Annotated in this window: 98 protein-coding genes, 1 tRNA gene and 1 pseudogene (1 of these 100 running past the window's edge); 23 read left to right on the top strand and 77 right to left on the bottom strand. The window is 59.7% G+C overall.

The window, feature by feature from the left end; genetic code table 11:
• From plsB to P406_RS15985, 3 genes are all read left to right on the top strand, one after another.
• Positions 1-1,259 carry the 3' portion of a glycerol-3-phosphate 1-O-acyltransferase PlsB gene (gene plsB, locus P406_RS15995; protein ID WP_003391119.1) on the top strand. It extends 1,243 nt beyond the left edge of the window, so only the last 1,259 of its 2,502 coding nucleotides appear in the window; the start codon falls outside the window, past its left edge; its stop codon occupies positions 1,257-1,259.
• A 112-nt stretch (positions 1,260-1,371) separates the two neighbouring features.
• Positions 1,372-1,722, top strand: coding sequence for a YbaY family lipoprotein (locus P406_RS15990; protein ID WP_046236710.1), 351 nt, complete (start codon positions 1,372-1,374; stop codon positions 1,720-1,722).
• A gap of 204 nt (positions 1,723-1,926) precedes the next feature.
• Positions 1,927-2,616: a DUF4197 domain-containing protein gene (locus tag P406_RS15985; RefSeq protein WP_003409288.1), complete on the top strand. Its 690-nt coding sequence runs from the start codon at positions 1,927-1,929 to the stop codon at positions 2,614-2,616.
• A gap of 71 nt (positions 2,617-2,687) precedes the next feature.
• Here the strand turns inward: P406_RS15985 and P406_RS15980 are convergent, their stop codons facing one another.
• Positions 2,688-3,497 (bottom strand): class I SAM-dependent methyltransferase, encoded by an 810-nt coding sequence (locus P406_RS15980; RefSeq protein ID WP_046236709.1) that lies wholly within the window; start codon positions 3,495-3,497, stop codon positions 2,688-2,690.
• Positions 3,498-3,593: 96 nt separating this feature from the next.
• Here P406_RS15980 and P406_RS15975 point away from each other — a divergent pair, with 96 nt between their 5' ends.
• Complete coding sequence (locus P406_RS15975; RefSeq protein WP_003415508.1) at positions 3,594-4,217, top strand: hypothetical protein; 624 nt, start codon at positions 3,594-3,596, stop codon at positions 4,215-4,217.
• An 11-nt stretch (positions 4,218-4,228) separates the two neighbouring features.
• Here P406_RS15975 and P406_RS15970 read toward each other — a convergent pair whose 3' ends face one another.
• From P406_RS15970 to ppc, 6 genes are all read right to left on the bottom strand, one after another.
• On the bottom strand, positions 4,229-4,918 hold the full coding sequence (locus tag P406_RS15970) for an extensin-like domain-containing protein (RefSeq protein ID WP_003409278.1): 690 nt from the start codon (positions 4,916-4,918) through the stop codon (positions 4,229-4,231).
• Positions 4,919-5,051: 133 nt separating this feature from the next.
• The gene (locus P406_RS15965) at positions 5,052-5,915 is read right to left on the bottom strand and encodes a DUF72 domain-containing protein (protein WP_046236771.1); all 864 of its coding nucleotides are present in this window, start codon (positions 5,913-5,915) and stop codon (positions 5,052-5,054) included.
• Between the two features lie 2 nt (positions 5,916-5,917).
• Positions 5,918-6,229 (bottom strand): hypothetical protein, encoded by a 312-nt coding sequence (locus P406_RS27890; RefSeq protein WP_003314268.1) that lies wholly within the window; start codon positions 6,227-6,229, stop codon positions 5,918-5,920.
• A gap of 245 nt (positions 6,230-6,474) precedes the next feature.
• Positions 6,475-7,149 carry a tRNA (adenosine(37)-N6)-threonylcarbamoyltransferase complex dimerization subunit type 1 TsaB gene (gene tsaB / locus P406_RS15960; RefSeq protein WP_046236708.1) on the bottom strand — a complete coding sequence of 225 codons (675 nt, stop codon included), beginning with the start codon at positions 7,147-7,149 and terminating at the stop codon, positions 6,475-6,477.
• Positions 7,150-7,241: 92 nt separating this feature from the next.
• A complete protein-coding gene (gene adk / locus P406_RS15955; protein WP_046236707.1) occupies positions 7,242-7,889 on the bottom strand; it encodes an adenylate kinase in 648 nt (215 codons plus the stop codon).
• A gap of 282 nt (positions 7,890-8,171) precedes the next feature.
• Positions 8,172-10,808, bottom strand: a complete 2,637-nt coding sequence (gene ppc, locus P406_RS15950) for a phosphoenolpyruvate carboxylase (protein WP_046236706.1) — start codon at positions 10,806-10,808, stop codon at positions 8,172-8,174.
• Between the two features lie 380 nt (positions 10,809-11,188).
• On the opposite strand from ppc, the gene P406_RS15945 reads away from it, so the two are divergent.
• A complete protein-coding gene (locus P406_RS15945; protein ID WP_003409265.1) occupies positions 11,189-11,602 on the top strand; it encodes a DUF4398 domain-containing protein in 414 nt (137 codons plus the stop codon).
• 59 nt (positions 11,603-11,661) lie between these two features.
• The gene (gene lptF, locus P406_RS15940) at positions 11,662-12,444 is read left to right on the top strand and encodes a lipotoxin F family OmpA-related lipoprotein LptF (RefSeq protein WP_046236705.1); all 783 of its coding nucleotides are present in this window, start codon (positions 11,662-11,664) and stop codon (positions 12,442-12,444) included.
• A gap of 79 nt (positions 12,445-12,523) precedes the next feature.
• Here lptF and P406_RS15935 read toward each other — a convergent pair whose 3' ends face one another.
• From P406_RS15935 to P406_RS15875, 13 genes are all read right to left on the bottom strand, one after another.
• Positions 12,524-12,844 (bottom strand): PA3694 family proteiin, encoded by a 321-nt coding sequence (locus P406_RS15935; protein ID WP_003409260.1) that lies wholly within the window; start codon positions 12,842-12,844, stop codon positions 12,524-12,526.
• On the bottom strand, positions 12,841-13,737 hold the full coding sequence (locus P406_RS15930) for an alpha/beta hydrolase (RefSeq protein WP_003415499.1): 897 nt from the start codon (positions 13,735-13,737) through the stop codon (positions 12,841-12,843). Before P406_RS15930 ends, P406_RS15935 begins: the two co-directional genes overlap by 4 nt.
• Positions 13,738-13,957: 220 nt before the next feature.
• Positions 13,958-15,235, bottom strand: a complete 1,278-nt coding sequence (locus P406_RS15925; protein ID WP_003339622.1) for a flavohemoglobin expression-modulating QEGLA motif protein — start codon at positions 15,233-15,235, stop codon at positions 13,958-13,960.
• A 134-nt stretch (positions 15,236-15,369) separates the two neighbouring features.
• The gene (locus P406_RS15920; protein ID WP_046236704.1) at positions 15,370-16,095 is read right to left on the bottom strand and encodes a TetR/AcrR family transcriptional regulator; all 726 of its coding nucleotides are present in this window, start codon (positions 16,093-16,095) and stop codon (positions 15,370-15,372) included.
• A gap of 90 nt (positions 16,096-16,185) precedes the next feature.
• Positions 16,186-17,688, bottom strand: a complete 1,503-nt coding sequence (gene lysS / locus P406_RS15915; protein WP_003415497.1) for a lysine--tRNA ligase — start codon at positions 17,686-17,688, stop codon at positions 16,186-16,188.
• 69 nt (positions 17,689-17,757) lie between these two features.
• Positions 17,758-18,853, bottom strand: a protein-coding gene (gene prfB / locus P406_RS15910; RefSeq protein WP_096102164.1) for a peptide chain release factor 2 whose coding sequence is annotated in 2 segments (ribosomal slippage) — positions 17,758-18,780 and positions 18,782-18,853 — 1,095 coding nt in all. Because the reading frame shifts where the segments join, the coding sequence is not laid out codon by codon here.
• 117 nt (positions 18,854-18,970) lie between these two features.
• The gene (locus tag P406_RS15905; protein WP_003409246.1) at positions 18,971-19,975 is read right to left on the bottom strand and encodes a response regulator; all 1,005 of its coding nucleotides are present in this window, start codon (positions 19,973-19,975) and stop codon (positions 18,971-18,973) included.
• 45 nt (positions 19,976-20,020) lie between these two features.
• Positions 20,021-21,031, bottom strand: coding sequence for a chemotaxis response regulator protein-glutamate methylesterase (locus tag P406_RS15900; RefSeq protein WP_046236703.1), 1,011 nt, complete (start codon positions 21,029-21,031; stop codon positions 20,021-20,023).
• Positions 21,028-23,397: a hybrid sensor histidine kinase/response regulator gene (locus P406_RS15895; protein WP_046236702.1), complete on the bottom strand. Its 2,370-nt coding sequence runs from the start codon at positions 23,395-23,397 to the stop codon at positions 21,028-21,030. The genes P406_RS15900 and P406_RS15895 overlap by 4 nt, the downstream gene beginning before the upstream one ends.
• Positions 23,394-24,083 carry a chemotaxis protein CheW gene (locus P406_RS15890; RefSeq protein WP_046236701.1) on the bottom strand — a complete coding sequence of 230 codons (690 nt, stop codon included), beginning with the start codon at positions 24,081-24,083 and terminating at the stop codon, positions 23,394-23,396. Before P406_RS15890 ends, P406_RS15895 begins: the two co-directional genes overlap by 4 nt.
• Complete coding sequence (locus P406_RS15885; RefSeq protein WP_046236700.1) at positions 24,083-25,363, bottom strand: CheR family methyltransferase; 1,281 nt, start codon at positions 25,361-25,363, stop codon at positions 24,083-24,085. The genes P406_RS15890 and P406_RS15885 overlap by 1 nt, the downstream gene beginning before the upstream one ends.
• Entirely contained in the window at positions 25,360-25,896 is a 537-nt protein-coding gene (locus P406_RS15880) for a chemotaxis protein CheW (protein WP_003409237.1), read from the bottom strand. The genes P406_RS15885 and P406_RS15880 overlap by 4 nt, the downstream gene beginning before the upstream one ends.
• Before the next feature lie 7 nt (positions 25,897-25,903).
• The gene (locus tag P406_RS15875) at positions 25,904-27,526 is read right to left on the bottom strand and encodes a methyl-accepting chemotaxis protein (protein WP_003409235.1); all 1,623 of its coding nucleotides are present in this window, start codon (positions 27,524-27,526) and stop codon (positions 25,904-25,906) included.
• Between the two features lie 297 nt (positions 27,527-27,823).
• Here P406_RS15875 and P406_RS15870 point away from each other — a divergent pair, with 297 nt between their 5' ends.
• Positions 27,824-33,796, top strand: a complete 5,973-nt coding sequence (locus P406_RS15870) for an NEL-type E3 ubiquitin ligase domain-containing protein (protein WP_046236699.1) — start codon at positions 27,824-27,826, stop codon at positions 33,794-33,796.
• Between the two features lie 18 nt (positions 33,797-33,814).
• Here P406_RS15870 and P406_RS15865 read toward each other — a convergent pair whose 3' ends face one another.
• Entirely contained in the window at positions 33,815-34,561 is a 747-nt protein-coding gene (locus P406_RS15865; RefSeq protein WP_003409230.1) for a tellurite resistance TerB family protein, read from the bottom strand.
• 298 nt (positions 34,562-34,859) lie between these two features.
• Between P406_RS15865 and P406_RS15860 the strand changes: the two genes are divergently transcribed.
• Complete coding sequence (locus P406_RS15860; protein ID WP_046236770.1) at positions 34,860-36,947, top strand: hybrid sensor histidine kinase/response regulator; 2,088 nt, start codon at positions 34,860-34,862, stop codon at positions 36,945-36,947.
• Positions 36,948-37,010: 63 nt separating this feature from the next.
• Here the strand turns inward: P406_RS15860 and P406_RS15855 are convergent, their stop codons facing one another.
• The 3 genes from P406_RS15855 to P406_RS15845 form a co-directional block, all read right to left on the bottom strand.
• Positions 37,011-38,117, bottom strand: a complete 1,107-nt coding sequence (locus P406_RS15855; RefSeq protein WP_046236698.1) for an NADH:flavin oxidoreductase/NADH oxidase — start codon at positions 38,115-38,117, stop codon at positions 37,011-37,013.
• A gap of 112 nt (positions 38,118-38,229) precedes the next feature.
• Positions 38,230-39,945 carry a single-stranded-DNA-specific exonuclease RecJ gene (recJ, locus tag P406_RS15850; protein WP_046236769.1) on the bottom strand — a complete coding sequence of 572 codons (1,716 nt, stop codon included), beginning with the start codon at positions 39,943-39,945 and terminating at the stop codon, positions 38,230-38,232.
• A 62-nt stretch (positions 39,946-40,007) separates the two neighbouring features.
• Positions 40,008-40,550 (bottom strand): YaeQ family protein, encoded by a 543-nt coding sequence (locus P406_RS15845; RefSeq protein WP_003314240.1) that lies wholly within the window; start codon positions 40,548-40,550, stop codon positions 40,008-40,010.
• A 325-nt stretch (positions 40,551-40,875) separates the two neighbouring features.
• On the opposite strand from P406_RS15845, the gene P406_RS15840 reads away from it, so the two are divergent.
• Positions 40,876-41,715: a TIGR02285 family protein gene (locus tag P406_RS15840; RefSeq protein WP_046236697.1), complete on the top strand. Its 840-nt coding sequence runs from the start codon at positions 40,876-40,878 to the stop codon at positions 41,713-41,715.
• A gap of 171 nt (positions 41,716-41,886) precedes the next feature.
• Here the strand turns inward: P406_RS15840 and P406_RS15835 are convergent, their stop codons facing one another.
• Positions 41,887-42,183 (bottom strand): DUF3509 domain-containing protein, encoded by a 297-nt coding sequence (locus P406_RS15835; protein ID WP_003415480.1) that lies wholly within the window; start codon positions 42,181-42,183, stop codon positions 41,887-41,889.
• A 289-nt stretch (positions 42,184-42,472) separates the two neighbouring features.
• On the opposite strand from P406_RS15835, the gene P406_RS15830 reads away from it, so the two are divergent.
• Positions 42,473-43,135 (top strand): response regulator, encoded by a 663-nt coding sequence (locus tag P406_RS15830; RefSeq protein ID WP_046236696.1) that lies wholly within the window; start codon positions 42,473-42,475, stop codon positions 43,133-43,135.
• Here the strand turns inward: P406_RS15830 and P406_RS15825 are convergent.
• From P406_RS15825 to ffh, 11 genes are all read right to left on the bottom strand, one after another.
• Entirely contained in the window at positions 43,108-44,388 is a 1,281-nt protein-coding gene (locus P406_RS15825; protein ID WP_442439550.1) for an EAL domain-containing response regulator, read from the bottom strand. The two genes, P406_RS15830 and P406_RS15825, sit on opposite strands and share 28 nt — an antisense overlap.
• A 113-nt stretch (positions 44,389-44,501) precedes the next feature.
• On the bottom strand, positions 44,502-48,131 hold the full coding sequence (locus P406_RS15820) for a transporter substrate-binding domain-containing protein (RefSeq protein ID WP_082100824.1): 3,630 nt from the start codon (positions 48,129-48,131) through the stop codon (positions 44,502-44,504).
• 120 nt (positions 48,132-48,251) lie between these two features.
• The gene (gene thrC, locus P406_RS15815; RefSeq protein ID WP_003314231.1) at positions 48,252-49,661 is read right to left on the bottom strand and encodes a threonine synthase; all 1,410 of its coding nucleotides are present in this window, start codon (positions 49,659-49,661) and stop codon (positions 48,252-48,254) included.
• A gap of 98 nt (positions 49,662-49,759) precedes the next feature.
• Positions 49,760-51,064, bottom strand: coding sequence for a homoserine dehydrogenase (locus tag P406_RS15810; RefSeq protein WP_003409178.1), 1,305 nt, complete (start codon positions 51,062-51,064; stop codon positions 49,760-49,762).
• A gap of 137 nt (positions 51,065-51,201) precedes the next feature.
• On the bottom strand, positions 51,202-51,942 hold the full coding sequence (gene dsbC, locus P406_RS15805) for a bifunctional protein-disulfide isomerase/oxidoreductase DsbC (RefSeq protein ID WP_003409174.1): 741 nt from the start codon (positions 51,940-51,942) through the stop codon (positions 51,202-51,204).
• A gap of 145 nt (positions 51,943-52,087) precedes the next feature.
• Positions 52,088-52,984 (bottom strand): site-specific tyrosine recombinase XerD, encoded by an 897-nt coding sequence (xerD, locus tag P406_RS15800; RefSeq protein ID WP_046236693.1) that lies wholly within the window; start codon positions 52,982-52,984, stop codon positions 52,088-52,090.
• Positions 52,985-53,087: 103 nt separating this feature from the next.
• Complete coding sequence (gene rplS, locus P406_RS15795) at positions 53,088-53,438, bottom strand: 50S ribosomal protein L19 (RefSeq protein WP_002552524.1); 351 nt, start codon at positions 53,436-53,438, stop codon at positions 53,088-53,090.
• A 44-nt stretch (positions 53,439-53,482) separates the two neighbouring features.
• Positions 53,483-54,235, bottom strand: a complete 753-nt coding sequence (gene trmD / locus P406_RS15790; RefSeq protein ID WP_002552523.1) for a tRNA (guanosine(37)-N1)-methyltransferase TrmD — start codon at positions 54,233-54,235, stop codon at positions 53,483-53,485.
• A 5-nt stretch (positions 54,236-54,240) separates the two neighbouring features.
• Positions 54,241-54,780, bottom strand: a complete 540-nt coding sequence (gene rimM, locus P406_RS15785) for a ribosome maturation factor RimM (RefSeq protein ID WP_003314225.1) — start codon at positions 54,778-54,780, stop codon at positions 54,241-54,243.
• 5 nt (positions 54,781-54,785) lie between these two features.
• The gene (gene rpsP / locus P406_RS15780; protein ID WP_002552521.1) at positions 54,786-55,043 is read right to left on the bottom strand and encodes a 30S ribosomal protein S16; all 258 of its coding nucleotides are present in this window, start codon (positions 55,041-55,043) and stop codon (positions 54,786-54,788) included.
• A 247-nt stretch (positions 55,044-55,290) separates the two neighbouring features.
• On the bottom strand, positions 55,291-56,667 hold the full coding sequence (gene ffh / locus P406_RS15775; protein ID WP_046236692.1) for a signal recognition particle protein: 1,377 nt from the start codon (positions 56,665-56,667) through the stop codon (positions 55,291-55,293).
• Positions 56,668-56,880: 213 nt separating this feature from the next.
• Here ffh and P406_RS15770 point away from each other — a divergent pair, with 213 nt between their 5' ends.
• The 3 genes from P406_RS15770 to P406_RS15760 all read left to right on the top strand — a co-directional run bounded on the left by P406_RS15770 (position 56,881) and on the right by P406_RS15760 (position 60,414).
• Positions 56,881-57,693 carry a cytochrome C assembly family protein gene (locus P406_RS15770; RefSeq protein WP_003415463.1) on the top strand — a complete coding sequence of 271 codons (813 nt, stop codon included), beginning with the start codon at positions 56,881-56,883 and terminating at the stop codon, positions 57,691-57,693.
• Between the two features lie 12 nt (positions 57,694-57,705).
• A complete protein-coding gene (locus P406_RS15765; protein WP_046236691.1) occupies positions 57,706-58,953 on the top strand; it encodes a CNNM domain-containing protein in 1,248 nt (415 codons plus the stop codon).
• Between the two features lie 150 nt (positions 58,954-59,103).
• Positions 59,104-60,414 (top strand): MFS transporter, encoded by a 1,311-nt coding sequence (locus tag P406_RS15760; RefSeq protein ID WP_003409163.1) that lies wholly within the window; start codon positions 59,104-59,106, stop codon positions 60,412-60,414.
• Between the two features lie 72 nt (positions 60,415-60,486).
• Here P406_RS15760 and purT read toward each other — a convergent pair whose 3' ends face one another.
• From purT to P406_RS15735, 5 genes are all read right to left on the bottom strand, one after another.
• On the bottom strand, positions 60,487-61,668 hold the full coding sequence (purT, locus tag P406_RS15755; RefSeq protein WP_046236690.1) for a formate-dependent phosphoribosylglycinamide formyltransferase: 1,182 nt from the start codon (positions 61,666-61,668) through the stop codon (positions 60,487-60,489).
• 103 nt (positions 61,669-61,771) lie between these two features.
• Positions 61,772-62,239 carry a preQ0 transporter gene (locus P406_RS15750; protein WP_003391204.1) on the bottom strand — a complete coding sequence of 156 codons (468 nt, stop codon included), beginning with the start codon at positions 62,237-62,239 and terminating at the stop codon, positions 61,772-61,774.
• Between the two features lie 270 nt (positions 62,240-62,509).
• Positions 62,510-62,728 carry a DUF1289 domain-containing protein gene (locus P406_RS15745; protein ID WP_003415455.1) on the bottom strand — a complete coding sequence of 73 codons (219 nt, stop codon included), beginning with the start codon at positions 62,726-62,728 and terminating at the stop codon, positions 62,510-62,512.
• Positions 62,728-63,252, bottom strand: a complete 525-nt coding sequence (locus tag P406_RS15740) for a gamma carbonic anhydrase family protein (protein WP_046236689.1) — start codon at positions 63,250-63,252, stop codon at positions 62,728-62,730. The genes P406_RS15745 and P406_RS15740 overlap by 1 nt, the downstream gene beginning before the upstream one ends.
• 69 nt (positions 63,253-63,321) lie before the next feature.
• Positions 63,322-63,918 (bottom strand): CoA pyrophosphatase, encoded by a 597-nt coding sequence (locus P406_RS15735; RefSeq protein ID WP_011266927.1) that lies wholly within the window; start codon positions 63,916-63,918, stop codon positions 63,322-63,324.
• 150 nt (positions 63,919-64,068) lie between these two features.
• Between P406_RS15735 and P406_RS15730 the strand changes: the two genes are divergently transcribed.
• Positions 64,069-64,620 (top strand): NUDIX hydrolase, encoded by a 552-nt coding sequence (locus P406_RS15730; RefSeq protein ID WP_024649588.1) that lies wholly within the window; start codon positions 64,069-64,071, stop codon positions 64,618-64,620.
• Positions 64,621-64,823: 203 nt separating this feature from the next.
• Positions 64,824-65,246, top strand: a pseudogene (locus P406_RS15725) (L,D-transpeptidase family protein); the annotation flags it as partial.
• A gap of 114 nt (positions 65,247-65,360) precedes the next feature.
• Here P406_RS15725 and P406_RS15720 read toward each other — a convergent pair.
• Complete coding sequence (locus P406_RS15720) at positions 65,361-65,672, bottom strand: YqfO family protein (protein WP_046236688.1); 312 nt, start codon at positions 65,670-65,672, stop codon at positions 65,361-65,363.
• A gap of 5 nt (positions 65,673-65,677) precedes the next feature.
• Positions 65,678-69,574, bottom strand: a complete 3,897-nt coding sequence (gene purL / locus P406_RS15715) for a phosphoribosylformylglycinamidine synthase (protein ID WP_046236687.1) — start codon at positions 69,572-69,574, stop codon at positions 65,678-65,680.
• Between the two features lie 213 nt (positions 69,575-69,787).
• Here purL and mltF point away from each other — a divergent pair, with 213 nt between their 5' ends.
• Positions 69,788-71,284, top strand: a complete 1,497-nt coding sequence (gene mltF, locus P406_RS15710; RefSeq protein ID WP_046236686.1) for a membrane-bound lytic murein transglycosylase MltF — start codon at positions 69,788-69,790, stop codon at positions 71,282-71,284.
• Here mltF and tadA read toward each other — a convergent pair.
• Positions 71,281-71,790 (bottom strand): tRNA adenosine(34) deaminase TadA, encoded by a 510-nt coding sequence (tadA, locus tag P406_RS15705; protein ID WP_046236768.1) that lies wholly within the window; start codon positions 71,788-71,790, stop codon positions 71,281-71,283. The genes mltF and tadA overlap by 4 nt on opposite strands.
• The gene (locus P406_RS15700; protein WP_046236767.1) at positions 71,790-73,163 is read right to left on the bottom strand and encodes a multicopper oxidase family protein; all 1,374 of its coding nucleotides are present in this window, start codon (positions 73,161-73,163) and stop codon (positions 71,790-71,792) included. The genes tadA and P406_RS15700 overlap by 1 nt, the downstream gene beginning before the upstream one ends.
• Positions 73,164-73,716: 553 nt before the next feature.
• Here P406_RS15700 and P406_RS15695 point away from each other — a divergent pair.
• Positions 73,717-77,484 carry a hypothetical protein gene (locus P406_RS15695; protein WP_046236685.1) on the top strand — a complete coding sequence of 1,256 codons (3,768 nt, stop codon included), beginning with the start codon at positions 73,717-73,719 and terminating at the stop codon, positions 77,482-77,484.
• A gap of 212 nt (positions 77,485-77,696) precedes the next feature.
• Here the strand turns inward: P406_RS15695 and P406_RS15690 are convergent, their stop codons facing one another.
• From P406_RS15690 to P406_RS15675, 4 genes are all read right to left on the bottom strand, one after another.
• Entirely contained in the window at positions 77,697-78,182 is a 486-nt protein-coding gene (locus P406_RS15690) for a hypothetical protein (protein WP_046236684.1), read from the bottom strand.
• Positions 78,183-78,575: 393 nt separating this feature from the next.
• Complete coding sequence (guaA, locus tag P406_RS15685; protein WP_004406449.1) at positions 78,576-80,153, bottom strand: glutamine-hydrolyzing GMP synthase; 1,578 nt, start codon at positions 80,151-80,153, stop codon at positions 78,576-78,578.
• Between the two features lie 105 nt (positions 80,154-80,258).
• Positions 80,259-81,728 carry an IMP dehydrogenase gene (gene guaB, locus P406_RS15680; protein ID WP_003314194.1) on the bottom strand — a complete coding sequence of 490 codons (1,470 nt, stop codon included), beginning with the start codon at positions 81,726-81,728 and terminating at the stop codon, positions 80,259-80,261.
• Between the two features lie 94 nt (positions 81,729-81,822).
• Positions 81,823-82,371 (bottom strand): hypothetical protein, encoded by a 549-nt coding sequence (locus P406_RS15675; RefSeq protein WP_046236683.1) that lies wholly within the window; start codon positions 82,369-82,371, stop codon positions 81,823-81,825.
• A gap of 131 nt (positions 82,372-82,502) precedes the next feature.
• Here P406_RS15675 and xseA point away from each other — a divergent pair, with 131 nt between their 5' ends.
• From xseA to P406_RS15655, 4 genes are all read left to right on the top strand, one after another.
• Complete coding sequence (gene xseA, locus P406_RS15670) at positions 82,503-83,882, top strand: exodeoxyribonuclease VII large subunit (protein ID WP_162234453.1); 1,380 nt, start codon at positions 82,503-82,505, stop codon at positions 83,880-83,882.
• Positions 83,883-83,889: 7 nt separating this feature from the next.
• Positions 83,890-84,714, top strand: a complete 825-nt coding sequence (locus tag P406_RS15665) for a M23 family metallopeptidase (RefSeq protein WP_046236682.1) — start codon at positions 83,890-83,892, stop codon at positions 84,712-84,714.
• Positions 84,715-85,086: 372 nt separating this feature from the next.
• The gene (leuA, locus tag P406_RS15660; protein ID WP_003409127.1) at positions 85,087-86,757 is read left to right on the top strand and encodes a 2-isopropylmalate synthase; all 1,671 of its coding nucleotides are present in this window, start codon (positions 85,087-85,089) and stop codon (positions 86,755-86,757) included.
• 356 nt (positions 86,758-87,113) lie between these two features.
• Positions 87,114-87,983: an oxaloacetate decarboxylase gene (locus P406_RS15655; protein WP_003314188.1), complete on the top strand. Its 870-nt coding sequence runs from the start codon at positions 87,114-87,116 to the stop codon at positions 87,981-87,983.
• 111 nt (positions 87,984-88,094) lie between these two features.
• On the opposite strand, the gene P406_RS15650 is transcribed toward P406_RS15655, so the two are convergent.
• The 22 genes from P406_RS15650 to trmJ form a co-directional block, all read right to left on the bottom strand.
• Positions 88,095-88,541, bottom strand: coding sequence for a FlxA-like family protein (locus P406_RS15650; RefSeq protein WP_046236681.1), 447 nt, complete (start codon positions 88,539-88,541; stop codon positions 88,095-88,097).
• Between the two features lie 59 nt (positions 88,542-88,600).
• Positions 88,601-89,392 carry an amidohydrolase gene (locus P406_RS15645; protein WP_046236680.1) on the bottom strand — a complete coding sequence of 264 codons (792 nt, stop codon included), beginning with the start codon at positions 89,390-89,392 and terminating at the stop codon, positions 88,601-88,603.
• A complete protein-coding gene (locus P406_RS15640) occupies positions 89,380-90,528 on the bottom strand; it encodes a pyridoxal phosphate-dependent aminotransferase (protein ID WP_046236679.1) in 1,149 nt (382 codons plus the stop codon). Before P406_RS15640 ends, P406_RS15645 begins: the two co-directional genes overlap by 13 nt.
• Positions 90,529-90,637: 109 nt before the next feature.
• Complete coding sequence (der, locus tag P406_RS15635; RefSeq protein ID WP_003409123.1) at positions 90,638-92,110, bottom strand: ribosome biogenesis GTPase Der; 1,473 nt, start codon at positions 92,108-92,110, stop codon at positions 90,638-90,640.
• 138 nt (positions 92,111-92,248) lie between these two features.
• Positions 92,249-93,403, bottom strand: a complete 1,155-nt coding sequence (gene bamB, locus P406_RS15630; RefSeq protein WP_003409122.1) for an outer membrane protein assembly factor BamB — start codon at positions 93,401-93,403, stop codon at positions 92,249-92,251.
• Complete coding sequence (locus tag P406_RS15625; protein WP_046236678.1) at positions 93,396-94,037, bottom strand: tetratricopeptide repeat protein; 642 nt, start codon at positions 94,035-94,037, stop codon at positions 93,396-93,398. The genes bamB and P406_RS15625 overlap by 8 nt, the downstream gene beginning before the upstream one ends.
• A gap of 39 nt (positions 94,038-94,076) precedes the next feature.
• Positions 94,077-95,366 (bottom strand): histidine--tRNA ligase, encoded by a 1,290-nt coding sequence (hisS, locus tag P406_RS15620; RefSeq protein ID WP_003409119.1) that lies wholly within the window; start codon positions 95,364-95,366, stop codon positions 94,077-94,079.
• Positions 95,367-95,388: 22 nt separating this feature from the next.
• On the bottom strand, positions 95,389-96,498 hold the full coding sequence (gene ispG / locus P406_RS15615; protein WP_003339743.1) for a flavodoxin-dependent (E)-4-hydroxy-3-methylbut-2-enyl-diphosphate synthase: 1,110 nt from the start codon (positions 96,496-96,498) through the stop codon (positions 95,389-95,391).
• Between the two features lie 3 nt (positions 96,499-96,501).
• Positions 96,502-97,506: a RodZ domain-containing protein gene (locus tag P406_RS15610; protein ID WP_003339745.1), complete on the bottom strand. Its 1,005-nt coding sequence runs from the start codon at positions 97,504-97,506 to the stop codon at positions 96,502-96,504.
• Positions 97,506-98,264, bottom strand: coding sequence for a type IV pilus biogenesis/stability protein PilW (pilW, locus tag P406_RS15605; protein WP_003409116.1), 759 nt, complete (start codon positions 98,262-98,264; stop codon positions 97,506-97,508). Before pilW ends, P406_RS15610 begins: the two co-directional genes overlap by 1 nt.
• 26 nt (positions 98,265-98,290) lie before the next feature.
• Positions 98,291-99,439, bottom strand: coding sequence for a dual-specificity RNA methyltransferase RlmN (gene rlmN, locus P406_RS15600; RefSeq protein ID WP_003314177.1), 1,149 nt, complete (start codon positions 99,437-99,439; stop codon positions 98,291-98,293).
• A gap of 33 nt (positions 99,440-99,472) precedes the next feature.
• Positions 99,473-99,898 carry a nucleoside-diphosphate kinase gene (gene ndk, locus P406_RS15595; RefSeq protein ID WP_002552482.1) on the bottom strand — a complete coding sequence of 142 codons (426 nt, stop codon included), beginning with the start codon at positions 99,896-99,898 and terminating at the stop codon, positions 99,473-99,475.
• Between the two features lie 96 nt (positions 99,899-99,994).
• Positions 99,995-100,195: a Fe-S cluster assembly protein IscX gene (iscX, locus tag P406_RS15590; protein WP_003415412.1), complete on the bottom strand. Its 201-nt coding sequence runs from the start codon at positions 100,193-100,195 to the stop codon at positions 99,995-99,997.
• A 14-nt stretch (positions 100,196-100,209) separates the two neighbouring features.
• Positions 100,210-100,551, bottom strand: a complete 342-nt coding sequence (gene fdx, locus P406_RS15585; RefSeq protein WP_003409114.1) for an ISC system 2Fe-2S type ferredoxin — start codon at positions 100,549-100,551, stop codon at positions 100,210-100,212.
• A gap of 3 nt (positions 100,552-100,554) precedes the next feature.
• A complete protein-coding gene (gene hscA, locus P406_RS15580) occupies positions 100,555-102,417 on the bottom strand; it encodes a Fe-S protein assembly chaperone HscA (RefSeq protein ID WP_046236765.1) in 1,863 nt (620 codons plus the stop codon).
• 44 nt (positions 102,418-102,461) lie between these two features.
• A complete protein-coding gene (hscB, locus tag P406_RS15575; protein WP_003339753.1) occupies positions 102,462-102,983 on the bottom strand; it encodes a co-chaperone HscB in 522 nt (173 codons plus the stop codon).
• A 10-nt stretch (positions 102,984-102,993) separates the two neighbouring features.
• On the bottom strand, positions 102,994-103,317 hold the full coding sequence (gene iscA, locus P406_RS15570) for an iron-sulfur cluster assembly protein IscA (RefSeq protein WP_003314173.1): 324 nt from the start codon (positions 103,315-103,317) through the stop codon (positions 102,994-102,996).
• A 71-nt stretch (positions 103,318-103,388) separates the two neighbouring features.
• Positions 103,389-103,775, bottom strand: a complete 387-nt coding sequence (iscU, locus tag P406_RS15565) for a Fe-S cluster assembly scaffold IscU (protein ID WP_002552476.1) — start codon at positions 103,773-103,775, stop codon at positions 103,389-103,391.
• Positions 103,776-103,856: 81 nt separating this feature from the next.
• Entirely contained in the window at positions 103,857-105,071 is a 1,215-nt protein-coding gene (locus P406_RS15560) for an IscS subfamily cysteine desulfurase (protein ID WP_003409112.1), read from the bottom strand.
• A gap of 44 nt (positions 105,072-105,115) precedes the next feature.
• Positions 105,116-105,607 carry a Fe-S cluster assembly transcriptional regulator IscR gene (gene iscR, locus P406_RS15555; protein ID WP_002552474.1) on the bottom strand — a complete coding sequence of 164 codons (492 nt, stop codon included), beginning with the start codon at positions 105,605-105,607 and terminating at the stop codon, positions 105,116-105,118.
• Between the two features lie 159 nt (positions 105,608-105,766).
• A complete protein-coding gene (cysE, locus tag P406_RS15550) occupies positions 105,767-106,543 on the bottom strand; it encodes a serine O-acetyltransferase (protein ID WP_003365098.1) in 777 nt (258 codons plus the stop codon).
• Positions 106,543-107,307 carry a tRNA (cytosine(32)/uridine(32)-2'-O)-methyltransferase TrmJ gene (gene trmJ, locus P406_RS15545; protein WP_046236677.1) on the bottom strand — a complete coding sequence of 255 codons (765 nt, stop codon included), beginning with the start codon at positions 107,305-107,307 and terminating at the stop codon, positions 106,543-106,545. The genes cysE and trmJ overlap by 1 nt, the downstream gene beginning before the upstream one ends.
• A 215-nt stretch (positions 107,308-107,522) precedes the next feature.
• Here trmJ and suhB point away from each other — a divergent pair, with 215 nt between their 5' ends.
• A complete protein-coding gene (suhB, locus tag P406_RS15540) occupies positions 107,523-108,338 on the top strand; it encodes a type III secretion system regulator SuhB (protein ID WP_003314166.1) in 816 nt (271 codons plus the stop codon).
• Between the two features lie 66 nt (positions 108,339-108,404).
• Here suhB and P406_RS15535 read toward each other — a convergent pair whose 3' ends face one another.
• From P406_RS15535 to queA, 6 genes are all read right to left on the bottom strand, one after another.
• Entirely contained in the window at positions 108,405-108,944 is a 540-nt protein-coding gene (locus tag P406_RS15535; RefSeq protein ID WP_002552471.1) for a glycine zipper 2TM domain-containing protein, read from the bottom strand.
• A 108-nt stretch (positions 108,945-109,052) separates the two neighbouring features.
• The gene (gene secF / locus P406_RS15530) at positions 109,053-109,964 is read right to left on the bottom strand and encodes a protein translocase subunit SecF (protein ID WP_003314165.1); all 912 of its coding nucleotides are present in this window, start codon (positions 109,962-109,964) and stop codon (positions 109,053-109,055) included.
• A gap of 9 nt (positions 109,965-109,973) precedes the next feature.
• Positions 109,974-111,842: a protein translocase subunit SecD gene (gene secD / locus P406_RS15525; RefSeq protein ID WP_003409102.1), complete on the bottom strand. Its 1,869-nt coding sequence runs from the start codon at positions 111,840-111,842 to the stop codon at positions 109,974-109,976.
• A gap of 63 nt (positions 111,843-111,905) precedes the next feature.
• Positions 111,906-112,241, bottom strand: coding sequence for a preprotein translocase subunit YajC (gene yajC, locus P406_RS15520; protein ID WP_002552468.1), 336 nt, complete (start codon positions 112,239-112,241; stop codon positions 111,906-111,908).
• Positions 112,242-112,294: 53 nt separating this feature from the next.
• Entirely contained in the window at positions 112,295-113,410 is a 1,116-nt protein-coding gene (gene tgt / locus P406_RS15515; protein WP_162234455.1) for a tRNA guanosine(34) transglycosylase Tgt, read from the bottom strand.
• A gap of 14 nt (positions 113,411-113,424) precedes the next feature.
• Entirely contained in the window at positions 113,425-114,489 is a 1,065-nt protein-coding gene (queA, locus tag P406_RS15510) for a tRNA preQ1(34) S-adenosylmethionine ribosyltransferase-isomerase QueA (RefSeq protein ID WP_046236676.1), read from the bottom strand.
• 117 nt (positions 114,490-114,606) lie between these two features.
• On the opposite strand from queA, the gene P406_RS15505 reads away from it, so the two are divergent.
• A tRNA-Leu gene (locus tag P406_RS15505) sits at positions 114,607-114,691 on the top strand.
• Positions 114,692-115,343 lie beyond the last annotated feature (652 nt).

Genomic DNA, 115,343 nt, shown 5'->3' with positions numbered 1-115,343 from the left:
GCAACTCGCGGATGCCCATCGTCTTCATCCCGGTGTACATCGGCTACGAGCGTGTGCTGGAAGGCCGTACTTACCTGGGCGAACTGCGCGGGGCAACCAAGAAGAAAGAGTCGATCTTCGATATCTTCAAAGTCATTGGCGCGCTGAAGCAGCGCTTCGGCCAGGTCTCGGTGAACTTCGGTGCGCCGATCAAACTGGCCGAGTTCCTCGATGGCGAACAACCGGACTGGCGCGAACAGCAGCTGGACCCGCAATTTCGCCCCGAATGGCTGAGCGAGACCACGCACCGTCTGGGCGAGCGTGTGGCCCAGCACCTGAACGAAGCCGCAGCCGTCAACCCGATGAACCTGGTTGCCGTGGCGTTATTGTCGACGCAAAGACTGGCGCTGGACGATCAGGCCATGGAGCGGGTTCTTGACCTGTACCTGACCCTGCTGCGCGCCGTTCCGTACTCCCCGCACACGACACTGCCGGAAGGTGATGGCCGCTCGCTGATCGAGCATGTCAAAGGCATGGACCTGCTCGCCGAGCAAAAAGACGCGCTGGGCAAAATTCTGTACCTGAACGAACAGAATGCGGTGTTGATGACCTACTACCGCAACAACGTCCTGCACATCTTCGCCCTGCCCTCGCTGCTGGCGAGCTTTTTCCAGAGCTCGTCGCGCATGACCCGCGAACAGATTCTGCGCTACACACGTGCACTGTACCCGTTCCTGCAATCGGAACTGTTCATTCGCTGGCCGCTGAACGAGCTGGATGAGGTGGTCGATCAATGGCTGGCTGCGTTCGTGGAGCAAGGTCTGTTGCGCTTCAAAAAGGACGCCTACGTGCGCCCGGAGCCCAGCTCGCGCGAGTTCGTCTTGCTGACGCTGTTGTCGCGGGCCATCGCCCAGACCCTGCAGCGCTTCTACATGGCGATTGCCTTGTTGCTCAACAGCGGGCAGAACACGCTGAGCCCCGAGCAGCTCGAAGACCTGTGCACGGTCATGGCCCAGCGCCTGTCGATTCTGCACGGCCTCAATGCGCCGGAGTTCTTCGACAAGAGCCTGTTCCGGCACTTCATCCAGACCCTGCTGGACCTGGGCGTACTGCGCAAGGACAGTGCCGGCAAGCTGAGCTATCACCCGATGCTGGGCGAACTGGCGGAAGGGGCGGCCAAGCGGGTATTGCCTGCCGAAATCCGTCTTTCGATACGGCAAGTGGCCTTGCACAGCAATGAAGAGGAGCAGGACGTGGGAAGCGATCAAGAGAAAACGTAGGGCTTTTCCGTAACCTGGCAGGGACATTCAGACAGCTGTTTTCTGCTCTCTGGCCCCTGCTAGGGTTTGGTCTGTACCAATGACTGGTACTTAATCAAATAAGGAAATTGAAATGTCCAGCGAACCCCTAGTAAGCCTTCAGGGTGAAGTTTATTACCTGCCACGTATTGCGTTGCCAACGGGCTGCAAGCTGATTGTCGCCCTGAGTGACATCAGCCTTGCTGACGCACCGGCCCATGTCATCGATGTCAGCGAAACAGAGATTACTCACCAGGTGCCGCTGCCGTTTGAACTGAACTACGCCGCCGACCGCTATCCCGTGCAGGGCCACAGCTATGCCCTGTCGGCACGAATCGAACACAACGGCACGCTGATATGGATCAACGATACCGTTCATTCGGTCGAGCTGACCAAAGAAGACCAGAAAGGCCTGCTGATCAAGGTCATTCAGGCAGCCGGCTAATCCGTTCAACACTGATTGCTCCCTTCAACGGCGCGCCTCAACGCGCCGTTGTCGTGTCACAAGGCTTCATCCTCCTCGACATCAGTTGACGTCCATCGCTCACGGGTGCGAGTGCCTGTCGCGACTTCCTGATACGCTTGATCACGCACCGCACCACTATCGATCCGGGTTCAGGTCAGAACCCACTTCAACAAGGACGCTCTCATGCCTCGTTTTTCGTTCTCCCTGGCCGGCCTGTGCGCTGGCCTTCTGCTGTCGGCCAACGTCTTCGCCCTGTCGCTGAGCGATCTCTCGCAATCGGACGCAACCGGTGGGCTCAAGGATGCCCTGACTCAGGGCGCACAAGTTGCTGTCAAACAGCTCGGCGTTCCCGGCGGCTTCAGCAAAAATGAAGAGGTGCGCATCGAGCTGCCGGGCAAACTCGGCCAGATCGCGAAAAAGATGAAAATGCTCGGCATGGGCACTCAGGTCGATCAGCTGGAAACCAGCATGAACCAGGCCGCCGAAGCCGCCGTGCCTCAAGCTCAGGCGCTGCTTGTAGATGCCGTGAAAAAGATGAGCGTTACCGACGCCAAGGCCATTCTCAGCGGCGGCAAGGACTCGGCCACCCAGTACCTGAGCAGCACCAGCCGCGAGCAGATCCGCGCCAAGTTCCTGCCTATCGTCAAGAAGTCCACCGATCAGGTCGGTCTGGCGCAGAAGTACAACGCCTTTGCCGGCAAGGCGGCGGCGCTTGGCGCGCTTGACAGCAAAAGTGCCAACCTTGAAGGCTACGTGACCGAACAAGCGCTGAACGGGCTGTTCGAAATGATCGCCAAACAGGAAGAAAGCATTCGCGCCAACCCTGCTGCTGCCGCTACAGGCCTGGCGAAGAAGGTCTTTGGCGCGCTTTGAGTGAGGGGTTTGCGCCTGTATTCACAAGCGCATCCGCGTTTGATTCGGGCTCGGGCCATCGACGATAGGCGCTATGCACCGCTCTCGTCTGCGGCTGCCTTGGGCTTCAAGGCCTTCTTCGGGTAGATGTCGTAGCGGCTGGATTTGCCGTCCAGTGCATAGCCCGGCTTGAGGCCGTCGATACAGGGGGCCTTGCGCGGGCGTTTGACCACCACGCGGTGGGTGGCAAGCGCCAGTGCGGCTTCCAGCAACGCTGGCGCGTCCATGTCATCACCGACCAGCGGCCGGAACAGACGCATTTCCTTTTTCACCAGGGCGGTCTTTTCCCGGTGCGGGAACATCGGGTCCAGGTAAATCACCTGGGGCGGCTCCCCTGTCCAGGCGCGGATGATGTCGATCGAGTTGCCGGTCAACAGGCGCATCCTGGCAATGATGGAGCCGACGTCACGATCACCGCGCCCGCGGGCCAGACCGTCCTCCAGCAATGCAGCGATAATCGGCTGACGCTCGATCAGGCTCATGTCGCAGCCCAAACTTGCCAGCACGAATGCATCCTTGCCAAGACCTGCCGTTGCGTCCAGCACGCTGGGGCGAATGCCCGGCTGAATACCGACCGCCTTGGCAATCATCTGCCCGGTCCCGCCGCCGAACAACCGCCGATGAGCCACCGCGCCCTCGACAAAATCGACCCGTACGGCGCCCGGAGCATCATCGCCCAACTGCTGCAATTGCAGCCCGCCGTCGGTCAGTTGCAGTGCAAAATCAGCGTGCGCATCGCTCAACGGCAGGCCCAGGCGCTGCGCCCACTGCGCCGCCTGCTCCTGTTCGCCAACGGCCAGGGCTTCGACCCGGATACGACTGCCTGCTTGCTGCTCAATCATTGCGCTTACACACTCAAAAATTGTTAATGATCGGCAAACTCTGCCGATAACCAAGTATCCGGCATTTTGCCAGACCCAAGGCCAGTACTGATCGCTATGTCAGAGATTGTTCAATCATCCATCGGCTATTTGTCGCACTCAGGCGACTTTAGCGTACGCAACAGCCGCACACTGGGTGGTGTGACGCAGCTGTGGTCGGATGCATTTGCCCGGGCGATGGCGGATCAGGTCAGTGAAAGCGCTTCAGTACCCGTGCACCCGACGGCTGTCGAGGTGGATGTAGAAACAGGCGAACCGGTCGCTGGCGCAAAAACCCTGAGCAAGATCGTCGAACAACGTACCTGCCCGGTCACCGACACCGAGGTCAAGCCTCCAGAGCCGCTGTTCCTTCCGATTGCCGAGTTCGACCTTGATCTGCTGCCTCCGCCTGCCGAGCCGTTCAGCATGGCTGAAATGATCGAACAGCAACGCCATCTGGAATTCGAGAGTCACTGGGTACGCCCTACCGTTCTGAACCCTTATGACGATAGCGTCAACCCAGGCCCTGGCCCGCAGCCACGCCCGCTGCATCTGCCGATTGCCGAATTCGAATGGGAACTGGCCGACAAGCCTGCCCAGCCGCTGGATGAGCAGACCATTGCCGCCCAACAGCGCCAGTTCGACTATGAGAACGGCTGGGCACGCCCACTGATCCTGCAAAACCTGCGGATGGCGGCATAAGCCCCGAACGCTTACCTGCACACCGACCAGCGCCCCATGTCGACGTGAAAATGATCGCGATGTGCCGCGTTGTACTCCGGCCCGAGCACCGTGCTGAAGTTTTTGCAGGCACCGTCACGTAACAGCCTCAGAAAACGCCCCTTGTCCCCTTCGTCGCCCCAATCCTTGAGCACACCGATGCGCTGACCGTCTGCCAGGCGAAAACCTGCCATGTCCAGCGCATTGGCTGTGGCGTGCTGGCTGAGCCGAGCGTTGGCGCGGTTGTAGATGTTGCGGCAGGCAAAGCTGCCCAAGTGATCGATCCGCGCTACGCGCTGGCCGAAAACGGCCTGAGCGGCAGGTTGCAATGTATGGATATCAAACAGCGCATAGGCGACCGCCAACGGGCAACTGGCCAGAAAGCTGCTGCTCAGCGCCACGTCTCCCCCCTGAATACGCAGGGTATTTTCCAGAGGACAACGAGCAGAAGGATCACTGTCGGCCTGGCGACTGAAACGCAACCCAGACGAACCCAGCACCTGATCGCACAGTGCGGGATCATTCTGCAATCGCGACAGCTTGTAAGCCGTCAGAAAGTTGGGCTCGGCCCGCACATCCAGTGGCGCCCATGGGTTCCAGCGCTCGGGTACATCGACCCAGCCACGCCAGACCGCGAACGCAGCCATTGCACAGAGCAGCAGGAATACCAGCAGCACGCGCATGCTCAACCCTTGGACCGGGCAACAGGTGCGAATCGGATGACGCGTTTACAAACAGGGGCAAAACAGCGCAGTTGCGAATCCATAAGCGGGCTCTCCACAAGGTCGGACTTCATCAGCCCACACCTGGAAGACCTCAGAGCAAGCCCAACTGTTCCACCTGAGGCCCGCGATCCAGCTCGAACAATGCCGGCAAGCCAGGCAATCGCGCCATCAGTTGCTGATGAAAACGCAAGGCCTGCTCGGCAGCCCTGATGTTGTCCGGGGTGTGCAGGAACACATACGGCGTGCGCCCCTCTTCGATCCACACGGCGACCTTCTCAACCCACTGCAGCAGAAACTGATCGTTGGCCTCCAGGTCCGGACCGCCGATGAAGCGCACTTGGGGAAACAGGGTCAGCGCAGCCGGACGAGGCGGCACCTTGGGCTTTTTCGATTGAGCGTGCAGGACTGCAGGATCAGTCGATACACAGCTGAACAATGCCCGGGAATCGAGGCAGATGCGCTCGACGCCTCGGTCCAGCAACAGGCGATTGAGTATGCGCTCTTCGTCACCCTTCATGAAAAACGCCATATTGCGCACTTCCACGGCCAGCGGCACGTTGAGCTCGTCGAGAAAACCGGCCAGTTCGGCCAGACGCTGCGGTGTGAAGCTGGCGGGCAACTGCAGCCAGAACGGCGCGATGCGACCGCCCAGAGGCGCAAGCAGCCGAATGAATTCCTCAGCAGCGCCCACCTGCTCACGAAGATCACCGTTGTGGCTGATGTCTTTATGGAATTTGGCGGTGAAGCGAAAATCGACGGGCATTGTTTCTGCCCAGCGCTGCACCGTGGTGGCGGCGGGACGGGCATAGAACGTAGTGTTGCCTTCGACAGCGTTGAATACCTGAGTGTAGAGATTCAGGAAATCATTGGGGCGGGCATCTTCGGGGTACAGCGAATCGCGCCAGGCGTTTTCACTCCATGACGGACAACCGACGTAGTAAGGCAGGCGAGACACAATCAAACGTGCAGATCGAGCCCCGATACTTCAAGGTCCCAATCGACAAAACTGGCAGTGGCCATATAGCTAGCCAGTGCGTGGGCGACACGAGAGCTCATGGAGCGCGGGAAAATGATGTCTTGCGGACGCGCAGGGACGTTGGCAGTGCTGCCAATCGTTGAATCACCCGTTTCACGGCGAGCGCGCGCTGGAGGCGGCGGCAGCTCGGCATCAACTACGACTTCCTCAAAAGAACCTTCGACAGTCGAAGGCGTTTTCTGCGGCTTTCGCTTGATGGGATACGAGCGTGATGAGGTTCCGTCTATGCGCATCGATTATGTACTCGGCGTCGATAGTGGCAATTTAGCGTTGCTGCCTTGTAGTTCGCAAATTGCGTAACGATAACTAGACCACATATCTTGCAACTTGTTATCGCCAAATGAGATTAAAGACCATTCAGACGATAAACGGTAGATGGCAAACTGACATTTTCCAGCACTGGCTGACCGGTTGGCGATGACTGAAAGACATTTTCCCGAAACGCGGCAGCCTTTTGTGCAAGCTCTGCCCCATTCAGTCAACGTGCCTTCGGCGTAGCCACCTTGTCACGCAGGTAAACCGGCTGAGCGTCATCTGCAGGCAGGGCTTCGCCGCGGTGCCAGGCGAAGGTCGCCAGCGTTAACAGATCCTGCGCGTGGGGCAGCATGGCTGCATCCTGGCCCACCAGGCTGACCGGCATACGCTCTGCGTAGCCCCAGCCCGTACCGGCACCAAACCATTGCCCGCCGGCATGCGCAGGCAGCGCGGCCAATTCGGGCGCCATTACAGCTTCGTCGCCCAACAGACGCATCTCGCCAGCGGTCTCGTGATAGCAGCCCCAGTACACCTCGTCCATGCGTGCATCGATGGCCGATGCCACTTGCGACACGCCGTGCTCGCGATGCGCGCGCTGCGCCAGTACGGCGAGGTTCGACACCGGCAGCACCGGACGTTCCAGGGCGAATGCCAGGCCTTGCACGACGCCGATGGCAATGCGCACGCCGGTGAACGCACCGGGACCGCGCCCGAAAGCAATGGCGTCCAGCGCCGACATGGCAATGCCCGCCTCGGCCATCAGGCTTTTGATCATCGGCAGCAGCCGCTGGGCGTGCAGGCGCGGGATCACCTCGTAGTGGCTCAGCACCTTGCCGTCATGCAGCAAAGCGACCGAGCAGGCTTCAGTGGCGGTGTCCAGGGCCAGCAAGGTGGTCATCGGTGTTTCCGTTGTGGTCAATGTGAAAAAGTGCAGCAGTATAAATGACAAATGGCCCGCAAGCGGGCCATTTATTGTTCAGCCTGCAAGCCTCAGCTCAGGGCTTCCAGTACTTTTGCAGTGATGTCCCCAACCGAGCCGACGCCCGGAATATGGCTGCACTTGGGCTTGCCGTTCTTCGCTTCCAGATTGCTGTAGAACTCGACCAGCGGCTTGGTCTGGGCGTGATACACCGACAGGCGATGACGCACGGTCTCTTCGACGTCATCCTTGCGCTGCAGCAGCGGTTCGCCGGTCACATCATCAATGCCTTCAACCTTCGGCGGATTGAAGATGGTGTGGTAGATGCGCCCGGAACCTTCGTGAACCCGGCGGCCGGACATGCGCTTGACGATTTCTTCGTCATCGACGGCGATTTCCAGCACATGATCGATTTCCAGACCGGCTTTCAACAGGGCTTCGGCCTGTGGAATGGTGCGCGGGAAGCCATCGAACAGCACGCCGTTCGCGCAGTCGGGCTCGGCCAGACGGTCCTTGATCAGACCGATGATCAGGTCATCGGAAACCAGACCGCCCGAGTCCATGACGCTCTTCGCCTTCAGGCCCAGCTCGGTTTCAGCCTTGACTGCAGCGCGCAGCATGTCGCCTGTCGAAACCTGCGGGATGCCGAACTTTTCAGTGATGAATTTTGCCTGAGTACCTTTACCGGCCCCGGGAGCTCCCAGCAGAATCACGCGCATCGTCATGCTCCTCAAATTTTTTATAGTGAAATCATCGGATTCGCCTCGGGGGCCAATCTAAAAAATGAATCAGGCCAATAGGCCGAAAGGCTGATCAAGATACACAGCAGACCGAGGCCGCACAAGCCGCCGAAAGTCGCAGTAAGCGCAGGCATACCGCCTTGTCAGCCTTGATTTCACAGTGATATGACCTGTATCAAGGTTTACGGCAGGCCAGCCTGCAAATCCGGCGCTGGCCATCGCCGGACCGAAAAGGCCCGACGATGACAACGGCCTGATCCATCAGCCCGTGTTGCGCAGACCGGCAGCAATCCCCGCTACAGACACCAGCAGCGCCAGTTCCAGAGGACTGTCCAGACTGGCTTCACGATTACGCGAGCGCGACAGCAGCTCTGCCTGGAGCAAATGCAACGGGTCAAGGTAGGTGTTGCGCAGGCTGATGAATTCCAGCGTTTCAGGGCTATGGGCCAGCAGTTGCGTCTGCCCGGTCAACCCCAGCACCACATTGCACGCCTGCGACAATAGGTCGCGTAAATGTGCGCCCAAATGTTGCAGCTCGGCGCTGACCAGACGTTCGTCGTAAAGCCGGGCGATGTCCGCATCGGCTTTGGCGAGGACCATTTCCAGCATGTCGATGCGCGTTCTGAAGAACGGCCACTGTTCACGCATCTGTGCCAGCACCTCGCCTTCGCCGCGCTCCAGCGCCTTGCTCAGTGCAGCTTCCCAGCCCAGCCAGGCGGGCAGCATCAGACGCGTCTGCGTCCAGGCGAAGATCCACGGAATGGCACGGAGACTCTCTACACCGCCCTCGCGGCGCTTGGCCGGACGGCTGCCGAGTGGCAAACGCCCCAGCTCCTGCTCGGGTGTCGCCTGGCGGAAATACTCGACGAATTCCGGGTTCTCACGCACCACCGCGCGGTAGGCGCTGACCCCGTCGTCGGCCATCTGGTCCATCATCGTCCGCCACGCCGGTTGTGGAGGTGGCGGCGGCAACAGGGTCGCTTCCAGCACGGCGGCCAGATAAAGATTGAGGTTCTGTTCGGCGATGTCCGGCAGACCGAATTTGAAACGAATCATTTCACCTTGCTCGGTGGTCCGGAAGCGTCCGGCCACAGAACCCGGTGGCTGCGACAGGATCGCCGCGTGCGCCGGGCCGCCGCCACGACCGACTGTACCGCCGCGGCCGTGGAACAGCAGCAATTCAACCTGCTGCTCGCGGCAGATCTCCACCAGTCTTTCCTGGGCACGATACTGCGCCCAGGCCGCCGCCGTCGTGCCGGCATCCTTGGCCGAGTCGGAATAGCCGATCATCACCTCTTGCGGGCCGTGCAGACGCGAGCGATAGCCCGGCAGCCCGAGCAGCGTCTCGATCACCGGTCCGGCGTTGTCCAGGTCGGCTAGGGTCTCGAACAGCGGCACCACACGCATGGGCCGCTGCAGCCCGGATTCCTTGAGCAGCAATTGCACGGCCAGTACATCCGAGGCCGAGCCGGCCATCGAGATCACATAAGACCCCAGCGACGCCGCCGGAGCGGCCGCCACCTCCCGGCAGGTTGCCAGCACCTCTGCGGTGTCGGCGGCCGGTTTGAAATAGCTCGGCAGCAGCGGCCTGCGGTTATTCAATTCACGCAACAGAAAGTCGATGCGGGTCTGCTCATCCCACTCTTCGTAGCGACCCAGCCCCAGATAATCAGTGATTTCGGTCATCGCTGCGCAGTGACGGCTGGAATCCTGGCGAACATCCAGACGCACCAGGAACAGGCCGAATGTGACGGCCCGACGCAGGCAATCCAGAAGCGGCCCGTCGGCGATCACACCCATGCCGCATTCGTGCAGCGACTGGAAGCACAGCATCAATGGGTCAAGCAGTTCACGGCTGTCTTGCAGCACCGCTTCCGGCGCAGGCAGGGTTTCGCTCAACGAGGCATTGGCCCAGTTGCGCGTCGCACGCAGGCGCTCGCGCAGGCGTTTGAGTTCCGCCCGATAAGGTTCGGCGCTGTCACCCACGCTGGCACGCAGAGCATCGCTGGCCTGCTGCATCGACAGTTCTGCGGCGAGATTGTCCACGTCACGCAAATACAGGTCAGCCGCCATCCAGCGCGCCAGCAACAGCACTTCGCGGGTGACCGCAGCCGTGACATTCGGGTTGCCGTCACGGTCGCCGCCCATCCAGGAGGCAAAACGGATCGGCGCGGCTTCCAGGGGCAGATGCAGGCCGGTGGCCGCATGCAGCGCATGGTCAGCCTTGCGCAGGTAGTTTGGAATGGCGTGCCAGAGCGAGTGTTCAATGACCGCGAAACCCCATTTGGCTTCATCGACCGGCGTGGGTCGGATGCGCCGGATCTCTTCGGTGTGCCAGGCCTCGGCAATCAGCCGCTGCAGGCGCGAAGTAATCTGTGTGCGCTCGCTGCTGTTGAGATCGCGATGATCAAGTGCGGCCAGCTGCGCAGCGATGGCGTCGTATTTCTGAATCAGCGTACGGCGTGCAACCTCGGTCGGGTGCGCAGTCAGCACCAGTTCGATTTCCAGCTTGCTCAGCTGGCGTGCCAAGGCGTCGGGTGAGTGGCCTTCGGCCTTGAGGCGATCAAGCAGCTCGGGCAGTACTCGCGACTCGAACGGCAGCGGCTGTTTATCGTCGCGGCGGTGCATGAGCTGATACTGCTCGGCAATATTGGCCAGGTTGAGAAACTGGTTGAAGGCACGCGCAACCGGCAGCAGCTCGTCATCACCCAGCCCGTCGACGCTGGAACTGAGCTGCTCGGCCCCTGCCGCGGAACCGCGTCTGCCCGCTTTGGCGCCTTTGCGAATACGCTCGATCTTGTCGAGAAATTCAGCGCCTCGCTGTTCACGAATGGTATTCCCCAACAGCTCACCCAACAGGTGAACGTCTTCGCGCAGACGCGCATCGATATCGGCCATCGTTCCTCTCCCGTTTTTTATCTGGGCTCAGTTGCGTACCCGCTCGGCAGCACGGGCGTACGTGAATTCAAATCCGCTGTGCCAACAGTGCACCAAAAGCCTGCAATTGGACAAATGCTTCAGCAAAAACCTGAACGCCATCAGGGTTATTGAACGTCGTTCGACGCGCCTTCATATGATGACCAACATATTGGCACTCATCTGAATGCTTCTGAAAAATCCTGACCGCTCAGTAGATATTTATCTGAACTATTCAAAAACCGCGAAGGTCGGAACGATTAACCATTACAGGAAAGCCCGAAAGGCAGTAGGCGGTTGTACAACCTGATGCCCGGACTTGATGCAACGACTGTCATGGATAACCACGTTGGAGTCAGACATTGGAGTTGATCAACATGAACACCCTAACTGCCAAAACCAAGTTCAAAGGCCTGCGCGGTCTCAAGCTGGCTGCGCTGGCACTCGGTAGCACCTTTATCCTGGCCGGTTGTGCCGGTAACCCGCCCTCCGAGCAGTACGCGGTTTCGCAATCGGCCGTCAACAGCGCTGTCAGCGCTGGTGGTACCGAGTTCGCGGCGGTAGAAATGAAGTCGGCTCAGGACAAGCTCAAAGCTGCTGATCTGGCCATGCAGGATCACAAATACGATGAAGCACGCCGTCTGGCTGAACAAGCCGAGTGGGACGCTCGCGTAGCAGAACGTAAATCCCAGGCCGCCAAAGCTGCCAAGGCCGTGCAGGACGCTCGTCAAGGCGTCAACGAACTCCGTGAAGAAGGCCTGCGCCAGGTGCAGTGATTGCCCTGCACACCCTTCTGTTTTCATGAATTCGTAACTGATTAAAGGACGACCCTATTATGCGCAAACAATTGATGATCCCTGCTCTGCTGGCCATGAGCGTTGCTCTGGCAGCCTGTGCAACCAAGCCGAACCCTAACCTGGAACAGGCTCGCAGCAACTTCACCGCGCTGCAGACCAACCCTCAGGCCACTCAGGTCGCAGCCCTTGAAACCAAGGACGCCAGCGAATGGCTGACCAAGGCAGAACAGGCCTTCCGTAACGATGACGACGTACAGAAAGTCGACCAACTGTCGTACCTGACCAACCAGCGTATCGAGCTGGCCAAGCAGACCATCGCCCTGCGCACCTCTGAAGCAGCGCTGCAAAACGCTTCTGCCGACCGCGCCAAGGCCCGTCTGGAAGCGCGCGACGCGCAGATCGCCGCACTGAAAAACAGCCTGAACGCCAAGCAGACCGAACGTGGTACGCTGGTGACTTTCGGTGACGTGCTGTTCGACTACAACAAGGCCGAACTGAAGCCAACCGCCCAGGGCGACATTGGCAAGCTGGCTGGCTTCCTGCAGGAAAACACGGACCGTAAAGTGATCGTCGAAGGCTACACCGACAGCACCGGTTCGGCTTCCTACAACCAGTCGCTGTCCGAGCGTCGCGCCAACTCGGTGCGCATGGCTCTGGTACGCATGGGTGTAGACCCAGCGCGCGTTGTGACCATGGGTTATGGCAAGGAATACCCGGTTGCTGACAACTCCAGCAACTCGGGCCGCGCCATGAACCGTCGTGTGGAAGTCACCATCTCCAACGACAACCAGCCTGTTGCACCACGCTCTTCGATGAAATAAGCGACTGAGCTGCTGCACCGAAGCCCCGCCTGCGCATACAGGCGGGGCTTTTTCATGAGCGAGGGTTTTTGCGGCGGTCTTATTGCCGGGGCGTTTGCTGGCCGAGGCAACGCACTGCCTGCCTGCGATCATCGATCAATACGCCCGACAGACCTTTTCGCGACGTATCGAACAACACCAGTACGCCATCAACGCACTGCGCCACCTCGGCGGCTGGCGTGGCAGCGACCTTGTAATCCTCGCCGGGGACGGTTTTGAGCAGGTTGAATTCACCGAGCAGCAGTGCATCCTCGGGCTTTGCGAAGTGCAGGTAGCCGTAAAACCACAGACAGCCCACCGTGCCGATGACTGCACCAACGGCGCTGAGGATCATGCCGTTGAGGTTACGCTCGCGGCTCATGGCGCTGGCGGTGTTGCAGGGGTCGGGTAGTTGGGCACTTCCGCAAGGCGGCGCAGGCCGTTGAAATGCGTCGGGTCGTCCAGATAACGCAGCATGACCTGACGCCAGAGAGGGTCTGCGAACGTCTGCACGTGTTCGCCGCGGGTCAATTGCAATACACGCGGAGGCGGCGCGGCCTTGTACAGCTCGATGCCGTTGGCGAGCGGCACCAGCGTGTCGTCCATGCTGTGAAAGATCAGCATCGGTGTGCCAGCCAGTTTTGGCAGGCCGTTGACCGCGCTGTCGGCCTCCGGGATAAACCAGGACAGGGGCGTTTTCAATGGCCAGGTCAGCCACGATTTGCTCAGCGAGTTTCGCGCGACACTGCGGTAGCTGGCCGGCACGCTGTCCAGCACCAATGCCTTGATCCGCGAGCGCTCTTGCGGGTGTTCGGACAGGTAATGCACCGCCAGCGCCCCACCAATGCTTTGCCCTAGCACCACAAGCGGTTTGCCTTGCACTTGCGGCGCAGTGTTCAACCAGTCGAAAGCGGCCTGAACGTCCTCGTAGACCGCCGGCAGGCTTGGCTCGCCCTGCGACTCGCCATAGCCCCGGTAATCCAGCATCAACACTTGATAACCCTGCTCGGGCAACCACCAGACGCCACCCAGATGCCAGGACAGGTTGCCACCGTTGCCGTGCAGATGCAGCACTGTACCCTTCACCGGCACACCTTCCTTGGCGGGCAGCCACCAGCCATGCAGGCGCGTCCCGTCGGCAGCGGTGAGGTTCACGTCCTGATACTGCAGGCGCGCCTTGTCGGGGGTGAACGGAACGCCCTGCTCGGGGTAGAACAACATCGAACTGCAGCCGGTGAGCGCAAGGACCAGGGTGAAGATGCCGAGCAGTTTCAAATGAGCTTTCCTTGTTGTTTTCATCGCCACATCACTGCTGTGCTGGCGCGGAGCAATGGCACGATAGTTACAAGATTATCGTTCCTCACGCTCCAGCGCGGGAATGCCGTTCTGGACGCTCTGCGTCCTATCCTGACTGTGCAGCGCGGCGCAGATTTGTGACGCGGAGCGTCACCCACTGCATGCCAACGCGGAGCATTGGCACGATAGTCAGTTCGGCCTACAAAATATTCGAGTAGTCCGCTTCGATGCGGTCCAGGCTCAGGTGGTTGAGGAAGTTGGAGAAGCACATCCAGGCTGACAGGGCGTTCATGTCACGGAACTGCTCGGGCAGGTACTTGGGTGCAACCACCAGCCCTTCGTCCACCAGTTGGCGCAGGGTACGCATGTCTTCCAGCGTGGTCTTGCCGCAGAACAGCAGCGGTACCTGTTCGAGCTTGCCCTTGCGCACGGCAAGCTGAATGTAGTTGTAGACCATGATGAAGCCCTTCAGGTAGGACAGGTCCTTGGTGAACGGCAGGCCGTTGGGCACCGAGCCGCGGAAGACGCGACTGGCATTGCCATAGCTCTCGGACATGCCAAAGCCCTGCTCCTGGTAAAACTCGAACACCTGCAGAAAATCGGCCCCCTGCTCGGCCATGTGAATGGCGCGCGTGCGATTGGTCAGCTTGCGCAGGCGGCTCGGATAGGATGCAAAGGCGATGACTTCCATGAGAATCGCCAGGCCTTCCTGCGTCACCGTCGAAGATGGCGGACCTTTGGACAGGAACGTACAGATCGGCTGGTTTTGCCCGTTCAGCGTGGTGCCCACGTGCACCAGTCCTTCGTGAACTTCCAGCGCGCGTACATCGCGTTCGTTGAACATCGCGTCGGTGCGGATCTTGATGTAGTCGGCACCGGCAGCCGCATCGGCGACGATCCCGTCGGATTCGAAAACCCGGATGGTCTCCTCGGCCTCACCGAACACGCGGTTCAAACGCGATTGCAGCAGCGAAACAGCGTCCTTGGCGGTGAGCGTTTTCGGCTCGTCCTTCAGGTCACCGCGCCCGGCAATGTTGTTCAGGTAATCCGAGAGCATCAAGCCGAGATCGGCCAGCGTCGGATCACCCGCATGGAAAGCGTCGGATGCCGCGCCGTACAATTCCTGAGAAATCAGCCCGAAGTCGGACGTGCCGCGTGCTTCAAGCATACGCACCACCATGCGGTACTCACGGCACATGCGGCGCATGATCTGCCCGACCGGGTTGAACTGCCCCAGTTGACGCGTAACGTCGCGCTCGATGTTCTGGAACTCTTGCTTCAAGGCGGAAGAGTCGAAACCCAGCGGACGGTTTTCGTAATAAGCGCGGTCCACGGCAGGCAGCGCCTTGCCCTTGGCGGCCAGAAACTCCTTTCGGACGTTCTCATCCCATTTAACTGCATCCAGAATGCGAATCGGCGTCTGTGCAACGACGATCCGATCCGATAAAGCACGAATAGTCTGTTGATACTCGTCCACCGGTACTCCTTGGCTGGCTGTCACGCTACTGCTTGGCGGCGCGGAACAACACGCCACCGCTGGAAAATATCGAAACTGGCAGGCTCGTCAAACCGTCTGAGCAGCCGATCCGGGGCACTCGCGCAGCAGTATAGTCACCCTCGAAGCGGCTGCGGCGTCCCCAGAACCAGACGCATCTGCCGGGTCAGGATACAGAGCATTTCTTCGTCCGCCTGACGCGGCGGCCCATGCAGCAGACCTTGATACTCAATGCGACGGATGAGCCCCGTCAACACCTGAGCATCCTGATAGGGCTGCAGGGAACCGATCACCTGAAAGAACTGACAACTGCCTTGAAGCAAAATTTCCTGGTGGGCCATGACCAATGGCGTCAGGCGCGGATTGATCAGTGCTTCGTGGTAGAACGCCTGCTCGGCGATCAGATAGTCACGCCGGGTCAGCAGTTGATGGCGGATATGCTCCATCACCATACGCGCGATGTCGTCCGCCAGACGAAAACGGTCGGTCGGACTCCCGGAACTGCGGCTCATCATCTCGCGCAGAATGCCTTCGGTGTTCTGCCACAGCCGCGCCAGATAGTCAGCGCTGCGCTGTACATACTGGGCGAAGGCATCAGTCAGCAGATCATCGATATCCTTGAAGTAATAGGTGGTTGCCGACAGCGGCACACTGGCTTCAGCGGCCACTGCGCGATGGCGCACGGCGCGTACGCCATCACGCACCACGATACGCATGGCGGCATCGAGAATGACCTGCCTGCGCTGCTCACTGCCCTCGCGCGCAGCCTTGCGGCCCTGATACTTGACGCTTTTGGCCACCGCGCTGGCTACTCCGGCGGCCCCTTCTCTGGCAATCGTCACGACAGCTTCCTTATAAGTCGCTCTGAAATGAGTCGATCTGAAAAACACTTAAAAAAAGCCGCCCAATGAAGGCGGCTGTTTTAACACTGATTACGCTTGCGGGCGCATATGCGGGAAGAGGATCACGTCGCGGATCGACGGCGAGTCGGTGAGCAACATCACCAACCGGTCGATGCCGATCCCCTCGCCTGCCGTCGGCGGCATGCCGTACTCCAGCGCACGCACGAAGTCGGCGTCGTAGTGCATGGCTTCGTCGTCACCTGCATCCTTGTCGGCCACCTGCGCCTGGAAGCGTTCGGCCTGGTCTTCGGCGTCGTTGAGCTCGGAGTAGGCGTTGGCAATTTCGCGACCGCCGATGAACAACTCGAAACGGTCGGTAACGTTCGGGTTTTCATCATTGCGACGCGCCAGCGGCGACACTTCGAACGGGTACTGGGTAATGAAGTGCGGCTGTTCCAGCTTGTGCTCGACCAGCTCTTCGAAAATCATCACCTGCAATTTGCCCAGGCCTTCGAAGCCCAGCACCTTGGCACCGGCCTTTTTCGCAATGGCGCGCGCCTTGTCGATGTCCTGCAGGTCGGCAGCGGTCAGCTCAGGGTTGTACTTGAGGATCGAGTCGAACACAGAGAGACGTACGAACGGTTCGCCGAAGTGGAACACCTTGTCGCCATAAGGCACGTCGGTGGTGCCCAGCACCAGTTGCGCCAGTTCGCGGAACAGTTCCTCGGTGAGGTCCATGTTGTCTTCGTAATCGGCGTAGGCCTGGTAGAACTCGAGCATGGTGAACTCGGGGTTGTGCCGGGTCGAAACACCTTCGTTACGGAAGTTGCGATTGATCTCGAAGACCTTCTCGAAACCACCGACCACCAGACGCTTGAGGTAAAGCTCCGGGGCGATACGCAGGAACATTTCCATGTCCAGCGCGTTGTGGTGGGTTTCGAACGGCTTGGCCGCCGCGCCGCCGGGAATGGTCTGCAGCATCGGCGTTTCGACTTCGAGAAAGTCGCGCTTCATCAGGAAGCTGCGGATGTGAGCGATGACCTGCGAGCGCACGCGGAAGGTCTCGCGCACTTCCTCGTTGACGATCAGGTCGACGTAACGCTGACGGTAGCGCTGTTCGGTGTCGGTCAGGCCGTGGTGCTTGTCGGGCAGCGGACGCAATGACTTGGTCAGCAGGCGAACGCTGGTCATCTCGACGTACAGGTCGCCCTTGCCGGAGCGTGCCAGCGTACCTTCGGCAGCGATGATGTCGCCCAGGTCCCAAGTTTTCACCTCGGCCAGGGTTTCTTCAGGCAGGGTCTTGCGGTTGACGTAGACCTGGATGCGCCCGGTCATGTCCTGGATCACCATGAACGAGCCACGGTTGAGCATGATGCGACCGGCAACCTTGACCGGGATCGCTGCCTCTGCCAGTTCTTCCTTGGTCTTGTCGACGTACTGTTTCTGCAGGTCATTGCAGTAGCTGTCGCGGCGGAAGTCGTTGGGGAAGGCCTGACCCTTGGCACGGCCTGCAGCAAGCTTTTCCTTGCGCAAGGCGATCAGGGTGTTTTCTTCCTGTTGCAGGGCTTGCGGGTCGAGTTGTTGGTCGCTCATGTCTTTAAATATTCCATCACAGGTTCGCCCTCGCCTTGCGACGAGGGACTTGAGGTGTCGGCTGACGGTTTACAGCCCTTGCTTGAGGCTCGCGATCAGGTATTCGTCGATATCGCCATCAAGCACCTTGTCGCAGTCGCTGCGTTCGATGTTGGTCCGCAGGTCCTTGATACGCGAGGCGTCCAGTACGTAAGAGCGAATCTGATGACCCCAGCCGATATCGGACTTGGTGTCTTCAAGCGCCTGGGACGCCGCGTTACGCTTCTGCACTTCCTGCTCATACAAACGGGCCCGCAGCATTTTCATGGCGGTGTCCTTGTTCGCATGCTGGGAACGCTCGTTCTGGCAGCTGACCACGGTATTGGTCGGAACGTGGGTGATACGCACCGCCGAGTCAGTGGTGTTTACGTGCTGACCACCGGCCCCGGAGGAGCGGTAGGTGTCGATGCGCAGGTCCGCCGGGTTGATGTCGATTTCGATGTTGTCATCGATTTCCGGCGAAACGAATACGGCCGAGAACGAGGTGTGGCGACGGTTGCCGGAGTCGAACGGGCTCTTGCGCACCAGACGGTGAACGCCGATCTCGGTACGCAGCCAGCCAAAGGCGTATTCGCCCTTGATGTGCACGGTAGCGCCCTTGATACCGGCGACTTCACCAGCGGACAGTTCCATGATGGTGGCGTCGAAACCGCGCTTGTCGGCCCAGCGCAGGTACATGCGCAGCAGGATGTTGGCCCAGTCCTGCGCTTCAGTACCACCGGAGCCGGCCTGGATGTCCAGGTAAGCGTTGTTGGGGTCCATATCGCCACTGAACATGCGGCGGAATTCGAGCTTTTCCAGCGATTCGCGCAGGCGCTCGACTTCGGCAGCGACGTCATCGACGGCAGCCTGGTCTTCTTCTTCGGCAGACATCAGCAACAGGTCTTTGGCATCGGCCAGACCCGAGGACATTTCGTCCAGGGTTTCGACGATCTGCGCCAGCAGGGAGCGCTCGCGCCCCAGTTCCTGGGCGTAGGCCGGGTTGTTCCAGACGTTTGGATCTTCGAGCTCGCGGTTGACTTCGGTCAGACGATCATGTTTGTGATCGTAGTCAAAGATACCCCCGAATGGTTTCGGAGCGCTCGGACAAATCCTTGATGCTGTTTAGGATCGGGTTGATTTCCATGGTAGGCAGCACTCGCAGGCGAAATTTTCAAAGCCGACGAGTATACCCCAGGGCGGACCACGAAAGCAGCCCGTCGGGCAGGCGTTGTGCGGCCTATTTTACCGATCGCAGCCGACGTCAGCCCGCCGCGACCTGATTGCGTCCGTTGTTCTTGGCCTGATAAAGCCCCTTGTCGGCATCCAGAATCAGCTGACGGCTGTGCATTCCGAGCTGTGGCGTCATGGTCGCCACCCCGATACTCACCGTCAGGCTGGAACCTGGCGCTGGCGCAATGTGCGGGATATTCATGCCTGACACGCTCTGGCGCAGTTTTTCAGCGAGCAGACGCGCCCCGCCCGGTGAGGTATTGGGCAGGACCATGGCGAATTCCTCGCCCCCGTAGCGAGCCGGCAAGTCCGACGGACGACTGCAACTGTTGCGGATGGCCTTGGCGACCTGGCGCAGGGCCTCGTCGCCCTCCAGATGCCCGAAGTTGTCGTTGTAGGGCTTGAAGTAGTCGACATCGATCATCAGCAACGACAACTGGGACTGCTCGCGAATTGCCCGGCGCCACTCCAGTTCCAGGTACTCGTCGAAATGACGGCGATTAGACAGGCCCGTGAGGCCATCGGAATTCATCAGGCGCTGCAGCACCAGATTGGTATCGAGCAGTTGCTGCTGGCTGACGCGCAGAGCCCGATAGGCCTCGTCGCGCTGCAGCAGGGTCATGTACGAGCGCGAGTGATAGCGAATACGCGCCACCAGCTCGATGTTGTCCGGCAGTTTGACCAGGTAGTCGTTGGCACCGGCCGTGAACGCCGCGCTCTTGATCAACGGGTCTTCCTTGGTGGACAGCACGATGATCGGGATATCGCGGGTCAGCGGGTTGCTGCGGTACTCGCGCACCAGCGTCAGCCCGTCGAGGCCCGGCATCACCAGGTCCTGCAGAATCACCGTCGGCTTGATCTGCACGGCCTGGGCAATCGCCTGATGCGGGTCGGCACAAAAATGAAAGTCGATAGACTCATGGCCGGCCAGGCCGCGTCGTACGGCTTCACCAATCATGGCCTGATCGTCCACCAGAAGTACCATTGCGCTGTTTTCATCCGGCGTCTTGAGCTCATCCGTTTGCAGGTCATTCATGATCTTTCTCCTGATCGCCGACTGCCACTGAGTTCAGCACAGCAGTCATTGAGTAAATACCTCGATCAAGCGAGGTGCTATGGCGGGTAACGGACAGATTTCCACGGCAGCATCGATGGCTGCGGCAGCCTTGGGCATGCCATACACAGCAGAGCTGGCCTGATCCTGAGCGATGGTCAGAAACCCCCGCTCGCGCATGGCCTTGAGCCCCTGTGCACCGTCGCGCCCCATCCCGGTCAGCAGAACGCCGACCGCCTCACCACTCCAAAAACGGGTGACGCTCTCGAAAAACACATCAATCGAGGGTCTGTAAACTTCATTCACCGGCTCCGCCGTGTACGCCAGCGTGCCGTCCTTGAGCAATCGAATGTGATGATTGGTGCCCGCCAGCAACACCACACCCGGCTGTGGCGTTTCGCCTTCCCTGGCCAGACGTACCGGCAGGCCGGAGGCAGAGCTCAACCAGTCGGCCATACCGGCGGCGAAGACCTGATCGACATGCTGCACGAGGACAATCGCTGCAGGAAAACTTACCGGAAGCGCCTTGAGCAGAATCTCCAGCGCTGCAGGCCCGCCTGCCGAGGAACCGATCGCGACGAGCCGGTCACGTCTCGACGGCGCGGAAACCGGTGCAGCCGCGACCCGTTCAAAGCCGACACGCTGGCCGATCAGCCAGTCGATATTGAGGATCTTGCGTAGCAGGGGCGCCGCCGCCTCTTTTGGATTGGGACCACCGATGGCCGGCGTGTCTACCACATCCACTGCGCCGTGCCCCATCGCTTCGAACACGCGGCGCATGTTCTGCTCGTGGTCGACGGTCACGATGACGATGGCACAGGGTGTTTCGGCCATGATCCGGCGCGTGGCTTCCACGCCATCCATCACCGGCATGATCAGGTCCATCAGGATCAGATCCGGGGTCCGCTCGACACAACGCTGCACGGCGTCGGCACCATTGGACGCCACCCAGATGATCTGATGCGCGGGCTCGAAGGCCAGCGCACGGCGCAGGGCTTCGATGGCCATTGGCATATCGTTGACGATGGCAATCTTCATCCTTGCGCGTCTCCTATCAATTCGACGACAGCGTCGAGCAAGGCATCATCGTGGAAACTGGCCTTGGCCAGGTAATAATCGGCGCCGGCGTCCAGGCCGCGACGCCGGTCTTCTTCGCGGTCCTTGTAGGACACGACCATGACCGGCAAGGACTGCAAGCGGGTATCGCGGCGCAACAGGGTCACCAGCTCGATACCGTCCATACGCGGCATGTCGATGTCGGTAATCAGCAGGTCGAAGTCCTCGGCGCGCAGCGCGTTCCAGCCGTCCATCCCGTCTACGGCCACCGACACCTGGTAGCCGCGACTGACCAGCAGCTTGCGCTCCAGCTCGCGCACGGTCAAAGAATCATCGACCACCAGCACGCGCTTGCGTGACACCTGGTCTGCCTGGCGATCGCGTCGATCGATGCGTTCCAGGCGGCCGGTATTCAGGAGTTTTTCCACCGAGCGCAGCATGTCTTCGACATCGATGATCAGCACCACCGAACCGTCGTCGAGCAAGGCTCCTGCCGACACGTCCTGCACCTTGCCCAGGCGCGCATCGAGCGGCATCACCACCAGCGTACGCTCACCGATGAAGCGTTCGACGGCGACGCCATAAACCGCATCGCGCTCGCGGATGACCACGACCTTGAGCGTTTCTCCGGCCTTCTGCGCAGGCGGCCGGTTCAGCAGTTGACTGGCCGAGACCAGCCCCACATGCCGCTCTTCATCCCAGAAATGCTGACGCCCTTCCAGTTGCAGAATGTCGTCAGGCTGCAGGTCGCGCATACGTTCGATGTGAGCCAGCGGAAAGGCGTAGGCTTCGCCGCCCACTTCCACGACCAGGCTGCGTACCACTGAAAGCGTCAGCGGCATTTCAATTCTGAAGCGACTGCCCTCGCCCGCCCATTGCTGCAGCTCGACGCTGCCGTGCATCTGGCGAACCATATGCTGCACGGCATCGAGGCCGACACCACGGCCGGAAATCTGCGTGACCTTGTCGCGCATGCTGAAGCCCGGCAGAAACAGAAAACTCAGCAGTTCTTCCTCGCTCAACTGCGCAGCGGTTTCGGCAGGCGAAAGCTTGCGGTCAACGATACTCTGGCGCACACGTTCAAGGTCCACGCCACCGCCGTCATCGCTCAACTCAACGACCAGCAAGCCGGCCTGATGCGAGGCCTGCAGACGAATCAGACCTTCAGGGTCCTTGCCGGACGCCACGCGCTGCTCGGGCGACTCGATGCCATGGTCCACGGCGTTGCGCAACAGATGGGTCAATGGTGCATCGAGCTTTTCCAGCACATCGCGATCGACCTGCGTCTTTTCGCCTTCGATCTGCAAGCGGACCTGTTTGCCCAGCTCACGCCCCAGATCGCGGACCATGCGTGCCTGGCCGTTCAGCACATCGGCGAAAGGTCGCATGCGGCAGGCGAGTGCCGTGTCGTATAGCAACTGCGCACGTTGCGCCGACTGCCAACCGAATTCATCCAGCTCGGCAGTGTGCCGGGCCAACACCTGTTGCGCCTGGGACAGGAGGCTGCGCGCGTCTTCCAGGGCTTTTTGCACATCGGCCGAAGGACCTTCCTCGCCAAAACTGGCACCCAGTACTTCCAGCGCACGGTCGCTGCTGCTTTGCAGGCGCTTGAGCCGCTGCATACCGGCCAGCAGCGGTTTGAGGCGCTGGGTCTCGACCAGCGATTTGCTGGACATGTCCAGCAGACCGTTAAGACGCTCGGCAGTGACTCGCAACACGCGTTCGCCACCTTCGGCCACACGCCGTTCACGTAATGGCGTGAACGGTGCTTCAGGTTCCGGCATCGGCATATCGGCTGGATGGGCGGGCGCAGACGAGTCTGCGGCCGACGGCTCGGGCACAGACTCCGGCACAACTGCCGCGCCGGACGTTTCGAACTGCAGCATCGCGCTGGCGAGCAAAGCGTCCGAGGCCGGGTCCGGCAGGGGCGTACTGACCGCACGCGCTGCGCCAGCGCCGGAAGCCAGCAGCGTATTGAGCCTTTCGACGTAACTGTCGATATCAGGCTGACCAATACCGTCGCTGCCAGGCGTGGCAATACGCATCAACAGGTCGGTCCCCGACAGCAACGCGTCGATATGCTCGGCCTGAAGCAGCAGACGCCCTTCCTGGGCGCTGACCAGACAGTCTTCCATCACATGCGCGACGCTCACGCCGAAATCGACGCCGACGATTCGCGCTGCGCCCTTGAGCGAATGAGCGGCACGCATGCAGGCTTCCAGCTGATCCGCCTGGGTCGGGTTACGTTCGAGTGCCAGCAGGCCCGCACTGAGTACCTGGGTCTGCGCGTCGGCTTCCAGCGTGAACAGTTCGAACAGCGAGGCGTCACGCATTTGATCTGGCGTCATGTGAGGCTCCGATACACCGCCGACAACAACTCATCTTCGTCCAGCCAGCGCAGGCTGCGGCCCTTCCATTGCAGCACGCCACGGGTGAAACGGGCATTGGCGTGCGTGCCGGACGCCGAAGCGGCTTCCAGCTCGCGCTCGTCAATGGCGTGAATACCGTCTACCTCATCGACTGGCACCACCACCGGGCCGCCTTCGACGCTCACGATCAGCATACGCGGCACCACCCGCGTCGACGGGGTATTCACAACGGTGCTGTCCAGCCCCAGCAGCTCGACCAGTGAAATGCACGCTACCAGAGCGCCGCGTACATTGGCGACACCCAGCAACGCACGCGAGCGCTGGTGTGGCAGTGAATGGATGGTCTGGCTGGGGGCGACTTCCGAGAGGCAGCGCGACGCCAGCCCCAGCCACTCTTCGCCAAGCCGGAATACCAGAATCGAACGAGTCTCGATGTCGCGCAGCAGCACCGAGCCCTGAAAATGCTCGGGCGATTCCTGGGCCAGCGAATAGCGGTCCAGCAAACGGGTGGCGGCAGCCGAATAGACCGCGCAGTTGCGGCAGTGGATGTGCTCTGCAAGCAACGGGCAGGAGCGATCGCCATGAATACCGATGCGGTTCCAGCAATCATCGATATCCAGAGCCTGATCATGGGTCAGACTGGAAAAACCGGACACGCCCGCCATCATTGGTTTCCTTGTTTATTCGCGCCACGCGCAACGCGGTCCTGCAGGCGCCGCGCGCCGGCAGTGTCACCCTGGGCAGCCAGCAATGCCGCCAGTTGGGCCAGCGATTCTGAGTGCTGCGGTTGCAGATACAGCGCCTTGCGATAGAAGCCCTGCGCCTGTGGCACACGGCCTTCCACTTCGCTGAGCAGACCCAGCCAGTAAAAAACCTGCGCGACCGGCTCATGCTGCTGCAGGTAACGCTCGCATGCAGCCCGCGCCTCGGCACTTTTGCCTTCGTTGGCCAGCCCCGCAATCCTGTCGAGCAACGCCGACACCTCGCTGTTGCCCGCCGCAGCGTCTGGTTTTGCAATGGGCGCGAATGCGGCGGAGGTGCGCGGCGCAGGTCGTGGCGCGACCGCTCTGGCAGGTGCCTCGACGACAGGACGGGGCGCAACGGGTGCAGCGACCTGTTTTGGCACCGGGGCTGGCACCGCCGCATCGACAGGTGCGTGCCGGAACGCGAACGACTGGGCGATCCCCGTCGAGCGCATGCCGATGGCGGCCAGCAGGTTGCCCTCCGCCGGACCGATGAACAGCAGGCCGTCTTCACGGGTCAGTTGTTTGAGCACCTTGAACACATGTTGCTGGGTCTGCCGATCAAAATAGATCACCAGATTGCGGCAGAAGACGATGTCATAAGCCGCTTGCGAAACGAGTTTGGGATCGAGCAGGTTGCCCGGCTGAAAACTCACACAGGCGCGAACACTGTCAGCGATTTCAAAGCCGTCAGCGACCGGATTGAAATACCGCTCGCGATAACTGATGTCGCTGCCACGAAACGAGTTTTTGCCGTAAATACCGTGCTCGGCCTTGGCAATCGAAACGGGGCTGATATCGATGGCATCGACCTTGAATTGCCTGGCGTCGACCCCGGCGTCGAATAACGCCATGGCGATGGAATATGGCTCCTCACCGGTCGAGCACGGCAGGCTGAGAATGCGCAAGGGGCGCGCACCGGCAAGGCTGGCGATACGCTCACGGGCCAGCATGCCCAGGGTGACAAACGATTCGGGATAACGAAAGAACCAGGTCTCGGGAACGATCACCGCTTCGATCAGCGCCTGCTGCTCCTGCGCCGACGAGACCAGAAGATGCCAGTAGGCATCGCTGTCAGCGCAGTGGGCGGCCGCCGCCCGCTGACGCAAGGCGCGCTCGATGATCGCTTCGCCGACGGACGTCACATCCAGGCCGATACGCTCCTTGAGAAAGCTGAAGAAGCGCGAATCATCCACCTTCATTGCGCGTCCTCAAGCAATTCGAGGTCAATCGGCGGCACCGGGTACAACAACTCGCGGACCGGCTCGCTCAACAGCTCGTGGACATGAATCCACTGCAGCAGGCCCTGCTCATCCTCTCGCACCGGCCCAAGGTACGGCGACAGGCGATTGTCCAGCCCGTAGGCCTTGAACTGCGCAACCGGGCAGCGCAGCGTTTCGGTCGCCTGTTCCAGAATCAGCCCGAGCAACTGCGCCGGGTGCGCGTCGTCGTAGCGATAATGCACCAGCACCATGCGCGTACTGGTACGCGAGCGCGCCGGCTGACCGGAGTTCAGCGCACTGATGTCGATCACCGGCACGATCTCGCCACGATGGGCGAAGATTCCCGCCACCCAGTGAGGTGCCCGGGCAATGGTCTTGAGCTTCACACGCGGCAGGATTTCGGCGATCTCGGTCGCATCCAGCGCATAGCGGTCTTCGCCGATGCAAAACAGCAGAAAGAGTTTGCTGGCGGTCAGTGGCGTGCCATTGCGCCTCGGCGAGTGATCGCTCATTGATCGTTCAGACCTTGAAACGCGAGACGCCACTGCGCAGCCCGACCGCGACCTGACTCAACTCGTCGATGGCGAAACTGGCTTGACGCAGTGATTCGACGGTCTGGCTGCTGGCATCCGCCAGTTGCACCAGCGCCTGGTTGATCTGTTCGGCGCCGGTGGCCTGAGCCTGCATGCCTTCGTTGACCATCAGCACACGGGGTGCCAACGCCTGAACCTGATGGATGATCTGCGACAATTGCTCGCCAACCTGAGTGACCTCGAACATGCCGCGGCGCACCTCTTCGGAAAACTTGTCCATACCCATCACGCCAGCAGACACCGCCGACTGGATTTCCCGCACCATCTGCTCGATGTCATACGTGGCGACGGCAGTCTGGTCGGCCAGGCGACGCACCTCGGTGGCCACCACTGCAAACCCGCGACCGTATTCACCGGCCTTTTCGGCCTCGATGGCGGCATTGAGCGACAGCAGGTTGGTCTGGTCGGCGACCTTGACGATGGTGACGACGACCTGATTGATGTTGCCGGCCTTCTCGTTGAGGATCGCCAGCTTGGCGTTGACCAGATTGGCAGCGCCCATCACCTGATGCATGGTGTCTTCCATGCGTGCCAGGCCCTGCTGACCGGAGCCGGCGAGCACCGAGGCCTGGTCTGCCGCCGAAGTGACTTCAGTCATGGTCCGCACCAGGTCCCGCGAGGTGGCGGCGATTTCCCGCGACGTCGCGCCGATCTCGGTGGTGGTTGCCGCGGTCTCGGTGGCGGTAGCCTGCTGCTGGCGGGACGTTGCAGCGATCTCGGTGACCGAGGTAGTGACCTGTACCGAAGAGCGCTGCGCCTGCGCTACCAGCGCGGTGAGCTCGGAGACCATGTCGTTGAAGCCGGTCTCGACCGCATTGAACTCGTCCTTGCGCGACAGGTTCAGCCGGGTACTCAAATCGCCCTTGCGCATGACGTCCAGAATACTCACGATCATCTGCATAGGAGAGGTGATCGAGCGCATCAGCAGCAGCCCGCAGGCAGCCGCCGCCATGACCGCGATCAGCAGAGAGAGCACCATGCTGATCTTGGCACCCAGCACAGCGTTGACGATATTGGTGGTGGACTGGTCAGCCAGTTGCTTGTTGGCAACGATCAGGTCTCTGAGCTGCAGACGGCCCTCGCTCCAGACCGGATTGAGCTCGTTGTAAAACTCATCGCGAGCGCCCGCATAATCACCGCGTTCGTACTTGGCGTGAACATCGGCAAGCATGCGCGAATAGACCTCGCGGCGCTTTTCGAACACCGCAAAGCTGGCCCTGTCCGTGTCATCGAAGATGGATTTCTTGTAGCCGTCCATCTGCGACTGAAGGGCGTCTTCAAACCCCTTGAACTGGTCCTTTTCCTGCTTGGTCAGCGGCCGCCCCTGCCCTTCGGCAATCAGCTCCAGCGTGCGGATGTAACTCTCGCCCCAGGCACTGCGCACCAGGGTGCTGTAGTAGACGCCGGGCAACGCATCGAGACGCACATCTTCCTCGCTGGACTCGATGGACAACAACCGTGAATAAGATACAACGACCATCAGTAGCATGATTGCGATGATGACGGCGAAACTCGCCAGAATCCGTTGGCGCAAGGTCCAGTTCTTCACAGTCAGCCCTCAAGAGTTCAACGACGGCGTCGGGCCGTGTTCAAGAAGCGGACCGACGGACGGTCCAAACGGCGTGAGTATAGCCCAGCCGTAAAACGTTACATGGGTAATACAGAACGAAGTCACGGCCGCTATCGATCGCCACTCTTTCGTCCCGCTTCATGTCTTGTCGGCCATCGCCACCACTACTTGAGCAACGGTCTTCAGAAACAGCGGGAGTACATAGATAGTTAGCACTTGCACGGCAAGTCGCGGCCGTAAGCTTTGTCGCCTGTTCATTCACGACAAGGCACTTAAATGCTGGATCTATCTCCGTCGGGCAAGGCTCCTGCACTCCCGCATCTGCAACTGATAAAAGACAAATCCCCCGAGTGGCTGCTTCAGGCCGAGCCGGCGACCCATGCAGCCTTGCGCAAGGCTTCGCGACGCCCCGTGCAATGGCTGGCGAGCGCACGTAAGTCCAACCCTGATCAGCTCGCCGAGCTGCAGCGCCTGTACGCCGAGCACCGCGAGTACGAGCAACAGGTTCGTCCGACGCTGGATCGCCTGTCGACGCTGGAGGACTTCGCAAGGCCCCTGCTGACAGCCGCCATCAAGGATCGCTTCGGACTGCAGGTGGACGTCGCCGACACATGGCTGTTCCATGCCAGTCGTGCGCGGGTCGACCAATCATTCAATACGGCATCCAGAGACCCGCTAACGCAGGCAAACATTGCCCTGAAGGCCGCGACCCAAAGCCTGCTCAACGCCGCGTTGCAGAATTTCGAAGCCTGGGAAACAGTTCCGGGCGCAATGGATTCCAGCACCGGCCTCAAGGCCCAGGTGTTTTCTTCGTTTGAAATCATCGGCCCACAGATCAGCGGAAAGTCCTTGCCGCTCTCCCCGACCGGCTTTGCGGCGCTGTGCCGTGAGCTGGACCTGGGCGGCCAATATCAGGCGCATATCCAGGCCGCCTTCAGCGCGCCTTCGACCCCCGACGAAACGGCAGACGCTGCGGCATCGAGATTGCGCCAGAGCTTCATGCAACTGGAAGCATCGTCGATCCGGCTGCAGTTGCAGATTGCCTCCCTGCAACAGCAGGTCAGCCCGGGTTTGCAAGGCGCATTACTGGAGCTTCTCGACGGCAAACAGCATGTCCGACTCGATAACCGGCCGGTCAACTGCAGCGTACTGTGCCTGGGCGACATCGAACTAACCGGCCCTCTGGTGATTGGCAAGGACCGGGATATGGTCACGCAGACGGAACGAATTGTGGTGTATATCCCGGATGATCCCGTTGCGCCGCTCAAGGAATACGACTCGGTCGAAGTGTTTATAAACGCATTGCGCGAACGGATGTTCATCAACGGCTACCTGAACTTCTTCCTGCGCTTCATACCTGCGCGCCATCGAAGTGCCTTGTTTGAAAAGTTGTCCGAACGCCTGCACCCCAAAGTCAAGAAAGGCGGCATTTTCGAGCGTCAGTGGCTGGAGCGTGAAGCCGACCGAAACGCCCGACTCGACCTGAGAGAAACGCTGTTGCAAGGTCCGCTGCCGGAGAACCTGTACGAGCGCAAACGTGCTGCCCTGCGCGACGACGCACTGTTTCATGGGGTGCCTACTGCGGCACAGGACCAGAAGACCTTCGATGAGCGCGTGCAGTACTTCATGGACACCGCCTTCAATGTCCTGAACATCGCCGGCTTCGTCGTCCCGGTACTGGGCGAAGTGATGATGGCCGTTACCGCCGTTCAGCTGGCTCACGAAGTGTATGAGGGCGTGGAGAGCTGGGCCAAAGGCGAGAAACAGCAGGCGTTCGCCTACCTGTTCGATGTGGTCGAGAACGTTGCGCTGATATCGGCGCTTGGCGCTGCGGCGACGGGCGCAGCAGGCATCCCGGCGGTACAGACGCCAGAATTCGTGAACAGCCTCAAGCCCGTGGAATTGCCGGGCGGCATGACCCGCCTGTGGAAGCCTGACCTGACGCCCTTTGCCCATGACATCGTCCTGCCCAAGGGGCTACAGCCCGATGCTACAGGCCTGTACACATGGCAGGGTAAACAATGGTTGCCACTTGAAGGACGCACCTATTCGGTCAGCCCTGCCGCCAAAGGCGACGGTTACCTGATCGAGCACCCGACCCGCGCGGGCAGCTACCAGCCCGCCTTGCGGCACAACGGCGCGGGAGCGTGGCTGCATGAGCTCGACCAGCCGCTGGAGATGGAAGGCCTGACCTTGTTCCGACGGCTGGGCTATTCCAGCGAAACGTTTTCCGACAGCACCGCCAGGCGCATCGTCAACGTCAGCAACACGCCTGAATCGGTGATGCGCGAAGCACTGACCGATCAGCGTCGTCCTCCGGCATTGCTCGAGGACACGGCGCGCCGGTTCAGGCTGGACCAGGAGATCGAGCGATTCATCGAGCAACTGGAAGCCAACGATATAAACGCGGCGGCACCGCTTCAACTGGAGCTGTTGAGCCAGGACCGTGGCTGGCCGGGCAATCGTGCGCTGGTGCTGGTGGATGCCGAGGGCCACACGCTCCAGACATTCGCCCCTGCATATCAGCCGGTCGCGGCTGACACCCTGCACATCACTGTGCGTGCCGACCAGCCGGATGCCCTGCGCCAGGTGCTGGAAAAGCTGAGTAACAACGAAATCCGCACCCTGCTCAATGAAGAGTTCGGCGCCGGCCAGCTCGGCATGTCACCGCGACTGATCACGCTACGGGCGCAATTGGCGGCACGCGCCCGCGCCACCCGAGGCTGGCTGTTCGAATCCCGTTACCGCGCATTGAGCGTCGCCGAGGCTGACGGCGTGCAGACGCTGCAGAAGGCATTTCCAGGCCTGCCACCGTTGGTTGCCGAGGAACTGGCCAGCCACGCCTTGCCGGCAGAGCGGCTGCAAATGACGACGGAGCGCCGCGTGCCGCTGCCCGTTGCCGAAGAGGCCAGCGCCTATTTACAACAGGTAAGGCTGGCGCGGGCCTATGAGGGGCTTTATCTGACCTCGGTCTCCAGCGCCGACACCGACTGTCTTGCGTTGCACAGCCTTGAAGCCCTGCCGCAATGGCCTGCACAGGTCAGGCTGGAAGTCCGTGACCGGTATTTCGGTGGCCGGCTGATCGACAGCATCGGTGCCGAGGATGCGCCTGTGCGCAAAGTGCTGATCAAGGACGGCAATCGTTACGAGACCCGTGACGCTGACGATCAGCACCTGCATGGGCTCGACGATCTTTATTCGTCCGTGCTGCACGCCCTGCCCGATGCCGAACGCAACCAGTTGGGCTTTGCCCACACCGGTCAGGGCCAGGCGCTGGCCGCGCTGATCCAGGACAATCCCCTGCCCCGCCAGCACCTCGCGCGATGGCTGAACATGCAGGCGATCAAGCCAGGCTCGAAATCCCCCATGCGTCTGGCAGACGGCCGCCTTGGCTACCCGCTAAGCGGCAGTGGCAGGGTCGACTGGCACATGACCGACGAAAGCCTGCTGGACAAGATCCGCATGCTTGAACTGCAGGACGCGTTTCCCGAAGACATCCTCGGCCGCCTGCGCCACGCCGGTTGGGACAACAGAGCCATCGATGCGCGGCTCAACGACCTGCTGGGAGAGCAAATACAGCTGCGCGCAAGTCTCGACACCTGGGCCTATGAAACCGTGGCAATGCCTCCCATGAGTCAGGCTCACATCGGCAGTCGCGCGCGGATCAACGAAGCGATCTGGAGCCACTGGCGCCTCAACAATCTGCCCGAGATCGGACGCACGCTTGAGCCGCTGCGTCTGCAACGGGTTTCGCTGAGTGACTTTCCGCGACATCTGCCGGACTTCGTCTTCAACCGCGTGACCGCGCTGCATCTGGAAAACATCTCGGTCGAGCCCAGAGCGCGCACGGGGGCAGTTGACCTGACGCCTGCCGGCATGAACCTGCCCCGGCAGTCGACCAACAGCATTGAACTTGGAGCCTTCCTGCAACGCTTCCCGCATACCCGCGCACTGAACCTGATCAGTGAGCCATCTGCCGGGCTGGCCCTCGAGACTTCGGTCTTTCTCAACCTGCCTCAGCAAGTGTCCCGTGTGCTGCCACAACTGACCGAACTGGGGCTGATCAACCAGAGGATTTTTCTGGATCAGACGCAGATGGACCATTTTCGCAGCATGCCTGGCCTGAGGATGCTGAACCTCAGTGGCAATCGACTGATCAACGTGTTGCCCATGGATCTGAGCTGGCTGCACCTTGATCGGCTGGTGCTGGAGCGGGTCAGCATGCACAGCTGGCCGTCCTGGCTGACCGACATCATCCCGAACAACATCCGCGAGCTGTCGGTGGCCCACAACAACCTGACCGAACTGCCCGGCTGGATCCTCGACAATCCTCTCAGCTCTGGGCATAGGACCGTGATTGACTTGCGCGGCAACACCCTGTCCCGCCACACCGCGATGCACGCGCGTATCAATGAAGCAGTCGCCGGCAGTTCCTTCAGTTTTGTCATGGACACTCCGCTTGCCGTGCAGGCCGCTGTAAACAGGCAATTGAACGAAGGTGCCGAGTTATTTGCCGCCGTTGATCAGTGGACGCATGCCTCCAGTTCGATGGCCGTACCGAGCGAGCAGATCATCGAGTCACGCCGTCAGATCGGCAGGATCCTGATCGATCACTGGCGAACCTTCAGCCTCGGGCAAATCCACAGACCCCTGCGCCTGACAGATATTGCGTTGACCGACTTTCCGCGACAACTGCCGGATTTCTTTTATCGCCAGATACGCTATCTGCATCTGAGCAGAATCACCGGCACGGCCTCTGATCTTGATCAGCTGTTGCGCCGCATGACTGATCTGACCTCGCTGGAATTGAGCGGGCATGTCGCCCCGCTGCTGCAATTGCCGCCAGCGCTGCTCGAGCTTCGATCACTTCGTTCGCTATCGCTGATGGATCAGGGCATGATGATCGATCAAAACCACATCGATTTCTTCGGCCGGATTGCCACGCTTGAGCGGCTGGAGCTGGACGGCAACCGGATAGGCGCCATCAGCGACCTGGCCAGCCTCAGTGGCACAGCGCTCAACTGGCTGTCATTGAACAATGTCGGAATGGTCGAATGGCCAACCTGGGTGGAGAGCATGGTGCCGGCGCAAATCCGGACACTGTTGCTGGAGGGCAATCTGATCAGCGAATTGCCAGAACACATACTCGCCAACCCCGGCAGCGAGTTTGCGCATACGGAAATAAGCCTGCTGAGCAATCCGCTTTCCGAAGACACCATGCGCCAGGCACATCTGTCAGAACGTTACGGACGCTCCTTCACCTTCGACATGAACCTGCCGCCCGAACTCAGTGCGATGGACTGGACGGAACACCACGACTCGGATTCATCGGTGGCAGAGTACCTGTCGTCAGAGGACAGCCGCGCATCGACACCGGAACCCGCCACCGTCGAGCCCTGGCTGGACGAAAGCAACCCGTTGAGCGCCGGGCGGCGTGAGATTTGGGAGCAGCTGGAAGCCCGTGGGGATACCCGTAACCTGCTCGACCTGATCAATTCACTGCGTCACAGCGCCGATTATCGCAACATCGCCAGCCGTACAGCGCTGCGCGAGCGCGTCTGGCGAGTACTGCTCTCCGTGAGTCAGGACCCTCAACTTGGACAGACCCTCAACGCCATCGCCGAAGAGCCGCTCAGGCTGTTTCGTGACAACAATACCTGCCCGGACGGCATCCTTCTGGAGTTCAACCAGATGGAAGTGCTGGTGTTTATCCGGCAGTCGTTGCAGGACGTCGTGGCGGAGCAGCGTGGTACCCTGTTGTACCGGCTGACCGTGCGGCTTTATCGCCTGTCGGAACTGGATGCCGCAGCCCGCGAACAGACCGGCAACCGTGATGAAGCCGAGGTACGTCTGGCCTATCGCACGCACTGGGCCAGCGCGCTGGACTTGCCCGTGCCGCCGGAAGGCATGCTGTACCAGGCCCACGCGGCCATCAGGCCGGGGGAATTCGACACGGCACTGCTTCGCGTGCAAAACGGCGAACGCGGCGAGCCCTTCCTGCATTTTGCCCAGCAGCAGGATTACTGGATCAGTTACCTGCGCGAAACCCACGCTGGACGCTTCGAAGCACTCGAAGGCGCCTACAGGACCGAACTGAACCAACTCACCGACGAATTCGAGCAACGCAATATCAGCCTCGAAGACCCGGAGTACGAAGGACGGATTCTAGAGTTCGAAGCCAGATTCAAGGAACAGCAGACAGCGCTGATCAGGGAGCTGACCAACGCTGAAGGAATGGAACATCACTGATTGAGCGGGAGCGCCAGTTTACTGAGCGTTCCGCACCTGGCCCTCAAGCTCGGTCTTGAGGCCGGGTTCCAGTTTCAACTCACGCGCCAACTCATCAAGGTAGGCGCGCTCCATGAAGTGCTCTTCATCCACCAGCATCACGCTGGCGATGTACATCTCTGCCGCCATTTCCGGTGTGGTCGCGGCACGGGCCACCTCGGCCGGGTCCAGCGGTTTGTTCAGCTCGGCGTGAAGCCACTGCTGAAGCGTCTGATCGTTGTTCAGCTTGGTGAACTCACCCTCGATCAGTTCGCGCTCACGCTCATCGACATGACCATCGGCCTTTGCCGCGGCGACCAGTGCGCGCAGGATTGCCTGGCTGTGCTGCTCGGCTTCAGCCTCGGGCAGCCGGTCGATGGTTTGCGGTTCGCGCTGAGCGGCGAGCCCCTGACTGGCCTGCCAGTTGTTGTAAGCCTTGTAGGCCAGTACGCCCAGCGCCGCCAGGCCTCCGTAGGTCAACACCTTGCCGCCCATCCCGCGTGAGCGTTTGCCGCGCAGAAGGCTCATGGCACCTGCGGCCAGCGCACCACCACCGGCGCCAGATAGCAGGCTGCCCAGTCCATTCTGGGAAACGCCCTGCCCTTTGCCACCGCCAAGCAGGCTGCCGAGACCATTGATCAATGAATCGCTGCCCGACGATTGCTTGCCGGATTTGCCTTTGTTCTTGTCCTGCAACATGCTTTGTCCGGACTTGAGCAATTGATCGAGTAAACCACGCGTATTCACAGAGAGCCTCCTACAAGGTTTGTCAGATAATTCATTGACCAACAACTTGAAGAGAAGTCGCTGTCTGGCTATTACCGGTGTGCTTCCGGATGTTACGGGTGTAAACCCTACCCGTTCGTCAATCTGCCCCGTGCAACGGCGAAATGCGTGCAACCCGCACCTGTGGCAAAGAGTCAATAATGTACAGGCTGCAGGTAAAAGCAGGTACGCAGACCCTTTCCTGAATTGACCAGGCAAAGACCCACATTCATACGAATACCATTGCACTTCCATGCAGATTTTCAGGAGCTTGCCTGACGTGACATCGCCCACTGGTTTCCCGACCGCCAACGGCAAAGCCGCCGGGATTATCCGATCCATGGACTGGAGCCAGACATCACTCGGACCGATCGAGCAATGGCCGGTGTCGCTGAAAAACACCCTGAATCTGATCCTCAATTCCCCGGAATCCATGTACCTGCTCTGGGGGCCGGAGCTGGTGTTTTTCCACAATGACGCTTACACCCCGATCCTCGGACCGCGCAAGGACCACGCCATCGGTGCGCTGATCCCGGATCTGTGGGCGGACGTCTGGGATCAGGTCGCGCCGCTGGTGATCGATGCGTTCGCCGGCAAGCCCTGCCGCTACACGGACATGCCGCTGACCATGGCGCGCTACGGCGAGGTCGAGCAGACATGGTGGTCATTCTCGTTTTCACCGGTAATCGACGAGCACGGTCTGGTGGTTGGCATGTTCTGCCTCACCAACGAAACCACTGCGCACGTGCTCAATCAGCAGGCGCTGCAGGAAAGCGAGCGCAAACGCCTGAAACTGATCGATGACCTGGTCAACCTGGAACGACAGCAGACCGCCAGACTTGAACAACGCACGCTGGAGCTGGACACGTTTTGGGAGATATCTCCTGACCCGCTGGCGATACTCGATTTCAACGGTATCTTTCTGCGCGTAAACCCGGCATGGACAGCGCTGCTGGGCCACCCGCAACACGAGCTGCTGGGTACTTCCATCATGACCCTGCTGCATCCGGATGACGTCAGAAACACCCAGAATGCCCTGAAACACGCCATCAACCACGTACTGCCGTTGTTTGAAAATCGTTATCAGCATGTCGACGGCAGCTACCACTGGTTCGGCTGGACCGCTGCACCCGGCAATGGAATCATTTTTGCGCTGGGCAAGCACCTGACCCACGAAAAGGACCGCATCAAGGCCCTGCGTATTGCCGAAGAGGCCTTGATTCAGTCGCAGAAAATGGAAGCGGTCGGGCAATTGACCGGCGGGCTGGCCCATGACTTCAACAACCTGCTGATGGGCGTCACCGGCAACATGGAGCTGCTGCTGTCGAGGATCAGACAGGAACGCTTCACAGAACTGGATCGCTACATCAACGCAGCGCTGGAAGGCTCAAGACGCGCGGCCTCCCTGACACACCGGCTGCTGGCATTCTCGCGTCGTCAGACACTGGCCCCCAAGGCCACGGACATCGATCTTCTGGTCGCGGGCATGGACGAGCTGATCCGGCGCACCGTGGGTCCGGCCATCGACATGCAGGTCAATGCCTCACGCGGGCTGTGGGCGACTCTGGTTGATCCGCATCAACTGGAGAATTCGCTGCTCAACCTGTGCATCAACGCCAAGGACGCCATGCCCGATGGCGGAAAACTGCTGATCCAGACAGGCAACCGTCACTTGACTGCAGTCACGGCGACCAGGTATCAATTGCCCGCAGGCCGCTATGTGGAACTGTCCGTCAGCGACACCGGCACGGGCATGAGCAACGACGTCATGGTGCGAGCCTTCGACCCGTTCTTCACCACCAAACCGACAGGCATGGGCACCGGGCTGGGGCTGTCGATGATTTACGGCTTTGCACGGCAGTCAGGTGGCGGCGTCTACATTACGTCAAAGGTTGGCGAGGGTTCGAAAGTCAGCATTCTGCTGCCGATGCACGAAGGCGAAGCTGAAGCGGTGGCCTTCGATGACAGCCCGCTGCAAGTCCCCGCCTCCAGCACCGGCGACGAAACCATTCTGGTCGTCGATGACGAGCCCGCCGTGCGCTTGCTCATTGTGGAGCTGCTTGAAGACCTTGGCTACGTCGTTTTGCAGGCTGAACGAGGCGCCGATGCGCTGACCATTCTGCAGTCCAAAGCGGCCATCGACCTGCTGATTACCGACGTCGGTCTGCCGGGCGGCATGAATGGCCGTCAGGTTGCAGATGCGGCGCGGGATGTCAGGCCTGATCTGAAAATACTGTTCGTGACCGGTTATGCTGAAAACGCCGCGTTGGCGCATGACACGCTTGAGCCGGGCATGCACGTGCTGCCCAAGCCGTTTGCGATTGCCGAACTGATCGGCCGCGTCACCGAGCTGCTGGAAGGCGAGTAACAAAAAATGAGCGCCGTACGGCGCTCATTTTTAGGGTAGTGCTTTCGATGAACCCAGTGGCGATCAGTCGCGCAGATCAGACTCATGAATCGGCTGATCACGGTGCGTCGCGCGTTGATACTGCGCAGGCCAGGTTGCCAGGCGGCCACCCAGGTCTTCATCGGCGCGCAGTGGCCAGTACGGATCACGCAGCAGCTCACGCGCCAGCAGAATGATGTCGGCCTGCCCGGTGCGCAGAATATGTTCTGCCTGCGCCGGATCGGTAATCATGCCCACCGTGCCTGTCGCGATGTCAGACTCCTTGCGAACCCGCTCGGCGAAGCGCGTCTGGTAGCCAGGGCCGACCGGAATTTCCGCGTTGGCTGACGTACCGCCCGACGATACATCGATCAGATCGGTGCCGAGTGCTTTCAATCGACGCGCCAGCTCGACCGTTTCATCGGCGTTCCAGCCGTCTTCCACCCAGTCAGTGGCGGACACACGAACGAACAATGGCAGCTCTGCAGGCCACACCGCACGCACAGCTTCGGTGACTTGCAGGGTCAGGCGGATGCGGTTCTCGAATGAGCCGCCATACTCGTCGGTGCGCTGGTTGCTCAGAGGCGACAGGAACTGATGCAGCAAATAACCATGGGCGGCGTGGATTTCTACCACTTTGAAGCCCGCCTCCAAGGCACGCCGCGCGGAATCGACAAACGCCTTGATCAACTCCTGAATCTGCGTTTCGCTCAATTGCACAGGGGCGGTGTGCTGCGGATCGAAGGCAATCGCCGAAGGCCCGACCGGGGTCCAGCCGCCTTTATTCAGGGAAATACTGCCGTGCTTGCCAAGCCACGGGCGCCAAGTGCTGGCCTTGCGGCCGGCATGCGCCAGCTGGACGCCGGCAACCGCGCCCTGAGCGTTGATAAAGCGGGTGATGCGTTGCAGCGGTTCGATCTGTTCGTCGTTCCACAGCCCGAGGTCTTCGGGAGTGATGCGGCCGTCCGGCGTTACCGCCATCGCTTCGGTGATGACCAGGCCGGCACCGCCGACGGCGCGGCTTCCCAGGTGAACCAGGTGCCAGTCATTGGCCAGGCCGTCGACACTGGAATACTGGCACATCGGCGACACTGCAATACGGTTGCGAAGGGTCAATTGGCGCAGGGTATAGGGTTCAAGCAGCAGGCTCATGGCAACCTCTCGTAATGAAAATTCAGGTGCCCAAGCACTGTTCATTCAAAGAACAGGGTTGGCAGACCGTGTAGTGTCGACAACCCGGTAGCGAGAGGGGTTCCTGCTATCGTCAGCGTGGTGCGATATGCACCACCATCAGCTGCACGGTTTCATTACCACGAAACTCGTTGAGGTCGAGTTTGTAGGCCAGCTCGACCCAGCGGATATTCGGGTTGGGCCAGATATCGCGGTCGACGCCGAACGCAATGCCATCGAGCTTGACGCTGCCGCACTCGGTCTTGAGCACCATCTTCAAGTGACGCTCGCCCACCACTCGCTGCTCGACCAGCTGAAACACGCCGTGGAACAAGGGCTCGGGGAAGTGCTGCCCCCAGGGGCCGGCATTGCGCAGCGCGCGGGCCAGTTCCAGGTGAAATTCCTCGACAGCCAGCGAGCCGTCGGACAGCAGACGCCCGGTCAGGTCTTGCTCGTCGAGCTGACGACGCACCTCCTGATCGAACGCTTCGGCAAACGCCGGGAAGTTCTCTTCCGGCAGCGAGAGGCCTGCCGCCATCGCGTGACCGCCAAACTTGCTGATCAGATGCGGATGACTGGCCGCCACGGCGTCCAGCGCATCGCGAATGTGAAACCCCGGCACCGAGCGGGCCGAGCCTTTGAGCACGCCCTCCCCGGCGCTGGCGAACGCGATGGTGGGGCGGTGGTAACGTTCCTTGAGCCGCGAAGCGAGGATGCCGATGACACCCTGGTGCCACTCGGCATCGAACAGGCACAAGCCGAACGGCATCGACTCCAGCGGCAAGTCCTTGAGCTGGGCGAGCGCTTCACGCTGCATGCCCTGCTCGATGGATTTGCGATCCTGGTTCAACTCATCCAGTTGCACGGCCATTTCCCGCGCCAGTGTCGGGTCGTCGCAAAGCAGGCATTCGATGCCCAGGCTCATGTCATCCAGGCGCCCTGCCGCGTTCAGGCGTGGCCCGAGAATGAACCCCAGGTCGGTGGAGGTGATGCGTGAAGGTTCACGCCGGGCAACTTCCAGAATGGCGCGCAACCCCGGTCGGGCGCGGCCGGCACGGATGCGCATCAGCCCCTGATGGACCAGAATGCGGTTGTTGGCATCCAGCGGCACCACATCGGCCACGCTGCCCAACGCAACCAGGTCCAGGAGCTCGCCCAGATTGGGCTGGGCACGCTGATTGCTCTCGAACCAGCCGGTCTCGCGCAGACGCGCACGCAAGGCCATCAGTACATAGAAAATGACCCCGACACCGGCCAGCGATTTGCTGGGGAAGGTGCAGCCTGGCTGGTTCGGGTTGACGATGGCGTCTGCGACAGGAAGCTCATGACCAGGCAAATGGTGATCGGTCACCAGTACCTGCAAGCCGGCCGCCTTGGCCGCCGCCACGCCCTCGACGCTCGAAATGCCGTTATCCACGGTGATCAACAGCTGAGGTTCGCGCTGCAGCGCCACTTCGACGATTTCCGGCGTCAGGCCGTAGCCGTATTCGAACCGGTTGGGCACCAGATAATCCACATGCGCCGCGCCCAGCAGACGCAAGCCCAGCACGCCCACGGTGCTGGCGGTCGCGCCATCGGCGTCGAAATCGCCGACGATCAGCATACGCTGGCCCTCGCGCAGCGCAGTGACCAGCAGGTCCACTGCCGCATCGATCCCCTTGAGTTGCTGATAAGGGATCAGCCGCGCCAGGCTTTTGTCCAGTTCGGCCTCGCAGGCCACACCTCGTGCTGCGTACAGACGAGTGAGCAAGGGCGGCAGGTCGCCAAGGAACGGCAAGGTATCGGGCAATAGACGAGGTTCGATGCGCATGCGGGTCAGCTGATTCTCTTTGCAGTGTCGATGAATGTGATTTCGATCGGAACCGGCGGCTGTCAGCCGCGCTCGCCCGCAAGCCATTGCAACTGGACTTCATGCTGGCCGCGGTCGTCAGTGACGAACACCGTCCCTTCACTGATCATCACATCCCACTTGATGACCCGCGGCATGTCCTTGGCCAGCACTTCCAGCACTTCCTGCGGGACGGCGGCGATATTGACGTTTTTCAGGTTCTTGATCGCCGGGATGACCTTGCCTTCCCAGACGCGCAGGCTGCCATAAGCCAGCAGGCTGGTGCGTTCGGTACGGCGCGAGCACCAGGTCAGTCGATCGGCGTCCGGCTGCCCCACTTCGATCCAGTGCAGAACGCGGTCATCCAGGCTTTTTTCCCAAAGAGCGGGTTCGTCGACATCAGACAGGCCGCGACCGAACGACAACTGTTCGTTGTACCAGAAGGCATAGGCCAGCAGACGCACGGTCATGCGCTCTTCGGTTTCCGAAGGATGGCGGGCAATGGTCTGCTTGACGCTCTCGTACACGCCGCGATCAAGGTCGGTGAGGTTGAGTTCGAATTTGTAGGTCGTGGACGGCTGGGCCATGAACGGGCTTCTAGAGTCTGGAGGGAAGACGGCAAGTCTACCCGATGCCGGGCCTGTGAACGAACTTGCTCGCGCAAGGATGTGCTTGCCCCCCATTTTCAGGACGAACAAAAATCGATAGTTTGAAACAAATTTCTGATACATATCTGTGCTACAGACGATCTGCAGCGAGCACCCGGACTCCCAACCGGGGCACCTGAATGTGACGCCACTGGCGCAGCGCCATTCAAAGAGCTGCCAACCCTACCTCAGACCGTTGAACCTTTTTCGAGGATGACACCCGCGAATGCCCCTTCCTGCCTCGTACTGTACAACGGCTCGATTGATGCTCGCCCTGTCGCTGGCTGCCATGCCGTGTGCCAGCCAGGCCAGGGAGACGCTGACCTGGCTGATGCGCGACATCCCTCCTTCGACGATTTTTTCCGGTGCCATGCGCGGGCAAGGTGCAATTGATCAGCTGATGCCCTTGCTGACCGCGCAAATGCCCGAATACGATCACGTGCTGATGCGGGTCAACCGCGCCAGGGCTCTGCAGATGCTGAGCGACGACACGTCTCTCAGTTGTGATCCCACCATGCTGTGGACGGCAGAAAGAGCCAGAACCCTGCTTTTTTCCATACCGATCGGCGCGGTACTGAGCAGCGGCCTGATTGTGCGCAAGGAGGAGATGTCGAAGTTCGAGCCCTACGTCGCGGACGGAAAAATCGACGTCGCGGCCTTGATGGCCAGCCGGACGATCAAATTGGGCATCGTTGCCGAGCGCAGCTATGGAGAAATGATCGACCACACGTTGCACGACGTCAATGAAGATGTCCTCGTGCCGCACTACGGTAACGATGCCGTCGGCAGCCTGCTGCAAATGGAGCGTCTGGGGCGTCTGCAAGCCTTTATCAGCTTCTGGCCGGAAGCACGCTATCAGGCGATGCAACAAGGCATAAGGCCGGAGGAACTGGCCTTCTTGCCGATCAAGGGCAATCCTGCATACCAGTTCGTCTATGTCAGCTGCAGCAACTCGCCCGACGGCGAGCAGGCCATTGCACTGATCAACCGCGAGATGCGCGTGCTGCGCGAAACCCGCCTGATGGGCTTTTATGCGCAGTGGCTGGAACCTGCGCAACGGGCCAGCTATCTGGAGGACGTCAAGGCACTGCTGGACAAGGAATGACCGGACAAAAGAAGCCCCGGGCAGAGGGGGACCTGCTCGGGGTAAACATGACCATTTTGGTCAGTACGTCAGCCCTTGATCACCGGAGCACAATGATCAAACCTGACGTAATGGATAAGAGTGCAGCGAACCCGTCAGGTTCCGGTATCGGAGACGTCGGTTAAGCAACTGTTAAGCAAATGATGGGGTGCCGACAAAGGTGCGGCTGATTGCAGCATTGCGCATGGCAGCAATGACGCAGGGTTCGATTCGACCCTCGGCAACCATCAGATCGCGACGCAGACCGTCTACCACGTCGGTGAGCTGACGCTTGTCGCTCAGTTGATCAGCGCCGAATGCGCGCTCGATCACACTGGTGCCCGCCTTGTCTTTCAGAGTCACCAGACGTTCGCCCCGAGAGCCGGCCGGGCCAATACTGGCCTGATAGGGAGCCAGCGCTTCGCTTAGCAGTAAGCTGATATTTTCCATCCGGATCACCACTCAACAGTTTGAATGCAAAGGTGCTAACCAATGACCATCGGCGACAGCAGAAAGTTCTTTCTATCGCCGGATCGCAGCACCTGTCTGTCATTTCGAGCATGCCTGTTGAATGTGACAAGGAAAAAACCGGACGCCAATGACAACAGAAAGTGAGCTTGTAGGACGAATCCAACATAATTCCGCTACGCGTCCTACAAGGTGCCTATGCTGTTGATCACTGCGTTAAACACCTCCATCGCGTGCAATACCCGTATAGCCTTTTTCACGGAGCCACCTCTTGAGCGATTCCGCTGATCGCCCGTTGCGGGTCATCGTGGCTGATGACCACCCGATTTTTCTCATCGGCCTGCGGGTCGTACTGGAGCAGGACAATCTGGCCAGCGTCGTCGCCGAGGCCTGCAATCCGGACGAACTGCTCCAGGCACTCGAACGCCATGCCTGCGATGTGCTGGTGACTGACTTCATGATGCCCGTCGAACGGCAGAACGATGGCCTGCGTCTGCTGCAGCGCATCCGCCGGGACTTTCCGGCGTTGCCGGTGATCGTTGTCACGACCCTGAGCAATGCCGGACTGTTTCAGTCCATGCTTGACCTGGATGTCCGGGGTCTGTTGAGCAAGGCCAGCCTTGCCGGAGAGCTGCCTGCTGCCATCAAGGGGGTCAGGCGCGGTGAGCTTTTTGTCGCCGATTCGGTGCGCAGCGTGCTGAGCGAAGCCCGTCAGCATGGGCCCGACGCGCTGCTGCCGGCAGATCGCTTGTCGCCAAGAGAGCTGGAAGTGTTACGCCTGCTCTCGGCGGGCCATACGGTTGGCCAGATCGCGGCGCAACTCAATCGCAGCAAACAGACCGTCAGCGCTCAGAAAGTCGCCGCCATGCGCAAGCTCGGACTGGCCAATGACGCGGCGCTGTTCATTTATTTGCAGGAAAGCGGCATGTCCTGAGGCGGGTCTTCTCTGGAAACGGCTTGCAGGTCGCCGCCATCACGCTCGGCGACCCAGCGCATGAACGCCGAGGCCGGCATCGGACGGGCGATGAAATACCCTTGAATGGCGGGATCGCCCAGCGCCAGCAGACTGTGGACGTCTTCAATCGTCTCGACACCTTCAACCACGACCGACATCGACAGCCGCTGCGCCATGAGCAAGGCACCGGCCACTACCGCCGATTTACGCGCGTCGTCGGCCATGCCGCGCACGAACTCGGTCGGTATTTTCAGTTCGCTGAAAGGTAATTGCAGAAGCCGGTCGATATTCGAAGCGCCCATGCCAAAGTCATCGATGGACAACTTGCAACCCTGCATGCACAACCTCAACAGGCCTTCGAGCTGCCAGGTTTCCGGACGCGCGGCGTCCTGCTCGAGAATTTCCAGGGTCAGCGCGGTGGCCGGTACGCCATGACGGGCAAGCGCTTGCGTGATCTGCTCGGCGAAATCCAGCTGTTGCAGCACTTGAGGGTCAATGTTGACGGCAACCGACAACGGCTCGCCCTGCTCGCCCATGACTTGCGCAGAGAACTGCAGGGCCTGATCCAGCACCCGCCAGGTCAACGCCACGGTCAGCCCTTCAGCCTCGATGGCCTCGATGAATCGCCCGGGTGCCAGCAGGCCATACACCGGATGCTGCCAGCGAACCAACGCTTCGGCCCCCAACAACTCGCCCTGCAGACTGACCTTGGGTTGAAAATAGGTGATCCATTGTTCGGCAATGGACGCCACGTCTATCGGTCCGCTGCCTGTCGGGTCAAACAATTCGATGGCGCAAAGAGCTCTGAACGCGCTGCCCGGCGATGCCTGCTCTATACAGTCCGAGCGGCCAGGCCCATATGCCTCAAGCAACTCGTACAACGCCCCGGCAGAGGCCGGTTTTTGCACATAGCCCAGAACGTTCAGGCCTTGGGCAAGCGCCAGTTGCGCAGCCCCTTCCAGCACGCAGGCGGCAGAACAGCTGACAATGATCAGCGCTCGCGCCAGGCCGTTCTCAGCCATGAAGCGGATCAGTTCCAGACCATCAGGCCCTTCCATCTGCAAGTCGCAGATCGCGATGTCGACAGGGCCGCGGCTTTGCAGGGAAAGCCTGGCAACCTCGACGCTGTCGGCCACCAGCACATCGAACACCTGATTGGCGTTGAGCATCTGATGCAGAGCCATCAGCTGGAAGGGATGGTCTTCGAGAATCAGAACCTTGAGTGAGTGCACGATCACGCCTGCGGAGTCAGAGCCATCGGCCCGGGATAACATTAACTGTAGCTCGTCCAGGGCACCGGCCCCATAGGACATGTCCTAAACCCGTCACACGTTGTCGGCAGGATTCAACCGCCTGGCACCGCCGTCTCGGGCACGACCACCAGTTGCAATTCGATATCAGCGCGCAGACCGGTCATGGCCAACTCCAGTGCCTGCCAGCGGTCGGCCAGACTGGCCGTGCTTTGCAGCCGGACACTGTCGTCCAGCGCGGCACAAGCCTTGGCGAGCGGCACTGCGTCGACCAGACTCGCCGCGCCCTTGAGCCGATGCAGACAGGCGCTCAGGGTCTTCCAGTCACTGGCCGACACAGCGGGCTCCAGCAAAGCGTGCTCATGCCTCAGGTTCTTCCATAACTCGCCCAGCAATCGTTGCATCTGTTGCGGGTTGGCCTGAGTCATGGTTTGCAGCGTGCCGATGTCGAACGTCGGCTCACGTACCCGATCCGCCAACTCTTGGGCCAGACGCGCCAGTGACAGCGGCTTGATCAGCAGGCCGTCCATACCTGCCTGCTCGCAACGTGCCGCCTCGTCACTCATCGCGTTGGCGGTACAGCCGATCACCGGGCAGCGCTGACGCTGCTCTTTCTCTTCGATCTGGCGAATGGCCTGGGTCAATGCGTAGCCGCTGATACCCGGCATGTTGCAGTCGGTGATCACCGCATCGAACGCCCCTTCACACCAGCTCGACAGGGCCGCCCTGCCGTCTTCGACCGCCGTTACCTGATGGCCAAGAAACTCCAGCTGCCGGGTCAATACCAGACGATTGGCGGACATGTCATCGACCACCAGCAAATGAAGGCTACGCGTGTCGACAGGCGCATCGGTCACCTCGTCCGCGGGCAAAACCGGCTCGCTCACCCTGGTCAACGGCAGGTCGATGGTGACCAGGGTCCCCTTGCCCGGCTCGCTGTGCAGGCTGATGTCGCCCTTCATCAGCTCCACCAGTTGCCGGGTAATACTCAGCCCCAGCCCGCTGCCCCCGTAGTGTGCAGCCGTGTCATCGCTTGCCTGGGTGAAAGGTTGAAATACCTGCTGCTGACGCTGCGGATCGATACCTTCGCCGCTGTCCTGAATACCGATGCGCACACGCGTGGACTCAGGCGAGTCATGAGTCACATCGAGCATCATGACCACCGCACCTTGCCGGGTGAACTTCAAAGCGTTGCCCAGCACGTTGTGCAGCACCTGGCGCAATCTCAAGGGATCCAGCCAGTAGTCGCCCCGCGCCTGCGCGGAGAATTCCAGGCGTAGTTCCACACCCTTTTCCCCAGCCTGCGCGGAAAAAAGCTCCATCACACCGTCGAACAGCTCTTGCAAGGAGGTGACAGCCAGTGACAACTGCATGCCGCCCGCTTCGATTCTGGCCAGATCGAGACTTTCGCCAATCAGCGCGACCAGCTCCGTAGCCGAGCGGTGGGCCACTTGCAGGCCCTGCGATGGAATCTTGCCCAGGCGCAAGGCCTGTTCGCATTCCAGCTCCAGCAAGCCGGTGATTGCCCCCATCGGCGTGCGAATTTCATGGCTCATGCTGGCCAGGAAAGCGCTTTTTGCCTCGTTGGCCTGAGCGGCCAGTCGCATGGCTTCCTGAAGCTGCTGTTCCAGTTGCTTGCGCTCGGTGATATCGATCCAGCCGCCGAGCAGCCCCTGCAACTGTCCATCGGCGGCGAAGAAAGGCACCGTCCATTGCCAGACGTCCATACGTTTGCCCGGCAGTTCGATGGTGCGATCGGAAAACACCGGCTGATGATTTTCCAACAGATTGAGGTAATCGGTGTGCATCTGCTCGGCCAACGCACGCGGGATCAGATTGACGTCCGTGAGGCGTCGGCCATTCATCTGTTCGAAACTGATGCCCAGACTCTGCTCGTAACTGCGGTTGCAGGAAATCAGGCGTCCTTTGAGGTCGCGCACATAAATCGGATTGGGGATACCGTCGAGCAGAGCGTGCTTGAAGGCCAGTTGATCATTGAGCTGTCTTTGCGCCCTCTGGCGCTGGCGAATCTGCACCTTGAGCCGACTGCTCCAGGTCAGCGACACCAGTCCGGTCAGCAACGCCAGGCACACTACCCAGAATACCCACTGCGGTATGCGCCCCCAGAGCGACGGCTGAGGCAGCGCCGATCCCAGCCACTTCAGGCGGATCGAACGCAACTCGGCCACCGGGAACTCTTCCAGCGCCTTGTTGAGAATTCCCAGCAGTTCGGGCTGGGTCTTGATCACTGAAAATCTGTCGGGCGACCACTGGCCTTCGACACTTCTGGCGACCTTTAGTTGTCCGGAGGGAAACAGGTAAGCCCCCACTTCATTCTGAATGGTCGCGTCGGCAGCGCCGCTTTCCACCAGCGCACGGGCCTGATCGTAGGTGTCCACCAGTCGCAGCTGGATCAAGGGATGCTCGCGCCTGATCAGGTCCTCGAGCGCATGCCTGGCCGGAAGGGCCAGTACTTTCCCGGCCAGACTGTCGAGCGATATGCGCGACGAGCGGTCGGAGCGCACCACGAACATCCAGCTATTGCCGCCGAACGAATAGGTAAAATCCAGAAACCGTCGGCGCTCGGTGTTTTCCGCGAGCGTCGTGTTCATGTCGGACTGACCGGCGCGCAGCATGTCGATAGTCTGCTGCGTGGAAGATGATTCCTGATGGACGAACTGCAACCCGGTCATGCGCGAGATACGTGACAGCACATCTGCGTTCAACCCCACCCAGTGGCCGTTCTTGTCTTTGTAGATATACGGTGGGTGCTGCACGGTCGCGATGGTCACACTCGGGTGCTTGAGCAGCCAGCGTCGCTCGGCACTGGTGAGGCGAATGCGCTGCCCTTCCACGTCAGCGCCCAGCCCCATGGTCCAGCGCCCAAGCACTTCACGACTGGTCGAAGGTGCGATGCTGTCCAGGGCCCGATTGATGAAGGTCAGCAAGCGCTGCTCGTCATCACGCACCGCAAAGGAAAACCCTACCGGAGGCAAACGACTTTCGAATTTGATCTGCAAACCGAGATAGGGCCGCAGCGCGGTGTAGGCACGGACTATGACTTCGTTGCCGATGAACACGTCCACTTCACCCTGGCTCAGGGCTTCCAGAGCACTGTAGAGGTTAGGCGCGATAATGATCTGGCTGTCAGGATAAACGCGGTGCAGCACGTCTGAATCGGCATAGCCATCAAGTAGCACGACCTTCTTGCCGGTCAGATTCGACGACAGGCTCAGATCGTTGCCGCGGCCAACGGCTACCGACCGATCGGGCATGTATTCGGTTGAGAACGACAGCCCTTTCACACCGCGTTCGAAACCATTGGCACTGGTCAGCAGGTCTATCTTGCCGTCGCGCAGCGCCTCGATAGCCTCGTCACGCTTGGCATACCCGGTGACCTGCACCGGAAGGTTCAACTGGTCGCTGACCAGCCCCAGGTAATCGGCACTGATGCCCTGATAACGGTTGCGGTCACTGGTGATATCGATCGGCTCGTAGTCTGCGATCGCAATGCCGACCCGAAGTACCTTGCGCTGGTCGAGCCAGGCCCGGTCCTGATCTTCGAGGTTCAGATCCGCTGAAGCCACAAAAGGGGCTGTCAGTGAAAACGGCAAGCTTTGCGCCGCATTGGCTGCCCCGGCAAAAATCAGCGCCAGCAACACCCATACCCTGCGCCATGCGCGGTACCTCGATGTACTGCCTGCCTCCCTGACTACGCTCTGCATACTTGCCTGCTTCACTACGAATGACCCAACTCTATGGTTCGAAAAACCAGCGAAGTTTGGCACGTAGAAACAGAAAGGCCCGCCAGATGGCGGGCCTAAAGTTGTTACACGACGCTTCTGTCAGAGCGGTTTTCCGCGATTGCCGTGCTGGCTGACAAACGCCTGTATGGCTTTCAGGTCATTTGGCAGAACAGTGCAGCGCTCGTCCCGCTCGAACAAATCAGACAAATGTGCAGGTAGTTCAAGCGCTTTTCCTACACCGGCTTTTTCCACCGCCTCCGGGAACTTGACCGGATGCGCCGTGCCCAGAATCACCATCGGCGTGTCCAGACTGCGGCGGCATTCGCGTGCAGCCTTCACTCCGATAGCGGTATGCGGGTCGAGCAACTCGCCGGTGCTGGCGAATACTTCGGCGATGGTCGTGCAGGTGTCCTCGTCACTGACCGCCAGCGAATCGAACAGTTTGCGGGTCTCGGTCCAGCGCTCTTCCTCGACGCTGAAACCGCCACCCTGGCGGAACGTGCTCATCAACTCGGCAATCGCAGCGCCGTTGCGACCGTGCATGTCGAACAGCAGGCGCTCGAAGTTGGAGGACACCATGATGTCCATGGAAGGCGACAGCGTGGCGTGCAGGGTTTCCTTGACGTACTGATTGCCGCTCATGAAGCGGTGCAGGATATCGTTGCGGTTGGTGGCGACGATCAACTGATTGATCGGCAGGCCCATGTTGCGCGCCAGATAACCGGCAAAGATATCGCCGAAGTTACCGGTCGGCACCGAGAACGACACCGAACGCGCAGGTCCGCCCAACTGCAACGACGCGTGGAAATAGTACACGATCTGAGCCATGATCCGCGCCCAGTTGATCGAGTTGACCGCGACCAGCGGTGTGCCCTTCAGGAAGCTCTGGTCAGCGAAGCTGGCCTTGACCATTTCCTGGCAGTCGTCGAAGTTGCCTTCGACTGCGATGTTATGGATGTTGTCACCGAAGATGGTGGTCATCTGCCGACGCTGTACATCCGATACCCGATTATTCGGGTGCAGGATGAAGATATCGACGTTGTCGCAGCGACGGCAGCCTTCGATGGCCGCAGAACCGGTGTCGCCCGAGGTCGCGCCGATGATTACGACACGCTGGCCACGCTTGGCCAGAATGTAGTCGAGCAGGCGGCCAAGCAGTTGCAGTGCGAAGTCCTTGAACGCCAGCGTCGGACCATGGAACAGTTCGAGTACCCACTCGTTGCCATGCAGCTGGCGCAACGGCGCGACAGCGCTGTGGGCAAACACGCCGTAGGTCTCTTCGAGAATCTTTTTGAAGTCGGCATCCGGGATGCTGCCAGCCACGAAGGGGCGCATCACCCGGAAGGCCAGTTCGTGATAAGGCAGACCTGCCCAGGAAGCGATCTCTTCCTGCGTGAAGCGCGGCAGGTTTTCCGGCACGTAGAGGCCGCCATCGCTGGCCAGACCAGTCAACAGCACGTCTTCGAAATTCAGGGCCGGCGCCTGGCCGCGAGTACTGATATAGCGCATGGGATCAAACCTTTGGTCTGGGCTGAAAGCCAGGGCTCCAAGGCTGCAAGGTCGAAACGATCGGCTTGCGGCCTGGAGCTGACAGCTTGCAGTTGATGTTAATTAAGGTGCTCGACGCGGATACGAACCACCGGGCCAACGACGTCCTGCAGGGCTTCCAGGGCTTGAATGGCGTCATTGATACCCTGCTCCACTACCCGGTGAGTCAACAGGATCATCGGCACCAGGCCATCGTGTTCTTCGACATCCTTCTGCATGATCGATTCGATGTTGATGCCGCGCTCGGACAGGATGCTCGCGACCTGAGCCAGCACGCCCGGGTGATCCTTGGCCTGAATGCGCAGGTAGTAGGCGCTCTCGCAGGCTTCGATCGGCAGGATCGGGTGGGCAGACAACGAATCGGGCTGGAAGGCCAGATGAGGGACCCGGTTTTCCGGGTCGGAGGTCATCGCACGGACCACATCGACCAGGTCGGCCACCACCGAAGACGCGGTAGGCTCCATGCCGGCACCTGCGCCGTAGAACAGCGTCGAGCCGGACGCATCGCCATTGACCATCACCGCATTCATGACGCCGTTGACGTTGGCGATCAGGCGATCGGCCGGGATGAGCGTCGGGTGTACGCGCAGTTCGATGCCTTGAGCCGTGCTGCGTGCAACGCCCAGGTGCTTGATGCGATAGCCCAGCGCTTCGGCATAGTTGACGTCTGCAGTCGTCAGCTTGGTAATGCCCTCGGTGTAGGCCTTGTCGAACTGCAGCGGGATACCGAAGGCAATCGAGGCCAGAATCGTCAGTTTGTGCGCCGCATCGATTCCTTCGACGTCGAAGGTCGGATCGGCTTCGGCATAACCCAAAGCCTGAGCCTCGGCCAGAACATCGGCGAAGGTACGGCCCTTCTCGCGCATTTCGGTGAGGATGAAGTTGCCGGTGCCATTGATGATGCCGGCAACCCAGTTGATACGGTTCGCCGACAGGCCTTCACGAATGGCCTTGATGACCGGGATGCCACCGGCAACAGCTGCTTCAAAAGCGACGATCACGCCCTTCTCACGCGCCTTGGCGAAAATTTCGTTGCCATGCACCGCGATCAGCGCCTTGTTGGCGGTCACCACGTGCTTGCCGTTTTCGATGGCCTTGAGCACCAGTTCGCGGGCAACGGTATAGCCGCCGATCAGTTCCACGACGATGTCGATTTCAGGGTTGGTCGCAATGGCAAACACATCGCTGGTGGTCGGCGTACCGGTAATCTGGCAATTGGGGTTTGGTGTACGAACCGCAATTTGCGCAACTTCGATTCCACGTCCGGCACGGCGGGCAATCTCCTCGGCGTTACGCTGAAGTACGTTGAAAGTACCGCCACCGACAGTACCCAGCCCACATATGCCTACTTTGACCGGTTTCACTGATGATCTCCCCGAAAAACAGCCGAACCTGAATCGGCTGTGGAAAAAACTGCCGCATGGCGCCATGCGGCTGAAATTTTGACGACACTCCGGCTACTTGCGCCCTGTCTGCACAAGGCGCGTCTGAAAACACCGGCTTATTTGGCGCCCAGTGCCAGCTTGGCAACCTGAGCTGCAGGCTGATAACCCGGAATCACCTGACCGTCGGCCAGGACAATCGCAGGCGTGCCGTTGACGCCGATCGACTGGCCGAGCTCATATTGCTTGCTGACCGGATTGTCGCATTTGGCGGCCTTGATGTCCTTGCCATCGACCATGCGGTCCATCGCGCCTTTGCGGTCCTTGGAACACCAGACGGCCTGCAACTGCTCGTCACCCGGAGAGCCAAGCCCCTGACGCGGGAATGCCAGGTAACGGACTTCGACACCCATCTTGTTCAACTGACCCACTTCTTCGTGCAGCTTGTGGCAATACGGGCAGGTCGTGTCGGTGAATACCGTGATGTGCGACTTGGTCTCGCCCACCGCCGGATAGATCACCATCTCGGAAGCAGGAATGGCGTTGATGGTCTTGGAAATGGCCAGACGCTCGGTCTTCTCGGTCAGGTTGACCGGCTTGCCGTTCTGCACTTGAAACAGATAGCCCTGCATCACGAACTGACCGTCGGCGCTGGCGTACAGGACGCGGCCGCCCTTGAGCTTCACTTCATAAAGGCCATTGAGCGGGCTCGGCGAGATGCTCTCGACCGGCAGCTGCAATTCCAGTGAGTCGAGCGTCTTGCGGATAGCCTGATCGGGGGCTGCATCAGCCAGGGCAGACATACTGAAGGTGCCGGCCAGCATCAAAGCGGCGGCAGCGAAAATCTGTGGCAAACGCATGAAAACTCCTATGACGGCGGACAGGCTGGCAACTGTCGAAAAAAGGCGTGCCAGCCTTGATAGGCGAAACCGGCAAAGCCTACCACATAAGGGTCGCGGGGCCGACTCGGAGCGACATAAGAAGCTTCGCAAAATACGTCGCGAATCAACCTCGCGGATGATGCTTGGCATGCAATTCCTGCAACCGCGCTCGCGCCACATGGGTGTAGATCTGCGTCGTCGAGAGATCACTGTGCCCAAGCAACATCTGCACCACGCGCAAGTCAGCGCCGTGGTTGAGCAGATGGGTGGCGAAGGCATGGCGCAGGGTGTGCGGCGACAGGGATTTGCCGATGCCCGCAACAGTCGCCTGATGCTTGATACGATGCCAGAAGGTCTGGCGGGTCATCTGGTCGCCGCGGGTGCTGGGGAACAGTACGTCGCTGGGCTTTCCGCCCAGCAACTCGTCGCGGGCACCGCGCAGGTAACGCTCGACCCAGACGATGGACTCTTCGCCCATGGGCACCAGTCGCTCCTTGCTGCCTTTGCCCATCACGCGCAGCACGCCCTGACGCAGATTGACCTGCTCCAGGGTCAGGCTGATCAATTCGGTCACGCGCAGACCGCAGGCATACAGCACCTCAAGCATGGCGCGGTCACGCTCGCCGATGGGCTCGCTCAGGTCGGGAGCAGCAAGCAATGCTTCGACGTCAGCTTCGGAAAGCGATTTGGGCAGCGGTTTGCCCAACTGAGGCATGTCGATCTGCAGGGTGGGATCGACGGAAATCAGCTTTTCGCGCAGCAGGTAGCGGTAGAAGCCACGTGCGCCGGACAGAAAACGCGCCGTAGAGCGCGGCTTGTAGGCATTTTCAACGCGCCACGCAAGATGATCGAGGATGACTTCACGCACGGCACTGATCAGATCAACGTTGCGCTCCTGAAGCCAGCCGTTGAACAGCGCCAGATCACTGCGGTAAGCATCCCGGGTGTTGTCGGACAGGCCCTTTTCGAGCCAGAGCGCGTCCAGAAACCGGTCAATCAGCGGGTGGTCGATGGCAGCCATATTCACTCAGTGCGTGTGTCGGTAAACAAGGGGTGAATCATCAAACAGCAGACAGCAAAAAGGCAGCCCTGAGGCTGCCTTTTTTATGCATCGAAAAACTGTATCAGGACAGTTTTTCCTTGATGCGCGCTGCTTTACCGGACAGGTCACGCAGGTAGTACAGTTTGGCCTTGCGAACGTCACCGCGACGTTTCACAGCCATGCTGTCGATTTGCGGGCTGTAAGTCTGGAAAGTACGCTCAACGCCAACACCGTTGGAGATTTTACGAACAGTGAAAGCACTGTTCACGCCACGGTTACGCTTGGCAATTACAACGCCTTCGAATGCTTGCAGACGAGCGCGGTCGCCTTCCTTCACTTTAACCTGGACGACGATGGTGTCGCCTGGTGCAAAGGTAGGGATCTCTTTGGTCATCTGCTCTGCTTCGAGGGCAAGAATGATTTTGTTAGTCATGCTGGTGCTCCTAAGGTAATCCGTCTGGATCGACCATCGATACGTTAACTATCGTCCCGCTCGCGGATGTATTCCGCCAGCAGCTTCTTCTCTTCTCCAGAAAGCGAGCGGCTTTCCAGAAGATCAGCGCGTCGTTCATAGGTCCGCCCAAGGGACTGCTGTAAACGCCAACGCCGGATGTGCGCGTGATTGCCACTTAGCAACACGTCGGGAACACGCTGATCCGCATACACCTCAGGTCGGGTGTAATGCGGGCAATCCAGCAGACCGTCCGTGAAGGAATCTTCCTCCGCGGAGTCCACATGCCCTAAAGCTCCAGGCAGCAGCCGCGTAACCGCGTCAATCAGGACCATCGCCGGCAGCTCGCCACCGGAAAGAACATAGTCACCAATCGACCACTCTTCATCGACATGAGCATCAATAAAACGCTCGTCAATGCCTTCATAACGACCGGCGATGAGGATAATCGCTTCCTCCTGCGCCAGTTCGCGTACCGCAGACTGATTCAGCTGGCGGCCTTGTGGCGACAGGTAAATCACCTTCGCCGCATCCCCTGCCGCTTGCCTGGCCTGAACCAGAGCATCTTCAAGGGGCTTGATCTTCATCACCATGCCCGGACCACCGCCAAATGGGCGATCATCCACAGTGTGATGGCGATCAGTGGTGTAATCCCGCGGATTCCAACAAGTGAGCTGCAACAGCCCTTGTTTCACCGCACGGCTGGTAATGCCGTATTCGCTGATGGCGGAAAACATCTCGGGAAACAGACTGATGACTTCTATGCGCAGGCTGGCCATGGCATTCAGAAGTCCGCGTCCCAATCCACCTTCATCTCGCCAGCAGCCATATCGATTGCCAACACGCATTGCTCTGTATAGGGCAACAGGCGTTCACGATCATCCAGGCTACCCGCGCAGGGCTTTACAACCATTACATCGTTCGAACCGGTTTCGAGCAGGTGATCGATTTTCCCGAGCAATTGCCCGAGTTGGTCGATGACCTTGAGGCCTTCAAGCTGGTACCAGTAGTACTCGCCATCGTCCAGATCAGGGAACAGGTTACGCGGCACGCAGATTTCGTAACCGGACAGAAGACGGGCTTCTTCACGATCATCGAGACCCTTGAGCTTTGTGACCAGAAACTTGCTTTGCAAGCGTCCGCTGACCAGCTCCACCTGTTTATCAACGCTGCCCTCGCGCCGAAGCGTCCAGGTTTTGTAGTCCAACAGGTTTCCAATCGGATCAGTAAAGGAATAAACCTTCACTTCGCCGCGAACGCCATGAACCGAGTAAATCTTGCCAATGACGATCAGATCGTCGGCAGATGCAGGCGTCGCGCTCATAAGACTCAGGCCGCGGCCTTGGTCTTGTTGTGCTCTTTGAGCAGCTGGGCAACGCGCTCGGAAGTTTGTGCACCCACGCTCAACCAGTAGTTGACGCGTTCTTCGTTAACGGACAGACGGATTTCCTGACCACGGGCAACAGGGTTGAAGAAACCAACCTGTTCCTTGTGGGAACCGTCACGAGCATTGCGGCTGTCGGTTACGGTCAGGTGGTAAAACGGGCGCTTTTTGGAGCCGCCAAGGGCAAGACGGATGGTTAGCATTGAACATCGTTCCTGTAGTCGGTGCTGCAAATCTAAGATGCACAGCGGGCATAGGTGCCCGAAAGGCCGCATATTCTAAGGAATATCCCGACTTTTGCAAATGTCTTTTTCCGGCGCCTATCGGCATGCCTTCCAGATTTGCGAGGGAGCTGTCGGTATGACAGCCGGCAAAAGCCCGCATAGTGCGGGCTGACTGGGGGTCGCCCCCCAGATGGGACGCGTGCAAAGCGTCTTGCACGCGACGCAATTACATTTTTGGCATGCCGCCGCCGGGGAGCATTCCACCCATGCCGCGCATCATTTTGGCCATTCCGCCCTTGGCGGAGAACTTCTTCATCATCTTCTGCATCTGCTTGTGCTGCTTGATCAGACGCCCGATGTCCTGAACCTGAGTGCCCGAACCCATCGCAATGCGGCGCTTGCGCGAACCACTGACCAGATCCGGATCACGGCGCTCGGCAGGGGTCATCGAGTTGATGATGGCTTCCATCTGCTTGAACTGTTTTTCCGCTGCGCCCTGGGCGTTGCCCATCTGCGACAGGTTGACGCCGCCGATGCTCGGCAGTTTGTCCATCAGGCCGCCAAGGCCACCCATGTTCTTCATCTGCTGCAACTGGTCGCGGAAGTCTTCGAGGTCGAAGCCCTTGCCCTTCTTGAGCTTTTTCGCCAGCTTGTCGGCCTTGTCCTTGTCGAGGGTCTGTTCGGCCTGCTCGATAAGGCTGAGCACATCGCCCATGCCGAGGATGCGCGACGCGATGCGGTCCGGGTGAAACGGCTCCAGCGCATCGCTCTTCTCGCCCATACCGATGAACTTGATCGGCTTGCCGGTAATGGCACGCACCGAGAGCGCCGCACCACCGCGGGCGTCGCCGTCGACCTTGGTGAGGATCACGCCGGTCAGCGGCAATGCATCACCGAAGGCCTTGGCGGTATTGGCCGCATCCTGGCCGGTCATGGCATCGACCACGAACAGCGTCTCGGCCGGTTTGACCGCCGCATGCAGCGCCTGGATCTCGCCCATCATCTCGACATCGACATGCAGACGACCCGCGGTGTCGACGATGACCACGTCAATGAACTTGAGCCTGGCTTCTTTAATGGCCGCCTGGGCGATGTCCACCGGCTTCTGGCTGATGTCGGAGGCGAAGAACGTCACGCCGATGTCGTTGGCCAGGGTTTCGAGCTGTTTGATGGCTGCGGGACGATAAACGTCGACCGACACCACCATCACGGTTTTCTTCTTGCGCTCTTTAAGGAAGCGCGCCAGCTTGCCGGCAGTGGTGGTCTTGCCCGCGCCCTGCAAACCCGCCATCAGGATGACGGCAGGTGGCGTGACATTGAGCACCAGGTCTTCGTTGGCGGCGCCCATCAGGCTTTCGAGTTCGGCCTGGACGATCTTCACGAACGCCTGACCCGGGGTCAGGCTGCGCGACACCTCGGTGCCGACGGCGCGTTCCTTGACGTTATTGACGAAGTCTTTGACCACCGGCAAGGCGACGTCGGCTTCGAGCAACGCCATACGCACTTCGCGCAAGGTATCTTTGATGTTGTCCTCGTTCAGCTTGGCCTTGCCAGTAACATGGCGCAGCGTCTGCGAGAGGCGGTCAGTCAGATTTTCAAACATGCGCGATCCTTTCAGGCTCTCGTCGAACCCCGGTTGATGCGGCCCGGCCCGTAATGCAGAAATGGCGCTCGGCGAGCCTGCGGCTTGAGCAGGTCGCAGATTATAGCGAAGACTCCGTCGCACGGACACCACGCAGACTGCTTCTGTGGTCTTTCGTGATTTACCGGTTCTATGCCAAACTCAGCGTCTTTTCAGGCCCGTCCATCAGGATCTATGTCCCCTTTGCCACCCAGCCTGCTTCCCAGCCTCGCCGCCGCCATCATTTATGCCGCTGCGACCGTCTATCAGAGCCTGCGCCTGAGCCAGGCCGTCAAGCCCGACAAGCGGCTGCTTTGCCTGCTCGGTACACTGGCGGTCATCGCACATGCCACTGGTCTGTTTTCCCAACTGACGCACTCGGTCGGCCTTGGCCTGGACTTTTTCAACTCCGCCAGCCTTATCGCGGCTTCGGTGATCGTCGTCACCCTGATCGCCACGTCGCGCATTCCGGTGGAAAACCTGCTGGTGCTGTTGTTCCCGCTGGGCATGGTCACCGTACTGCTTGCCCAGTTCGCTCCTAGCGGCACGGTGCAGCCGATCATGGAAGAGCCGGGCATCCTCAGTCATATCCTGCTGTCACTGCTGGCTTACGGGATGTTTACCATTGCTGCATTCCAGGCGCTGCTGCTGCTGTTGCAGGATTACCGCCTCAAGCACAAGCACCCTTCCGGGCTGATCAAGAACTTCCCGCCGCTGCAAACCATGGAAAGCCTGCTGTTCGGTTTCCTGTGGGCTGGCTGGTCATTGCTCTCGCTGTCGCTGATTTCCGGCTGGCTGTTCGTCGAAAACCTGTTTGCCCAGCACCTGGTGCACAAGACCCTGCTCGCCTGTCTGGCCTGGATCGTGTTCAGTGTGCTGCTGTGGGGGCGTAACCGCCTTGGATGGCGTGGGCACAAGGCTATTCGCTGGACGCTGGGCGGCTTCTGCCTGCTGATGCTCGCCTATTTCGGCAGCAAGCTGGTACGCGAATTCATCCTGCACATCTGACGGGCCCTGATCATGGATAATCTGCCCCTGGGCCCGTTGCTCGGTGTCCTCGCCCTACTGCTGCTGTGGGCCGGCCTGCTGACCGCGGTCGAAGCCGCTCATCATCAGGTCAAGACGATGCGCGCCGCCAGTCGCCCGGAAAAGTCGGCGCCGCTCCCCGAGCTGGCGTTCAACCTGAACAGCCTGATTCTGGGCAATACCCTGATCAGGGTACTGATCACTGTCATTGCGACGCTTATCGCCGCCAATTACTGGTTCTACAACGGTCCGACCGTGGCCTGGCTCGCTACCGTGAGCATCATGCTGGTGTTCGCCGAATACATGCCGCGCCGCCTGGCGAACCGCCATCCCGTCTCGACACTGCTGCTGGGCAACGGTGTGCTGCGCATCCCGATGAAGATCATCTGGCCGCTGGCCTACGTGTTCAATGTTCTGGCCAAGACTCTGCTGCGTCCCTTCCTGTCTCGCGCCGTACAACAGCAGGATCAGGCTTTCGAAGACGACACGCAAAATACCCCGCGCAGTGATGCTGCCCAGGAATATTCGCCGCGCGCCAGCGTGATGTCAGGCATTCGTGCGCTGGACAGCATTACGGTCAACGACATTCTGATCCCGCGCAACGAAGTGGATGGCGTCAACCTTGATGACCCCATGGAAATGATCATCGAACGCCTGATCATTTCACGGCACACGCGCCTGCCGGTCTATCACAACGACATCAATCAGGTGCAAGGCGTCATCAATACCCGTGACATCAGCCACCTGCTGCCCAAGGGCACGTTGACCAAGGAGCAGTTGCTGGCGGTCTGCTACGAGCCTTATTTCGTGCCGGAAAGCACCCCGTTGCAGTTGCAGTTGCTGAACTTCCACAAACAGCAACGGCGTCTCGGCGTGGTGGTCGATGAATACGGGGAAGTACTGGGCATCGTCACCCTCGAGGATATTCTCGAGGAAATTGTCGGCGAGTTCGAAAGCGAACAGCGACTGGATAACCCGCACGTCAAACAACAGGACGACGGGCGCCTGGAAGTCGAAGGCGCAGCGTCCATTCGCGACTTGAACAAGAGCCTTGGCTGGCACCTGCCTTCAGACGGCCCGAAAACCGTCAACGGGTTGGTTACCGAGGCACTGGAAACCATCCCGGACGCTCCAGTGTGCTTGAAGATAGGGCCTTACCGACTTGAAATCCTCGAGACCGAGGACAACCGCGTCAAGCGTGTCGCCATGTGGCAGAACACACTGGTCCGCACCTTCAAATAGATGTCTGCTTTCAAATAGATCCCCGCTCCACCCTTGCCTCTCGACCCATTCGGGTTACTCTGCTCGACGCTGCACCCACAATCACAATAAATGCATGCTTGCCGGAATACGGTCGTTGCCGACCGGCAAGTCGACTGTCAGGGAATCCGCATGACCAGCACCCCGCTCTCTCGCGAAGATCACGACGCGCCCGCAAAGCCGGTGAATTCGACGACCCGCGTCGCTACGGCCAGCTTCATCGGCACAGCCATCGAGTTCTACGACTTTTACGTTTATGCCACCGCCGCCGCCTTGGTGATCGGCCCGGTATTTTTCCCGCAGACCTCGGGCACCGCCCAGATGCTGTCGTCATTTCTGACCTTCGGCATCGCCTTTCTCGCTCGCCCTCTGGGGTCTGCGCTGTTCGGTCACTTCGGCGACCGGATCGGGCGCAAGTCGACGCTGGTGGCCTCGCTGCTGTTGATGGGGATCTGCACCACACTGATCGGCGTATTGCCCGGTTACGCGACGATCGGGGCGTGGGCGCCGATTCTGTTGTGTGTGCTGCGCTTCGGTCAGGGGCTTGGCCTGGGTGGCGAATGGGGTGGCGCGGCGCTGCTGGCGACCGAGAATGCCCCGAAAGGCAAGCGCGCCTGGTTCGGCATGTTTCCGCAACTGGGCCCTTCGATCGGCTTTCTCGCCGCCAACGGCCTGTTTCTGGCGCTGGCCATGAGCCTCGATGACGAGCAGTTCCGTTCGTGGGGCTGGCGGATTCCATTTCTGCTCAGTGCCGTACTGGTCATGGTCGGGCTGTACGTGCGACTGAAGCTGGAAGAGACGCCCGTCTTCGCCAAGGCCATGGCTCGCCACCAACGTGTCAGCCTGCCAATCGTGGAAACCTTCAGCCAGCACTGGAAACCCATGCTGCTCGGTGCGGCGTCGATGGTGGTCTGCTACGCACTGTTTTATATCTCGACGGTGTTTTCGTTGAGCTACGGCGTGGCCACTCTGGGCTATACCCGTGAGACATTCCTGGGGCTGCTGTGCTTTGCGGTGCTGTTTATGGCGGCGGCAACACCACTGGCCGCACTGGCGAGTGATCGCTTCGGGCGCAAGCCAGTGTTGATTGCGGGTGGTGTGCTGGCGATCCTGTCAGGTTTCACCATGGAGCCGCTGTTGACCCACGGCAGCACCTGGGCTGTGGCGCTGTTTCTGTGCATTGAATTGTTTCTGATGGGCATCACGTTCGCGCCGATGGGCGCGCTGCTACCGGAGCTGTTCCCGACACAGGTCCGCTACACCGGGGCATCGGCGGCCTACAACCTGGGTGGAATCGTCGGAGCGTCGGTCGCCCCCTTCTTCGCCCAGAAACTGGTGGCGATGGGTGGCCTGAGCTGGGTGGGCGGGTATGTGTCTGCTGCAGCGCTGATCAGCGTGCTGGCGGTGCTGAGCCTGAAGGAGACGCGGGACAGCGAGCTATAGCCTTGAGGTGATGGTGAGTGCAGGCAGCAAGAACACGCGCAGCGTTGTTTCTTGCCGCCTGCGGCGTGAGCCTTACAGCTTGACGCTAACTGCCTGTGAGGCACGAGTGGCCTTGGCACGGGCGGCTTCGATGGACTCGTCACGCGCCAGGGCAACGCCCATACGCCGCTGACCGTTGACTTCCGGCTTGCCGAACAGACGCAATGCAGTATCAGGCTCGGCCAGTGCAGCGCCGAGGTTGGCGAAAGCGGTTTGCGTGGACTGGCCTTCGACCAGAATCACTGCCGAAGCCGAAGGGCCGAACTGACGGATCAACGGAATCGGCAGGCCAAGAATCGCCCGCGCGTGCAGGGCAAACTGCGACAGGTCCTGAGAAATCAGCGTCACCAGACCGGTGTCGTGCGGGCGCGGCGAGACTTCGCTGAACCACACCTGATCGCCCTTGATGAACAGTTCGACGCCAAACATCCCGCGCCCACCCAATGCCTCGGTCACCGCCTTGGCAACCCGCTCGGACTCTGCCAGCGCAACCGGGCTCATGGCCTGCGGCTGCCAGGATTCCTGATAGTCGCCCTTTTCCTGACGATGCCCAACCGGCGCGCAGAACGTGGTGCCACCGATGTGACGCACGGTCAGCAGAGTGATTTCGTAATCGAAGTCGATGAATCCTTCGACGATGACGCGACCCTTGCCAGCGCGACCGCCCTCTTGCGCATAATCCCAGGCTTTCTGTACGTCATCGGTGCTCTTGAGCAGGCTCTGCCCTTTGCCCGAAGAACTCATGACCGGCTTGACCACGCAAGGGAAACCGAGGTCTTCGACCGCCTTGCTGTACGCCTCGAAAGTGTCGGCAAAGTGGTAAGGCGAGGTCGGCAGCTTCAGCTCTTCGGCTGCCAGACGACGAATGCCTTCGCGGTTCATGGTCAGTTGCGCGGCGCGTGCGGTCGGGATCACGGTGAAGCCTTCGGCCTCAAGCTCGACCAGCGTCGCGGTGGCGATGGCTTCGATTTCCGGAACGATGAAATGCGGCTTCTCGGCCTCGATGACTGCGCGCAGTGCCGCACCGTCGAGCATGTTGATCACATGGCTGCGATGCGCGACCTGCATGGCCGGCGCGTTCTCGTAACGGTCAACAGCGATCACTTCAACGCCGAGGCGCTGCAGCTCGATCACGACTTCCTTGCCCAGTTCGCCGCTGCCGCAGAACAGTACGCGCGTCGCGGTGGGCGACAGTGGAGTTCCGATTTGAGTCATCTCAGGTCCTCGTGAAGCAGATGTCGAGGGCTGCCCGCCGTATGCAAGCAACCGCTGTGAAGAAAGTCGCGCAATTTACCACGAAGCCCCGGCAAATGGGCGCTCAGCCTGGACACGCACTGTTGCGCGCCCGCCAGGCCATGATCATCCAGACAATGGTCACGCCAGCGAACTTCGATGCCAGCGCGGTAAGCACGACCGGCGCCGTCAGGGCGTCGATCATGCCGAAGAAGATAAAGGTATCCAGCGGAATGCTGAGTGCCGAGCTGATCCACAACCGATCACGCAACGGGCGTCTGGTAATGCTGAACACCAGCCAGTCAATGCATTCGGAAACCGCAAACGCCGTGGCGCTGGCCAGGGCGATGGTGGGGTCGCTGGTGACATAGGACAGGACCAGCGCCACCAGCATGGCAATGATCGCGCCATGGCCAAAGCGAATCTGCACCATGTCCCGCAACACGAACACCAACCCACCCCAGGCAGACCAGATCATGTCCAGATGCGGCGCACTGGAAAAGGCGAAGTTGATCAGCACGACACTGCTGATGTAGGCGATCAGGAAAAGCATGGAGGGTTATATGCTTGAGGAAACGGATGGCAATGATAGCAAACGCTGGCCGCTCACACGCTTCGCACTCAGTCTCAACTATCGTGCGGCGCTCCGCGTCGTATGCCGTTCTGGACGCTGTGCGTCCTCTTAGCGACGCAGAGCGTCGAGAACTGCATTCCCACGCTGGAGCGTGAGGAACGATCATCGTAACTATCGTGCGACGCTCCGCGTCGTATGCCGTTCTGGACGCTGTGCGTCCTCTTGGCGACGCAGAGCGTCGAGAACTGATCAGCGTGCTTCGCCCACTGTCCACATCAGGCCGCTGGCTCGAGCGCGCTCGTCGCACAGGCCGAGCACCACGCGGCGCTCGTCGTTGCTCATGCGGCTCCAGCGGGTGATCTCGGTGACGGTTCGCTGGCAACCGGTGCATATATCTTGCTCATCCAGTGCACAAATACTCACACACGGGGAACGGACCGGTTTTTCGATCGGGGTATCAGTACTCATCAATCTTCCTGCACCGCCAGGTCACGGGCGTAACGCTGGGCATTGTGTACGTAATGGGCTGCGCTGGCTTCCAGCATCGTCTTCTGCACATCAGTGAGTTCGCGCACCACTTTACCCGGTGACCCCATGACCAGCGAGCCATCAGGAATGACCTTGTTTTCTCCGATCAGCGAATTGGCGCCGATGATGCAGTATTTCCCGATCTTCGCGCCGTTGAGGATGACCGTATTGATGCCGATCAGGCTGTAATCGTCAACGCTGCAGCCATGCAGCATGGCGTTGTGGCCGATGGTCACGCCCTTGCCGATACTCAGCGGCGACCCCATGTCGGTGTGCATGACTGTACCGTCCTGCACATTACTGTTTTCACCGATGTGAATCAGCTCGTTGTCGCCCCGCAATACCGCGTTGAACCACACACTTGCCCCCGCCTCGAGCCTGACATTGCCGATCAGCGTTGCATTGGGAGCCACCCAGCTCTGCGGAGCGGTCTGGACACGGGATTCTCCCAGGCGAAATTTCATGCAGCCTCCTCGGGCGGGTCGTACTCATGGGGACGAACTATAAACAGTGACGCTTCAGATACCGGTGGCTCAGATTGTCGAACGTTCGGGCGGATGATGCAGGCTGATCCTGGTGTCGTACAGCACATTGACCAGCTCGACGATCATGATCGCGGTAAGCCCCCAGATCTTGTACTCGCCATAACGGTAACTGGGCACGTACCAGCTGCGGCCTTCGTAATCGATACGGTGAGTGTGCTCGCGCGTGTCCTGACGAAAGAATTCCAGCGGTACGCTGAAGACTGCAGCGATCTCGGCGTCGTTGGGCTGGTATTCGACGAAGTCAGGTATCACTCCTACATAAGGCGTGACCTTGATACCGTGCTTGGAGATCAGCGGACTTAACGGCCCGATCACCTCGACCAGCCCGGGAGGCAGGCCGATCTCCTCCTCGGCTTCGCGCAGCGCAGTGAAAATCAGATCGGGGTCGCCCGGGTCGCGACGGCCACCCGGAAACGCCACTTCACCGCCATGCGTCGACAGGCCACTGGCGCGCAGGGTCAGAATCAGCTCGGGTTGCTCGCTGCGGGTAATCGGCACCAGAACAGCCGCCTCGGGGAATTGTCGATCCGAGTCGAGGGTTTCTGGCGTGTGCCTGACTACACGGCGAAGTAGCTCATCCAGCATGGGAAATCTCGATCTGTTGCCTGTCTGGCATCATGCACCAAAGCAACGCTGCGCCCAAGCCCTTGTAGGACAACTCCTGTCACACAGAGGGTTGCCGAGCCGCTGCACGACAGGCCAAGATAGCGACTGCGTTCACTATCGACTGATCCCATGAAATTTTGCAGCCAGTGCGGCAACCCTGTTATCCAGCGCATTCCCGAAGGCGACAGCCGTTTGCGCTATGTCTGCGAGCATTGCCACACCGTTCATTACCAGAACCCGAACATCGTTGCGGGCTGCCTGGTGACGCTGGGCGGCAAAGTGCTGCTGTGCCGAAGGGCCATCGAGCCGCGCCTGGGTTTCTGGACGCTGCCGGCCGGTTTCATGGAAAACGGCGAAACCATCGAGCAGGCTGCACGACGCGAAACCATGGAGGAAGCCTGCGCCACCCTGAGCGAACTGCATCTGTACACCTTGATCGACGTGCCGCATATCAATCAGGTGCATGTGTTCTATCGTGGGGAGATGGCGAATGAGGCATTCGCCGCAGGCACCGAGAGCCTGGAAGTGCAGTTATTCGACGAAGCAGACATTCCATGGTCGGACCTGGCTTTCATGACAGTCGGGCGTACCCTAGAATACTTCTTCGCGGATCGGCGTCGCCAGGCCTACCCGGTTCATACCAGCGCCCTTCCCCCGTCACGTCCGTTGCTGGACACCTGAACGCCAGGGTCGCACACAACATCGGCGCTTTTTGTCAAAGAAGTATCTTCAGGGAAATCGTAATGCGCTGGTTGCTCGCCCTCTTTTGCATGTCGTTCATGCCGCTTTCGCAGGCCGCGTTTACTCAGACCATCGTGCCCAAGGGCAGCGAACAGAAAATCATCAATAACAAGGTCATCAATACCGAGAGTATCGCCAGCAAGCCGATCGATAAGGTGCTGGTGCTCAAGTCAGCGCGCCAATTGCAACTGATCAGCGGTGGCGAGGCCTTGAAGACCTACCGAATCTCGCTGGGCAAGAACCCCAAGGGCACCAAGCTGCAGGAAGGCGACCAACGCACGCCGGAAGGTTTCTACTGGATCGACTGGCGCAAACCCAGCAATAACTACAACCTGTCGATGCACATTTCCTACCCGAATGTCTCGGACTCGGCACGCGCACGCTCCGAGGGCGTGAAACCGGGCAGCATGATCATGCTTCATGGCACACCGGTGGATGAAGAGTATCCGGAATGGTATTTCCACACGCTGGACTGGACCAACGGCTGCATTGCGCTGAAGAACAACGACATGCGGGAAATATGGGATCTGGTGAAAGACGGGACGATGATCGAAATTCGACCTTGAATGTGCGGCGTTGCGCATTCGCGAGCAGTTGGCTCCCACGAGATACTCTGAACGATGTTTATCGTCGCCACGCTCCAGCGTGGTGACGCATTTCCGGACGCTCTGCGTCCAGCTTCAGAACTCTGCCAGCCGCCATACTTCGTAAGCAGGCGTTTCGTAGGGATGGCTCTGCTTGAGCGCCACCACCACGTGCTGAATCAGCTCCTCAGCGACGACAAGCTCGACCTTCCACTCTTCCACCGACTCGACCACACCGCTCTGCCCGATAAATGGCTGACTGCCATCCAGCGGGCGGAACTGGCCCTGGCCGAGCACTTGCCACGAGCAGTGATCGTAAGCGCCGATTCGCCCTGCACCAGCAGCGAATACGGCGTTCTTGACCTCGTCCACATGGCTCGATGGAACAAAGAAGGCGAGCTTGTACACGCGCCTTAGTTAACCCAGGCCCGCGCGTTGCGGAACATGCGCATCCATGCACCGTCCTCGTTCCAGTCCTCGGGACGCCACGAGTTCTGCACGGCACGGAATACACGCTCCGGGTGCGGCATCATGATGGTCACACGACCGTCGAGGGTGGTCATGCCGCCGATACCGCGTGGCGAGCCATTCGGGTTGGCCGGGTAGGTTTCAGTGACCTTGCCGTGGTTGTCGACAAAGCGCAGCGCCACGGTGCCGGACACGTCCGCCTCGAGCAGTGCATCGTCATTGCGGAACTCCGCGTGCCCTTCGCCATGCGCGATCGCGATTGGCATGCGCGAACCGGCCATGCCCTGCAGGAAAATCGACGCCGACTCCTGAACCTGAACCATGGCCACGCGCGCTTCGAACTGCTCGGAGCGGTTACGCACGAAATGCGGCCAGAACTCGCTGCCCGGAATCAGCTCGTGCAGGTTGGACAGCATCTGGCAACCGTTGCACACGCCAAGCGTGAAGCTGTCGGAACGCTCGAAGAAACCCTGGAACGCATCACGCGCACGGCTGTTGAACAATGCCGACTTGGCCCAGCCTTCGCCGGCGCCCAATACGTCACCGTAAGAGAAGCCACCGCAGGCGACCATACCCTTGAAGTCGTTCAGGTCGACACGACCGGCCAGGATATCGCTCATGTGCACGTCGATTGCGTTGAAGCCGGCACGATCAAAGGCTGCCGCCATCTCGACCTGACCGTTGACACCCTGCTCGCGCAAAACGGCAACCTGAGGACGAACACCCGTCTTGATGTACGGCGCGGCGATATCTTCGTTGACGTCGAAGCCCAGCTTGACGGTCAGGCCCGGGTTGTCTTCTTCCAGCAGCGCATCGAATTCCTGATCCGCGCATTCGGCGTTGTCACGCAGGCGCTGGATCTGATAGCTGGTCTCGGCCCACTGACGTTGCAACAGACGGCGCTGGCCAGTGAATACCGGCTCGCCATGGAAGCTGATCGAGACTTCATCGTTGTTGATCGGCTGACCGATCACCGCCACGCAGTCTTCCAGACCGGCCGCGCTGAATTGCGCCAACACCAGTGGAGTAGCGTCCTGACGCACCTGAATGACCGCGCCCAGCTCTTCGTTGAAGAGGATCGCGCTCAGTTCGGAAACGTTGTCGGCCACCCCGTCGAGGTGCAGGTTCAGACCGCAGTGACCGGCGAAAGCCATTTCCAGCGTGCTGACCAGCAGACCACCGTCGGAACGGTCGTGATAGGACAGGATATGACCGTCGGAATTGAGGCCCTGAATCACGGCGAAGAAGGCCTTGAGGTCTTCAGCATCGTCGACGTCCGGAGCGATGCGGCCGAGCTTGCCGTGAGTCTGCGCAAGAATCGAGGCGCCCATGCGGTTCTGGCCACGCCCCAGATCGATCAGGATCAGGTCGGTGATGCCCTTGTCCATGCGCAGCTCGGGCGTCAGGGTCTGACGGATGTCGACCACTGGCGCAAAGCCCGTCACGATCAATGACAGCGGCGAGGTCACGCTCTTTTCGGTGCCCTCGTCGCTCCAGCGGGTCTTCATGGACATCGAGTCCTTGCCCACTGGAATGGTGATCCCCAGTTCCGGACACAGCTCCATGCCGACCGCTTTCACGGTGTCATAAAGACGCGCGTCTTCTCCAGGGTGGCCGGCAGCCGACATCCAGTTGGCCGACAGCTTGATGTCAGAAAGCTTTTCAATACGCGAGGCCGCGATGTTGGTCAGCGTTTCGCCGATTGCCATACGGCCCGACGCCGGAGCATCCAGCAACGCCAGCGGAGTCCGCTCGCCCATCGCCATGGCTTCGCCAGTGTTGACGTCGAAGCTGGTGGCGGTCACGGCGCAGTCAGCCACAGGCACCTGCCATGGACCGACCATCTGATCGCGAGCGACCAGGCCGGTGATGCTGCGGTCACCGATGGTGATCAGGAAGCTTTTGCTGGCGACTGCCGGGTGGCGCAATACGCGCTGGACACTTTCTTCGATGTCCAGTGTGCTCGGGTCGAAATCATCGCCGATCTCTTCTTCGCGTGCGACCGAACGGTGCATGCGCGGCGCCTTGCCCAGCAGGACTTCCAGCGGCATGTCTACCGGACTGTTACCGAAATGGCTGTCGGTGACGGTCAGTTGCGGCTCTGCAGTGGCTTCGCCGACAACCGCAAACGGGCAGCGCTCGCGCTCGCAGATAGCCTTGAAGCGCTCGAAATCCTCGACGCCCACGGCCAGCACGTAACGTTCCTGGGATTCGTTACTCCATATTTCCAGCGGGGCCATGCCAGGCTCGTCATTGGGTACGTTACGCAGTTCGAAACGTCCACCGCGATCGCCATCGTTGACCAGTTCAGGGAAGGCGTTGGACAGACCACCGGCACCGACGTCATGTATGAAGCTGATCGGGTTACGGTCGCCCAACTGCCAGCAGCGGTCGATGACTTCCTGGCAACGACGCTCCATCTCGGGGTTTTCACGCTGAACCGAAGCGAAATCCAGGTCTGCAGAGCTGGTGCCGGTCGCCATCGAGGAAGCCGCGCCGCCACCCAGGCCGATCAGCATCGCCGGGCCACCCAGTACGATCAGCTTGGACCCTACAGTGATCTCGCCCTTCTGGACGTGATCTTCGCGGATGTTGCCCATACCGCCCGCGAGCATGATCGGCTTGTGGTAACCACGCACCTCGTCACCGTGCGGTGTGGTGATGGATTGCTCGAAGGTACGGAAATAGCCGGTCAGCGCCGGGCGACCGAACTCGTTGTTGAACGCCGCGCCACCCAGCGGGCCTTCAATCATGATGTCCAGCGCAGTCACGATGCGCTCGGGCTTGCCGTACGGCACTTCCCAAGGCTGCACGAAACCGGGGATCTGCAGGTTGGAGACGGTGAAACCGGTCAGCCCGGCCTTGGGCTTGGCACCGCGACCGGTTGCACCTTCGTCGCGAATCTCACCGCCGGAGCCGGTCGCTGCACCAGGAAACGGCGCAATGGCGGTCGGGTGGTTGTGCGTCTCGACCTTCATCAGAATGTGCACCGGCTCCTGAACCGCGCCGTACTGACGGGTTTCAGGGTCCGGGAAAAAGCGACCGGCGACGTTGCCGACGATCACCGAAGCGTTGTCCTTGTAAGCGGACAGCACGCCTTCGCTGTGCATCTGGTAGGTGTTCTTGATCATGCCGAACAGGCTTTTTTCCTGGCTCTGGCCGTCGATGTCCCAACTGGCGTTGAAGATCTTGTGGCGGCAGTGCTCGGAGTTAGCCTGGGCAAACATCATCAGCTCGATGTCGTGCGGGTTGCGCCCCAGACCGTTAAAGCTGGTGATCAGGTAATCGATTTCATCTTCGGCGAGGGCCAGGCCCAGCTCGACGTTGGCTTTTTCCAGCGCCGCGCGGCCGCCACCCAGAATATCCACGGCGGTCAGCGGCTTGGGCTGAGCGTGGCTGAACAGGTTGGCAGCCTGCTCGAGCTCGCCCAATACCAGTTGCGTCATGCGGTCGTGCAGGCTGTCGGCGATTGCCTGGGCCTCGGTCTCGCTGAACTGGCCTTCTACATAGAAGGCAATCCCGCGCTCGAGGCGCTGGATTTTGCTCAGACCGCAATTGCGAGCGATGTCGCTGGCCTTGCTCGACCAGGGTGAAATGGTGCCAAAACGCGGCAACACCAGAAACAGACGGCCGCTCGGCTCTTGAACCGGCACGCTGGGGCCGTATTTCAGGAGACGGTCGAGAACCTGCTGTTCTTCGCTGGTCAGAACGTCGTTGACGTCAGCGAAGTGGGCGAATTCGGCGTACAAGCCACTGACAGCTGAAACTTTTTGTTTCAGTTGTTCTAGTAATTTGCTGTGGCGGAAAGCAGAAAGGGCAGGAGCACCGCGCAGGATCAACATCTTCGGGACAGCCTCGAGAAGGGGGTGTGCTTTGAGGCCGCGTATTCTAGCCTAAACCGGGCATTTGATCACCCAAAACGGCGTCATCCGCTGCGCCCGAATGTCGCCCCACGCAAAAAAACTCCGGAAATGCCGGTAAAAGCCACTCGCCTATCAGACGCAAGCTTCACTGTCGAGATATGGCGCCCGGTGCGCTTTGCGTATACTGCACCGATGTTCTTCAAACCAGATTTCCGCCCACGTTGCGCCAAATGGCTCATCGCAACCGGACTCTTCCTGATGCTCGGCGCCTGTGTGGAAAAACCCACCACACTGGAGCGAGTCAAGGAGGACGGCGTACTGCGGGTGATCACCCGCAACAGCCCGGCGACTTATTTCCAGGATCGCAACGGTGAAACCGGCTTCGAATACGAGCTGGTCAAGCGCTTTGCCGAGGACCTGGGCGTCGAATTGAAGATAGAAACGGCTGACAATCTGGACGATCTTTTCGACCAGATGAACAAACCGGGTGGTCCGGTACTCGGTGCCGCCGGCCTGATCGAGACGCCAAAGCGCAAATTGCAGGCGCGTTTCTCGCATTCCTATCTGGAAGTCACCCCTCAGGTGGTCTATCGCAACGGCCAGTCGCGGCCGACCGATCCCGGCGATCTGGTGGGCAAGCGCATCGTGGTGCTCAAAGGCAGCGCGCATGCCGAGCAACTGGCGGCGCTCAAGGCGCAGAATCCCCGCATTGAATATGAAGAATCTGACGCGGTCGAGGTCGTTGATCTCCTGCGCATGGTCGACGAAGGCCAGATCGACCTGACCCTGGTCGACTCCAATGAGCTGGCAATGAACCAGGTCTACTTCCCCAACGTGCGCGTCGCCTTCGACCTGGGCGAAGCCCGTGCACAGCGCTGGGCCGTCGCGCCGGGTGAAGACAACAGCCTGCTCAACGAAATCAACGCCTACCTCGACAAGGTCGAAAAGAACGGCACGCTGCAACGCCTGAAGGACCGTTACTACGGCCATGTCGACGTACTCGGCTATGTGGGTGCCTATACCTTTGCCCAGCACCTTCAGGAACGCCTGCCCAAATACGAAAAGCACTTCCAGACATCGGCCAAGAAAGAACAGGTCGACTGGAGACTGCTGGCCGCCATCGGCTATCAGGAATCGATGTGGCAGCCGACCGTGACCTCGAAAACCGGCGTGCGCGGCCTGATGATGCTCACCCAGAACACCGCGCAAGCCATGGGCGTATCCAACAGGCTGGACGCACGCCAAAGCATTCAGGGCGGGGCAAAGTATTTTGCCTACATCAAGGATCAGCTGGACGACTCGATTAAAGAGCCGGATCGTACGTGGCTCGCTCTCGCTTCCTACAACATTGGCAGCGGTCACCTCGAAGATGCTCGCAAATTGGCCCAAAACGAGGGGCTGAATCCTGATAAATGGCTCGACGTGAAAAAAATGCTGCCGCGTCTGGCACAGAAGAAGTGGTACAGCAAAACGCGTTACGGCTATGCCCGAGGCGGTGAGCCAGTGCATTTCGTGGCCAACATTCGCCGTTATTACGACATTCTGACCTGGGTGACGCAGCCCCAGCTTGAAGGGAGTCAGGTCGCCGATGGCAATCTGCATGTTCCTGGCGTCGACAAGACCCAACCGCCCGTCCCGCCAGCCTCTCCCGTCCCCTCGTCCAACAGCACGGACGAATCTGCGCTCTAAACGTTGCCTTGGCCTTTGCAAGCGTCCTTGGCTGCCCGTCGCATTCTGAAAAACTCGCTCAACATCGTCCCGCACTCCTCGCCCAGCACCCCGCCTTCGAACAGCACGCGGTGATTGAGAAATGCCTGACTGAAAAACTGCCCCTGGCTCTGCACGATGCCCGCCTTGGGCTCGAGCGCCCCGTAGACCACGCGCGCCATCCGTGAATGGACGATCAGCCCCGCGCACATGCTGCACGGCTCCAGCGTCACGTAGAGCGTGCTGCCCGGCAGGCGATAATTGTCCAGCGCCTTGGCGGCGTCACGAATCGCGACCATTTCAGCATGCGCGCTGGGGTCGCTGCCGCTGATCGGGCAGTTGTAACCGCGACCGATGATCTCGCCGTTCTGCACCACCACTGCCCCGACGGGCACCTCACCCAGCAGCGCGCCTTGCGCGGCGAGCGCCAGCGCCTCGCGCATGAAGTAATGATCCTTGCTGCGGTCGATGATCTGCGGTTGCCGCATCATGCCACCTCGATGGCGGCCATCAGGCCGGTTTCCATGTGATCGATCACGTGGCAATGGAACATCCATACACCGGGGTTATCGGCAACCAATGCAACCCGCGCCCGCTCGTTACGACCCAGCAAGAAGGTGTCGGTAAAGTACGGGATGATCTTGCGCCGATTGGAGGCGATCACCTTGAAACTCATGCCGTGCAGGTGAATCGGGTGTTGATACTGAGTCATGTTCTTCAGCTCGAAGATATAGCTCTTGCCCAGCTTCAACCTGGCGATAGGTCGATCGGCGCAGGTCTTGTCGGTAATGTCCCACGCTTCGCCATTGATCTGCCACAGGCTGGGCGGCTTGCCATTGTCGGTGTTGACCGACATCGAGCCCACCCACTCGAAGTTGAAATTGATCTTCTCGGCGTTATCCATATCAGGCTCGGCCACCGGATTGGCCGGCAGCTCGGGCGGCCACTGGCCGGGCGCGTCGTTATTGGCGACCGAGCGAAACGTACCCAGGCGCACCGGACCGTTACGCAGCGAGATCTCCTCGCCCGCCGGCGGAGCCTTGATCGCCAGACAGATGCGCATGCCCGGCCCCAGCCAGTATTCATCGCCGAAGGGACGCGGTTTCACCGGGTTGCCATCCAGCGCATAGATCTGCGCTTCGGCGTCCGGCAGGTTGAGCCGATAAGTCACGGTATTGTCGAGATTGAGCAAGCGCACGCGTGTGATCTGCCCGGCAGGCAACTCAATCACCGCCTGCGGAATACCGTTCAGCGTCGACAATCGACCAGCCGTGCCTTCACGCGCCGCTTCACGCAACACACTGAACTCGGTAAAGGCGCCCTGCTCGTCCACGTGCCAGCTTTTCAGACTGACCGTGCGCTCATGGGCAAAACCGGTCGGCTCGCGTTCTTCGATAATCAGCGGCCCGACCAGCCCGCGGCCCAGCTCTTCACTGCTGCTGACGTGCGGGTGATACCAGTAGCTACCCGCGTCCGGCACACGGAATTTGTAATCGAAGTATTCACCCGGCTTGACCGGCAACTGCGACACATACGGCACGCCGTCCATCTCCAGCGGCAAGCGAATGCCATGCCAGTGAATGGTCGTCTCGACCGGCAACTGATTGATGAAACGCAGCCGCAGCCACTCGCCTTGGCGCACGCGCAATTCCGTGCCCGGCGCAGAGCCGCCGAAGGCCCAGGCAGGCGTCTTGTGGCCAGGCACCAGTTCCACATCCAGCGGCGCGGCGATCAGCACAAAGTCCGTACCCGCTTCAGACTCGCGACGCCCCATCCAGTAACGCGAAGCACCACCCGCGCCAAGACCGACTACGGCCAGACCGGCGATGCCTGTAAGGATTTGACGACGGGTAAAGGACATGAACGGCGCAACCTCGAAAACGACGACTGAGCGCATCTGCGAGCAAATGCGAGGGGCGAATACGATACACCTGCATTTGCGTAAAGATAAGGGTGGATACCACGAGGCGTAAAAAAGCCGGGCAAGGCAGTGACGCCCGCTCCGGCTTTTTGCATCAATCAACCGCTATGCCTGGCTCACCCGCTCCAGCCATTCGATGTAGGCCGGCTCTGTATCAGGCGGAAGATTGGCGCGGTAGTCCTCCAGCTTTGCCTGCATGCCAAACGCCTTCCACACCAACGGTGCCAGGCGCGATGCAGGGCTGTTAACGGCAGTATTTCGGCGGTGAGCTGCTGGTAAAAAGCACCAGTGGCTGCTCGCGCTGGCACTTCGAACGAATATTCAGACTCACCTGCAGGACTATGACAACGCCACTATCGCACGGGGCGTTATCACAACGTTTCACAACTTTTCACAACGATTTGCAGGTGATCGCAGTAAGAATCGGAGAACTCCTTTTTTCGCTTTCTTGCGGCCTTACCTTTCAAGGCTCGCCTTAACTGACGAGGCGCTCATGAACATCACGCCCAAAAACGACACGCTCCCCCGCGAAGGTCTTGCAGATTTCGAGTCGAGGCTTAAGCGCAGCATTGTCTCCGCCAAAGGCGATGAGCAGAAAAAGCCAGACCGCACCGCGACCGACAATGAGCAATGGCCGCCGATTGAGGGCACCGCTGTTTCGGTCACGGACAAAGGTGACATGCGTTACGAGCGTGATGGGCAAGGTGTTGTCGTGGCGGCGTCGACCAATCCGAAGTTGTATCAGTTTCTCAAACAACTCGATGACCTGAGCCAGTCTCCGACACAGAAATCTCAGGTCGAAAAAGCTATCGCCGACGGGACCCCGATCGCAGATCGAAACACCGAGCTACCTGCTTGGGGCGATATCAAGAATTTCGAATGGCAAGGTCAGCTGGAAACAGCCGAGGTGGTCACTTACGTCAAACAGGATGGCGAGAAGGTCACTGTTTCAAAAGCACTCACACCGGAATTGTTCACTGCGGCGCAGCAAATGGGCCTCTCGCGCGTTACCGTGGAAAACCGCGTCAATAACAACGGGCGCGAAGTGGCAGATGAGAATGTCTATGTCGCGGATCACGACATCATCAAAGCCGGCACCAAGGACGAACTGGGCAACGGCGTGATCGAGTTCGAGAGCCGCGATGGCAAGCAATACGTGGTCTCCGAATATCAGAACAAGGAACTGTATGACCGGGTTGCCGACAAGAGCAGTTCCGGGGTTCAGGGCGACGTGCAGAAGATCCGTGACGAACACGGCCTGGGCAATCTCGATGAACTGGATATTCTCAGTAAACCCACAGGCGTGAAGTCTGACGAGAAAGACAAGGACTCCGAAGACCTGACCGTGGTCGAGCTGGCCACCAAAAACCTGATGGACAAGTATCAGAAGCTGGTCGATGACAAGAAAGTCGACAAAGACAGCGACGTTTACAAACTGGTCATGGCGATCCAGGCCAAGGCCGGGATGGAAAGTGGACGCACCATCACGCCTTATATCGAAGAACCCCGCGGCGCCGAGTCCTGGCGCAGGTTCGATAGCGAAGGCGAAACCCTGACAAGCGCCGATATGCAGGACATCCTCGACGGCAATAACATCGATAAAGCGTTGACGGAGCTGTTTGCCAATGGCAATGGCGAGAAGGACAAGATCGGCAAGGAATACCAGGCCGAGATGGACTCGGCCATCGAGAAAGTCAGCGGTGGCGATAAGGAAGCGTTGGCCAAGGACCTGCACGACAAGTTGGTCAGCAGGGAGTTTGTCGACTACCTCTCTGATCTGGATAAAGCCGGTAAAAAGTCCGAAGGACAATCCGATGTAGCCCGCCTGCTTTCCAGTCTGGAACTGCTCGATCCGCAATTGGCAAAAGACGCCCAGAATGAACTGCAGAAAAACAGCGTCATGGCCGAAGTCGACAAGTTGATGGCCGACCCTGGCGGCATCCCGGATGAATATAAAGAACTGGCCCTGAAGGACATTTTCTCTGCACTTAAGCAGGGAATCAAAGGTATGGCGGATATACCCCGCCGTACTCAGGAGACGATCGAGAAATTCATCAACGAGTTGCTACAAGACAAAACCAAACTCAGCGATTTTTCGGACCAGATGGCCAAGGTCAAATCAGGCGAAATGACTCAGGCGCAGCTCGAGGAAAACCTGGCAGGTAAATACGTGGGTGCCGAAGACAAGGAAGGCTTCAAGAAAGCCATCGGCAAGCTTAATCAGAGCGGCGTATTCGGCACCGCTGCGGGCTTCACCTCTCTCGGTGGCGCTATCTATATGCTGACGGCCAAGAACGGCCAACTTGCTGATGATCCACTGGAACGCCTGGCTATCGCCAAGGACTTCATCACCTTCCTGGGCTCCGGTGCGCAGTTTGAAAAGACTGGCATCTTTGATTTGATGACCCACACCAAAACTGCGGATTTGCTCGGGCTGAGCAAGAGCATCCCGGAGATCTGGGGCAAGGAAGGTTTGTGGGGCAAAAAGATTGAAACGGCGCAGGCTGCCAATAACGTGCCAGACGTTGCGGACGGTCTGGAGAACCGACTGGCCAGCGTTTATGAGCTGGACAGCATCAGAGCAGGTAGCAGTATCGGCGACGTAATGGATCAGATTGGCCTGATCAATGAGGTCAACGACGCCGGCTCGCTTTCCGAGGACGTCAGTCGCGAATTGCTGGACGAGATCGTGACCCGATCTGGCGGCACTCCGCCCGCAGATTATTCGAAGTACGGCAATCTGAACGAACTGGCCGAAGATCTGAGGCTGAATATCGATCAGGATGCGGTGGTGCAAAGCATCAATTCTCAGCGCGCATCAGTCGACCTCCCCGCCCTGGATGCTGAAAGCCTGAACAATATGGCCGTCGAGGTGGAGCGTGCTGCCAGCACGCCGGTTCCGGACTCTGCTTCCGGCTCCGGTTACGCCAGCTACAGCGACTCGTTGTACGAACTCTACGACGATGCCGTGCAGCGCTTCGTCGCACAAGACATCACCCCGCCAACCCGTGAAGCGTTTGCTGCCGGCATTGAGGACCAGCTGGAGCGCAACGGTCAGCCGGTCCCGGCGGAAAACGATCGGGTCAACCTGAGTGAAATGCTTGGCAGCGACGAGATCGATCGCGAGTCGATCAACGTGATGCTCGAAGCCGATAATCAACCAATCCCGGCTGATGACATCGTCGATAACATGCGCAACTCGGTCGGCCAGGCCGTGGCGGGTAATGCAGGGGGTGCGGGCCTGGTAGACCCACAATCTGTTGCACAAGGCGTTCAAAGTGCCGCACCGGAAGGAGCGGACAAAGTGGTGTCCGGCGTCTCTGCGCGCATTGCCGGTTCAGTGGTCAAGGTACTCGGCGTAGCACCGGACATCATGAGCATCGCCGACATCGTCATGGGCGGGATTGCCATCAAGGATGGCATCAAGTCCGGCAGCGATCTGGCAATTGCCAATGGCAGCCTGCAAATTGTTTCAGGTGTGGCGGGCACAGCCGCCGCCGGGATCGGGATCGCCGGTTTGCTCGGCCCTATCGGCGCCATCGCCGGTGCAACCGCGCCGCTATTTCTGGTGACGGCGGGCCTGGGGATCATTACCGGCATCATCAGCGTGTTCGTGGATCATCAGAAGAAACAAAAGGCCACTGACAAGGAAGGCCAGTGGTTCAAGGATCAGGCCGAACTGGGCTTCGCGCAGGACGACTGGGGCGACAAGCTTGAATACGGGCGCTACAGCTTCTACGAATACGAAGGCCGGGATGCACCCGACGATCAAAGCATATTCGACTACCAGACCGAAGAGTGGAAACACTTCCAGGAAACCCCGCAGGATCAGGGCTCGTCAATGATTCGTCTGGACGAAAGCTCGCACAAGGATAAAAACGGCATCGTCGGCGAGAACACCAACGGCTTGCCGATGGACGTTTACAACAAGGCGTACTACGACGCGCACAAGGAAGAGATCGAAACCATCCGCGAGAAGTGGGACGAATGGAACGGCAAGGACGATATCGTCAGCAAAAAGGACTTCGAGAAGATTCTGAGTGGCGGCGACGAGAAGGAAAAAGCTGCGGCCGAGTTTATTCTTAGTGACCAAGGCTTCTTCGATTTGCTGGATAACCTCTGGAAGAAAGACAAGCGCGATACGAAGATCAGCACGGATGATCTGGATACCTGGCTCAAGCTGATTGATGTGATGGATCGAACACCGGGTGAGACGGTGTTTTATGAGAAGCCCAAGTCGACTGTTTTTCCGGGCAGATGAGTTATTGATTGATTGGATGGATGTGGTGTCGCTTCTGCGGGATAAATAACTGGCCGGTGGAGGCAGTGGCTGAGACTTTCTGAAAAGACAGTCTCAGCCATGTCACGATGCAGGCGACTGTACACTCCTCCGTATGCTCGCGGACGCGAAAATCACGCCCTCCCATGGGCTCACAGGTTCGTGTCATCGGCGGCAGCGTGACCCGCCTTTGATCAGTCTCGCACCAGCTTCAGCAGTCCGCCGTCATACCAGGAAAGAGCTAACGACCCGTCCTGTGCCAGGAAAAATGCCGGCGTTTCTTTATCAAAAGGACCCCAGCTTCCAGATTTGCATTCAACGCTATAGCGCACAGCTTTCTCGATGCCAAGCTTGTGGAGTTGCGGCTCCAGTTCAGCTCCAGTCATCGCCGGAAGCTTATGAAAAACAGGTCCCTTGCACACATCTTCCGTTGAGCCTGCTGACGCTTTCCAAGCAAGCTGGTCGTGATTGAAACTGAGACGTCGCCCCATAAAGCTCGGATCATCATCCCCCAGTGCCTGCACGCCAGAGTCTGATACCGCTACACCTGCAACATGCCAATTGCCGTAAAGCGCGCTTTCTCCAGGCTGATCGTGCTTTGGAGCATGCATATTCGCTACGCATCCTGTCAGCGACAACATGATCAGGAAAGATGAACTGAGAGAAAATCGGAATTTCATGAATGGAGTCCTTGGTTTGGGCGGATGCGAATATTGACTCTTTTTGCTGGGCTACGCCGGCGTTGACGTTAGGGGCTTGGGGTGCCTTTGAGCGGATTTTCCGTAGCGATTTTCCTCGAACTTCAGATCAGTTTCAAATGAGGTGGTTTGGGGTTGGCAAAGGACGGCGTCGTTCGTTATGACGACGGCGAAGGATTGCTTTGTGTAGGCGTTAAGTCGCGCTGATTTTTTTTGCAGGCCGAGATCGTCTGATAAATCACGCAGTACAAACACGGTGCTTGATGATGTACAAAGCTGCCAGAATTCACCAACCCCAAAAAACCAAAAGCCCGCAATTACGCGGGCTCCAGAGCATTTCTTGCTAGTGGGTGCCGGAAAATACCAGCCACCCAATCACTCCCACTCAATAGTAGCCGGCGGCTTGCTCGACACATCATAAGTCACCCGCGAAATCCCTTCGATCTCGTTGATGATCCGGCCGCTCACCGTCTCCAGCAGCTCATAAGGCAGGTGTGCCCAACGAGCGGTCATGAAGTCGATGGTTTCCACCGCACGCAGCGCGACGACCCAGGCGTAGCGGCGGCCGTCGCCGACGACGCCGACTGATTTGACTGGCTGGAACACGACAAATGCCTGGCTGACCTTGTGGTACCAGTCGGCCTTGCGCAGTTCTTCGATGAAGATGTGGTCGGCACGACGCAGGAGGTCGGCGTATTCCTTCTTCACTTCGCCGAGGATGCGCACGCCCAGGCCTGGGCCTGGGAATGGGTGGCGGTAGACCATGTCGTAGGGCAGGCCGAGTTCGAGGCCCAGGCGGCGGACTTCGTCCTTGAACAGCTCGCGCAGTGGCTCGACCAGCTTGAGGTTCATTTCTTCCGGCAGGCCGCCCACGTTGTGGTGCGACTTGATGACGTGGGCCTTGCCGCTTTTCGCGCCAGCCGACTCGATGACGTCCGGGTAGATGGTGCCTTGCGCCAGGTACTTGATGTTGTCCAGCTTGCAGGACTCGGCATCGAACACGTCGATGAAGGTGCGGCCGATGATCTTGCGCTTCTTCTCTGGATCGCTCTCGCCTGCCAGGTTGTTCAGGAACTGCTCTTCGGCGTTGGCGCGGATCACCTTGACGCCCATGTTCTCGGCGAACATGGCCATCACTTGCTCGCCTTCATGCAGACGCAGCAGGCCGTTGTCGACGAATACGCAGGTCAGCTGATCGCCGATGGCCTTGTGCAGCAGCGCCGCGACCACGGAGGAGTCAACGCCGCCGGACAGGCCCAGCAACACGTTGTCAGTACCGACCTGAGCGCGAACCTGAGCGATAGCGTCTTCAGCAATCTTCGAAGGGGTCCACAGTGCTTCACAGCCGCAGATGTCGAGGATGAAGCGCGACAGGATGCGACCGCCCTGCTTGGTGTGGGTCACTTCCGGGTGGAACTGCACGCCGTAGTAACCGCGAGCGTCGTCAGCCATACCGGCAATCGGGCAGCTCGGGGTGCTGGCCAGAATGTGGAAGTTTTCCGGCAGTTTGGTGACCTTGTCACCGTGACTCATCCATACGTCGAGGCCAAACAGGCCGTCGGCGTCGATATGGTCTTCGATACCATCAAGCAGACGGCTTTTGCCGACTACGTCAACGCGAGCGTAGCCGAACTCGCGCAGCTCGGAACCGGCAACCTTGCCGCCCAACTGCTCGGCCATGGTCTGCATGCCGTAGCAGATACCGAAAACCGGCACACCCAGGTCAAATACCGCTTGCGGGCAGCGCGGGCTGTCGGCTTCGTGTACGGACTCGGGGCCGCCGGCGAGGATCACGCCTTTTGGAGCGAATTCGCGAATCGCTTCGTCGTCCATGTCAAACGGATGCAGCTCGCAATACACGCCGATTTCGCGCACGCGGCGGGCGATCAGCTGGGTGTACTGGGAACCGAAGTCGAGGATCAGGATACGGTGGGCGTGAATGTCGAGGGCCATGACTCATTCTCGTCAAAAAACAGAAACGACACGGGGCTGCGTCAACAGCCCCGGCTATGAAACTTGTTGGCCTGCATCGAGGCAAACACCCCGATGCAGTCCGGATCAACCAACGCGATAGTTCGGCGCTTCCTTGGTGATCTGCACGTCATGGACGTGGGATTCAGCCATACCGGCACCGGTGATGCGAACGAACTCAGGCTTGGTACGCATCTGCTCGATATCGGCACTGCCGGTGTAACCCATGGAGGAACGCAGGCCGCCCATCAACTGATGGATGATGGCCGACAACGGACCTTTATAGGCCACACGGCCTTCGATGCCTTCCGGCACCAGCTTCTCGGCACCTGCGGACGAATCCTGGAAGTAGCGATCGGACGAGCCTTGGGCCTGGGACATCGCACCCAGCGAGCCCATGCCGCGATAGGCCTTGTAGGAACGGCCCTGGAACAGTTCGATCTCGCCTGGCGCTTCTTCAGTACCGGCGAACATCGAGCCCATCATCACGCAGGAGGCGCCAGCCACAATGGCCTTGGACAGGTCACCGGAGAAGCGGATACCGCCGTCGGCGATCATCGGCACGCCAGTGCCTTCAAGGGCAGCGGAGACGTTGGCGATGGCGCTGATCTGCGGCACGCCGACACCGGCAACGATACGCGTGGTGCAGATGGAGCCCGGGCCGATACCGACCTTGACTGCATCGGCGCCTGCGGCAACCAGTGCCCTGGCTGCTTCGCCAGTGGCGATGTTGCCGCCGATGACCTGCACCTGAGGGAAGTTTTCCTTGACCCAGCGGACGCGGTCGATCACGCCTTTGGAGTGGCCGTGAGCGGTATCGACGACAACAACGTCAACGCCAGCCGCGACCAGTGCGGTGACACGTTCGCCGGTGTCCTTGCCAGTACCGACTGCAGCGCCGACACGCAGGCGAGCCTGATCGTCCTTGCTGGCCAGCGGGTAAGCCTTGGCTTTCTCGATGTCCTTGACGGTCATCATGCCCTTGAGCGCGAAATTGGCATCCACGATCAGGACTTTTTCAAGACGGTGCTTGTGCAGCAGTTCGCGCACTTCGTTCTTGTCGGCGCCTTCACGCACGGTGACCAGACGCTCTTTGGGCGTCATCACTTCGCGGACAGGGACATCAAGACGATTTTCGAAGCGTACGTCGCGGGACGTCACGATGCCGACCAGGTCGCCATTGTGCAGGACCGGTACGCCGGAAATGTTGTGCATGCGGGTGAGTTCGAACAGATCGCGGACAGTGGCGTCGGCTTCGATCGTGATCGGGTCCTTGACGACGCCGGCCTCGAACTTCTTGACCTTGCGCACTTCGGCAGCTTGCTGCTCGATGGTCATGTTCTTGTGGATGATACCGATACCGCCTTCCTGGGCCATGGCAATTGCCAGACGGGCCTCGGTGACTGTATCCATTGCAGCAGAGACCAAAGGTATATTCAGCTCGATGCCACGGGTCAAACGGGTTTTCAGACTGACTTCGTTAGGGAGTACCTCGGAATAACCGGGCACAAGGAGAATGTCGTCGAATGTAAGGGCTTCTTGACTGATACGCAGCATCGCGGGGGCTCCCGGGCGGGAAATTGGAAGCGCGCCATTATACCCACAGACCCCGCCCGGCTCAATGTAAACCTCAGCCTATTATCAAAGCTGTTTATAGACGCACATTAACGCAGGAGACCGGGCGATCCAGACGTTCGGCGAAGTCATCCAGAAAGGTCTGCGTGAACGACGCATCCAGCCAGTTGTTGAAGATGAAACCGAGGTTGGAAAACCCGCAGGCGTCGAGAAAAAGAAAGCCGTTGATATCATCTTCATGGTGGCATTCGGGGCAAGTGAAATTATCGGTGTGACCGGGCATCCAGTCTTCCAGGCTGTCGAACAGCGCCTCCCCCACTTCACGGCGACACTCCGGGCAACCGGCCTCTTCGGCAAAGTCGTTCAGCGGGGTATAGATGCAGCGCTTGGTGACGATTTCCAGGCCGTTGACGACCTGCCCGAACGGCAACGCATCGGGCTTTTTCACCACCCGCTTCGCGCCCGGTGCCACCGCGTAGGCCATCTTGTTATAGGTGCGTCCGCACGTGGTCAGCTCCGGCTCGACCACATCGAGCTTGACCAGCCAGCGCAGGATCAGCCGCGCCCTGGCCTCGTGCCCGGGAAAGATGGAGATTTGCGGGACGATGATGCTTTGGGTGTTCATAACGGAGCGTCGCTTAAAGCTGTTCGAGGCCGCAGCTTAATGGGCTGGCCATTCAGGTCAAGAAGCAATCCTGCCTTTACCGACGAGACAGACCTGTGCGCCAGACCGGCATTGCCATTATGATGCCCGACATGATCAAAGACCCTTTCGCAAGACTCGGCCTCGACCGGGAAGTCCTTACTGTCAGCCAGCTCAACGGCCGCGCCCGCGTGCTGCTGGAAGACGTGTTCAGCAGCATCTGGGTCGAGGGCGAGATCTCCAACCTCTCGCGCCCGGCATCGGGCCATGTGTACTTCACGCTGAAGGACTCTGGCGCGCAGGTACGCTGCGCGTTGTTCCGGCAGAGCGCAGCGCGGGTGCGTCAGGCGCTCAAGGACGGCTTACAGGTCAAGGTGCGCGGCAAGGTTTCGCTGTTTGAAGGCCGCGGCGACTATCAGCTGATTCTCGATACGGTGGAACCTGCCGGCGATGGTGCATTGCGCCTGGCGTTCGATGCGCTGAAAGCCAAGCTCAGCGACGAAGGCCTGTTCAGCGCCGAACGCAAGGTCGCGCTGCCGCTGCACCCGCAGCGTATCGGGATTATCAGTTCTCCGACCGGTGCGGTGATCCGCGACATCATCAGCGTGTTCCGCCGTCGCGCGCCGCGGGTCGAGCTGACCTTGATTCCCACAGCCGTTCAGGGCCGCGAGGCGATCAACCAGATTGTCCGCGCACTGAAGCTGGCCGACAGCAGGGGCTTCGATGCACTGATCCTGGCCCGTGGCGGCGGCTCGCCGGAGGACCTTTGGTGCTTCAACGAAGAAGCCGTCGCCCGTGCCATCGACGCGTGCGTGACGCCGATCGTCAGCGCTGTCGGGCATGAAACCGATGTGTCCATCAGCGACTTTGTCGCCGACGTGCGCGCACCGACGCCCTCAGCTGCCGCCGAACTGCTCGCCCCGGATTCCAGCGACCTGCATCGACGCGTCGACAACCTGCACCGGCGACTGGTCAGCCGCATGCAGGACCGACTGATGCGCGAGCGGCTGCGTCTTGAGGGTATTTCCCGGCGTCTGCGCCACCCTGGCGAACGTTTGCGTCAGCAGTCGCAACGGCTGGACGACCTGGATATGCGCCTGCGCCGCGCCTTCGAACAGAACATGCATCAACGTCAGCTGCGTCTGGCGCACATGCAGAGCCGCCTTGCTGCCCAGCACCCAGGCCGGACTCTGGCCTTTTTGCGCCAGCGTCTGGATGCCCTGGCCGAGCGTCTGCCGAGAGCCATTCGCGAACAGATCAAGGCACGCAAGCTACAACTGCAAAGTCAGGTGCAGACCCTCAACGTGGTCAGCCCGCTTGCCACACTGGGACGCGGTTACAGCATCCTGCTCGACGAGCGCGGCCACGCGATCCGTAACGCTGCACAGACGCAAACGGGCCAACGGCTTACCGCCAGGCTCGGCGAAGGCGAACTGCACGTGCGCGTCGAAGACAATCACCTCACACCTGTGACCCTCTCCCTTCTGGACTGACTGCCTGATGCTACGTTTTATCGCCCCGCTGTTCGCCCTGCTGCTCTGCCTCCCGGCCCACGCTGACAGTTTCATCACTCGCGCACTCGACAAGCCGGTGCCCGGCGGCGTGGCGGTTATCGATCTGGGCACCGGCGCTCAGGCACCGACCGCCACCTATCAAGGCAAACCGGTGCTGGTGGTCAAGGAACAGGGCACACGCTGGCTGGCCATCGTCGGCATTCCGCTGACCGTCAAACCCGGCCCCCAGCAAGTCACGTCCGGCGGGCGCACGCTCAACTTCACCGTTGGCAGCAAGAAATACCCGGAACAGCACATCACGCTCAAGAACAAACGTCAGGTCAATCCCAACCCTGAAGACAACAAACGCATCGAGGGCGAACTGGCCGAGCAACTGCGCGCCTACCGCAGCTTCAGCCCAGGCACGCCAAGCAATCTGATTCTGGACAAGCCGGTCAACGGCCCGCTGTCGAGCAAGTTCGGCGTGCGTCGCTTCTTCAATGGCGAAGAGCGCAACCCGCATTCGGGCCTCGACTTCGCGGTGCCGGCCGGTACGCCGATCAAATCCCCGGCAGCGGGCAAGGTCATCCTGACCGGCAATTACTTCTTCAATGGCAACACGGTATTCGTCGATCACGGGCAAGGCTTCATCAGCATGTTTTGCCACATGTCGAAGATCGACGTGAAGGTCGGCGACCTCGTTCCGCGTGGCGGAGTGGTCGGCAAAGTCGGCGCCACCGGTCGCGCAACCGGGCCGCACATGCACTGGAACGTCAGCCTCAACGATGCGCGCGTGGACCCGGCGATCTTCATCGGCGCGTTTCAGCCGTAAGTCTGTTGGTGAGCGAGTGTTACCCCGCTCGCTCACCTGCCCCCTCATTGCGCACATCGCTTTCGTCCAACAACAACCTGTACATAAAGCGTCATATCCCGCTATAAAAAATCGCCAAAGACGCCTTTTCGAGAATTTATTCCAATCTTTTTCAAATGCTTGCCATCATCCATGCCAATGGTTACGGTTGGCCTCATGAATACCTCTCAAACCCTTATTCTGTTGCGCCAACACCGGTGCCTCAGCCTGGTCAGCGCCCGACTGCCTGGCTAGTTTGCTGTGCCTCGTCCCTGTGTTCGCAATTCCCTGTGCTATCTATCCAGAACGGCAGGCCGCCCTACCCCGGCCCCGTGAATACAAAAGGATTTCCTGATGACCATGCTCAAAGACCCGTCGAAGAAGTACCGCGCGTTCCCGACCATCGATCTGCCTGACCGCACCTGGCCTTCGAAGACCATCGATGCAGCGCCGATCTGGTGCAGCTCCGACCTGCGCGACGGCAACCAGTCGCTGATCGAGCCGATGGACGCGGCCAAGAAGCTGCGCTTCTGGAAAACTCTGGTCAGCGTTGGCGTCAAGGAAATCGAGGCATCCTTTCCATCGGCTTCGCAGACTGACTTCGACTTCGTGCGTACCCTGATCGAAGACGGCCACATCCCGGATGACACCACCATCCAGGTACTGACCCAGGCTCGCGAAGACCTGATCGCCCGCACCTTCGAATCACTGCGCGGCGCCAAGAAAGCCATCGTCCACCTGTATAACGCGACCAGCCCGTCGTTCCGCCGCATTGTCTTCAATCAGGACAAGGCCGGGGTGAAAGAGATCGCGGTCAACGCGGCCAAGCTGTTCGTCAAATATGCAGCACAACAGCCTGAAACCCAGTGGACCTTCGAGTACTCGCCGGAAACCTTCAGTGCGACCGAGCTGGAATTCGCCAAGGAAGTCTGCGATGCAGTGATCGAGGTGTGGAACCCGACGCCCGAGAACAAGGTGATCCTCAACCTCCCGGCGACCGTGGAAGTGGCGACACCCAACATTTACGCTGACCAGATCGAGTGGTTTGGCCGCAACATTACCCGCCGCGACAGCGTGCTGATCAGCCTGCATACCCACAACGACCGTGGCACCGGCGTTGCCGCTACCGAACTGGGCCTGATGGCCGGTGCGGATCGCGTCGAAGGCTGCCTGTTCGGCAATGGCGAGCGGACCGGCAACGTCGACCTGGTCACCGTGGCGCTGAACCTCTACACCCAGGGCATCAATCCCGAGCTGGACTTCTCGGACATCGACGGCGTGCGCAAAGTCGTCGAAGAGTGCAACCAGATTCCTGTGCACCCACGTCATCCGTACGTTGGCGACCTGGTTCACACCGCGTTCTCCGGCTCGCACCAGGATGCGATCCGCAAGGGTTTCACCCAGCAGAAGGAAGGCGAGTTGTGGGAAGTGCCCTACCTGCCGATTGACCCGGCCGACATCGGTCGCAGCTACGAGGCGGTGATTCGCGTCAACAGCCAGTCGGGCAAAGGTGGTATCGCTTACTTGCTGGAACAGGAATATGGCATTTCCCTGCCACGCCGCATGCAGATCGAGTTCAGCCAGGTGGTTCAGGGTGAAACCGATCGTCTGGGCCTGGAGATGACGGCCGAGCAGATTCACTCGCTGTTGCGTCGTGAATACCTGCAAGCCAACGTTCCTTATGCGCTGATCAGCCATAAGTTGCAGGAAGAGAACGGCAACAGCTCGGTGGATGCCGAGGTGCACGTCGACGGCGAAACCCAGCACTGGCGCGGCAAGGGCAAGGGCGCCCTGGAAGCACTGGTCGCCGGTCTGCCATTGGCCGTGGAAATCATGGACTACAACGAGCATGCGATCGGTTCGGGTACCACCGCCAAGGCGGCCGCCTACATCGAGCTGCGCGTGAATGGCGAACGCGCCGTGCATGGTGTAGGCATCGATGAAAACATCACCACGGCGAGCTTCCGCGCCCTGTTCAGTGCCCTGAATCGTTCACTCAGCCAGACCCAGGCCAAAGCTGCCTGATTCGATAGCCGGATGGCGGACGCAGGTCCGCCATCCGCATCGTCCTCTTCCCTCCCCGCCTCACGCTGCACCAGCCTCTTGCATTCCGCGCATGACCCTGCCTGTTTCGGCATAATCTTTTTCATTTATGCTGTGGTAGCATGCTGCCCTTACTCCAGAGCGCGCCCAATCCAACAGCAATTCATATGCTGACGATGCCTGCTCGGACTTACCTGCCAGCTGCACCTTTCCTATAAAACCAAGACGACTATTGCATTGATTTCCGGACGAAAAGAATGCTCGGGCAGACCCACCGTGCATTGAAATTACCATCGGCCTCGGTACGCTGAGCTGATCCAATCACATTTGGAGCGATTATGCCCAAGGCTTCCCATCAAGATTTGCGCCGCAGCTTCCGTGCGCTCACCTCGTCGAACGCTTGCTTTCACACAGCCTCGGTGTTCGACCCCATGTCAGCGCGAATCGCAGCGGATCTGGGCTTTGAAGTAGGCATCCTCGGCGGCTCCGTGGCGTCGCTGCAAGTCCTGGCAGCCCCTGACTTCGCCCTGATCACGCTGAGCGAATTCGTTGAACAGGCCACGCGCATCGGCCGTGTCGCACAGCTCCCGGTCATCGCGGACGCAGACCATGGTTATGGCAATGCCCTTAACGTCATGCGCACCGTTGTCGAACTGGAACGTGCCGGTATTTCTGCACTGACGATCGAAGATACCCTGCTGCCGGCGCAGTTCGGACGCAAATCCACTGACCTGATTTCCACTGCAGAAGGTGTTGGCAAGATCCGCGCAGCGCTGGAAGCGCGTGTCGATCCGGAGATGTCGATTTTCGCTCGTACCAACGCGGCGATCATTCCGGTTCAGGAAGCCATCAGCCGGGTTCAGCAGTACCAGGCTGCCGGGGCTGACGGCATTACCATCGTCGGCATTCGTGACTTCGATCACCTGGCGCAGATATCCGAAGGCGTGACCGTGCCGCTGATGCTGGTGACGTACGGCAACCCGGAACTGCACGACAACGCGCGCCTTGCCGAGATGGGCGTAAGGGTCTGCGTGCATGGTCACGCGGCGTACTTCGCGGCGATCAAGGCTACCTATGACTGCCTGCGCGAGCAGCGTCAGATCCTGGGCAGCGAATCGAACATGAGCGCGACCGAACTGACCCACACCTATACGCAGCCTGAAGACTACGTAGAGTGGGCCCGCAAGTTCATGAACGTCAACGAGTGACAGGCAACGCTGGACGCTGCGCCGCCTGATCGGGGGCGCAAGCAGCTGAATGCCCACGCAACACTGTGCGTGGGCATGATGAGCGTCACTTCGGGCGCTCTGCAGGAGATATCACGCAGTGGTATTCACGCCACCTTCAGTCTCTAGTTGCAACAACGACGCTTGTAAGGTCTGCAAGTTGGCGCTGGTGGACGCTATCTGGCCCTGAATCGCCATGGATTTCTGCGCCTTCTCTTCCGCTGAGCCTTTACCGCTTTGAGCAGCAGCCAGCTGCGCCTTCTGCTCGGCGAGTTGCTTCTGAGCGTCCTTGATCTGCTGCTTTATCTGTTCGATGGTCTGATTGAGCGACGATTCGCTGGAGCCACCCACGCTGCCGCCACCACCCGCCGCACCGGCCTTGCCACCTTCGGTGGACGCCTGATCAGAGCTTTTCTCTGTTTCAGTAGTCGTGGTGGCAGCAGCAGTCGCGGCCTTGGCTGTTTCAGCCTCGGTAGGTTTGATCGCTAAGGTCAACGAGCTCGAGTAAGTGTTCAGTGTGGATGTATTGATGGTAGTCATGGCGGTCTCCAGGAATTCTGGAGAGGCTATCGGCCGATCAGAAACATTCTGAAGTACTTTTACTCAATATTAAACGAATCAGCATCCAGCCCGGCTGGAAACCGTGTGCGGTAGGCATGCAAGTCTGCCGCGCCAAGCGTCGCCTTGAACACCCCGTCCGCTTCGCCCACGCTCAACAGGCTCTCGCCCTGGAAATCCAGGACCTGACTGTCACCGGTGTACGCAAAGCCCTTGCCGTCCGACCCAACGCGATTGACTGCCGCCACATAGCACAGGTTTTCAATGGCTCTGGCAGGCAGCAAGCGATTCCAGTGCAGACGCCGCGCACCCGGCCAGTTGGCGGTGTACAGCAACAGGTCGGTGTCCTGAGCGTCACGGCTCCAGACCGGAAAGCGCAGGTCGTAGCAGATCAGCGGGCGCACGCGCCAGCCTTTGAGTTCGAACATCACCTGGCGATCACCCGGCGTGTAATGCTCGTGCTCACCGGCCATGCGAAACAGGTGGCGCTTGTCGTAATGCAGCAGCTCACCATCCGGTCGCGCCCACAGCAGGCGATTGCGATGACTACCATCGGCAGCGCGCATCATGACGCTGCCGGTCACCACAGCGTCGATACGCTTGGCCTGAGCCAATAGCCATACCGATGTAGGCCCGGCCTCCGGCTCTGACAGGGCCTCGGACTCCATCGAGAATCCGGTGGTGAACATCTCTGGCAGGATTACCAGATCCGCGCCGCGCGCCTGATCAAGTAATGGCTCGAAATGCTCGAGATTGGCCTCGCGATCATGCCACGCCAGCGTGGTCTGGATCAGCGCGAGGTTGAGGTTCGGCAGCCCGCTTATATCGCGCATAGTTTCTCCGCCGCCAGACGTAGCGTCTCTTCCTGTTTGGCGAAGCACAGGCGGATCAGGCGCTGCCCTGCTGGCGGGCTCTGGTAGAACACAGAAATCGGAATGCTCGCCACACCATGCTCGCGGGTCATCCACAAGGCCATGTCGACGTCGTTGAGGTCGGGCCTGATCTGCGAGTAGTCGACCAACTGGAAATAAGTCCCGCCCACCGGCCGGAAGCTGAAACGCGACTCGGCCAGATGACCACAGAAAAAGTCACGCTTGGCCTGATAGAAGCCTGGCAGCTCGTCGACATGTTCCGGGTGTTCGGCCATGAAGTCGGCCAATGCGTACTGCAACGGCGTGACACCGCAGAAGCTCACATATTGGTGCACCTTGCGCAGCTCGGACGTCAGCGCAGGCGGCGCGACCACGTAACCGGTTTTCCAGCCAGTAACGTGATACGTCTTGCCGAACGAGCTGACGACGAAGGCGCGCTGATACAACGCTTCGTGGTCAAGCACACTGACATGGCGTGCGCCGTCGAACACCAGGTGTTCATAGACTTCGTCGCTGAGCAGGTAGATGTCGCGATCGGCGATCAGCGCGGCCAGCCGATCGAGCTCTGCACGGCTGATCAACGCGCCGCTGGGGTTGTGCGGGCTGTTGATGACGATCATGCGGGTACGCGGGCTCAGCGCATCGCTCAGCTTTTGCCAGTCGATGGAGAAGTCATCCAGCCCCAGTTGCACATGAACGCAGCGCCCACCGGCCAGTTCGACGGCAGGCTCGTAGCTGTCATAGCAAGGGTCGAAAATGATCACTTCGTCGCCAGCGCGAATAACGCTGTGGATCGCACAGAAAATCGCCTGCGTGGCACCCGGTGTGATAGTGATTTCGCTGTCCGGATTGACCGTACGCCCATAGCTGCGGGCGATCTTTGCCGCGACTTGCTGACGAAGTGCAGGCAGCCCGGTCATCGGTGAGTATTGGTTATGACCTTGAGTGACGTGTCGGCAAACCGCATCACGCAGCGCCTGCGGCCCGTCAAAATCGGGAAACCCCTGGGACAGGTTGATAGCCCCGGTTTCGGCGGCCAGCTGTGACATGACGGTGAAGATAGTGGTGCCCACGTTGGGCAACTTGCTGTCGATCATGGAACCCTTTCCCTGCAATCTCCCGGCACCGGGCGGCACGGGTCAGGCAGGATAGCCCATTAAACGGACACAAAAAAAGGCGCCGAAGCGCCTTTTTCCCGATGCTGACTCAGCGCTTGTCGCGGCGCTTCTTGTCGGCCTTCTTGTGGTGCGACATCATCCGACGCTTCTTGTTGACCTGACGGTCGGTGAGCGTGTTCTTGTTGCCTTCATACGGGTTCTCGCCGCCCTTGAACTCGATACGGATCGGCGTACCGACCAGCTTGAGCACACGCCGATAGGTGTTTTCCAGATAACGGACGTAGGACTTGGGTACCTTCTCGACCTGGTTACCGTGGATCACGATCAGCGGCGGGTTGGCACCACCCAGGTGAGCGTAGCGCAGCTTGATGCGGCGGCTGCCGACCATTGGTGGCGCATGCTCGCTGACCGCATCTTCGAGAATCTGCGTCAGGCGGCTGGTTGGCCAGCGCGTTACCGCGGACTTGAACGAGTTCTGTACCGACTGATACAGGTTGCCCACCCCCGTGCCGTGCAGCGCGGAGATGAAGTGGATGTCGGCGAAATCGACGAAGAACAACCGGCGCTCCAGCTCGATCTTCACGAAATCGCGTTCGCCAGGCGTCATGCCGTCCCACTTGTTCAGCGCGATGACCAGCGCACGACCCGCTTCAAGGGCGAAGCCCAGCAGGTTCAGGTCATGGTCGACCACACCTTCGCGGGCGTCCATCACAAAGATCACCACGTTGGCGTCCTTGATGGCCTGCAGCGTCTTGACCACCGAGAACTTTTCGACTTCCTCGTGGATCTTGCCGCGCTTGCGCACACCGGCGGTGTCGATCAGCGTGTACTTCTCTTCGTTACGCTCGAAGGGAATGTAGATACTGTCGCGCGTGGTGCCTGGCTCGTCATAGACGATAACCCGGTCTTCACCCAGCATGCGGTTGACCAGCGTCGACTTGCCGACGTTGGGACGACCGATGATGGCGATCTTGATGCCATCTTTCTCGCTCGGGCCGGGGATGCGCTTGGCTTCCTGACCTTCGGCGACTTCCTCGACCTCAGCGCCCTCTTCAAGCTCGTCCTCGTCCCTGGGGAATTCCCGCAGGGCGATTTCGAGCATCTGCGAGATGCCACGGCCATGGGCACCGGCCACCGGAATGGCGTCGCCCAGACCCATCGGGCTGAACTCGGCGCGTGCCAGGTTCTCGTCGATGTTGTCGATCTTGTTGGCAACCACGTAGGAACGCTTGTTGCGCTTGCGCAGGTGCTCACCAATCATCTGATCAGCAGCGGTGTAGCCTGCACGGGCGTCCACCAGAAACAGCACCACATCGGCTTCTTCAATGGCCAGCAGCGACTGCTCGGCCATCTTTTCGTCCATGCCATGCTCGTCACCGGAGATACCGCCGGTGTCGATCAGAATATAGGAGCGCCCTTGCCACTTCGCCTCTCCGTATTGGCGATCACGGGTAAGACCGGACAAATCGCCGACAATGGCGTCGCGAGTCCTGGTCAGGCGGTTGAACATGGTGGACTTGCCGACGTTCGGTCGACCCACCAGGGCGATTACGGGAACCATGCGGCTCTCCACTTCGTTATTTCAGAAAATACAAAAGCCGCTGCAGGGCAGCGGCCGGAGTTCGGGGCGATGCCACAAAGGCACCGCAGCCTTGCCGAAGCAAGGGCACCCGAGGCCATTGGCCCCGGGCATGGACACTTATTGCTTGATGGTCAGGGCTTCCAGTTTGCCGCTGTTGCCATACACGTAAATCATGTCCCCAACCACCAGCGGACGCGCACGCAGGCCGTCGCTGTCGATACGTTCGCGACCGACAAAACGACCGTCCACCTGGCTCAACAGGTGCAGGTAGCCTTCCATGTCACCGACCGCTACGTAGCTGGAATACACTTCCGGCGCGCCGAGCTGGCGGCGAGCCAGTGATTCGTTGCTCCACAGAGCAGAGGACGAACGCTCGTCGATACCTTCGACAGTACCGGAGGCCAGAGTGGCATAGACGCTGCCAAAGCCCTGGGCGACACCCGAGTAGCTCGAAGCATCACGCTGCCAGAGCACACGACCGCTTTCCAGATCGAGACCGGCGACGCGACCCTGATAGGTAGCGACGTACAGCGTACCGCCGGACAGCAACAGGCCGCCGTCGATATCGACGACACGATCCAGTTCCGAGCGACCTTGCGGGATGGCAACGCGCTGTTCCCAGACCGGCACGCCGTTGGTGATGTCCAGCGCGACGACCTTGCCGGTCGACAGACCCGCTACGGCAAGACGGTTGGTTGCCAGCGGAGCACCAGTGCCGCGCAGGGTCAGCACCGCTGGAGTACTTTCGTAGATCCAGAGCTGCGAACCGGTCGAAGCGTCGAAACCGACGATGCGGTCATCCTGAGTCTGGACAACGACCACAGAACCGTTGGTGGCAGGCGGCGCCAGCACTTCGCTGGTGACACGAGCGCGCCACTTTTCCTCACCGGACGTGGCATCCATGGCAATCACTTCACCCTTGAGGGTGCCGATCATCACCAGGCCATAACCCACACCGACTGCACCGGAAACGGGCAGATCGAGATCTTTCTTCCAGATCACGTCGCCGGTCAGACGGTCCAGCGACACGACTTCGCCCGTGACGTCAGCCGCATAGATGCGGTCGCCATCAATGGCCGGCACGAGCATGTTGTAAGTCTTGCCCTGACCGTCGCCAACGGAACGGCTCCACTGCTTGTGCAAAACCACTTCTTCTTTGAAGTCGGTCAGCTCGGCCGGAGGCAATTCCTTTTTGCTGTTGCTGCTGCAACCCGCGGCCAGAATGGCCAGAGCCAGCAATGCTGCATGTTTCCAACGAATCACGTCACGCATCCCCTTTCGCCAGATCGTCGAGCTTCATTTGCAGGCCACCCACTGCTGCGTCTTCGGACAGAGCAGATTTGGCCTTTTGGTATGCAGCATACGCCTCGTCGGTACGACCCAGCTGTACCAGCAGGTCACCCTTGAGTTCTTCACGACTGGCGAGGAAAGCCTTGTCGGCATCGCCGTCGAGCAGCTTCAGCGCGTCATCGGTCTTGTTCTGCGCAGCCAGCACGCGTGCCAGACGCTGACGGGCGATCTCGCCCAGCGTGTCGTTGGCAGGTTTGTCGGCCACGGGTTTCAGCTCGGCTGCAGCATCATCCAGCTTGCCGGCATCGACCGCCACCTTGGCGACGAACAGGCTACCGAACTGTGCGTAGGTAGTGCCACCGAATTCGCTTTTCAGTTTGCCGGAGATCTCGGCGACACGTGCGGTGTCTGCCTGGCCACTGGGCGTCAGTGCGGTTTCCAGCAATTGCTGATAAAGCATCGAGGCGCCTTGCGACTGGCTGGCCTGATACCTGTGCCAGAACTGCCAACCCAGAACCACGACCAGCGCCAGCAGACCGCCGGCCAACAGAGGTTTGCCGTTGCGCTGCCACCAGTCCTTCATTACCGCCAGCTCTTCATCTTCGGTACCCGACACCCCAATACTCCTATTCGCTAAACGGCTGTTAAATCAGCTTCAACCCTGCACGACGCAGGAGGCCAGGTGCTCTGACAGAGCATCCCAGGCAATATTTTGTTGTTCACCCTGGCCACGCAGGGGTTTGACGCCAATGACCTTCGCCGCCAGCTCTTCTTCGCCGAGGATCAGCGCGTACAGCGCACCGCTCTTGTCGGCTTTCTTGAACTGGCTCTTGAAGCTGCCGGCACCGGCGTTGACCTGCAAGCGCAGGGTCGGCAACTGATCACGGACCTTTTCGGTCAGTGCCAGCGCAGCCAGCTCGGCCGCTTCGCCGAATGCGCACAGGTAGACATCGACCTGACGGGCAATTTCTTCCGGCACCTGCTCAAGGGTTTCGAGCAGCAGAACCAGTCGCTCGATGCCCATCGCGAAACCGACGCCCGCAGTAGGCTTGCCGCCCATCTGCTCGACCAGACCGTCGTAACGACCGCCCGCACAGACCGTACCCTGGGCACCGAGCTGATCGGTGACCCATTCGAAAACGGTCTTGCTGTAGTAATCCAGGCCACGCACCAGCTTGGGATTGATCACATAAGGAATGCCGGCGGCGTCCAGACGGGCCTTCAGGCCTTCGAAGTGAACGCGGGATTCGTCATCCAGGTAGTCCGCCAGCTTCGGCGCATCGACCAGCACAGCCTGGGTTTCAGGATGCTTGGTGTCCAGCACGCGCAGCGGGTTGGTTTTCAGGCGGCGCTGGCTGTCTTCGTCCAGTTGGTCGAGACGTGCCGAGAGGTATTCGACCAGCGCCTCACGATAACGCGCACGCGCCTCGCTGGTGCCCAGGCTGTTCAGCTCGAGCTTGACGGCGTTGCGAATGCCCAGCAGGCCCCACAGGCGCCAGGTCATGACGATCAGTTCGGCGTCGATATCCGGACCGTCGAGGTTGAAAACCTCGACACCGATCTGGTGAAACTGACGATAACGGCCTTTCTGTGGACGCTCGTGACGGAACATCGGACCGATGTACCACAGTTTCTGAACCTGGCCGCCGCCAGTGATGCCGTGCTCGAGGACCGCACGCACGCACGCGGCAGTGCCTTCAGGGCGCAGGGTCAGAGAGTCGCCGTTACGGTCGGCGAAGGTGTACATCTCTTTCTCGACGATATCGGTCACTTCACCGATGGAGCGCTTGAATAGCTCGGTGAATTCGACGATAGGCATACGAATCTGCCGGTAACCGTAGTTATCCAGCAGACGGGCAACAGTGCCTTCGAAGTGACGCCACAGCGGCGTCTGCTCGGGCAGGATGTCGTTCATGCCACGAATGGCTTGTAGAGACTTACTCACAGAAAATCCTTAGCAATCCGGGTTAGCCGCGCACGATGACCGAGGCGTCGGCTTCGGCTTTTTCAGCCGCTTTCTCGCGAATCAAGCGTTCCAGCTCATTCACGAGATTGTCATTGGTCAGTTTCTGCGCGGGTTTGCCGTCGATGTAGATCAGGTTCGGCGTGCCACCGGTCAGTCCGATATGCGCCTCTTTGGCTTCGCCCGGACCATTGACCACACAACCGATAACCGCGACATCAAGCGGAACCAGCAAATCCTCGAGTCGACCTTCCAGCTCGTTCATGGTCTTGACCACATCGAAGTTCTGCCGCGAGCAGCTCGGGCAGGCGATGAAGTTGATTCCACGCGAACGAAGGCGCAATGATTTGAGAATGTCGTACCCGACCTTCACTTCCTCGACCGGGTCAGCCGCCAGCGAGATGCGGATAGTATCGCCAATTCCTTCGGCAAGCAGCATACCGAGACCGACAGCCGATTTCACCGTACCCGAACGCAAGCCACCGGCTTCGGTGATGCCCAGGTGCAGCGGCTGAACGATCTCTTTGGCCAGCAGCCGATAGGCAGCGACCGCCATGAACACATCGGAAGCCTTGACGCTGACCTTGAAGTCCTGAAAGTTCAGGCGTTCCAGGTGCTCGACATGGCGCAGCGCAGACTCTACCAGGGCCTCTGGCGTAGGCTCGCCGTACTTCTTCTGCAGATCTTTTTCCAGCGAACCGGCATTGACGCCGATGCGGATAGGGATGCCGCGATCACGCGCAGCATCGACCACCGCTCGCACACGGTCTTCACGACCGATGTTGCCCGGGTTGATGCGCAGACAGTCGACGCCCAGCTCCGCCACACGCAAGGCGATGCGGTGATCGAAGTGAATGTCGGCGACCAGCGGCACCTTGACCAGTTGCTTGATGCGGCCGAATGCTTCGGCAGCGTCCATGTCCGGCACCGAAACACGCACGATGTCGACACCTGCCGCTTCGAGACGATTGATCTGTGCCACGGTAGCGGCGACATCGTTGGTATCACTGTTGGTCATGCTCTGCACCGCGATCGGCGCATCACCGCCGACCGGTACGGAACCGACCCATATTTTCCGGGATTCGCGACGCTTGATTGGAGATTCGCCGTGCATGACTTATTGCCCTAGCTTCAGGCGAGCAGTTTCGCCGCTGGTAAAAGGTGCTACATCCACAGGCTGACCGTTGTAGCTGACCTGCGCACCGCGCGCGTAACCCAGACGCAGGGTCAACGGCGGCTTGCCGTTGACATCCAGGCTCTCGCCCTTGCGCTTGAGGCCGCTGACCAGCACCTTGCCGTTCCCGTCAGTGACCTGGGTCCAGCAGTCGGCAACGAACTGTACGGTCACCTGACCGGCACCCGCCACGACAGGCGCTGGCTGCTCGGCAGGTGCAGTCGGCATCGACGGCACGTTCGGCGCAGCAACGGGGGCTTGAGGCGCGCTCGCCGGTGGCGTAGCGGCAGCAGGTGTCTGTGGTTGTGCGGTTGCGTGACCTGTGACGCTGGAAGCCGGGGCCGCAGGCGCAGCAGCTGGCGCCTCACTGGCAGGCGCACCGGTATTCAACGGCAAGGAAGTTTGTCCGGAGGCAGGCGTTTCAGCCACAGCAGGCTCTTCCGGCTCGTCGAGCGGGTGAATCTGCGTGGTGCCGTCAGCGCTTTCGACTTCGACGTGCTCCATGTTCAGCCCGGACTGATCCTTGCCGCGCAAGGTCGCCTGATCCTGCCACCAGAAGAAACCGCCGCCGACCAGGATCACCAGCAACAGCAGGCTGACGATACGCAGAATGTTGTGCGACAGCCTGACCGGCTCTTCGATACGGCCCAGCGCATGAACCGAACTGCCCTTACCGTCAGTGCCGGTGAACTGGTCGAACTGTTCGACCAGCGCCGCCTGATCAAGCTCAAGCAGTTTGGCGTAGGCACGCACGTAGCCCCGGGCAAACGTATGCCCAGGCAGCTTTTCAAACTGGCCGTTCTCCAGATTGGTCAGGGAGGTCACGGTGAGATTGAGTCTCAAGGCCACATCTGGCAGCGACCAGCTCCTGCTCTCGCGGGCCTGGCGCAGGGTTTCTCCAGGATTCACGCGATTGGTTGCTACAACTTCGGGATGCGCCGCTTTCATCATTGCTCCGACAGGTATTGCTGATATTCCGGCGTACCGGGATAGAGTCTTTTCAACAGCAGGCCAAAGCTGGCCGCCTTGTTACGATCATCATATATCTTCGCCAGCCGTGTACCGAGCAATAGACTACGTGCATTTTGCTCGCTGAGTTGGCTAAAACGGTCGTAATAGTCACGCGCCGGCACATATTGCTTGTCTTCGTAGGACAGCTGAGCCATTTCCAGCAAGGATAACGGCAACTGACGGTCCAGGCGCAATGCCTTGGTAAAATGCTCGCGAGCCTGCTCGCGGTTGCCCAGTTTCAGCGAGGTCATGCCCAGGCTTTCAAAAACCCGTGACCGCTCAGGATACAGGTTGTCGGCAGCCGCCTGTTCAAAACGCTCGTAGGCTTCCTTGTAACGCTTTTGTTCGAACAGAAAACTGCCGTAATTGTTGACGATACGTGTTTCGTTATTGCTGGCGGCCAACGCCTTGCGAAAGTACTGCTCTGCCAGCTCCGGCTCCATCTCTGTCTGGAACACCAGGGCCAGCGCGGCGTTGGCCTGCGCATCGGAACTGTCGAGTTCAAGCGCCTTTTTCAGCGGAACCTTGGCTCGCTCGGTCTGGCCCTGCTGAAAATAACCCAGCCCCAGTTGCACGTAAGCCTTGCGCGCTTCCTCGCGCCCCTGGGCCGTCGTCAGCGGGTTGACGTTGCCGGTGGACACGCACGCTGTCAGCAAAACGACAACACAGAGCAGCAGCGAGGCACGCACAGGCATGGAGTCTCTCTCGATCAGGTTCGCAGTCAGGTTCGAGTCACCGCGACAGGGGCCGCATCGGCCTCGGCGCTCAACTCACGCACGGCTATATAGCGTTCGCTACGACGTGTGCGGTCCATCACCTGCCCGACCAATTGGCCGCATGCAGCATCGATGTCTTCACCACGCGTGGTGCGCACAGTGACGTTATAACCTGCCTGATGCAACAGGTCCTGAAAACGACGGATTGCGTTATTGCTGGGACGCTCGTAACCGGAGTGCGGAAACGGGTTGAACGGGATCAGGTTGATCTTGCAAGGCGTGTCCTTGAGCAGTTCGATCATCTCGACCGCGTGCTCTACCTTGTCGTTGATGTCCTTGAGCATGGTGTACTCTATGGTGAGCACACGTTTTTCGCCCAGACTGGACATGTAGCGACGGCAGGACTCGAGAAGCACTTTCAACGGGTATTTCTTGTTGAGCGGCACCAGCTGGTTGCGCAGCGCATCGTTAGGTGCGTGCAGCGACAAGGCCAGGGATACGTCGATGTGCTTGGAAAGCTCATCGATCATCGGTACCACACCGGAAGTGGACAAGGTCACCCGGCGTTTGGAAATGCCATACCCCAGGTCATCCATCATCAGATGCATGGCGGCAATGACATTGTCGAAGTTCAGCAGCGGCTCACCCATGCCCATCATCACCACGTTGGTGATGGCACGGTCGACGGTCGCCGGGACGCTGCCAAAGGATTTGTTGGCAATCCACACCTGACCGATGACTTCGGCGGCGGTGAGGTTGCTGTTGAAGCCTTGCTTGCCCGTGGAGCAGAAACTGCAATCCAGAGCACAGCCCGCCTGGGACGAAACACACAAGGTGCCGCGCTTGCCCTGCGGAATATAGACGGTCTCGACACAGCTGCCGGACTCTACGCGCACCACCCACTTACGGGTGCCGTCGCTGGAGATGTCCTCGCTGACCACTTCAGGACCGCGAACTTCAGCACAGGCCTTGAGCTTTTCGCGCAGGGCCTTGCTGACGTTCGTCATTGCGTCGAAATCGTCGACGCCGAAGTGGTGAATCCACTTCATGACCTGACCGGCACGGAAGCGCTTCTCCCCGATAGAGTCGAAGAATTTCTCCATTTCCTGTTGAGTCAGCCCCAGCAGGTTGGTTTTACCAGTCGATGCAATCATGAATTCACCCTTCACTCGTCAGTCAAAAATGACTTAGCGAGCGGTTACTTCGGTAGCTGCGAAGAAGTACGAGATTTCGCGAGCGGCGGCTGCTTCGGAATCGGAGCCGTGAACAGCGTTGGCGTCGATGGAATCAGCGAAATCAGCACGGATGGTGCCGGCAGCTGCTTCTTTAGGGTTGGTAGCGCCCATCAGCTCACGGTTCAGAGCGATAGCGTTTTCACCTTCCAGAACCTGAACGACAACCGGACCGGAGATCATGAAAGCAACCAGGTCGCCGAAGAAACCGCGAGCGCTGTGCTCAGCGTAGAAACCTTCAGCTTCGGCCTTGGACAGTTGCTTCAGCTTGGAAGCGACAACGCGCAGACCGGCTTTTTCGAAACGAGTGGTGATCTCGCCGATTACGTTCTTGGCAACGGCGTCAGGCTTGATGATGGAGAAAGTACGTTGAACAGCCATGGTGAAACTCCAGAAGCAGTGATTGAAGCGAAAAATTAAACCCGCGAATTATACGCGGGTTCTGGTGTATTGCCTAACTGCGCGCGTTACTGAACGTCAATCCAGCTCTTCGATCCACAATGTCTGGATCGCTTCCAGGACCTTTTCCCCGCTACGGTCCGGATGGTCATCGAACTCAGGCAAGGCCATGACCAGACCACGTAACCTGGGGAAGCTCACGGTGAGCGGATTTACTTCCGGGTGGCTTTCAGCCAGCTGGATGGCGATTTCCTGCACATCAACCCATTTGAGACTCATGAGCAATCCTTGAATCAGTGCGGCGCTTCAGCGGCGTGGTTGAGCGAATACTTGGGTATTTCGACCGTGAGGTCTTCGTTGCCGACAATGGCCTGACAGGACAGACGCGACTGCGGCTCCAGCCCCCACGCCTTGTCGAGCATGTCTTCTTCAAGCTCATCGGCTTCATTCAGCGAATTGAACCCTTCGCGAATGACGCAATGGCAGGTGGTGCAGGCACACACGCCACCACAGGCGCTTTCAATCTCGATGTGGTGCTCGTGGGCAATCTCGAGAATAGACGTGCCGGGCTCCACTTCTACAACCAGCCCGTCCGGGCAATGCTCGGCGTGGGGCAGAAAAATCACCTGCGGCATCAGTTATTCCTCAATTTCATTCAAGTTGCGCCCGGCCAGTGCGGCTTTTACCGTCGAATCGAGGCGTCGGGCAGCAAATGCATCGGTCACCTGCGACAGACGCTTGGTCTGCTGCTCGATGGCATAACCATCGGTGCCTTGCATCAGTTCACGGAGTTCGTCCATCTGCAGGTTGATGACCAGGCGCTCTTCTTCGTCGAGAAGACGCTCGCCATCGGCATCCAGGGCACCCTGAACAGCTTCGAGCAGGCGCTCGGCATCAACCTGATGCTCACGCAGCACACGAGCGACCTTGTCGTCGCCGGCATACTCGAAGGAGTCCTTGAGCATGCGAGTGACCTCGTCATCGGTCAGCCCGTAGGACGGCTTGACCTGAATGCTCGACTCGATACCCGAGCCCATTTCACGCGCCGAAACGCTGAGCAGACCGTCTGCATCGACCTGGAAGGTGACACGAATCTTTGCCGCACCCGCGACCATCGGCGGGATGCCACGCAGTTCGAAGCGCGCCAGCGAACGACAGTCGCTGATCAATTCACGCTCGCCCTGCAGGACATGAATCTTCATGGCCGTCTGGCCATCCTTGTACGTGGTGAATTCCTGACCACGCGCCACAGGAATGGTGGTGTTGCGCGGAATGACTTTCTCCATCAGCCCACCCATGGTTTCCAGCCCCAGCGAGAGCGGAATCACATCGAGGAGCAGCAGTTCGCCACCGTCGCGCTTGTTGCCGGCCAGCGTATCGGCCTGGATCGCAGCCCCGATGGCCACCACCTGATCCGGGTCGATCTCGGTCAGCGGCTGACGACCGAACAGCTCGGCCACCGCTTCGCGCACGCGTGGAACACGGGTCGAACCGCCGACCATGACCACCGCCTCGACTTCTTCAAGCTCGATGCCGGTGTCACGCACTGCTCGGCGGCAGGCCTTGAGGCTGCGCGCAATCATAGGTTCGATCAGCGCATTGAGCGCCTCGCGCGTCAGCGTGCCGCGCCACTCACCGTAGGCGACCTCGACAGACTCGGCGTCAGTCAGCGCTTCCTTGGCCGAGCAGGCGGCCTGCAGCAGGCTGCGCTGCGCGGAAGGGTCAATATCGGCAGACAGACCGGCATCCGTGACAATCCAGTTGGCTATCGCATGATCGAAGTCATCGCCGCCCAGAGCGGTATCGCCGCCTGTGGCCAGTACCTCAAACACACCACCGGTCAGGCGCAGGATCGAGATATCGAAGGTCCCGCCGCCCAGGTCGTAGATGGCAACCACGCCTTCGGCCTTTTGATCCAGGCCGTAGGCGACCGCCGCAGCCGTAGGCTCATTGAGCAAACGCAGTACGTTCAGGCCCGCCAGTCTGGCCGCGTCCTTGGTCGCCTGACGCTGAGCGTCATCGAAGTAAGCCGGAACGGTGATCACCGCGCCTACCAGCTCGCCACCCAGAGAGGCTTCTGCGCGCTGACGCAGGACCTTGAGGATGTCGGCAGACACTTCGACCGGGCTTTTCGGCCCCTGTACGGTGTCGATGAACGGCATGTGCGACTCACCGCCAACAAACCGGTACGGCAGTTGCTCGCCCAGTTGCTTGACGTCGGTCAGACCACGACCCATGAGACGCTTGACCGAAAGAACGGTATTGAACGGATCCTGGGAGGCGGCGATCTTCGCTGACTGCCCTACTTCGACACGATCAGCGTGATAGCGCACGGCAGACGGCAGAATGACCTGCCCCTCTGCATCGGCCAGCGGTTCGGACAGGCCGCTGCGTACTGCAGCGACCAGAGAATTGGTAGTGCCCAGGTCGATACCCACAGCCAGACGACGCTGGTGCGGTTGAGGACTCAGGCCGGGTTCGGCGATCTGCAGTAAAGCCATGCTGTTCAGAATAATCACTGGCGCGCGGCAGAAGCCGCGCGGGGTTAATCGTCGAGGCGCTCTTCTAACTGGCGCACTTCGTGAGAGAGCTTGTCGAGAAACTGCATACGCCGCATCAGCTTTTCAGCGTGCTCGCGTTGTGCAGCATCATTCCAACAGGCTGCGAAGCTCTGGTTCAGTTCGTCCTGAGCGATCTTGAGCTGCCGCTTGAAGGTCGCAACGCCGGCCAGATCAGCCTCGTCCTGCAAGTCCTCGAGGTCTTCGCGCAATTGCATCTGCTGCAGAAGAAACTCGGGATCATGCACCGTGACTTCGAGCGGCACTTCGTTGCCGTTCATGGCCAGCAGATAACGCGCCCTTTTCGGCGGGCTTTTCAGGGTCTGATAGGCCTCGTTGAGACTGGCCGAGCGCTCCAGCGCCACACGCTGCTCACGCTCGGGAGCATCCGCAAAACGATCCGGATGCACGTTGCGCGCAAGCTCACGGTAGCGTGTGGCCAGCTGGTCAAGATCAAGCTGAAACTCCGGCTTGAGGTCGAACAGGGCGAAGTGACAGGGAGTACCCACAATAAAAGCCTCAGACGTTGAAGCTTTCGCCACAGCCGCACTCACCGCGCGAGTTGGGATTGTTGAACTTGAAGCCTTCGTTCAACCCTTCGCGCACGAAGTCGAGTTCGGTGCCATCCAGATAGACCAGACTCTTCGGGTCAATGATCACCTTGACGCCGTGCAGTTCAAACACGGTGTCTTCGCTGGCCGCCTCATCGACGAACTCGAGCACATAGGCAAGACCTGAACAGCCTGTGGTGCGAACACCCAGACGAACGCCGTCACCCTTGCCGCGCCCCTCGAGGGAACGTCGTACGTGGTTAGCGGCAGCTTCTGTCATGCTGATAGCCATCGGAACTCCTTAGCCTGTTGCATTAGCCTGTTGCAGTTAACTCTGTCGCAAGCTTCTGTAGAAAAGCCTGCTTACAGCAAACCTTTCTTCTGCTTGTAATCGCGAACGGCTGCCTTGATGGCGTCTTCAGCGAGTACCGAACAGTGAATCTTCACTGGCGGCAGTGCCAGCTCTTCAGCCAGCTGAGTGTTCTTGATGGTCTCTGCTTCATCCAGAGTCTTGCCTTTCATCCACTCGGTCGCCAGGGAGCTGGACGCAATGGCCGAACCGCAGCCGTAGGTCTTGAACTTGGCGTCTTCGATAACGCCCTGCTCGTTGACCTTGATCTGCAGGCGCATCACGTCGCCGCACGCAGGAGCGCCGACCATGCCGGTGCCCACATCAGGATCTTCCGCGTTCATCTTGCCGACGTTACGTGGATTTTCGTAGTGGTCGATGACCTTTTCGCTGTAAGCCATGATTCTATTCCTCTCACATCAGGGAGCCGCTCTGCAGGTCACGCGCAATTGCCAATGACCTGTCTTGGAGGCGACTTTAAATTAGTGCGCCGCCCACTCGATCTTGGAAATGTCGACGCCGTCTTTGAACATGTCCCACAGCGGCGACAGTGTGCGCAGCCGGGTAACAGCCTCGCAAACCTTCTGCGCGGCGTAATCGATTTCTTCTTCGGTGCTGAAGCGGCCGAAGGTGAAACGAATCGAGCTATGTGCCAGCTCATCGTTGCGACCCAGGGCACGCAGCACGTACGAAGGCTCAAGCGACGCCGAGGTACAGGCCGAACCGGACGATACCGCCAGGTCCTTGAGTGCCATGATCAGCGACTCGCCTTCGACGTAGTTGAAGCTCAGGTTCAGGTTGTGCGGTACGCGGGCAGTCAGGCTGCCGTTGACGTACAGCTCTTCCAGATTTTCGACCTGCTTGAAGAAACGATCGCTGAGTGCCTTGATGCGCACGTTTTCAGCAGCCATTTCTTCTTTGGCGATACGGAATGCTTCGCCCATGCCGACGATCTGGTGAGTCGCCAGGGTGCCGGAACGCATGCCGCGCTCGTGACCACCGCCGTGCATGGTCGCTTCAAGGCGAACACGTGGCTTGCGGCTGACGTAGAGTGCGCCAATGCCTTTAGGGCCGTAGGTCTTGTGTGCAGAGAACGACATCAGGTCAACCTTGAGGCTGGCCAGATCGATTTCAACCTTGCCGGTCGACTGCGCGCCATCGACGTGGAACAGCACACCACGCGAACGGGTCAGTTCACCGATCGCGGCGATATCGTTGATGGTGCCGATCTCGTTGTTCACATGCATGATCGAAACCAGAATGGTGTCGTCGCGCAGTGCCGCTTCAATCATCGAAGGCGTGATCAGACCGTCTTCACCTGGCTCGATGTAGGTCACTTCGAAACCTTCGCGTTCCAGCTGGCGAGTGGTGTCGAGGACAGCCTTGTGTTCAACCTTGGAGGTGATCAGGTGCTTGCCTTTGCTGGCGTAGAAATGCGCAACACCCTTGATAGCCAGGTTGTTGGATTCGGTAGCACCCGAGGTCCAGACGATTTCGCGCGGATCGGCGCTGACCAGGTCGGCGACCTGACGACGTGCATTCTCGACCGCTTCTTCGGCTTTCCAGCCAAAGACGTGGGAGCGCGAGGCCGGGTTACCGAAGTTTCCTTCGACGGTCAGGCAATCGATCATTTTCTGCGCGACACGCGGATCGACCGGGGTCGTCGCGGAGTAGTCGAGGTAAATTGGCAATTTCATTGAAGCTCTCCTATCAGGCAGGCGCACCGCTCATTCATCTGCGTTCATTCGACGGCGGACGTTTCGATCTTACCCAGTTGCGACATGTGGTTATGACCACGGCGCATATCCTGGCGCTGAGCGACTTCTTGTACCTCACGGCGAGTGACAAGATCCGCCAAGCTGATACCGCTTAGAAATTCGTGAATCTGCTGGCTCAGGTCGCACCACAGGTGGTGGGTCAGGCAGGTATCGCCTGCGTGGCAATCGCCCAGACCCTGACACCGCGTGGCATCAACCGATTCATTGACTGCATCGACAACCTGAGCAACCTGGATGCCTTTCATGTCGCGCGACAGCTGATAACCACCACCCGGACCACGAACACTGGAAACCAGATTGCCGCGACGCAGCTTGGCGAACAGCTGCTCGAGGTAGGACAGGGAAATACCCTGCCGCTCGGAGATGTCGGCCAGAGACACTGGCCCGTTCTGCGCATGTAACGCCAAGTCAAGCATGGCTGTTACAGCGTATCGGCCTTTAGTAGTCAGTCGCATGGCGTATACCGCAGAGGTTCGGAATGAGAGCGAGTATGCTATTCCCGAGTAAAAGAGTCAACTATTAGACCAAGCAAAACAGTCGGGATTAGCAAAAAGTGCGGGCTGCATCATAGCAAAGGTGCGGCGCAATGGCACGCACCCTGCCCGTCGTGAATGCTAGCCGACCTTGCCTTCCTGGCAGTCCTTGACGCAGTCGAAAACCTCGTCGCGCAACTCCGGCAGCTCCTTGGCGCGGTAGTCGCTGCCAAGCCTGCCGAGCGCATCGCACATGCCTTCAAGACGACCGTCGACAGCCTGCAGATGGTCAAGCAACTGGCCAATGGCGCGCGCGACCGGATCAGGCATATCTGCACTGACACCGTAGGCATCAAAGCCGAGCTTCTCGGCCATGGCTTTGCGCCTGGCCTCAACCTCGTCGTCCGACTTGACGATGATCCGCCCCGGGATGCCCACTGCGGTTGCGCCCGCAGGCACAGCCTTGGTGACCACTGCGTTGGAGCCGATCTTGGCGCCCGCCCCCACCGTGAATGGCCCGAGCACCTTGGCCCCCGCCCCGACCACTACACCGTCTTCCAGCGTCGGATGGCGCTTGCCGGCATTCCAGCTGGTGCCGCCCAGGGTCACGCCCTGATAGAGGGTGACGTCATTGCCGATCTCGGCGGTTTCACCGATCACGATGCCCATGCCGTGATCGATGAAAAAACGGCGACCTATACGCGCACCTGGATGGATCTCGATACCGGTCATCCAGCGGCCGAAGTTCGACACCACCCGCGCCGGCCACTTCCAGCCGTTGCGCCACAGAATATGGGCGAAGCGGTGCAGCCAGATGGCGTGCATCCCCGGATAGCAGGTCAGGACTTCAAAGGCGTTGCGCGCCGCAGGATCGCGGTGAAACACGCTTTGAATGTCTTCTCGCAGACGCTCGAACATTACTGATCCTTTCGCTTGTAGGGTTCACCACGTGCGGCTTTCTGGGTTTCGGTGAGCACACCGCGCAGGATACTCAGCTCGGATCGCTCGACTTCGCTACGCCCGTACAACCTGCGCAGCCGGGCCATCAGATGCCGTGGCTTTTCCGGATCAAGAAAGCCGATGGCCACAAGCGTGGTCTCAAGATGGGCGTAGAAACCTTCCATTTCGTCCATCGTCGCCAGCTCGGCATTGTGCGCCGACGCAGGCCTGGAAGCCTCGCCCTGCTCCGTGGCAGCCAGCCAGGCCACGCGCACCTCATAACTGAGCACCTGTACGGCAGCCGCCAGATTGAGCGAGCTGAACGCAGGGTCTGACGGGATGTGCACATGAAAGTGGCAGCGCTGCAGCTCTTCGTTGGTCAGCCCCGCATGTTCGCGACCGAACACCAGCGCCACTTCGGCACCCTCGCCGGCCTGCTCGATGACTTTTTCACCCGAGGCACGCGGGTCCAGCATAGGCCACGGCAGGCTTCGATCCCGCGCGCTGGTGCCCAGCACCAGACGGCAGCCGACCAGCGCTTCTTCAAGGGTCGCCACCACCTGCGCGCCCTCGAGAATGTCGGTAGCCCCGGACGCACGTGCATCGGCATCGGGCGAAGGGAAAATGCGCGGATCGACCAGCACCAGACGCGAAAGCCCCATGTTTTTCATGGCGCGAGCAGCCCCGCCGATATTTCCGGGATGGGTAGTGCCGACCAGGACAACACGAATGTTCTGCAACAAAGCGAACGCTCACTGATACGAATTAGGGGGGCAAATCTTACAGAAACGTCTCGGCTAACGCTATGAAGCTGTGAGGAGCGCAACCGCAGAAGCGACCGCGCCGGACGCAAAAAAACACACACGAACCCGACAACCGTAACAACGCAAGGCTGGAAATAATTCGATTCAGCCCATAGAATGCCCGGCTCTCTTTAACAACCTTAGGTGAATTATCCATGCAGCCCATGCTGAATATCGCGCTGCGCGCCGCCCGCAGCGCCAGCGAATTGATTTTCCGCTCCATCGAGCGCCTGGATACCATCAAGGTTGACGAAAAAGAAGCCAAAGACTACGTCACAGAGATCGACCGCGCTGCCGAGCAAAGCATCATCACCGCGCTGCGCAAGGCCTACCCGACTCACGGCATTCTCGGCGAAGAAAGCGGCCTGCACGAAGGCAGCGGCGAAGGCACCGACTACCTGTGGATCATCGACCCACTGGACGGCACCACCAACTTCGTTCGCGGCATCCCGCACTTTGCCGTCAGCATCGCCTGCAAATACCGCGGCCGCCTCGAGCACGCCGTGGTTCTTGACCCGGTCCGCCAGGAAGAATTCACCGCAAGCCGTGGTCGTGGCGCAGCCCTGAACGGTCGCCGTCTGCGCGTCAGCCAGCGCAAGAGCCTGGAAGGCGCCCTGCTCGGCACCGGCTTCCCGTTTCGTGACAACCAGATGGACAACATCGAGAACTACCTGGGCATGTTCCGCAGCCTGGTAGGCCAGACCGCCGGCATTCGCCGTGCAGGTGCTGCAAGCCTCGACCTGGCTTATGTCGCTGCCGGTCGCTTCGATGCATTCTGGGAGTCGGGCCTGTCCGAGTGGGACATGGCCGCAGGCGCCCTGCTGATTCAGGAAGCAGGCGGTCTGGTCAGCGATTTCACCGGTGGTCACGACTTCCTCGAGAAAGGCCACATCGTTGCCGGCAACACCAAGTGCTTCAAGGCGGTACTGACCGCGATCGCACCGCACCTGCCAGCTTCGCTCAAGCGTTAAGCTGCAGGCATAAAAAAACCGGCGCAAGCCGGTTTTTTTATGTCTTGTGAAGCCCAGCGGCTGGCGTTACTGCGCCTGACCCAATATCAGCTGACCGTTCTTGTCGACCGGAATCTGGCTACCCGGATCACGCTCCATACGAACCTGACCCACCTTCTCGTTCAACTTGTATTTGACGTTGTAGCCCACAACCTTGTCGCTCACATCGTTGACCGTCGTGCAGCGGTTCTGCGTAGTGGTGTAGGTATCACGCTCCTGCATGCCTTCCTGAACCTTGTTACCCGCATAACCACCACCTACCGCGCCCGCGACTGTAGCGATCTTCTTGCCGTTGCCGCCACCGATCTGGTTACCCAGCAAGCCACCGGCAACCGCGCCAATTACGCTACCGACGATCTGATGCTGGTCCTTGACCGGCGCCTGACGGGTAACGGTTACGTCCTTGCAAACTTCACGGGGGGTTTTGATCTGCTGATTGATCGGCTCTACCGCCAATACATCCGCATACTCAGGACCACCCTTGACCAAGCTATAGGTGGCAACGGCGCCGCCAGCAGTCACGACAGCAGCACCTAACACAGCACCAACAAGCATAGACTTGTTCACTTGAACCTCCTGACCAATCGAAACGCAGCATGGCTGCGCAATGCCTAGCCTTGGAGCATAAAAAAAGGCGCGAGTTCAGCACTCGCGCCTTTTTTATGATGGCCGGACCTACGGCAGGTCGTCAGCCTTCTCGACGACCACTGGAGGAATCAGATCCTCGGTGGTCAGGTTCAGCCAGATCAGCACCACGTTGGCGATGTAGATGGACGAGTAGGTACCCGCCAGTACACCGATGAACAACGCGATGGAGAAGCCTTCCAGGCTGTCGCCGCCAAACACCCACAATGCCACGATCGCCAACAGGGTTGAAACCGAGGTAGCAATGGTGCGCAGCAGTGTCTGCGTGGTGGAGATGTTGATGTTCTCGATCAGCGAAGCCTTGCGCAGCAGGCGGAAGTTTTCGCGTACCCGGTCGAAGACCACGATGGTGTCGTTCAGCGAGTAACCGATGATCGCCAGCACTGCCGCCAGCACCGTCAGGTCGAAGGTGATCTGGAAGAACGACAGGATACCCATCGTCACCACCACGTCGTGGATCAGCGAGATGATCGCCCCGACTGCGAATTTCCACTGGAAGCGGAATGCCAGGTAGATCAGAACACCGCCCAGCGCCATCAGCATGCCGAGGCCGCCCTGATCGCGCAGCTCTTCACCGACCTGCGGGCCGACGAACTCGACACGCTTGACCACTGCCGGGTTATCGGCACCAGCCTTGCGCAGCGCTTCGGCAACCTGAGTGCCCAGCTGCGGGTCTTCACCCGGCATGCGCACCAGCAAGTCAGTGGTGGCGCCAAAGCTTTGTACAACGGCTTCGTGATAGCCCGCCGAAACCAGCTCCTGACGGACCTTGCCGAGGTCGGCGGGACGTTCGTAGGTCAGCTCGATGAGCGTACCGCCGGTGAAGTCCAGACCAAAGTTGAGCCCTTTATGGAACCAGCTGAACAACGCCAGTGCGGTAAGGAGCATCGTGATGGCGAACGCAACATTGCGAACGCCCATGAAGTTGATGGTACGTAACATGGCAGCCCCTTAAATCCACAACTTCTTGAAGTCACGACCGCCGTAGATCAGGTTGACCATAGCGCGGGTCACCATGATGGCCGTGAACATCGAGGTAAAGATCCCGAGCGACATGGTCACCGCAAACCCTTTGACCGGGCCGGTGCCCATCGCAAAGAGAATGCCGCCGACCAGCAGCGTCGTCAGGTTGGCGTCGAGGATCGCCGTGTAGGCACGATCGAAACCTTCGTTGATAGCACGCTGAACCGTCATGCCGTTGGCGATCTCTTCACGAATCCGCGAGAAGATCAGCACGTTGGCGTCCACCGCCATACCCATGGTCAACACGATACCGGCGATACCCGGCAGGGTCAGTGTGGCCCCCAGCAAGGACATCAGTGCCAGCAGCATGACCATGTTCAGGGCCAGTGCCACGGTCGCGATAAGACCGAAGAAGCGGTAGATCGCCATGATGAACAGCGAGACGAACAGCATGCCCCACAGGGATGCGTCGATACCCTTGGTGATGTTGTCGGCACCCAGGCTAGGACCGATGGTGCGCTCTTCAGCGAAGTACATCGGTGCTGCCAGACCACCGGCACGCAACAGCAGCGCCAGCTCGGAAGATTCACCCTGACCGTTCAGACCGGTAATCCGGAACTGACTGCCCAGTGGCGACTGAATGGTCGCCAGGCTGATGATTTTCTTGTCTTCCTTGAAGGTCTGCACCGGCACGTCTTTCTCGACGCCGTTGACCATCTGTTTGGTGTAGGTGGTGGTCGGACGCTGTTCGATGAAGATCACCGCCATGCTGCGGCCCACATTGCTGCGGGTTGCACGGCTCATCAGTTCGCCACCGTGACCATCGAGGTTGATGTTCACCTGTGGACGGCCATGCTCGTCGAAGCTGGCCTTGGCGTCAGTCACCTGGTCACCGGTAATGATCAGACCACGCTCCACTGCCGCTGCCGGACGACCGCCTTCGCGGAATTCGAACATCTCGGTGGTGCCTTTCGAATCATCCGGGCCTGCACCCAGACGGAATTCGAGGTTGGCGGTCTTGCCCAGAATACGCTTGGCTTCGGCCGTGTCCTGCACACCCGGCAACTCGACCACGATGCGGTTGGCACCCTGGCGCTGAACCAGCGGCTCGGCAACACCCAGCTCGTTGACCCGGTTACGCACGGTAGTCAGGTTCTGCTTGATCGAGTATTCGCGAATCTCGGCCAGCTTGGCCGGCGTCAACGCCATGCGCAGCACCGGGATACCGTTCAGCTCGGCAGGCGTGATTTCGAAATCGGTAAAGGTCTTGCGTACCAAGGCACGCGCCTGCTCACGCTCTGCATCGTCGGTGAAGCCCAGCTGAATCACATTGCCCAGCTGCGGCAGGCTGCGATAACGCACCTTTTCTTTGCGCAACAGGGATTTGACTTCGCCTTCGTAGACTTTCAGACGTGCATCGATCGCCTTGTCCATGTCGACTTCCAGCAGGAAGTGCACACCGCCGGACAGGTCGAGACCAAGCTTCATCGGGCTTGCACCCAGGTTACGCAACCAGGTCGGCGTGGTACGCGCCAGGTTCAGTGCAACGACATAGTCGTCACCCAACGCCTTGCGCACGACATCCTTGGCTGGCAACTGGTCTTCCTGCTTGCTCAGACGCAACAAACCGCCCTTGCCATTCTCGGCCAGAGAAGAAGCCTTGACCGAGATGCCGGCATCGGCAAGCGCCTTGGCTGCACGATCCACGTCCGCCTGATTGACTTGCAGCGCAGTGCTTGCGCCGCTGATCTGGATGGCAGAATCATCAGGGTAGAGATTGGGTGCGGAATAAATAAAACCGACCACCAGCACCGCCAGGATCAGTACGTATTTCCACAGAGGGTATTTGTTCAGCATCACGCCGCCCGCTTAAAACGCGGGGCGCCTTGCGCGCCCCGTCGATGGGTAAAAAGTTGTTGCTCAGATCGCTTTCAGGGTGCCTTTAGGCAGAGTGGCCGCGATGGCGCCCTTCTGGATTTTCAGCTCAACGGTGTCAGACACTTCGATAACCACGAAGTCATCGGTCACTTTGTTGATCTTGCCCGCGATACCGCCACTGGTGACAACTTCGTCGCCTTTCTGCAGGTTGCCCAGCAGGTTTTTCTGCTCTTTGGCGCGCTTGGCCTGTGGACGCCAGATCATCAGGTAGAAGATGACCAGGAAGCCGACCAGGAAGATCCACTCGAAACCACTGCCCGCAGGACCGGCAGCCGGTGCAGCAGCATCCGCAAAAGCGGGAGAGATGAAAAAGCTCATTTGTCGCTCCAGTTACATAATTAGTATAAAAAGCAGGAAAAACTCGTTCTGTTTCAACCCAGAGGCGGCGTTGGGAGGCCGCGTTTGGCATAGAAGGCATCGACGAAGGCGGCCAATGTACCCTGTTGAATAGCCTCGCGCAAACCAGCCATAAGCAGCTGGTAGTGCCGCAAATTGTGGATTGTATTGAGCATGCTCCCCAGCATTTCCCCGCACTTGTCCAGGTGATGCAGATAAGCGCGCGAGAAGTTCTGGCAGGTGTAGCAATCGCAGGTCGGATCCAGCGGCGAATTGTCGTGGCGATGGAACGCGTTACGGATTTTCAATACACCGGTATCGGTGAACAGATGGCCGTTGCGGGCGTTGCGGGTCGGCATCACGCAGTCGAACATGTCGACGCCACGGCGCACACCTTCGACCAGATCTTCCGGCTTGCCTACACCCATCAGGTAACGAGGTTTGTCTGCCGGCATGAGGCCTGGCAGGTAGTCCAGCACCTTGATCATCTCATGCTTGGGTTCGCCCACCGACAGACCGCCGATCGCCAGACCGTCGAAACCGATTTCGTCCAGGCCTTCCAGCGAGCGCTTGCGCAGGTTCTCGTGCATGCCACCCTGAACGATGCCGAACAGCGCGGCGGTGTTTTCGCCGTGGGCGATCTTGGAACGCTTGGCCCAGCGCAGCGACAGCTCCATGGAGACACGCGCCACCTCTTCGTCGGCCGGGTACGGTGTGCATTCGTCGAAGATCATCACAACGTCCGAACCCAGATCACGCTGGACCTGCATGGACTCTTCCGGCCCCATGAACACCTTGGCACCATCAACCGGCGAGGCGAACGTCACGCCCTCCTCCTTGATCTTGCGCATGGCGCCCAGGCTGAACACCTGAAAGCCGCCGGAGTCGGTCAGAATCGGCCCCTTCCACTGCATGAAATCGTGCAGGTCGCCGTGGCCCTTGATGACTTCGGTACCCGGACGCAGCCACAGGTGAAACGTGTTGCCCAGAATCATCTGCGCGCCGGTCGCCTCGATATCACGGGGCAGCATGCCCTTGACCGTGCCATAGGTGCCCACCGGCATGAACGCCGGGGTTTCCACCACACCACGCGGGAAGGTCAGCCGACCACGACGGGCCTTGCCATCGGTGGCCAACAACTCGAAAGACATACGACAGGTGCGACTCATGCGTGATCCTCTGGTGCCGATTCCTGTGGGGCCGTCGGCGCGGGATTGCGGGTGATGAACATCGCATCACCGTAACTGAAGAAGCGGTAGCCGTGCTCGATGGCCGCCGCGTAGGCCGCCATCGTCTCGGGATAACCGGCGAACGCCGAAACCAGCATCAACAGCGTGGATTCAGGCAAATGGAAATTGGTCACCAGGGCATCGACGACGTGAAACGGCCGGCCTGGATAGATGAAGATGTCGGTATCGCCACTGAACGGCTTTAGTTCGCCATCACGCGCGGCACTCTCCAGCGAGCGCACGCTGGTGGTCCCGACGGCAATCACCCGCCCGCCCCGTGCACGGCACGCGGCGACGGCGTCGACCACGTCCTGGCCGACTTCCAGCCATTCGCTGTGCATGTGATGATCTTCGATCTGCTCGACGCGCACCGGCTGGAACGTCCCTGCGCCAACATGCAGGGTGACGAACGCGGTTTCCACGCCCTTGGCAGCAATCGCCTCGAGCAGCGGCTGATCGAAATGCAGGCCGGCAGTCGGCGCAGCCACCGCACCGGCACGCTGCGCGTAAACGGTCTGATAGCGCTCGCGATCCGCGCCTTCATCCGGACGGTCTATATAAGGAGGCAACGGCATATGGCCGACACGCTCCAGCAACGGCAGCACTTCTTCGGCAAAGCGCAGCTCGAACAGCGCATCGTGCCGCGCCACCATCTCGGCCTCGCCACCGCCATCGATCAGAATCGACGAGCCAGGCTTGGGCGACTTGCTCGAGCGCACATGCGCCAGCACACGATGGCTGTCCAGCACGCGCTCGACCAGAATCTCCAGCTTGCCGCCGGAGGCTTTCTGCCCGAACAGGCGTGCAGGAATGACCCGGGTATTGTTGAACACCATCAAGTCGCCCGGGCGCAAATGCTCGAGCAAATCGGTGAATTGACGATGTGCCAGCACGCCCGTCGGCCCTTCGAGGGTCAACAGACGACTGCTGCGACGCTCGGCCAGTGGATGGCGAGCAATCAGGGAATCGGGAAGTTCGAAGGTAAAGTCAGCGACGCGCATGATCGGGTTCGTTTAGCAGGGCCGGGAAGTTTATCCGGTTTGACGGCATTAGTAAAAAACCTGCGTAAATCCCTGTTGACCAACAGAAAACTCATCCTTATACTTCGCCGCCATTGAGCCCTGATGGCGGAATTGGTAGACGCGGCGGATTCAAAATCCGTTTTCGAAAGAAGTGGGAGTTCGATTCTCCCTCGGGGCACCACCAAATTGAAGAAAGACCTTGATTTTCAAGGTCTTTTTTTTCGTCTGGCGTAAAGTTGGCGTAATGGCATTGGAGAAAAGGATCATAACACCTTGCGGTCCACAGCTGATCCAGCCGGGTTGTGAAACTTTGGCTCGCCATGCACGACGCATTGCAGCGCCCACTCTTGATTGGTGGGAACGCTTCCCGCCATTAGGCTCCCTCTGCCAAGCGCGTGTTGACCCTTCATTGACGTACTTGACTTACTCGGGGTCGAACATACTTGCGCAAGTCCTGACACGTATCTTCTTGGGTACAGAATACTGGGAGGGAGCTTCTCGGCAGCCCGCTGCGATTAGGTGGCCACCGTTTTCTTGATACGCTCATTCGTATTAAGCTGCAGATATCCTGCTTGGGTGGGGCCGCCTCTGCCACCTCCAAATGTTGTCGTTACTTTGCGTCCCACAGAGTCCTGTATTGATCTTATCTTGAAGGCCTCGCAGTATTCCTGCACCATTTGTTTCCTGCTTATTTCACGGAAGGGACTCAAGGCATGCTGGACGCCAACGCAACTCATATTTCCCTCACGCTGGAGGACATATCTGTTGACCTTCAGGTACTTGCTTTCGTGGGGCGTGAAGCCCTCAATCAACCGTTCTGCTTCGACATCGAA

This window comes from Pseudomonas syringae pv. coryli str. NCPPB 4273, assembly GCF_000972175.1.
Lineage (GTDB): Bacteria > Pseudomonadota > Gammaproteobacteria > Pseudomonadales > Pseudomonadaceae > Aquipseudomonas > Aquipseudomonas syringae.
Note: the sequence above shows the minus strand (reverse complement) of the source record. Positions and strands in the feature narration are given on the sequence as shown.

What these genes read in the sequence shown, in the direction of transcription:
- P406_RS15990 (WP_046236710.1), top strand. Translation starts at nt 1,372, where the DNA reads ATGTCCAGCGAACCCCTAGTAAGCCTTCAGGGTGAAGTTTATTACCTG.
- P406_RS15985 (WP_003409288.1), top strand. Translation starts at nt 1,927, where the DNA reads ATGCCTCGTTTTTCGTTCTCCCTGGCCGGCCTGTGCGCTGGCCTTCTG.
- P406_RS15980 (WP_046236709.1), bottom strand. Translation starts at nt 3,497, where the DNA reads ATGATTGAGCAGCAAGCAGGCAGTCGTATCCGGGTCGAAGCCCTGGCC.
- P406_RS15975 (WP_003415508.1), top strand. Translation starts at nt 3,594, where the DNA reads ATGTCAGAGATTGTTCAATCATCCATCGGCTATTTGTCGCACTCAGGC.
- P406_RS15970 (WP_003409278.1), bottom strand. Translation starts at nt 4,918, where the DNA reads ATGCGCGTGCTGCTGGTATTCCTGCTGCTCTGTGCAATGGCTGCGTTC.
- P406_RS27890 (WP_003314268.1), bottom strand. Translation starts at nt 6,229, where the DNA reads ATGCGCATAGACGGAACCTCATCACGCTCGTATCCCATCAAGCGAAAG.
- tsaB (WP_046236708.1), bottom strand. Translation starts at nt 7,149, where the DNA reads ATGACCACCTTGCTGGCCCTGGACACCGCCACTGAAGCCTGCTCGGTC.
- adk (WP_046236707.1), bottom strand. Translation starts at nt 7,889, where the DNA reads ATGCGCGTGATTCTGCTGGGAGCTCCCGGGGCCGGTAAAGGTACTCAG.
- ppc (WP_046236706.1), bottom strand. Translation starts at nt 10,808, where the DNA reads ATGGCCGATATCGATGCGCGTCTGCGCGAAGACGTTCACCTGTTGGGT.
- lptF (WP_046236705.1), top strand. Translation starts at nt 11,662, where the DNA reads ATGCGCAAACAATTGATGATCCCTGCTCTGCTGGCCATGAGCGTTGCT.
- P406_RS15935 (WP_003409260.1), bottom strand. Translation starts at nt 12,844, where the DNA reads ATGAGCCGCGAGCGTAACCTCAACGGCATGATCCTCAGCGCCGTTGGT.
- lysS (WP_003415497.1), bottom strand. Translation starts at nt 17,688, where the DNA reads ATGAGCGACCAACAACTCGACCCGCAAGCCCTGCAACAGGAAGAAAAC.
- P406_RS15905 (WP_003409246.1), bottom strand. Translation starts at nt 19,975, where the DNA reads ATGAATGACCTGCAAACGGATGAGCTCAAGACGCCGGATGAAAACAGC.
- P406_RS15900 (WP_046236703.1), bottom strand. Translation starts at nt 21,031, where the DNA reads ATGAAGATTGCCATCGTCAACGATATGCCAATGGCCATCGAAGCCCTG.
- P406_RS15895 (WP_046236702.1), bottom strand. Translation starts at nt 23,397, where the DNA reads ATGACGCCAGATCAAATGCGTGACGCCTCGCTGTTCGAACTGTTCACG.
- P406_RS15890 (WP_046236701.1), bottom strand. Translation starts at nt 24,083, where the DNA reads ATGGCGGGCGTGTCCGGTTTTTCCAGTCTGACCCATGATCAGGCTCTG.
- P406_RS15885 (WP_046236700.1), bottom strand. Translation starts at nt 25,363, where the DNA reads ATGAAGGTGGATGATTCGCGCTTCTTCAGCTTTCTCAAGGAGCGTATC.
- P406_RS15880 (WP_003409237.1), bottom strand. Translation starts at nt 25,896, where the DNA reads ATGAGCGATCACTCGCCGAGGCGCAATGGCACGCCACTGACCGCCAGC.
- P406_RS15870 (WP_046236699.1), top strand. Translation starts at nt 27,824, where the DNA reads ATGCTGGATCTATCTCCGTCGGGCAAGGCTCCTGCACTCCCGCATCTG.
- P406_RS15855 (WP_046236698.1), bottom strand. Translation starts at nt 38,117, where the DNA reads ATGAGCCTGCTGCTTGAACCCTATACCCTGCGCCAATTGACCCTTCGC.
- recJ (WP_046236769.1), bottom strand. Translation starts at nt 39,945, where the DNA reads ATGCGCATCGAACCTCGTCTATTGCCCGATACCTTGCCGTTCCTTGGC.
- P406_RS15845 (WP_003314240.1), bottom strand. Translation starts at nt 40,550, where the DNA reads ATGGCCCAGCCGTCCACGACCTACAAATTCGAACTCAACCTCACCGAC.
- P406_RS15840 (WP_046236697.1), top strand. Translation starts at nt 40,876, where the DNA reads ATGCTCGCCCTGTCGCTGGCTGCCATGCCGTGTGCCAGCCAGGCCAGG.
- P406_RS15835 (WP_003415480.1), bottom strand. Translation starts at nt 42,183, where the DNA reads ATGGAAAATATCAGCTTACTGCTAAGCGAAGCGCTGGCTCCCTATCAG.
- P406_RS15820 (WP_082100824.1), bottom strand. Translation starts at nt 48,131, where the DNA reads ATGCAGAGCGTAGTCAGGGAGGCAGGCAGTACATCGAGGTACCGCGCA.
- thrC (WP_003314231.1), bottom strand. Translation starts at nt 49,661, where the DNA reads ATGCGCTATATCAGTACTCGCGGCCAGGCGCCGGCCCTGAATTTCGAA.
- dsbC (WP_003409174.1), bottom strand. Translation starts at nt 51,942, where the DNA reads ATGCGTTTGCCACAGATTTTCGCTGCCGCCGCTTTGATGCTGGCCGGC.
- xerD (WP_046236693.1), bottom strand. Translation starts at nt 52,984, where the DNA reads ATGGCTGCCATCGACCACCCGCTGATTGACCGGTTTCTGGACGCGCTC.
- rplS (WP_002552524.1), bottom strand. Translation starts at nt 53,438, where the DNA reads ATGACTAACAAAATCATTCTTGCCCTCGAAGCAGAGCAGATGACCAAA.
- trmD (WP_002552523.1), bottom strand. Translation starts at nt 54,235, where the DNA reads ATGGCCAGCCTGCGCATAGAAGTCATCAGTCTGTTTCCCGAGATGTTT.
- rimM (WP_003314225.1), bottom strand. Translation starts at nt 54,780, where the DNA reads ATGAGCGCGACGCCTGCATCTGCCGACGATCTGATCGTCATTGGCAAG.
- rpsP (WP_002552521.1), bottom strand. Translation starts at nt 55,043, where the DNA reads ATGCTAACCATCCGTCTTGCCCTTGGCGGCTCCAAAAAGCGCCCGTTT.
- ffh (WP_046236692.1), bottom strand. Translation starts at nt 56,667, where the DNA reads ATGTTTGAAAATCTGACTGACCGCCTCTCGCAGACGCTGCGCCATGTT.
- P406_RS15770 (WP_003415463.1), top strand. Translation starts at nt 56,881, where the DNA reads ATGTCCCCTTTGCCACCCAGCCTGCTTCCCAGCCTCGCCGCCGCCATC.
- P406_RS15765 (WP_046236691.1), top strand. Translation starts at nt 57,706, where the DNA reads ATGGATAATCTGCCCCTGGGCCCGTTGCTCGGTGTCCTCGCCCTACTG.
- P406_RS15760 (WP_003409163.1), top strand. Translation starts at nt 59,104, where the DNA reads ATGACCAGCACCCCGCTCTCTCGCGAAGATCACGACGCGCCCGCAAAG.
- purT (WP_046236690.1), bottom strand. Translation starts at nt 61,668, where the DNA reads ATGACTCAAATCGGAACTCCACTGTCGCCCACCGCGACGCGCGTACTG.
- P406_RS15750 (WP_003391204.1), bottom strand. Translation starts at nt 62,239, where the DNA reads ATGCTTTTCCTGATCGCCTACATCAGCAGTGTCGTGCTGATCAACTTC.
- P406_RS15745 (WP_003415455.1), bottom strand. Translation starts at nt 62,728, where the DNA reads ATGAGTACTGATACCCCGATCGAAAAACCGGTCCGTTCCCCGTGTGTG.
- P406_RS15740 (WP_046236689.1), bottom strand. Translation starts at nt 63,252, where the DNA reads ATGAAATTTCGCCTGGGAGAATCCCGTGTCCAGACCGCTCCGCAGAGC.
- P406_RS15735 (WP_011266927.1), bottom strand. Translation starts at nt 63,918, where the DNA reads ATGCTGGATGAGCTACTTCGCCGTGTAGTCAGGCACACGCCAGAAACC.
- P406_RS15730 (WP_024649588.1), top strand. Translation starts at nt 64,069, where the DNA reads ATGAAATTTTGCAGCCAGTGCGGCAACCCTGTTATCCAGCGCATTCCC.
- purL (WP_046236687.1), bottom strand. Translation starts at nt 69,574, where the DNA reads ATGTTGATCCTGCGCGGTGCTCCTGCCCTTTCTGCTTTCCGCCACAGC.
- mltF (WP_046236686.1), top strand. Translation starts at nt 69,788, where the DNA reads ATGTTCTTCAAACCAGATTTCCGCCCACGTTGCGCCAAATGGCTCATC.
- tadA (WP_046236768.1), bottom strand. Translation starts at nt 71,790, where the DNA reads ATGCGGCAACCGCAGATCATCGACCGCAGCAAGGATCATTACTTCATG.
- P406_RS15700 (WP_046236767.1), bottom strand. Translation starts at nt 73,163, where the DNA reads ATGTCCTTTACCCGTCGTCAAATCCTTACAGGCATCGCCGGTCTGGCC.
- P406_RS15695 (WP_046236685.1), top strand. Translation starts at nt 73,717, where the DNA reads ATGAACATCACGCCCAAAAACGACACGCTCCCCCGCGAAGGTCTTGCA.
- P406_RS15690 (WP_046236684.1), bottom strand. Translation starts at nt 78,182, where the DNA reads ATGAAATTCCGATTTTCTCTCAGTTCATCTTTCCTGATCATGTTGTCG.
- guaA (WP_004406449.1), bottom strand. Translation starts at nt 80,153, where the DNA reads ATGGCCCTCGACATTCACGCCCACCGTATCCTGATCCTCGACTTCGGT.
- guaB (WP_003314194.1), bottom strand. Translation starts at nt 81,728, where the DNA reads ATGCTGCGTATCAGTCAAGAAGCCCTTACATTCGACGACATTCTCCTT.
- P406_RS15675 (WP_046236683.1), bottom strand. Translation starts at nt 82,371, where the DNA reads ATGAACACCCAAAGCATCATCGTCCCGCAAATCTCCATCTTTCCCGGG.
- xseA (WP_162234453.1), top strand. Translation starts at nt 82,503, where the DNA reads ATGATCAAAGACCCTTTCGCAAGACTCGGCCTCGACCGGGAAGTCCTT.
- P406_RS15665 (WP_046236682.1), top strand. Translation starts at nt 83,890, where the DNA reads ATGCTACGTTTTATCGCCCCGCTGTTCGCCCTGCTGCTCTGCCTCCCG.
- leuA (WP_003409127.1), top strand. Translation starts at nt 85,087, where the DNA reads ATGACCATGCTCAAAGACCCGTCGAAGAAGTACCGCGCGTTCCCGACC.
- P406_RS15655 (WP_003314188.1), top strand. Translation starts at nt 87,114, where the DNA reads ATGCCCAAGGCTTCCCATCAAGATTTGCGCCGCAGCTTCCGTGCGCTC.
- P406_RS15650 (WP_046236681.1), bottom strand. Translation starts at nt 88,541, where the DNA reads ATGACTACCATCAATACATCCACACTGAACACTTACTCGAGCTCGTTG.
- P406_RS15645 (WP_046236680.1), bottom strand. Translation starts at nt 89,392, where the DNA reads ATGCGCGATATAAGCGGGCTGCCGAACCTCAACCTCGCGCTGATCCAG.
- P406_RS15640 (WP_046236679.1), bottom strand. Translation starts at nt 90,528, where the DNA reads ATGATCGACAGCAAGTTGCCCAACGTGGGCACCACTATCTTCACCGTC.
- der (WP_003409123.1), bottom strand. Translation starts at nt 92,110, where the DNA reads ATGGTTCCCGTAATCGCCCTGGTGGGTCGACCGAACGTCGGCAAGTCC.
- bamB (WP_003409122.1), bottom strand. Translation starts at nt 93,403, where the DNA reads ATGCGTGACGTGATTCGTTGGAAACATGCAGCATTGCTGGCTCTGGCC.
- ispG (WP_003339743.1), bottom strand. Translation starts at nt 96,498, where the DNA reads ATGCACGGCGAATCTCCAATCAAGCGTCGCGAATCCCGGAAAATATGG.
- P406_RS15610 (WP_003339745.1), bottom strand. Translation starts at nt 97,506, where the DNA reads ATGAAAGCGGCGCATCCCGAAGTTGTAGCAACCAATCGCGTGAATCCT.
- pilW (WP_003409116.1), bottom strand. Translation starts at nt 98,264, where the DNA reads ATGCCTGTGCGTGCCTCGCTGCTGCTCTGTGTTGTCGTTTTGCTGACA.
- rlmN (WP_003314177.1), bottom strand. Translation starts at nt 99,439, where the DNA reads ATGATTGCATCGACTGGTAAAACCAACCTGCTGGGGCTGACTCAACAG.
- ndk (WP_002552482.1), bottom strand. Translation starts at nt 99,898, where the DNA reads ATGGCTGTTCAACGTACTTTCTCCATCATCAAGCCTGACGCCGTTGCC.
- iscX (WP_003415412.1), bottom strand. Translation starts at nt 100,195, where the DNA reads ATGAGTCTCAAATGGGTTGATGTGCAGGAAATCGCCATCCAGCTGGCT.
- fdx (WP_003409114.1), bottom strand. Translation starts at nt 100,551, where the DNA reads ATGCCGCAGGTGATTTTTCTGCCCCACGCCGAGCATTGCCCGGACGGG.
- hscA (WP_046236765.1), bottom strand. Translation starts at nt 102,417, where the DNA reads ATGGCTTTACTGCAGATCGCCGAACCCGGCCTGAGTCCTCAACCGCAC.
- iscA (WP_003314173.1), bottom strand. Translation starts at nt 103,317, where the DNA reads ATGGCTATCAGCATGACAGAAGCTGCCGCTAACCACGTACGACGTTCC.
- iscU (WP_002552476.1), bottom strand. Translation starts at nt 103,775, where the DNA reads ATGGCTTACAGCGAAAAGGTCATCGACCACTACGAAAATCCACGTAAC.
- P406_RS15560 (WP_003409112.1), bottom strand. Translation starts at nt 105,071, where the DNA reads ATGAAATTGCCAATTTACCTCGACTACTCCGCGACGACCCCGGTCGAT.
- iscR (WP_002552474.1), bottom strand. Translation starts at nt 105,607, where the DNA reads ATGCGACTGACTACTAAAGGCCGATACGCTGTAACAGCCATGCTTGAC.
- cysE (WP_003365098.1), bottom strand. Translation starts at nt 106,543, where the DNA reads ATGTTCGAGCGTCTGCGAGAAGACATTCAAAGCGTGTTTCACCGCGAT.
- suhB (WP_003314166.1), top strand. Translation starts at nt 107,523, where the DNA reads ATGCAGCCCATGCTGAATATCGCGCTGCGCGCCGCCCGCAGCGCCAGC.
- secF (WP_003314165.1), bottom strand. Translation starts at nt 109,964, where the DNA reads ATGTTACGTACCATCAACTTCATGGGCGTTCGCAATGTTGCGTTCGCC.
- secD (WP_003409102.1), bottom strand. Translation starts at nt 111,842, where the DNA reads ATGCTGAACAAATACCCTCTGTGGAAATACGTACTGATCCTGGCGGTG.
- yajC (WP_002552468.1), bottom strand. Translation starts at nt 112,241, where the DNA reads ATGAGCTTTTTCATCTCTCCCGCTTTTGCGGATGCTGCTGCACCGGCT.
- tgt (WP_162234455.1), bottom strand. Translation starts at nt 113,410, where the DNA reads ATGTCTTTCGAGTTGTTGGCCACCGATGGCAAGGCCCGTCGTGGTCGG.
- queA (WP_046236676.1), bottom strand. Translation starts at nt 114,489, where the DNA reads ATGCGCGTCGCTGACTTTACCTTCGAACTTCCCGATTCCCTGATTGCT.